Source organism: Ramlibacter sp. PS3R-8, from assembly GCF_037572435.1.
Lineage (GTDB): Bacteria > Pseudomonadota > Gammaproteobacteria > Burkholderiales > Burkholderiaceae_C > Ramlibacter.
In genome coordinates, this window is sequence record NZ_JBBHGT010000008.1 from 130,001 (window position 1) to 220,907 (window position 90,907).

At 67.7% G+C, this 90,907-nt stretch carries 94 protein-coding genes, 2 rRNA genes, 1 pseudogene and 1 riboswitch (1 of these 98 only partly in view); of the genes and pseudogenes, 71 read left to right on the forward strand and 26 right to left on the reverse strand.

Annotated elements, in window-relative coordinates; all coding sequences use genetic code 11:
• Together WG902_RS21715 and rrf are read left to right on the forward strand one after the other, a co-directional pair.
• Positions 1 to 1,229 (forward strand): 23S ribosomal RNA (locus WG902_RS21715) (it extends 1,651 nt beyond the left edge of the window).
• A gap of 138 nt (positions 1,230 to 1,367) precedes the next feature.
• Positions 1,368 to 1,480, forward strand: a 5S ribosomal RNA gene (rrf, locus tag WG902_RS21720).
• A 59-nt stretch (positions 1,481 to 1,539) separates the two neighbouring features.
• Here the strand turns inward: rrf and WG902_RS21725 are convergent.
• The 3 genes from WG902_RS21725 to WG902_RS21735 are packed head-to-tail and all read right to left on the reverse strand — an operon-like array spanning position 1,540 to position 4,946.
• A complete protein-coding gene (locus tag WG902_RS21725; protein WP_340062301.1) occupies positions 1,540 to 2,463 on the reverse strand; it encodes an MBL fold metallo-hydrolase in 924 nt (307 codons plus the stop codon).
• A gap of 10 nt (positions 2,464 to 2,473) precedes the next feature.
• Positions 2,474 to 4,162 carry an AMP-binding protein gene (locus WG902_RS21730; protein ID WP_340062302.1) on the reverse strand — a complete coding sequence of 563 codons (1,689 nt, stop codon included), beginning with the start codon at positions 4,160 to 4,162 and terminating at the stop codon, positions 2,474 to 2,476.
• A 49-nt stretch (positions 4,163 to 4,211) separates the two neighbouring features.
• Positions 4,212 to 4,946 carry an FFLEELY motif protein gene (locus WG902_RS21735; protein WP_340062303.1) on the reverse strand — a complete coding sequence of 245 codons (735 nt, stop codon included), beginning with the start codon at positions 4,944 to 4,946 and terminating at the stop codon, positions 4,212 to 4,214.
• A 60-nt stretch (positions 4,947 to 5,006) separates the two neighbouring features.
• Between WG902_RS21735 and WG902_RS21740 the strand changes: the two genes are divergently transcribed.
• The 3 genes from WG902_RS21740 (at position 5,007) to WG902_RS21750 (ending at position 7,373) form a co-directional block, all read left to right on the forward strand.
• A complete protein-coding gene (locus tag WG902_RS21740; protein ID WP_340062304.1) occupies positions 5,007 to 5,936 on the forward strand; it encodes an esterase/lipase family protein in 930 nt (309 codons plus the stop codon).
• Between the two features lie 78 nt (positions 5,937 to 6,014).
• Entirely contained in the window at positions 6,015 to 6,668 is a 654-nt protein-coding gene (locus WG902_RS21745) for a helix-turn-helix transcriptional regulator (protein ID WP_340062305.1), read from the forward strand.
• A gap of 60 nt (positions 6,669 to 6,728) precedes the next feature.
• Positions 6,729 to 7,373: a Crp/Fnr family transcriptional regulator gene (locus WG902_RS21750; protein WP_340062306.1), complete on the forward strand. Its 645-nt coding sequence runs from the start codon at positions 6,729 to 6,731 to the stop codon at positions 7,371 to 7,373.
• A 12-nt stretch (positions 7,374 to 7,385) separates the two neighbouring features.
• Here WG902_RS21750 and WG902_RS21755 read toward each other — a convergent pair whose 3' ends face one another.
• Complete coding sequence (locus WG902_RS21755; RefSeq protein WP_340062307.1) at positions 7,386 to 9,149, reverse strand: adenylate/guanylate cyclase domain-containing protein; 1,764 nt, start codon at positions 9,147 to 9,149, stop codon at positions 7,386 to 7,388.
• A gap of 153 nt (positions 9,150 to 9,302) precedes the next feature.
• Between WG902_RS21755 and WG902_RS21760 the strand changes: the two genes are divergently transcribed.
• From WG902_RS21760 to WG902_RS21795, 8 genes are all read left to right on the forward strand, one after another.
• Positions 9,303 to 9,959 (forward strand): GNAT family N-acetyltransferase, encoded by a 657-nt coding sequence (locus tag WG902_RS21760; RefSeq protein ID WP_340062308.1) that lies wholly within the window; start codon positions 9,303 to 9,305, stop codon positions 9,957 to 9,959.
• Positions 9,960 to 10,035: 76 nt separating this feature from the next.
• The gene (locus WG902_RS21765; protein WP_340062309.1) at positions 10,036 to 10,914 is read left to right on the forward strand and encodes an HlyC/CorC family transporter; all 879 of its coding nucleotides are present in this window, start codon (positions 10,036 to 10,038) and stop codon (positions 10,912 to 10,914) included.
• 68 nt (positions 10,915 to 10,982) lie between these two features.
• Positions 10,983 to 12,458 carry an apolipoprotein N-acyltransferase gene (gene lnt / locus WG902_RS21770; protein ID WP_340062393.1) on the forward strand — a complete coding sequence of 492 codons (1,476 nt, stop codon included), beginning with the start codon at positions 10,983 to 10,985 and terminating at the stop codon, positions 12,456 to 12,458.
• A 66-nt stretch (positions 12,459 to 12,524) separates the two neighbouring features.
• Positions 12,525 to 13,430 (forward strand): glycine--tRNA ligase subunit alpha, encoded by a 906-nt coding sequence (gene glyQ, locus WG902_RS21775; protein WP_340062310.1) that lies wholly within the window; start codon positions 12,525 to 12,527, stop codon positions 13,428 to 13,430.
• Positions 13,430 to 15,535 (forward strand): glycine--tRNA ligase subunit beta, encoded by a 2,106-nt coding sequence (gene glyS / locus WG902_RS21780; protein ID WP_340062311.1) that lies wholly within the window; start codon positions 13,430 to 13,432, stop codon positions 15,533 to 15,535. The genes glyQ and glyS overlap by 1 nt, the downstream gene beginning before the upstream one ends.
• Positions 15,536 to 15,551: 16 nt before the next feature.
• The gene (gmhB, locus tag WG902_RS21785; protein ID WP_340062312.1) at positions 15,552 to 16,118 is read left to right on the forward strand and encodes a D-glycero-beta-D-manno-heptose 1,7-bisphosphate 7-phosphatase; all 567 of its coding nucleotides are present in this window, start codon (positions 15,552 to 15,554) and stop codon (positions 16,116 to 16,118) included.
• 16 nt (positions 16,119 to 16,134) lie between these two features.
• Positions 16,135 to 16,899: a lysophospholipid acyltransferase family protein gene (locus tag WG902_RS21790; RefSeq protein ID WP_340062313.1), complete on the forward strand. Its 765-nt coding sequence runs from the start codon at positions 16,135 to 16,137 to the stop codon at positions 16,897 to 16,899.
• A gap of 42 nt (positions 16,900 to 16,941) precedes the next feature.
• Complete coding sequence (locus tag WG902_RS21795; protein WP_340062314.1) at positions 16,942 to 17,838, forward strand: M48 family metallopeptidase; 897 nt, start codon at positions 16,942 to 16,944, stop codon at positions 17,836 to 17,838.
• A gap of 89 nt (positions 17,839 to 17,927) precedes the next feature.
• Here the strand turns inward: WG902_RS21795 and WG902_RS21800 are convergent, their stop codons facing one another.
• Positions 17,928 to 18,998, reverse strand: coding sequence for an MBL fold metallo-hydrolase (locus WG902_RS21800; RefSeq protein WP_340062315.1), 1,071 nt, complete (start codon positions 18,996 to 18,998; stop codon positions 17,928 to 17,930).
• 89 nt (positions 18,999 to 19,087) lie between these two features.
• Between WG902_RS21800 and WG902_RS21805 the strand changes: the two genes are divergently transcribed.
• The 17 genes from WG902_RS21805 (at position 19,088) to WG902_RS21885 (ending at position 33,928) form a co-directional block, all read left to right on the forward strand.
• Positions 19,088 to 19,507: a MerR family transcriptional regulator gene (locus WG902_RS21805; RefSeq protein WP_340062316.1), complete on the forward strand. Its 420-nt coding sequence runs from the start codon at positions 19,088 to 19,090 to the stop codon at positions 19,505 to 19,507.
• Positions 19,508 to 19,542: 35 nt separating this feature from the next.
• Positions 19,543 to 20,004: a PaaI family thioesterase gene (locus WG902_RS21810; protein ID WP_340062317.1), complete on the forward strand. Its 462-nt coding sequence runs from the start codon at positions 19,543 to 19,545 to the stop codon at positions 20,002 to 20,004.
• Positions 20,005 to 20,013: 9 nt separating this feature from the next.
• Positions 20,014 to 21,192, forward strand: a complete 1,179-nt coding sequence (locus WG902_RS21815) for an isovaleryl-CoA dehydrogenase (protein WP_340062318.1) — start codon at positions 20,014 to 20,016, stop codon at positions 21,190 to 21,192.
• 22 nt (positions 21,193 to 21,214) lie between these two features.
• Positions 21,215 to 21,871 (forward strand): carbonate dehydratase, encoded by a 657-nt coding sequence (can, locus tag WG902_RS21820; protein ID WP_340062319.1) that lies wholly within the window; start codon positions 21,215 to 21,217, stop codon positions 21,869 to 21,871.
• 3 nt (positions 21,872 to 21,874) lie between these two features.
• Positions 21,875 to 23,695 carry a bifunctional isocitrate dehydrogenase kinase/phosphatase gene (gene aceK / locus WG902_RS21825; protein WP_340062320.1) on the forward strand — a complete coding sequence of 607 codons (1,821 nt, stop codon included), beginning with the start codon at positions 21,875 to 21,877 and terminating at the stop codon, positions 23,693 to 23,695.
• The gene (locus WG902_RS21830; protein ID WP_340062321.1) at positions 23,692 to 24,195 is read left to right on the forward strand and encodes a hypothetical protein; all 504 of its coding nucleotides are present in this window, start codon (positions 23,692 to 23,694) and stop codon (positions 24,193 to 24,195) included. The genes aceK and WG902_RS21830 overlap by 4 nt, the downstream gene beginning before the upstream one ends.
• A 5-nt stretch (positions 24,196 to 24,200) precedes the next feature.
• Entirely contained in the window at positions 24,201 to 25,382 is a 1,182-nt protein-coding gene (locus WG902_RS21835) for an acetyl-CoA C-acyltransferase (protein ID WP_340062322.1), read from the forward strand.
• Positions 25,379 to 26,047 carry an SDR family oxidoreductase gene (locus WG902_RS21840; protein WP_340062394.1) on the forward strand — a complete coding sequence of 223 codons (669 nt, stop codon included), beginning with the start codon at positions 25,379 to 25,381 and terminating at the stop codon, positions 26,045 to 26,047. Before WG902_RS21835 ends, WG902_RS21840 begins: the two co-directional genes overlap by 4 nt.
• A 3-nt stretch (positions 26,048 to 26,050) precedes the next feature.
• Complete coding sequence (locus WG902_RS21845; RefSeq protein ID WP_340062323.1) at positions 26,051 to 27,181, forward strand: acyl-CoA dehydrogenase family protein; 1,131 nt, start codon at positions 26,051 to 26,053, stop codon at positions 27,179 to 27,181.
• An 88-nt stretch (positions 27,182 to 27,269) separates the two neighbouring features.
• On the forward strand, positions 27,270 to 27,674 hold the full coding sequence (locus tag WG902_RS21850; protein WP_340062324.1) for a YchJ family protein: 405 nt from the start codon (positions 27,270 to 27,272) through the stop codon (positions 27,672 to 27,674).
• Positions 27,671 to 28,339, forward strand: a complete 669-nt coding sequence (locus WG902_RS21855) for an HAD family hydrolase (RefSeq protein WP_340062325.1) — start codon at positions 27,671 to 27,673, stop codon at positions 28,337 to 28,339. Before WG902_RS21850 ends, WG902_RS21855 begins: the two co-directional genes overlap by 4 nt.
• 85 nt (positions 28,340 to 28,424) lie before the next feature.
• The gene (locus tag WG902_RS21860; protein ID WP_340062326.1) at positions 28,425 to 29,282 is read left to right on the forward strand and encodes an STAS domain-containing protein; all 858 of its coding nucleotides are present in this window, start codon (positions 28,425 to 28,427) and stop codon (positions 29,280 to 29,282) included.
• Positions 29,283 to 29,289: 7 nt separating this feature from the next.
• Complete coding sequence (locus WG902_RS21865; protein WP_340062327.1) at positions 29,290 to 29,664, forward strand: STAS domain-containing protein; 375 nt, start codon at positions 29,290 to 29,292, stop codon at positions 29,662 to 29,664.
• Positions 29,654 to 30,070, forward strand: coding sequence for an anti-sigma regulatory factor (locus WG902_RS21870; protein ID WP_340062328.1), 417 nt, complete (start codon positions 29,654 to 29,656; stop codon positions 30,068 to 30,070). Before WG902_RS21865 ends, WG902_RS21870 begins: the two co-directional genes overlap by 11 nt.
• Positions 30,067 to 31,074: an ATP-binding protein gene (locus WG902_RS21875; protein ID WP_340062395.1), complete on the forward strand. Its 1,008-nt coding sequence runs from the start codon at positions 30,067 to 30,069 to the stop codon at positions 31,072 to 31,074. Before WG902_RS21870 ends, WG902_RS21875 begins: the two co-directional genes overlap by 4 nt.
• A gap of 14 nt (positions 31,075 to 31,088) precedes the next feature.
• A complete protein-coding gene (locus WG902_RS21880) occupies positions 31,089 to 31,946 on the forward strand; it encodes a sensor histidine kinase (protein ID WP_340062329.1) in 858 nt (285 codons plus the stop codon).
• Positions 31,943 to 33,928, forward strand: coding sequence for a hybrid sensor histidine kinase/response regulator (locus WG902_RS21885; protein WP_340062330.1), 1,986 nt, complete (start codon positions 31,943 to 31,945; stop codon positions 33,926 to 33,928). Before WG902_RS21880 ends, WG902_RS21885 begins: the two co-directional genes overlap by 4 nt.
• A gap of 226 nt (positions 33,929 to 34,154) precedes the next feature.
• Here the strand turns inward: WG902_RS21885 and WG902_RS21890 are convergent, their stop codons facing one another.
• Positions 34,155 to 34,346, reverse strand: coding sequence for a DUF3606 domain-containing protein (locus tag WG902_RS21890; RefSeq protein ID WP_340062331.1), 192 nt, complete (start codon positions 34,344 to 34,346; stop codon positions 34,155 to 34,157).
• 107 nt (positions 34,347 to 34,453) lie between these two features.
• On the opposite strand from WG902_RS21890, the gene WG902_RS21895 reads away from it, so the two are divergent.
• The 12 genes from WG902_RS21895 to WG902_RS21950 all read left to right on the forward strand — a co-directional run bounded on the left by WG902_RS21895 (position 34,454) and on the right by WG902_RS21950 (position 44,958).
• Positions 34,454 to 34,858, forward strand: coding sequence for an FKBP-type peptidyl-prolyl cis-trans isomerase (locus tag WG902_RS21895; protein WP_445263719.1), 405 nt, complete (start codon positions 34,454 to 34,456; stop codon positions 34,856 to 34,858).
• A gap of 44 nt (positions 34,859 to 34,902) precedes the next feature.
• On the forward strand, positions 34,903 to 35,538 hold the full coding sequence (locus WG902_RS21900; RefSeq protein ID WP_340062332.1) for a glutathione S-transferase family protein: 636 nt from the start codon (positions 34,903 to 34,905) through the stop codon (positions 35,536 to 35,538).
• A gap of 1 nt (position 35,539) precedes the next feature.
• On the forward strand, positions 35,540 to 36,319 hold the full coding sequence (locus WG902_RS21905; protein ID WP_340062333.1) for an SDR family NAD(P)-dependent oxidoreductase: 780 nt from the start codon (positions 35,540 to 35,542) through the stop codon (positions 36,317 to 36,319).
• Between the two features lie 103 nt (positions 36,320 to 36,422).
• Positions 36,423 to 36,516, forward strand: a riboswitch (TPP riboswitch).
• 65 nt (positions 36,517 to 36,581) lie between these two features.
• The gene (gene thiD, locus WG902_RS21910; protein WP_340062334.1) at positions 36,582 to 37,424 is read left to right on the forward strand and encodes a bifunctional hydroxymethylpyrimidine kinase/phosphomethylpyrimidine kinase; all 843 of its coding nucleotides are present in this window, start codon (positions 36,582 to 36,584) and stop codon (positions 37,422 to 37,424) included.
• A 55-nt stretch (positions 37,425 to 37,479) separates the two neighbouring features.
• Entirely contained in the window at positions 37,480 to 38,556 is a 1,077-nt protein-coding gene (locus tag WG902_RS21915; protein ID WP_340062335.1) for a LuxE/PaaK family acyltransferase, read from the forward strand.
• Positions 38,553 to 40,022, forward strand: coding sequence for an acyl-CoA reductase (locus WG902_RS21920; protein WP_340062336.1), 1,470 nt, complete (start codon positions 38,553 to 38,555; stop codon positions 40,020 to 40,022). Before WG902_RS21915 ends, WG902_RS21920 begins: the two co-directional genes overlap by 4 nt.
• Entirely contained in the window at positions 40,019 to 40,768 is a 750-nt protein-coding gene (locus WG902_RS21925) for an ABC transporter ATP-binding protein (protein WP_340062337.1), read from the forward strand. The genes WG902_RS21920 and WG902_RS21925 overlap by 4 nt, the downstream gene beginning before the upstream one ends.
• A complete protein-coding gene (locus tag WG902_RS21930; RefSeq protein WP_445263720.1) occupies positions 40,765 to 41,532 on the forward strand; it encodes an ABC transporter permease in 768 nt (255 codons plus the stop codon). Before WG902_RS21925 ends, WG902_RS21930 begins: the two co-directional genes overlap by 4 nt.
• Before the next feature lie 11 nt (positions 41,533 to 41,543).
• Positions 41,544 to 42,551 (forward strand): ABC transporter substrate-binding protein, encoded by a 1,008-nt coding sequence (locus WG902_RS21935; protein WP_340062338.1) that lies wholly within the window; start codon positions 41,544 to 41,546, stop codon positions 42,549 to 42,551.
• Positions 42,548 to 43,315 carry an SDR family oxidoreductase gene (locus WG902_RS21940; protein WP_340062339.1) on the forward strand — a complete coding sequence of 256 codons (768 nt, stop codon included), beginning with the start codon at positions 42,548 to 42,550 and terminating at the stop codon, positions 43,313 to 43,315. The genes WG902_RS21935 and WG902_RS21940 overlap by 4 nt, the downstream gene beginning before the upstream one ends.
• Positions 43,312 to 44,349: a thiamine phosphate synthase gene (locus tag WG902_RS21945; protein ID WP_340062340.1), complete on the forward strand. Its 1,038-nt coding sequence runs from the start codon at positions 43,312 to 43,314 to the stop codon at positions 44,347 to 44,349. The genes WG902_RS21940 and WG902_RS21945 overlap by 4 nt, the downstream gene beginning before the upstream one ends.
• Before the next feature lie 3 nt (positions 44,350 to 44,352).
• Positions 44,353 to 44,958 carry a phosphatase PAP2 family protein gene (locus tag WG902_RS21950; RefSeq protein ID WP_340062341.1) on the forward strand — a complete coding sequence of 202 codons (606 nt, stop codon included), beginning with the start codon at positions 44,353 to 44,355 and terminating at the stop codon, positions 44,956 to 44,958.
• Here WG902_RS21950 and WG902_RS21955 read toward each other — a convergent pair.
• From WG902_RS21955 to WG902_RS21965, 3 genes are read right to left on the reverse strand one after another with little or no spacing between them, the layout of a single operon-like run.
• Positions 44,942 to 45,493 (reverse strand): GAF domain-containing protein, encoded by a 552-nt coding sequence (locus WG902_RS21955; protein WP_340062342.1) that lies wholly within the window; start codon positions 45,491 to 45,493, stop codon positions 44,942 to 44,944. The genes WG902_RS21950 and WG902_RS21955 overlap by 17 nt on opposite strands.
• A gap of 34 nt (positions 45,494 to 45,527) precedes the next feature.
• Positions 45,528 to 45,827 (reverse strand): hypothetical protein, encoded by a 300-nt coding sequence (locus WG902_RS21960; RefSeq protein WP_340062343.1) that lies wholly within the window; start codon positions 45,825 to 45,827, stop codon positions 45,528 to 45,530.
• A 39-nt stretch (positions 45,828 to 45,866) separates the two neighbouring features.
• Positions 45,867 to 46,496 (reverse strand): alpha/beta hydrolase family protein, encoded by a 630-nt coding sequence (locus WG902_RS21965; protein WP_340062344.1) that lies wholly within the window; start codon positions 46,494 to 46,496, stop codon positions 45,867 to 45,869.
• 35 nt (positions 46,497 to 46,531) lie between these two features.
• Here WG902_RS21965 and WG902_RS21970 point away from each other — a divergent pair, with 35 nt between their 5' ends.
• Positions 46,532 to 47,002 carry a c-type cytochrome gene (locus WG902_RS21970; protein ID WP_340062345.1) on the forward strand — a complete coding sequence of 157 codons (471 nt, stop codon included), beginning with the start codon at positions 46,532 to 46,534 and terminating at the stop codon, positions 47,000 to 47,002.
• 276 nt (positions 47,003 to 47,278) lie between these two features.
• Positions 47,279 to 47,983 (forward strand): hypothetical protein, encoded by a 705-nt coding sequence (locus tag WG902_RS21975; protein WP_340062346.1) that lies wholly within the window; start codon positions 47,279 to 47,281, stop codon positions 47,981 to 47,983.
• Here WG902_RS21975 and WG902_RS21980 read toward each other — a convergent pair.
• From WG902_RS21980 to hutC, 8 genes are read right to left on the reverse strand one after another with little or no spacing between them, the layout of a single operon-like run.
• On the reverse strand, positions 47,950 to 48,399 hold the full coding sequence (locus tag WG902_RS21980; RefSeq protein ID WP_340062347.1) for a putative immunity protein: 450 nt from the start codon (positions 48,397 to 48,399) through the stop codon (positions 47,950 to 47,952). The two genes, WG902_RS21975 and WG902_RS21980, sit on opposite strands and share 34 nt — an antisense overlap.
• Entirely contained in the window at positions 48,396 to 49,676 is a 1,281-nt protein-coding gene (locus WG902_RS21985; protein WP_340062348.1) for an MFS transporter, read from the reverse strand. Before WG902_RS21985 ends, WG902_RS21980 begins: the two co-directional genes overlap by 4 nt.
• Positions 49,673 to 50,488 carry a DODA-type extradiol aromatic ring-opening family dioxygenase gene (locus WG902_RS21990; RefSeq protein WP_340062349.1) on the reverse strand — a complete coding sequence of 272 codons (816 nt, stop codon included), beginning with the start codon at positions 50,486 to 50,488 and terminating at the stop codon, positions 49,673 to 49,675. The genes WG902_RS21985 and WG902_RS21990 overlap by 4 nt, the downstream gene beginning before the upstream one ends.
• Positions 50,489 to 50,528: 40 nt before the next feature.
• Positions 50,529 to 51,896, reverse strand: coding sequence for a formimidoylglutamate deiminase (locus WG902_RS21995; RefSeq protein ID WP_340062350.1), 1,368 nt, complete (start codon positions 51,894 to 51,896; stop codon positions 50,529 to 50,531).
• On the reverse strand, positions 51,889 to 52,686 hold the full coding sequence (gene hutG / locus WG902_RS22000; RefSeq protein WP_340062351.1) for an N-formylglutamate deformylase: 798 nt from the start codon (positions 52,684 to 52,686) through the stop codon (positions 51,889 to 51,891). Before hutG ends, WG902_RS21995 begins: the two co-directional genes overlap by 8 nt.
• Positions 52,683 to 53,894 (reverse strand): imidazolonepropionase, encoded by a 1,212-nt coding sequence (gene hutI / locus WG902_RS22005; RefSeq protein ID WP_340062352.1) that lies wholly within the window; start codon positions 53,892 to 53,894, stop codon positions 52,683 to 52,685. Before hutI ends, hutG begins: the two co-directional genes overlap by 4 nt.
• Entirely contained in the window at positions 53,891 to 54,445 is a 555-nt protein-coding gene (locus tag WG902_RS22010) for a HutD/Ves family protein (protein WP_340062353.1), read from the reverse strand. The genes hutI and WG902_RS22010 overlap by 4 nt, the downstream gene beginning before the upstream one ends.
• Entirely contained in the window at positions 54,442 to 55,176 is a 735-nt protein-coding gene (gene hutC, locus WG902_RS22015; protein WP_340062354.1) for a histidine utilization repressor, read from the reverse strand. The genes WG902_RS22010 and hutC overlap by 4 nt, the downstream gene beginning before the upstream one ends.
• A gap of 99 nt (positions 55,177 to 55,275) precedes the next feature.
• Here hutC and hutU point away from each other — a divergent pair, with 99 nt between their 5' ends.
• The 6 genes and pseudogenes from hutU (at position 55,276) to WG902_RS22045 (ending at position 61,978) form a co-directional block, all read left to right on the forward strand.
• Positions 55,276 to 56,979, forward strand: coding sequence for a urocanate hydratase (gene hutU, locus WG902_RS22020; protein WP_340062355.1), 1,704 nt, complete (start codon positions 55,276 to 55,278; stop codon positions 56,977 to 56,979).
• 110 nt (positions 56,980 to 57,089) lie between these two features.
• Complete coding sequence (hutH, locus tag WG902_RS22025) at positions 57,090 to 58,643, forward strand: histidine ammonia-lyase (protein ID WP_340062356.1); 1,554 nt, start codon at positions 57,090 to 57,092, stop codon at positions 58,641 to 58,643.
• 47 nt (positions 58,644 to 58,690) lie between these two features.
• Entirely contained in the window at positions 58,691 to 59,635 is a 945-nt protein-coding gene (locus WG902_RS22030; protein ID WP_340062357.1) for an ABC transporter substrate-binding protein, read from the forward strand.
• Positions 59,626 to 60,408: pseudogene (locus WG902_RS22035) on the forward strand (ABC transporter permease); the annotation flags it as partial. The gene WG902_RS22030 and the pseudogene WG902_RS22035, both read left to right, overlap by 10 nt.
• Positions 60,405 to 61,199, forward strand: coding sequence for an ABC transporter ATP-binding protein (locus WG902_RS22040; RefSeq protein ID WP_340062358.1), 795 nt, complete (start codon positions 60,405 to 60,407; stop codon positions 61,197 to 61,199). The pseudogene WG902_RS22035 and the gene WG902_RS22040, both read left to right, overlap by 4 nt.
• An 89-nt stretch (positions 61,200 to 61,288) precedes the next feature.
• Positions 61,289 to 61,978, forward strand: a complete 690-nt coding sequence (locus WG902_RS22045) for a hypothetical protein (protein ID WP_340062359.1) — start codon at positions 61,289 to 61,291, stop codon at positions 61,976 to 61,978.
• A gap of 9 nt (positions 61,979 to 61,987) precedes the next feature.
• Here WG902_RS22045 and WG902_RS22050 read toward each other — a convergent pair whose 3' ends face one another.
• The 3 genes from WG902_RS22050 to WG902_RS22060 are packed head-to-tail and all read right to left on the reverse strand — an operon-like array spanning position 61,988 to position 65,075.
• Positions 61,988 to 62,803, reverse strand: a complete 816-nt coding sequence (locus tag WG902_RS22050) for an alpha/beta fold hydrolase (RefSeq protein WP_340062360.1) — start codon at positions 62,801 to 62,803, stop codon at positions 61,988 to 61,990.
• Positions 62,804 to 62,843: 40 nt separating this feature from the next.
• On the reverse strand, positions 62,844 to 64,361 hold the full coding sequence (locus tag WG902_RS22055; protein ID WP_340062361.1) for an aldehyde dehydrogenase: 1,518 nt from the start codon (positions 64,359 to 64,361) through the stop codon (positions 62,844 to 62,846).
• Positions 64,362 to 64,388: 27 nt separating this feature from the next.
• Positions 64,389 to 65,075: a GntR family transcriptional regulator gene (locus WG902_RS22060; protein ID WP_340062362.1), complete on the reverse strand. Its 687-nt coding sequence runs from the start codon at positions 65,073 to 65,075 to the stop codon at positions 64,389 to 64,391.
• 211 nt (positions 65,076 to 65,286) lie between these two features.
• On the opposite strand from WG902_RS22060, the gene WG902_RS22065 reads away from it, so the two are divergent.
• The 11 genes from WG902_RS22065 to WG902_RS22115 all read left to right on the forward strand — a co-directional run bounded on the left by WG902_RS22065 (position 65,287) and on the right by WG902_RS22115 (position 73,938).
• Positions 65,287 to 66,393, forward strand: a complete 1,107-nt coding sequence (locus WG902_RS22065; RefSeq protein ID WP_340062363.1) for an ABC transporter substrate-binding protein — start codon at positions 65,287 to 65,289, stop codon at positions 66,391 to 66,393.
• Entirely contained in the window at positions 66,390 to 67,199 is an 810-nt protein-coding gene (locus WG902_RS22070; protein WP_340062364.1) for an ABC transporter permease, read from the forward strand. Before WG902_RS22065 ends, WG902_RS22070 begins: the two co-directional genes overlap by 4 nt.
• Positions 67,200 to 67,237: 38 nt before the next feature.
• Positions 67,238 to 68,320 carry an NAD/NADP octopine/nopaline dehydrogenase family protein gene (locus WG902_RS22075; protein ID WP_340062365.1) on the forward strand — a complete coding sequence of 361 codons (1,083 nt, stop codon included), beginning with the start codon at positions 67,238 to 67,240 and terminating at the stop codon, positions 68,318 to 68,320.
• Between the two features lie 13 nt (positions 68,321 to 68,333).
• Positions 68,334 to 69,440, forward strand: coding sequence for an ABC transporter substrate-binding protein (locus tag WG902_RS22080; protein WP_340062366.1), 1,107 nt, complete (start codon positions 68,334 to 68,336; stop codon positions 69,438 to 69,440).
• A gap of 8 nt (positions 69,441 to 69,448) precedes the next feature.
• Entirely contained in the window at positions 69,449 to 70,261 is an 813-nt protein-coding gene (locus WG902_RS22085) for an ABC transporter ATP-binding protein (protein ID WP_340062367.1), read from the forward strand.
• A 75-nt stretch (positions 70,262 to 70,336) separates the two neighbouring features.
• Positions 70,337 to 71,425, forward strand: coding sequence for an MBL fold metallo-hydrolase (locus tag WG902_RS22090; protein ID WP_340062368.1), 1,089 nt, complete (start codon positions 70,337 to 70,339; stop codon positions 71,423 to 71,425).
• Positions 71,426 to 71,434: 9 nt separating this feature from the next.
• On the forward strand, positions 71,435 to 71,704 hold the full coding sequence (locus WG902_RS22095; RefSeq protein WP_340062369.1) for a KTSC domain-containing protein: 270 nt from the start codon (positions 71,435 to 71,437) through the stop codon (positions 71,702 to 71,704).
• 19 nt (positions 71,705 to 71,723) lie between these two features.
• Positions 71,724 to 72,701, forward strand: a complete 978-nt coding sequence (locus tag WG902_RS22100; RefSeq protein WP_340062370.1) for a Bug family tripartite tricarboxylate transporter substrate binding protein — start codon at positions 71,724 to 71,726, stop codon at positions 72,699 to 72,701.
• Between the two features lie 23 nt (positions 72,702 to 72,724).
• Entirely contained in the window at positions 72,725 to 72,871 is a 147-nt protein-coding gene (locus WG902_RS22105; protein ID WP_340062371.1) for a hypothetical protein, read from the forward strand.
• 60 nt (positions 72,872 to 72,931) lie between these two features.
• Positions 72,932 to 73,078, forward strand: coding sequence for a hypothetical protein (locus WG902_RS22110; protein ID WP_340062372.1), 147 nt, complete (start codon positions 72,932 to 72,934; stop codon positions 73,076 to 73,078).
• A 23-nt stretch (positions 73,079 to 73,101) separates the two neighbouring features.
• The gene (locus WG902_RS22115) at positions 73,102 to 73,938 is read left to right on the forward strand and encodes an isocitrate lyase/PEP mutase family protein (RefSeq protein ID WP_340062373.1); all 837 of its coding nucleotides are present in this window, start codon (positions 73,102 to 73,104) and stop codon (positions 73,936 to 73,938) included.
• Positions 73,939 to 73,986: 48 nt separating this feature from the next.
• Here the strand turns inward: WG902_RS22115 and WG902_RS22120 are convergent, their stop codons facing one another.
• From WG902_RS22120 to WG902_RS22135, 4 genes are read right to left on the reverse strand one after another with little or no spacing between them, the layout of a single operon-like run.
• Positions 73,987 to 74,547 carry a DUF1439 domain-containing protein gene (locus WG902_RS22120; protein WP_340062374.1) on the reverse strand — a complete coding sequence of 187 codons (561 nt, stop codon included), beginning with the start codon at positions 74,545 to 74,547 and terminating at the stop codon, positions 73,987 to 73,989.
• A gap of 20 nt (positions 74,548 to 74,567) precedes the next feature.
• Positions 74,568 to 75,347 carry an IclR family transcriptional regulator gene (locus tag WG902_RS22125; RefSeq protein ID WP_340062375.1) on the reverse strand — a complete coding sequence of 260 codons (780 nt, stop codon included), beginning with the start codon at positions 75,345 to 75,347 and terminating at the stop codon, positions 74,568 to 74,570.
• A gap of 29 nt (positions 75,348 to 75,376) precedes the next feature.
• Positions 75,377 to 75,826 carry a MaoC family dehydratase gene (locus tag WG902_RS22130; protein ID WP_340062376.1) on the reverse strand — a complete coding sequence of 150 codons (450 nt, stop codon included), beginning with the start codon at positions 75,824 to 75,826 and terminating at the stop codon, positions 75,377 to 75,379.
• On the reverse strand, positions 75,823 to 77,025 hold the full coding sequence (locus tag WG902_RS22135; RefSeq protein ID WP_340062377.1) for a CaiB/BaiF CoA transferase family protein: 1,203 nt from the start codon (positions 77,023 to 77,025) through the stop codon (positions 75,823 to 75,825). The genes WG902_RS22130 and WG902_RS22135 overlap by 4 nt, the downstream gene beginning before the upstream one ends.
• A gap of 163 nt (positions 77,026 to 77,188) precedes the next feature.
• On the opposite strand from WG902_RS22135, the gene WG902_RS22140 reads away from it, so the two are divergent.
• The 8 genes from WG902_RS22140 (at position 77,189) to WG902_RS22175 (ending at position 85,088) form a co-directional block, all read left to right on the forward strand.
• Positions 77,189 to 78,184: a C4-dicarboxylate TRAP transporter substrate-binding protein gene (locus tag WG902_RS22140; protein ID WP_340062378.1), complete on the forward strand. Its 996-nt coding sequence runs from the start codon at positions 77,189 to 77,191 to the stop codon at positions 78,182 to 78,184.
• An 84-nt stretch (positions 78,185 to 78,268) separates the two neighbouring features.
• Complete coding sequence (locus WG902_RS22145; RefSeq protein ID WP_340062379.1) at positions 78,269 to 78,748, forward strand: TRAP transporter small permease; 480 nt, start codon at positions 78,269 to 78,271, stop codon at positions 78,746 to 78,748.
• Positions 78,745 to 80,058, forward strand: coding sequence for a TRAP transporter large permease (locus WG902_RS22150; RefSeq protein ID WP_340062380.1), 1,314 nt, complete (start codon positions 78,745 to 78,747; stop codon positions 80,056 to 80,058). The genes WG902_RS22145 and WG902_RS22150 overlap by 4 nt, the downstream gene beginning before the upstream one ends.
• A complete protein-coding gene (locus tag WG902_RS22155) occupies positions 80,055 to 81,191 on the forward strand; it encodes an ABC transporter substrate-binding protein (RefSeq protein WP_340062381.1) in 1,137 nt (378 codons plus the stop codon). The genes WG902_RS22150 and WG902_RS22155 overlap by 4 nt, the downstream gene beginning before the upstream one ends.
• Positions 81,188 to 82,357: a CaiB/BaiF CoA transferase family protein gene (locus tag WG902_RS22160; RefSeq protein ID WP_340062382.1), complete on the forward strand. Its 1,170-nt coding sequence runs from the start codon at positions 81,188 to 81,190 to the stop codon at positions 82,355 to 82,357. The genes WG902_RS22155 and WG902_RS22160 overlap by 4 nt, the downstream gene beginning before the upstream one ends.
• Entirely contained in the window at positions 82,354 to 83,082 is a 729-nt protein-coding gene (locus WG902_RS22165) for an SDR family oxidoreductase (protein ID WP_340062383.1), read from the forward strand. The genes WG902_RS22160 and WG902_RS22165 overlap by 4 nt, the downstream gene beginning before the upstream one ends.
• Positions 83,083 to 83,154: 72 nt before the next feature.
• Entirely contained in the window at positions 83,155 to 83,796 is a 642-nt protein-coding gene (locus WG902_RS22170; RefSeq protein WP_340062384.1) for a hypothetical protein, read from the forward strand.
• Positions 83,793 to 85,088 carry a M16 family metallopeptidase gene (locus tag WG902_RS22175; RefSeq protein ID WP_340062385.1) on the forward strand — a complete coding sequence of 432 codons (1,296 nt, stop codon included), beginning with the start codon at positions 83,793 to 83,795 and terminating at the stop codon, positions 85,086 to 85,088. Before WG902_RS22170 ends, WG902_RS22175 begins: the two co-directional genes overlap by 4 nt.
• A gap of 60 nt (positions 85,089 to 85,148) precedes the next feature.
• On the opposite strand, the gene WG902_RS22180 is transcribed toward WG902_RS22175, so the two are convergent.
• Complete coding sequence (locus WG902_RS22180; protein ID WP_340062386.1) at positions 85,149 to 85,793, reverse strand: trimeric intracellular cation channel family protein; 645 nt, start codon at positions 85,791 to 85,793, stop codon at positions 85,149 to 85,151.
• A gap of 39 nt (positions 85,794 to 85,832) precedes the next feature.
• On the opposite strand from WG902_RS22180, the gene WG902_RS22185 reads away from it, so the two are divergent.
• Both WG902_RS22185 and trhA read left to right on the forward strand, forming a co-directional pair.
• Positions 85,833 to 88,106, forward strand: coding sequence for an ATP-dependent DNA helicase (locus WG902_RS22185; RefSeq protein WP_340062387.1), 2,274 nt, complete (start codon positions 85,833 to 85,835; stop codon positions 88,104 to 88,106).
• A 95-nt stretch (positions 88,107 to 88,201) separates the two neighbouring features.
• Positions 88,202 to 88,849: a PAQR family membrane homeostasis protein TrhA gene (gene trhA, locus WG902_RS22190; RefSeq protein ID WP_340062388.1), complete on the forward strand. Its 648-nt coding sequence runs from the start codon at positions 88,202 to 88,204 to the stop codon at positions 88,847 to 88,849.
• Positions 88,850 to 88,876: 27 nt separating this feature from the next.
• Here trhA and WG902_RS22195 read toward each other — a convergent pair whose 3' ends face one another.
• Positions 88,877 to 89,929, reverse strand: a complete 1,053-nt coding sequence (locus WG902_RS22195) for an integron integrase (protein ID WP_445263721.1) — start codon at positions 89,927 to 89,929, stop codon at positions 88,877 to 88,879.
• Between the last annotated feature and the right edge of the window lie 978 nt (positions 89,930 to 90,907).

The window sequence follows — 90,907 nt, forward strand, 5'->3', positions numbered from 1 at the left end:
AGGAACTCGGCAAATTGACACCGTAACTTCGGAAGAAGGTGTGCCTTTAGTAGGTGAAGTCCCTCGCGGATGGAGCCCAATGAGGTTGCAAAAAATCGGTGGCTGCGACTGTTTAATAAAAACACAGCACTCTGCAAACACGAAAGTGGACGTATAGGGTGTGACGCCTGCCCGGTGCTGGAAGATTAAGTGATGGGGTGCAAGCTCTTGATCGAAGTCCCAGTAAACGGCGGCCGTAACTATAACGGTCCTAAGGTAGCGAAATTCCTTGTCGGGTAAGTTCCGACCTGCACGAATGGCGTAACGATGGCCACACTGTCTCCTCCCGAGACTCAGCGAAGTTGAAATGTTTGTGATGATGCAATCTCCCCGCGGAAAGACGGAAAGACCCCATGAACCTTTACTGTAGCTTTGTATTGGACTTTGAACGGATCTGTGTAGGATAGGTGGGAGGCTTTGAAGCCGGGTCGCTAGATCTGGTGGAGCCAACGTTGAAATACCACCCTGGTGCGTTTGAGGTTCTAACCTAGGCCCGTTATCCGGGCCGGGGACAGTGCATGGTAGGCAGTTTGACTGGGGCGGTCTCCTCCCAAAGCGTAACGGAGGAGTTCGAAGGTACGCTAGTTACGGTCGGACATCGTGACGATAGTGCAATGGCATAAGCGTGCTTAACTGCGAGACTGACAAGTCGAGCAGATGCGAAAGCAGGACATAGTGATCCGGTGGTTCTGTATGGAAGGGCCATCGCTCAACGGATAAAAGGTACTCTGGGGATAACAGGCTGATACCGCCCAAGAGTTCATATCGACGGCGGTGTTTGGCACCTCGATGTCGGCTCATCTCATCCTGGGGCTGTAGCCGGTCCCAAGGGTATGGCTGTTCGCCATTTAAAGAGGTACGTGAGCTGGGTTTAAAACGTCGTGAGACAGTTTGGTCCCTATCTTCCGTGGGCGCTGCAGATTTGAGGAAGCCTGCTCCTAGTACGAGAGGACCGGAGTGGACGCACCTCTGGTGTACCTGTTGTCACGCCAGTGGCATCGCAGGGTAGCTAAGTGCGGAAGAGATAACCGCTGAAAGCATCTAAGCGGGAAACTCGTTTCAAGATGAGATCTGCCGGGGCCTTGAGCCCCCTGAAGAGTCGTTCTAGACCAGGACGTTGATAGGTCAGGTGTGGAAGCGCAGCAATGCGTTAAGCTAACTGATACTAATTGCTCGTGCGGCTTGACCCTATAACTTTGATCTCATTGCAGATCAGGGTGTTATGCCAGGGTTGAACGCAATCAAAACCGAGTGCGCAAGCACTCAAGCTGATAAGACTCTATGAATTGGTCTTGTTGCTAGCAATAGCAACAGGGCAAAAAGTTATGCCTGATGACCATAGCGAGGTGGTCCCACTCCTTCCCATCCCGAACAGGACAGTGAAACGCCTCTGCGCCGATGATAGTGCGGATTCCCGTGTGAAAGTAGGACATCGTCAGGCTGTTATAGCGACGAAGGCCCGGCAGCAATGCCGGGCCTTTTGTTTTTTCCGAATCGGCTTCAGTTGGATACGATCGATCCTTCGATTCGCGCTGCGCCGCTACGTGTCAGATCGTCGATCAGTCCGCGGATCCACAGCTCCAACGGAACGTCGGCGAAATACCGCTCGTGCACCATGCCGAAATACGACGTCGTGCCTGCCCAGGCAAGATAGTCGCGCAAGTCGATGCGCTGCCATTCCAATAGCTTGAATTTCAGCAAGACCTTGGAAGCATGCCCTGCGTGACGAGCCGGTGACGCGACGTAGGCGTCCAGCCGGCTTCGCGCTCGAGCGACTGCACCAGGCACGTCGTGAAACACAGCGCCATGGCCAGGGACGATTACCCGAGGTGACAGGCGCTCGATCACGTCGAGTGTGCGCGCCACCTCATCAAAAGCAGCCACCCCTTCGAGCTCCGGAAAAACAATGCCGAAGCCGTTTTCCCACAGAGCGTCAGCCGACAGCAGGCACCGAGACATCGGCTCGAAGAGGATGACCGAATGAGGGTCATGCCCAGGGGCCGCATGCACTTCCCAGTCGAGGTCGCCCAGCCGCAGACACTCGCCTGGCGTCACGACGCGGTCGAAAGTGAAAGGTGGGCAGGTCTGACCTGTGGCGGAATAGGTTAGCGCAGCGGTGTCCCAGGATCGAACCGCCGTGGCCAATCCCGGCGGTATGCAGATCAAGGTGTCGGGAAACGCCCTTCGCAACGCAGAATTGCCGCCGCAATGATCACTGTGCAAATGAGTGTTCACCAGCAGTGTCAGCGGGAGTCCACGCAGGGCCGTCTGAACCAGCGTCACCGTCTGCTCTGCGTGCGTTGCATAACCGCTGTCGACCAGGGCCGCACTCTCCGAGCCGCGGATCACCACGTTATTGGACGACAGCCAGCCTCTTTCGAGGACGACCACGCCTTCGGGCAGGCCGGAAATCGCAGCGGACATCGACACCCGATCAGTGCGGAGCGCGCAATTCGCGCCGCAGGATCTTGCCGACGTTGGACTTCGGCAGCTCGTCGCGAAACTCGATGTAGCGAGGCATCTTGTAGCCGGTCAGGTTCTGCCTGCAATGGCTCGCAACGCCTTCCTCCGTCAAGGTCGGATCGTTTTTCACGACGAAAACCTTGATCGCTTCGCCCTGCTTCTCGTCGGGGACGCCGATCGCGGCGCACTCCACCACACCCGGGCACAGGGAAATGACGTTCTCCAGCTCGTTGGGATAGACGTTGAATCCACTGACCAGGATCATGTCCTTCTTGCGGTCGACGATGCGCGTGTACCCGCTCGGGTCCATGACGCCGATGTCCCCGGTGCGCAGGTAACCGTCCGACGTGAACGCCGTTGCGTTTTCTTCGGGCTGCCGGTAATACCCCGAAGTCACGTTCGGTCCGCGAATGCAGATTTCGCCGGATTCGCCCGCCGCCAAGGACCGTCCTTCGTCATCCTTGATGGCCACATCGATGCTCGGAAGCGGCAAACCGATCGTTCCCGAAAACTCCTGCGCTGTCAGCGGATTGTTCGTCCCGATCGCGCACGTCTCGCTCATGCCCCAGCCCTCGATCATGACGCAGCCCGTCGCCTGCTTCCATTGGCGAGCCGTGCCCTCCGACGCGGCCATGCCGCCCGCCTGCGAAACGCACAGGCTGGAGAAGTCGACGGACCGGAATTGCGGATGCTGCAGAAGTGCGTTGAACAAGGTGTTCACCGCTGGCAGCATGTGGAAGGGACGCCGCTTGAGCACCTCGACGAACTTGCCGATGTCCCGAGGGTTCGGAATCAACGTCATGTGCGCGCCCCATCGCATCGACAACAGGCACAGCGTCAAGGCGAAGATGTGATACAGCGGCAGCGCGGCGATCGCATTGGTGCGGCTGACATCGCCGACGCGCGCGAGTGCGGGGGTGAACCACGCCTCCGCTTGAAGGATGGCAGCGACGATGTTCCGGTGCGTCAGCACGGCACCCTTGGACAACCCTGTTGTTCCACCGGTGTACTGCAGGAACGCGATCGAATCCAGGGACTGCGCAGCCGGACGCAGGGAAAGCCTCGCGCCCTCGCCAACAGCGGCATTGAACGTCGTCACCCTTCTGCCGTCGCTCAATGGAAGCCGGTAGGCAGGCACCATCTTGGCCAGGTGGCGCACGGCGAATGTGATCCATTGGCCGTACACGGTGCCCAGCAGATCCCCCATGGCGGTGACCACCACATGGCGAACATTTGTTTGCCCGATCGCTTCTTCGAGCGTATTGCAGAAGTTTTCCAGGATCACGATGGCCGTCGATCCCGAATCCTTCAGTTGATGCTGCAGCTCACGGGCCGTATACAGCGGGTTAACGTTGACGCACGTGTACCCGGCCCGAAGCACGGCCGCCATGGTCACCGCGAACTGCGGGATGTTGGGCAGCATGATCGCCACCCGGGCTCCCGGCTCGAGCCCTTGCGCCTGCAGCCAGGCCCCGAGCGCCTTCGAGAGCTCGTCGACCTGCCGGTAGGTCATCCAGCGCTCCATGCAGACCGAGAAGGGACGGCCCGAATGCTTGCGGAAAGACTCCTCCAGCAGTTGCGTCACCGACGAGTACTGCTCCGGCTCGATCTCGTGCGGCACGCCCGGGGGATAGCTCTTGACCCACGGCTTCTGGTCCATGTTCGCTCGCTCCTTCATTGCGCATTCTGCGCACGCAGCACTGGTGGGGTTAGCGGGCTTGTCCTAGGATGGCGCGCAGCTCGGTCTCGCAAGCGACAGGATCGCAGTCGCTCAGCATGCGCATCAACCGTTGTTCGCGGTCGCGGATGATCGCCAGGAAACGTTCCGCGCCGCCGGACGTCCTGGCCACCTTGGCGAAGGTATCGAACCCGGCCTCCAGAAACCGCTGCAAGGAGCTCATGCCGGCCGCCGAGGCCGGGGCGCGCATCATCTTCAGCATGAGACGCAGTCCGGGCGTTCGCGTCAGGCGCGAAAGCTCGGCGCCGATGCTGATCACGGTTTCCAACTGCTTCTGCCGATCCTCGTTGCGTCCCACGGACTTCCATGCGCGCACGTAGCCCGCGACGTCTCCGTCGTCTTCAAGTCGTGTGACGGCCGCCATGCCGTGATCCAGCGATTCCGTCAACGCATGCAAGCGGGCGAGGCCGGCAGCCGTTTCGGCAACGTCGCGGGGGAACAGCCTTTCGACCGCGCTGGCGATGCGCGCAAACTGCGCATCCCGGTCTGCGTAATCGCGATCGCTGTACAGCTCCTCCATGAAAAAACGGGCCGCCAAAGCGTAAGGGCCGGATGCCAGCAGGTCCGCGTAGGTCCCGGCGAATCGCCGCGCCTGGAACCGCTTCACCTGCGCGACTGCCCGTCCGATGTCCGGTACGTCACGGCTCTCCTGGCGCAGCCGTTCGACTTCGGCAACCGCTTCGCGGATGGTTTGCGCCGTGTTCATGGGATTCAGAGTCTAGCGAGCGCCCGAACCGTGCGTCCGCCCCATGGGATACTTTCGCGCATGGCGGCTCCATCGCAATTGGCCCGACAGCTGCAAACGTACTGCGTGCTGCTCGGTGCAGTGGCCGTGGCCTGGCTTGCATGGCGTTGGAGAGATTCGCCCCTCCAGGCGACGGCGGGGGCAGCGGCGGTCCTTTTCGGCGGCCCGATCGTGCTTGGAATCGAGTTCTTCTTCCTCCGCTGGCTGGGCGGTTCACCGCAAGTGCCTCGGCCGTCAGCAGGGCAATTGGTGCGCGCGTGGGGGTCGGAGAGTGTTCATTTCTTCCAGACCTTTTGCTGGCGCCAGCCTTTCCGGTGGGACAGCGTTCCGGACCGGATCGAGGCCGCACCCGGCACCACGGGTGTCGTGCTGGTGCACGGCTTCTTCTGCAACCGCGGCTTCTGGACGCCATGGCTTCGGCGGCTCGCCGCGGAGCGCATCCCCACTGTCACCGTCAACCTGGAGCCGATTTTCGGCAGCATCGATGATTACGCGCCGACGCTCGCCGATGCGATCTCCAGAATGCGAGCGGCGACCGGCCGGGCACCCATCGTCGTCTGCCACAGCATGGGTGGGCTGGCCTTTCGCGCCTGGTGGCGTGCCAGTGGCAAGCCCGGGGACGTCCAGCACGTCATCACGATAGCAACGCCCCACCACGGCACCTGGCTCGGGCGCTTCAGCCGCCGGCCGAACGGCCGCCAGATGCGCCTGGCAAGCGACTGGCTGGCCGGGCTGGAGCAGCACGAATCGGCCGTGCGCCCGTTGCCGCCGCTGACATGCTGGTACTCGAACTGCGACAACATTGTCTTTCCGTGCGCCACCGCCATGCATGGTCACGCACAGAGCAATCGGTTCGTGCCCGGCCAGCCGCATGTCGCCCTGGCTTTTCATCCGGACGTGCTCGCGCACTGCATCGCCCAGGTCCGCGGCGCCGGTGTCAAGGTGAATTAGTCACCGCCGTGGCCAGCGAAATTCTCATCCGGGGCGACGGGCCCTTGCCTAAGCTGTGCCCTCCACAAGGGGGATGGCATGGATGCAGCAGCGGAGCCTGCGACGCAGGCGAACTTCACGCGCGAACGCCTGGACAGCCTGTCCGGCGGCTTGGCGGTGCTGGTCGACGAACTGGCCCACGGCGTGCTCGTGGCATCCACCAAGGGAGAAGTCCTTCACGCAAACCAGGCAGCGCGAACCGAGCTGGCCCGCCGCGAGATCCTCGGCCTGCACGACGGGCGCCTGCAAGCCGTCGACAGCCGGCAGGAGCGTGAATTGAGCCAAGCCCTGGCCAAGGCGGAGGCGGGGCGACGCAGCCTGGTGTCCTTGCGGTGCGGCAAGCGGGGCCGATTGAGCATCGCGGTGGTTCCCCTCCGATCCGACCGGCCGGCAGGACCCGCATACGTCGCACTGGTGCTGTCGCGAGCATCGGTTTGCGACCCGCTGATGCTTTGTTTCTTCGCCCGCACGCACGGGTTGACGCCGGCGGAGGAGCAGGTGCTGGCCGTCCTGTGCCAAGGCCATTCGACGCCGCAGGCCGCCGTGCAGCTGGAGGTGGCGGTGTCCACCATCCGCAGCCATGTTCGCAGCCTGTGCGCCAAGACGCAGTCGCATGGCGTGCGGGAGCTTGTCGGCCTTGTCGCGGTGCTGCCACCGCTGGGCGCCGCCCGGCTGCTGGACCCTCTGCACTAGGTCCACACCGCTTGCGCGCGCATGAGCGCGCCTGATAGAGTGTTTTTACAGGGGGATGCCATGACGATGGAGCAGGACAAGCTCATTGCGCAGCTCGAGCCCGGGGTCGCACGGCTGGCGGTCCGCGGCATCCGGCGCAGCTATCGCAAGAACACGATCATCCTGAACGAGGGCGAGCCGGGCGGATCGCTCTTCGTGTTGCTGCAGGGGCAGGTCAAGGTCTACGCCACGGATGAAAGCGGGCGGGAAATCACGTTCGGGACCATCCAGGCCGGCGATTACTTCGGAGAGATGTCGCTGGACGGCGGCCCTCGTTCCGCTTCCGTCATGACCATGGAGAACTGCCTGTGTTCACTGGTCTCCAGGGAGGCCGTGCAGCAGCACCTTGCGGACGAGCCCAGCTTCGCCCTTTCGCTGGTGACCCAAGTCATCCATCGTGCGCGTTCGGCCACCGAGACGGCGCGTCGGATGGCCCTGCTCGATGTGTACGGACGCGTGATCCACACGCTCGAAGGGCAGCAGGGGGCGGCGAGCAGCCAGGCGCCCGTGCAACTGACGCAGATCACCCACCAGCAGATCGCCAGCCGGGTCGGTGCATCGCGCGAGATGGTCAGCCGCTTGCTCAAAGACCTCGAAAAAGGCGGCTACGTCGAACTCGGGATCAAGCGCATCACGCTGAAGAAGAAACTGCCGGCACGCTGGTAGCGCGCCCGTTGTTCACTCGGCGGGCGCTCCCGCGTGCAGCAGCGCCTCCGAATACCGGCCCGCCAGCTCACCATCGAAAGGCGATGCTTGGAGGAAGGCGTTGACCGCGAAAGCGGGCTGCTTGGTCATGAGCCTTTGCAGCGCGGCATGGGCCTCGCCGAGCCGGTCGGTTTCCACCTGCGCCACCACCAGCGTGCGCCAGGCCGGCAGGTAGCGCGGGTTGCGCTGCACGGACTGCTGCGCGAGCCCGTGCGCCGCCTCGGAGTCGCCATCGGCCAGCATCACCATCGCGCAGATGGCCTCGTACAGGTACCGCAACGGCTCCAGCGACAGCGTACCCAACGCGCGCTCCGCGATGGCACGGGCCTGCGGGCCGCATTCCAGCAGCGCCAGCAGTTCTGCCTGGAAGAGGAGGGCCAGCGAGTGGTCGCCGCGCAGCCGCAACGCCTGCGCGTATCGGTCAGCCGCAGCCTCCTTGTTCAGTGCGGTATGCAGTGATGCGTGGCCATCGAGCGCAAGCACCAGGGCGGAACCTGGGTCGCCCTGCACACCGGCAGCCGATTGTGCGCGCGCCACCGCGCCCTCGTGCGCGGTGAAGCCCGCGCTGGCCTGTTGCACGCGCAGGACGTGCAGGTGCGACAGCCAGGCATGCGCGATGGACTGGCGACGCCAGCGGTCCACCAGGTGTTCCAGCATGGCCCTGGCCTGGTCCATGTCGACCGGGGCCAGCCGGTGCATGAGTCCGAGCGACGCCAGCAGCAAAGTCCCTCCTTCCAGCGACGGCAGCGGTCGGTTGCGCGAGGCTTCCACTTCCTGGTGGATCACGGCCCCATGCACGGCTGCCACCACGTGGGCCAGCAGGTGGGGGTGCATCGAAGATGGGTCGCGCAGCGCGCGGGCGAAAGTTTCGGCCCAGGTCACGTGGCCGTGGAGCGACTCGGTCAGCTCCAGGTAGAGCGTCACGGATCCGGCCGCTGCGCGGGTGCGGCCACCGAGCACGTACGCCGGGCCGGGTTGCTGCTGTCCCGAGGCGGTCGCATCGACTGGCGCGACCGGACTCATGCGCGACATGACGTGCAGGACGTCGCTGCGCGCGAGAGCAGCGACGATTTCGTCCGCCAGCGATTCGCCGTTGCTGCCCGGAACAGCCTCCCCTTCCGATGCGAAGGGCGTGATGGCAATGCGTGCACGCAGCGAAGGGGGTGCGGCGAGCGCCTGCGCCGGGATCACCGACGCTGCGCCCGGCGGCCCGACACGGAACGCATGCACCGGATCCCGCACATGCTTCAGGTGGCAGATGCCGAGGTCATCGATGGTTGCTCCCGCCCACTGCTGCAACTGCTCCCGCAGGGCAGCCGAGATGATGATTTCGTTGGGGCCGGCCAGTGCCGCGATGCGGGAGCTCAGGTTGACGTCGGGGCCATAGATGTCGTACTGGTCCTCCACGAGATCGGCCAGGTGGGCGCCGATGCGCAGGTGCATGCGCTCGTGCGGTTGCATGCTGCGGTTGCGTTCGTGCAGCCAGGCCTGCATGGCGAGCAGTGCGCGCATGCACCCCGCGGCGTCGGCAAACTCGAGCATCAGGCCGTCGCCGAGGCTGCGCCGCATGCGGCCGCCGTGCTCGGGCAACTGCTGCGCGACGAACGCGACGAAACCCTGCCAGCGTTCGATGAACGAGGGTGTGTCCTCCTCCATCAATCGCACCGACTCCACGACGTCGGCCATGGCAATCACCGTCCCGATACGGCTGAACGTCGACTTGTCGAGCCTGGCCATGAGCGTTGTCCGTCCGAACCGTTCTGGTTGTGTGAATTTGTAGCACGGATGAGTGTTCCGCGCGGTCCTCTGGCGTGCGGGTAAACCAACGAAATCAATGGTTTAGAGAGCTCCAACCTTGCAAACCTCGGGAAAACCCTTAAATTGGAAGGCATGTCAAACCAGCCCACCATCGCCCGCTCCGGGCCCATGGTGCCGATTCGGTCCCTCGGGGCCGCCCACCGCTCCCGCATCGCAGCCCACCTGCTGGCGCTCGATCCGCAAGATCGCTACCTGCGCTTCGGTTACCCGGCGAACGACGAACAGATCGAGCGCTACGTGGAGCAACTCGATTTCGATCGGGACGAGATCTTCGGCATCTTCAATCGCCGGCTGGAACTCATCGCAATGGCGCACCTGGCGTTCATCCACGAGCCGGGGGCCGCCGTCGCCGCCGAGTTCGGCGTGTCCGTGCTGACGAAAGCGCGTGCGCGCGGATTTGGTGCGCGCCTGTTCGACCGGGCGGTGATGCACGCGCGCAATGAAGGCGTGGAGCTGATGTTCATTCACGCGCTGTCGGAAAACACGGCAATGATCCGCATCGCCCGCAATGGCGGCGCCGTCATCGAGCGCGCCGGCAGCGAAACCGATGCCTACCTTCGGCTGCCGCCGGCCACGCTGGACAGCCGCGTGAGCGAAATGGTGGACGAGCAGGTGGCGCAGGCGGACTATCGCCTGAAGCAGCAGGCCATCAACTTCATGGCCCTGCTCACGCAGGTCCAGGAGATCCGCCGCGGCGCGATCGAGGCGCTCGGCAAGAGCGGCCGATGACCGGTCACGGCCAGGCGGGGAACCGGCGCGGTGCCGTTCCGGTATCCTATCGATCCCCCCACTCCGCCTCACGGCTGTGTCAGACCCCCATCCATCGCGCCCATCGCAAGACAAGCAGGACAAGCGCACGTTCCTGCAAAAAGTTGCCGAGTTCATCCACCCGGGACCGGACTCCACCGCCGAACTGATCGAAACCCTGGCGGACGCCGAGGACAACGACATCATCGGTCCCGAGTCGCGCGTGATGCTCGAGGGCGTGATCCGCATGGCCGGGTTGACTGCGGGCGACGTGATGGTCGCGGCGCCGCGAATGGACCTCGTGAACATCGACGCGCCGTACGACGAGATCCTCAACATCGTCATCACCACGGCGCACTCCCGCTTTCCCGTGTACGACGGCGACCGCGAGAACATCATCGGCATCCTCATGGCCAAGGACCTGCTCAAGCTGCAGCGTTCGCCGGACTTCCACCTGCGCGCGTTGCTGCGGCCGGCGGTCTTCGTCCCGGAGAGCAAGGGCCTGAACGACTTGCTGCGGGAATTCCGCGGCAACCGCAACCACCTGGCGATCGTCATCGACGAATTCGGCCGCGTGGCCGGGCTGATCACCATCGAGGACGTGCTCGAGCAGATCGTGGGCGAGATCGAGGATGAATTCGACATCGTCGAGGACGAGGGCGACATCTTCGGCCTGGCGGACCGCACCTACCGGGTGAGCGGTGACACGTCGATCGAGCGCGTCAACGAAGCGTTCGGCGTGAAACTCGTGCCGTCCGAAGAGGAGCGGGACTTCGACACCATCGGCGGGCTGATCGCCCACGAGATGGGGCACGTGCCCAAGCGCGGCGAGGAGGCCGCGCTGGCGGGCCTGAAGTTCGTCGTGCTGCACACCAAGGGCGGCGCCGTGCGCTGGTTCAAGGTGTCGCCCGTCGAGGGCGCCGGCGGCTCCGCTTGACCCCGCTGCGCTCGCTCGCGGCGCCAGCATGCGTGGCCCTGGCGGCCGGCGTGCTGCAGGCGTTTTCCATGGCGTGGCCGGTCGGCGGGCAGCCGCTGTGGTGGCTTCAATTGCTTTCGCTGGCCGTGCTGCCGGAGCTGCTGCGGCGGCAAGACTCGCGCGCCCGCGCGGCGTTCATCGGCTGGGTGTTCGCGACCGCGTGGCTCACCGCCACCTGGTGGTGGCTGTTCATTTCCATGCACGTCTACGGCGGCCTCGCTTCGCCGCTTGCTGCCCTGGCCGTGTTGTCGCTCGCCGCATTCCTGTCGCTCTATTACGCGCTGGCGGCGGCCCTGTTCAAGGGTGCGGCGAATGGCAGCGCGTGGCGCGACGGCGCCTTGTTCGCGGCCCTGTGGCTGGGTGCAGAGTTGTTGCGCGGAACGTTGTTCACGGGTTTTTCCTGGGGCGCGGGCGGCTATGCCCACGTCGATGGCCCGTTGGCGCCACTGGCGCGGTGGTTCGGCGCTTATGGCATCGGCGTAGTCGCTGCGTGGTTGGCTTGCCTGCTGTCCCAACTGGTCCAGCCCGGCGCCCGCCGGTCCTTGCGCTACTGGCTGGCGGTTGGTGCGACGGCGGGCCTGTTGGCCGCGTGCAATGCGCAGGCGCCCGCCGCGCCGGCCGCGGGAGACGGCGCGCGCCTGAGCGTGGCGCTGCTCCAGGGCAACATCCCCCAGGACGAGAAGTTCGAAGGAAGGAGCGGCGTGCCGCAGGCACTCGCGTGGTACGCCGAACAACTGCGCGATGCGAAGGCGCAGCTCGTGGTGACGCCGGAAACCGCCATCCCGCTGCTGCCGCAGCAGCTGCCGCAGGGTTACCTCGACGCGGTTCGAGCCGCCTTCGCGGATGGCCGGCGAGCCGCGCTCGTGGGCATTCCGCTCGGAGCGATGGAGGCGGGCTACACCAACTCCGTCATCGGGCTCCAGCAGGGCACAGACGGCTACCGGTACCACAAGCACCACCTCGTCCCCTTCGGCGAATTCATCCCGCGGCTGTTCAAGTGGTTCACCGCGATGATGAACATCCCCCTGGGCGACTTCAACAGGGGCGACGTGGGCCAGGCGTCCTTCGTCTGGGCCGGGCAGCGCCTGGCACCCAACATCTGCTACGAAGACCTGTTCGGCGAGGAGCTCGGCGCGCGTTTCCGCGATCCCGCGCTGGCTCCGACCATCTTCGTCAACGTCAGCAACATCGCCTGGTTCGGCGACACGGTGGCGATCGACCAGCACCTGCAGATCAGCCGGATGCGCTCGCTCGAGTTCGAGCGACCCATGATTCGCGCCACCAACACGGGCGCCACCGTCATCATCGACCGCGCGGGTCGTGTCACCCACGCCTTGCCGCGGCACACCCGTGGTGTTCTGCTCGGCGAGGTCGAGGGCGGCAGCGGCATGACGCCGTTTGCGCTCTGGGTGTCGCGTTTCGGGCTCGATCCCCTGTGGGCGCTGGCCCTGGTCGCAGCCATCACCGCCTGGCGCGCCGGCCGCCGCGGCCGCCCACACCCCTAAAATGGGCGGTTCCGCGGGCCGCCGGCCCGCGCCGACCCGGTTCCGGCTCCGCCGTCCCCGCCGCCAATGCTCACATTCCAGCAACTCATTCTGAAGCTGCAGTCCTATTGGGACGCCCAAGGCTGCGCGCTGCTGCAGCCGTACGACATGGAAGTCGGCGCAGGCACCTCGCACACGGCCACTTTCCTGCGAGCCATCGGCCCTGAACCCTGGAAAGCCGCGTACGTGCAGCCGAGCCGGCGGCCCAAGGACGGCCGGTACGGCCAGAATCCCAACCGCATGCAGCACTACTACCAGTTCCAGGTCGTGCTCAAGCCGGCGCCGGCGGACATCCTGGAGCTGTACCTCGGCTCGCTCGAGGCCGTCGGCTTCGACCTGAAGAAAAATGACATCCGTTTCGTCGAAGACGATTGGGAAAACCCGACGCTGGGGGCCTGGGGCCTGGGCTGGGAAGTCTGGCTCAACGGCATGGAAGTCACGCAGTTCACCTATTTCCAGCAAGTGGGTGGGCTCGACTGCAAGCCGATCACCGGCGAGATCACCTACGGCCTCGAGCGCCTGGCCATGTACCTGCAAGGCGTGGACAACGTGTTCGACCTGAAATGGACCGAAGGGCTGACCTATCGCGACGTGTACCACCAGAACGAGGTGGAGCAGTCGGCGTACAACTTCGAGCACAGCGATGCCGATTTCCTGTTCACCGCTTTCGGCGCGCATGAAAAGCAGGCGAAGCACCTGATGGAGCAGCAACTGGCGCTGCCCGCCTACGAGCAGGTCCTGAAGGCCGCCCACACCTTCAACCTGCTGGACGCCCGCGGCGCGATCAGCGTCACGGAGCGCGCCGCCTATATCGGGCGCATCCGCAACCTGGCGCGCAGCGTCGCCCAGAGCTATCACCAGAGCCGCGAGCGCCTGGGCTTCCCCATGGCGCCGCGTGAGTGGGTGGCCGAATTGCAGAAGAAGGCCGCTTGATGTCCGTGCAGAACCTCCTCGTTGAACTCTTCGTCGAAGAGCTGCCGCCGAAGGCGCTGAAGAAGCTGGGCGAGTCCTTTGCCGGCGTCCTGCTGGAACAGCTCCGGGCGCAGGGCCTGGCGTCGCAGGAATCGAAAGTGACGACGTACGCTTCGCCGCGGCGCCTCGCCGCGCACGTCACGGCAGTCGCTTCGCAAGGCGCCGACAAGTCGGTGTCGCAAAAGCTCATGCCCGTCAGCGTCGGCCTGGACGCAGCCGGCAAACCGACGCCGGCCTTGCTGAAGAAACTGCAAGCCCTGGGCGCCGACGCCGCGGCCGTGCCGCAGCTGAAGCGACAAATGGACGGCAAGGCCGAGGCGCTGTTCCACGACAGCACGGCCAAGGGCGTCCTGCTGCCCGAGGGCCTGCAGAAGGCGCTGCTCGAAAGCCTGGCCAAGCTCCCGATTCCCAAGGTCATGACCTACCAACTTGCGGACGGCTGGACCGACGTCAAGTTCGTGCGGCCCGCGCATGCGCTGGTGGCCTTGCACGGCAAGGACGTCGTGCCGATCCAGGCGCTCGGGCTGTCCGCCGGCCGCATCACGGGGGGCCATCGCTTCGAGGCAGCCGCTGCGACGGTCAGCATTCCCGACGCCGACAGCTACGCCGCGACGCTGGCGAGAGAGGGCGCGGTGATCGCCGGATTTGCCGAGCGCCGCGCCGAAATCGAGCGCCAGTTGCGCGATGCCGCCGCCAAGGTGGGGGGCGGCGTGCAGCCGATCGAGGACGATGCGCTGCTCGACGAAGTCACGGCACTGGTCGAGCGGCCCAACGTGCTGACCTGCCAGTTCGAGTCCGAGTTCCTGCAGGTGCCGCAGGAATGCCTGATCCTCACCATGAAGGCGAACCAGAAGTACTTCCCGCTGCTGGACGCGGGCGGCAAGCTCACCAATCGGTTCCTGGTGGTCAGCAACATCCGGCCGCAGGACCCCAGCGCGGTGATCGGCGGCAACGAGCGCGTCGTGCGCCCGCGCCTGGCCGACGCCAAGTTCTTCTTCGACCAGGACCGCAAGAAGTCGCTCGAGTCGCGCGTGCCCGGGCTGGACAAGGTCGTGTATCACAACAAGCTGGGCACGCAGGGCGAGCGCATGGAGCGCGTGCGGGCCATCTCCAGGGTGATCGGCGGACAGATGGGCAGCGATCAAGTCGCGCGGCAGGCGGACGTCGCCGCGCGCCTGGCCAAGGCGGATCTGTTGACCGACATGGTCGGCGAATTTCCGGAGTTGCAGGGCATCATGGGCGGCTACTACGCGCGCCACGACGGCCTGGGCGACGCCGTCGCTGCCGCCATCGAGGACCACTACCGACCGCGCTTCGCCGGTGACGCCTTGCCGCGCAACGACGTCGGGCTGGTCGTTGCACTCGCGGACAAGCTGGAGACGCTCGCCGGGCTGTTCGCCATCGGGCAGTTGCCCACGGGCGATAAGGACCCGTTCGCGTTGCGCCGGCACGCGCTGGGCGTGGTGCGCATGCTGATGGAAAAGGACTTGCCGCTTCAGCTGCACGCGCTGGTCACGCAGGCTCTCGCCCTGTTCCCGCAGGCGCAGCCGGGCACGGCGGAACAACTCACCGATTTCATCTACGAGCGGCTGTCCGGCCTGTTGCGCGAGCAGGGCTACAGCGCGCAGGAAGTCGAGGCGGTGCTGGCGCTGCGTCCGCAGCGCCTGGGCGACGTCGCCAAGCGCCTCGCTGCCGTGCGCGCGTTCGCCGCGCTGCCGGAGGCGCCGGCCCTGGCCGCTGCCAACAAGCGCATCGGCAACATCCTGAAGAAAGCGGAAAAGGCGGATGCGCACGTGAACGAGGCGCTGCTGAAGGAAGACGCCGAGAAGGCCCTGCACGCCGCGACGCGGGACATCGCGCCGAAGGCCCGCGCCCAGTTCGAAGCGGGCGACTACACCGGCTCGCTGCGAACGCTCGCGGTGCTGCGCGGCCCGGTGGACGCTTTCTTCGACGGCGTGATGGTCAATGCCGAAGAGACGGACCTTCGCCTCAACCGGCTCGGCCTGCTGGCCACGCTCCACCAGGCGATGAACCGCGTGGCCGACCTGTCCCGGCTGGCCCAGTGAACCTGCGAGGCGCACCATGAAGCTCGTCATTCTCGACCGCGACGGCACCATCAACGTCGACAGCGACGAATTCATCAAGACGCCGGAGGAGTGGCAGCCGCTGCCCGGCGCGCTGGAGGCCATTGCACGCCTGAACCACGGCGGCTGGCACGTGGCCGTCGCCAGCAACCAGTCGGGCCTGGGCCGCGGACTGTTCGACGTGGCATCGCTGAACGCGATCCACGCCAAGATGCACAAGGCGGTCGCCGCGCTGGGCGGCCGCATCGACGCGGTCTTCTACTGCCCGCACAGCCCGGACGAGGGCTGCCAATGCCGCAAGCCGGCGCCGGGCCTGTTCGAGCAGATCGGCGAGCGGTTCGGCGTTGATTTGCGCACTGCGCACGTGGTCGGCGATACCGTGCGCGACCTGCAGGCGGGCGCCGCCGTCGGCTGCCTGCCGAACCTGGTGCTCACCGGCAAGGGCGAGAGCTTGCGCGGCAAGCCGCTGCCCGAAGGCTTCCCTGAAGGTACCCGGGTGCATCGCGACCTGGCGGCCTTCGCCGAATGGCTGACGGCGCGCGTTCCCGCGCCGCGCGCCCCCTGAGCGATACTGCGCGCGCATGGCTTTCTTTCGTTCCCTGCTGCATACCCTGTGGATGCTGCTCACGGTCGTCCCCTGGGGCATCTGGATGGTGGTCGCCTCCATGTGGGCCAACGGCGAGCAGATGTACTGGAAGGCCGCGCGCTGGCTGACCTGGCAGATCGACGCCCTGCGCATCCTGTGCGGAGTGCAGGTGCGCGTGACCGGCATGGAAAACCTGCCCCAGGGCAAGACCAGTCCGGCCATCCTGCTGGTCAAGCACCAGTCGACGCTGGAAACCTTCCTGATGCCCTCGCTGATGCCGCACCCGCTGGCGTACGTCTTCAAGCGCGAGCTGATCTACATCCCGTTCTTCGGTTGGGCCATGGGCCGCATGGACATGATCCACATCGACCGCAGCCAGCGCGCGCAGGCCTTCAACAAGGTGGTGGAGCAGGGCAAGCGGCTGCTGGCGCAGGGCATCTGGGTGATCATGTTCCCGGAAGGCACCCGCATCCCGCGCGGCGAGCAGGGCGTCTACAAATTGGGCGGCACGCGGCTGGCGGTGGCGACCGGCGCGCCCGTGATCCCGATCGCGGTGGCTTCCGCCAAGTGTTGGCCGCGCAAGGCGTTCATCAAGCGGCCGGGCCTGGTGGACGTGTCCATCGGCAAGCCGATCCCGAGCCAGGGACGCGCGCCCGAGGAAATGATGCGGGAGGTGGAGGCCTGGATCGAGGCCGAAATGCGTCGGCTGGACCCCGACGCCTATGCGAAAGATTCCCAGCGCGAGCCGGCGAAGGTGTAATCGCGCGGCAATCTGCGGGCGCCGCCCTTAAAATCGCGGCCCATGCAGTCTCCGTTTCAGCTTTTTCTCGACCTGTTCGACGAGCCGAAACCGACACCCAAGCCGAAGTCCGCGCCACAGGTCCCGACCGACGAACTGGTCTCGTCCCCCGGCGAGCCCTTCGACCAGGTCCTTTCCCCGCAGGCTTTTCGCCACCCCGACGCCAACCGGGAGGTCCTGCTCGGGACGGTCCTGGTCGCCTACGAATTCCGCCGCGCCAAGCGCAAGAACATCGGCTTCACCGTCGGCGCCGAAGGCCTGGTGGTCAGCGCACCGCGCTGGGTGACCCTGGGCGAGGTGGACCGCGCCGTGCGCGAGAAGAAGCGCTGGATCGTGACCAAGCTGGAGGCGGCGCGCGAGCGGCACGACAGGCTGGAGGCGGCGCGCATCGACTGGAAGGACGGCGCCACCTTCCCGTACCTGGGCGAGACGGTCATCGTCGTGCTGGATCCGCGCAACGACGCGGGCGGCGTGCTGAACACGGACGGCCAGGCCCTGCCCGGCATGCCGCGGCTCACCCTGCATCTCGGGCTGCCGCAAACCGCACAGCCGGCGCAGATCCGCGATGCGGTCCAGGCCTGGCTGATGCGGCAGGCCAAGCGCCTGTTCGCCGAACGACTGGACCACTACGCACCGCAGCTGAAAGTGCAATGGCGCAAGCTGACGCTGTCCAGCGCGGGCACTTTGTGGGGGACGGCGCACAGTGACGGCTCGATTCGCCTGAACTGGCGGCTGGTGCATTTCGGCCTGCCGGTGATCGATTACGTGGTGGCGCACGAACTGAGCCACCTGCGCGTGATGGACCACAGCCCGCGGTTCTGGGAGACGGTCGGCACGGTGGTGCCGAATTACTCCGAACTGCGCAGCAAGTTGAAGGACGAGGCGATCCCGGCCTGGTGAGCGTGCCGGTTTTCGCCGGGGTCGCTACGCGAACCCGGCCTGCGATTCCGTCTTCCGTAGGTCGGGTTCGCGCAGCGACCCCGACACCCTCACGCCGGCGCGAACCGCCACACCCCTTCGGCATCGCGCGTGCGCCGCAACCTGCCTCCATGCCACAGCGCATGCAGGTGCGCGATCGACTCGCCCATCGCGAAAGTGGTCTGGTGCAAATCCAGTTTGCGCTTGAACAGCACCGGCAGCACATCACAGGCGGAAACCGGCCGCTCGTGCGCGGCCTCCATCACCTCCGCGAGCCGGTCGCGGTGATGGTCATGCAGTTGCCGGATGCGCGCGTGCAGGCCGCGAAATGGCTTGCCGTGCGACGGCAGCACCAGCGTCTGCTCGGGCAACGGCAGGAATTTGTCGATCGAGTTCAGGAACTGCACCAGGGCGTTGCCTTCCGGCTCGAGTTCGTACACGCTCACGTTGGTGGAAATGCGCGGCAGCACCATGTCGCCGCTGATCAGCACCTGCAGCTCCTCGCAATACAGCGCGATGTGTTCCGGCGCGTGGCCGAAGCCGCTGATGCAGCGCCACCCGTGCCCACCGATCGCCACGACGTCGCCGTCCTGCATGCGACGGTAGCGCGGTGGCAGGGCGGGCACCATGCCGCTGTAGTAACTGGTGCGGCCCCGGATCTTTTCCAGCGACTCGGGATCCACCAGCCCGTGCGCGGCGAAGAAGCGCGCGGTGCCTTCGCCGCCGAAGGTGGTGGTGCGCTGCGATGCGATCACCGCCGCGTTGTAGTCGGTGGCGCTGATCCACAGCCGGCATTCGTGCTCGGCTGTGCTCCAGCGCTCGCACAGCCAGTGCGCCAGGCCGATGTGGTCCGGGTGCATGTGCGTCACGATCACGCGCAGGATGGGCAGCCCCTGCAACTCGTTCGCGAACACCTGTTCCCACTGCGCCTTGGCCTCGTCGCGCGTGATGCAGCAGTCCACCACCGTCCAACCCTCGCGTCCCTCCAGGCTGTCGCGCAGCAGCCAGAGGTTGATGTGGTCCAGCGCGAAGGGCAGGGACATGCGGATCCAGCGCACGCCCGGCGCGAGCTCGACCGTGGTTCCCGGCGCCGGCAACGTGTCGCCCAGCGGGTATTGCAGTTCTTGTTCCAGCAGGTTCATGGGCGACGAGTTGACGTTGACGTAAACGTCAGATGTAATCGCCCATTGTAGGCAGGGCCGCCGGCCCGCGCTTTCACCCCGCGTCATCCATGGCTGCTCCGCACTCCCACACGACCTACACCATCGGCGACCTGGCCCGCGAATTCGACCTGACGACGCGCGCCATCCGTTTCTACGAAGACATGGGGCTGCTGCGGCCGGAACGCACCGGCCCCGGGGGGCGCAATCGCACGTACACCCCGCGCGACCGCACCCGGCTGAAGCTCACGCTGCGCGCCAAGCGGCTGGGCCTCTCGTTGACGGAGGCCAAGGACATCATCGACATGTACGACAGCCCGCGCGACACAGGGCCGCAGCTGCGCAAATTCCTCACCATCCTGGCGCAGCACCGGCTGCAGCTGGAGGAGCAGATGGCGGAACTGCAGGCCAACCTGGACGAAGTGCGCACCCACGAGAAGGAGGCACGGGCCCTGCTGGCCCGCGTCGACAAGGAAAAGGTCAGGGCATAATTGACGTTTACGTAAACGTCAATCAGGGAGCTGCCATGGACGCCACCCGCTTCGAACCGCAGGACACCGGATTCGCCGAGCGCGTGCGCACCAGTTTTGCGAAACAGGGCGCCATGCACACCATCGGCGCGACGCTGGGCGAAGTGGCCCCCGGCCGGGTGGTGATCGAGCTGTCCTGGCAGGCAGGCCTGACCCAGCAGCACGGCTTCCTGCACGCCGGCATCGTCGCCACGGCGCTCGACTCTGCCTGCGGGTACGCGGCCTCCACGCTGATGCCCGCCGACGCCGGGGTCCTGACCATCGAGTTCAAGATCAACCTGCTGGCGCCGGCCAAGGGCCAGCGCTTCCGCATGGAAGGCACGGTCTTGAAGCCCGGGCGCACCATCACGGTGGTGGAGGGCCGCGCCTACGCGCTGGACGACGGGCGCGAGAAGCTGGTTTCCACGATGAACGCCACCATGATGGCCATCACCGGCCGCGACGCCATCAAGAACTGAGGAGACACCATGCAGCTACCCGGCCTGAACTTCGGCCTCGGCGAGGACCTGGAGGCGCTGCGCGACACCGTGCACGCATTCGCGCAATCCGAGATCGCGCCGCGGGCGGCGGAGATCGATCGCAGCGACCAGTTCCCCATGGACCTGTGGCGCAAGATGGGCGAGATCGGCGTGCTCGGCATCACGGTGCCCGAGGAATTCGGCGGCGCCAACATGGGTTATCTGGCGCACATGCTGGCCATGGAGGAAATCTCGCGCGCGTCCGCGTCGGTGGGGCTCTCCTACGGCGCGCACAGCAACCTGTGCGTCAACCAGATCAAGCGCAATGGCAGTGAAGCCCAGAAGAAGAAGTACCTGCCCAAGCTGGTCTCGGGCGAGCATGTGGGCGCGCTGGCGATGAGCGAGTCCGGCGCCGGCAGCGATGTCATCTCGATGAAGCTCAAGGCCGAGGACAAGGGCGGCTACTACGTCCTCAATGGCAACAAGTTCTGGATCACCAATGGCCCCGACGCCGACACGCTGGTGGTCTACGCCAAGACGGAGCCCGAGCTCGGCGCGCGCGGCGTCACGGCGTTCCTGATCGAAAAGGGCATGAAAGGCTTCTCCATCGCGCAGAAGCTCGACAAGCTGGGCATGCGCGGCAGCCACACCGGCGAGCTGGTGTTCCACAACGTCGAAGTGCCGGCGGAAAACGTGCTCGGCACGCTGAATGGCGGCGCGCGCGTCCTCATGAGCGGACTCGACTACGAGCGCGCCGTGCTGGCGGCCGGTCCCATCGGCATCATGCAGGCGGTGATGGACAACGTCATCCCCTACATCCACGACCGCAGGCAGTTCGGCCAGAGCATCGGCGAGTTCCAGCTGATCCAGGGCAAGGTGGCGGACATGTACACCATCCTGCAGGCCGCGCGCGCCTACTGCTACACGGTCGGCAAGAACCTCGACGAGCTGGGCAGCGAGCATATCCGGCAGGTGCGCAAGGACTGCGCATCGGTCATCCTGTATTGCGCGGAAAAGGCGACCTGGATGGCGGGCGAGGGGATCCAGGTCTTCGGCGGCAACGGATACATCAACGACTATCCGCTGGGCCGCCTGTGGCGCGATGCCAAGCTGTACGAGATCGGCGCCGGCACCAGCGAGATCCGCCGCATGCTGATCGGCCGCGAGCTGTTCGCAGAGACGATGTGAGCCGACCGTTCAGAATAGTGCCATGCCGACCGCCATCACCGACCTCTTCACCCACAACCGCGCCTGGGCTGCGGACATGGAACGCACGCGTCCGGGCTTCTTCACCAGCCTCACGCAACAGCAGAAGCCCAAGTTCATGTGGATCGGCTGTTCGGACAGCCGGGTGCCCGCCAACCAGATCACGGGCCTCGAGCCGGGCGAAGTCTTCGTTCACCGCAACGTCGCCAATGTCATCGTCCACTCCGACCTGAATGCGCTTTCCACGGTGCAGTTCGCCGTGGAGATGCTGAAGGTCGAGCACATCATGATCGTCGGCCACTACGGCTGCGGCGGCGTCCTGGCGGCGCTGCACGGCACGCGCATCGGCCTGGCCGATAACTGGATCCGGCATATCCAGGACGTGCGGGACCGGCATCGCGGCATGCTGGAGAACATCGCCCCGGAAAAGCGGGGCGATGCGCTGGTGGACCTGAACGTGATCGAGCAGGTGGTCAACCTGTGCGTCAGCACGGTGATGGTGGACGCGTGGGCGCAGAACCAGAAGGTCAGCATCCACGGCTGGGCGTTCGGCGTGCACGACGGGCTGCTGCAGGACCTGCACATGACGGTGGACAGCACCGGCAACATCGAACCGGTGTACCGGGCCGCGGTGGCCGCCGTGATGGCGAAACACAGGTGAGCCATGTTCCCGCAGCGCCTGGACTCGCCGCAAGCCTATGAGATCGCCCGGGCGATGCTGGACGGGTTCAATCGCCACTACCGGCTGTTTCGCACCGAGTCCGCGCTCGCCAAGCAGCGCTTCGAGCAAGCGGACTGGCACGGGCAGCAACGCGCCCAGCGCGAACGCATCGAGTTCTACGACCTGCGGGTGAAGGAGGCCGTGGCCCGGCTGGAACAGGAGTTCAATGCCGGCGCCCAGCCGATGGACGTGTGGCACCAGGTCAAGCTGCACTACATCGGGTTGCTGATCGACCATCACCAGCCGGAGCTGGCGGAAACCTTCTTCAATTCGGTCACCACCAAGATCCTGCACCGCACGTACTTCCACAACGACTTCATCTTCGTGCGGCCGGCGGTCAGCACCGAGTTCATCGAAAACGACGAGCCAGCCGCGGCGCCGACCTACCGCTCCTACTACCCGACGCGCGAAACCCTGCACGACGACATCGTGCGAATGGTCGACAACTGCCGCCTGCAGCGCCCGTTCGAGGACCTGGCGCGTGATGCCGGCCTGGTGCTGGAGGCGATCGCCGCGCGGCTGTCGCACGTCAAGCTGCGCGCCAACTTCCAGGTCCAGGTGCTGTCGTCCGTCTTCTTCCGCAACAAGGGCGCCTATGTGGTCGGCAAGATCATCAACGGGTTCTCGGAGTTGCCCTTCGCGCTGCCCATCCTCCACGACAGGAACGGCAAGCTCTACATCGACGCGTGCCTGTTCGGCGAGGATGAATTGCAGATGCTGTTCTCCTTCGCCCGCGCCTACTTCATGGTGGACATGGAGATTCCGGCTGCGTACGTCCAGTTCCTGCGCTCGCTGATGCCGCGCAAGCCGCGCGGGGAGTTGTACAGCGCCCTCGGCCTTGCCAAGCAGGGCAAGACCTTGTTCTATCGCGACTTCCTCTACCACCAGAAGCACTCCAGCGACAAGTTCCGCATCGCCCCCGGCATCAAGGGCATGGTCATGCTGGTGTTCGACCTGCCTTCGTTCCCCTATGTCTTCAAGGTGATCAAGGACCACTATCCGCCGCAGAAGGACACCACGCGCGAGCAGATCCAGGGCAAGTACCTGCTGGTCAAGCAGCACGACCGCGTGGGCCGCATGGCCGACACGCTGGAATACAGCGCCGTGGCGTTCGCGCGCGAGCGCTTCGAGGACGACCTCATCGCGGAGATCCGCGAATTCGCTCCCAGCCAGCTGGAGATCAGCGACCGTGACGGCGACGGGCAGGAGGAGGTGATCATCCGGCACCTCTACATCGAGCGACGCATGATCCCGCTGAACATCTACCTGCAGGAGGCCTTCGAAGCCGGCGAGCGGGGGCAGGTGGAGCACGTCGTGGTCGAATACGGCAACGCCATCAAGGACCTGGTGGCCGCCAACATCTTCCCCGGCGACATGCTGTGGAAGAACTTCGGCGTCACCCGCAACGGCAAGGTCGTGTTCTACGACTACGACGAGATCGAGTACCTGACCGACTGCAATTTCCGCAAGGTGCCGCCGGCGCGCACCGAGGAAGAGGAGATGTCCGGCGAGGTTTGGTACAAGGTCGGCCCCAGGGATGTCTTCCCGGAAAGCTTCGGCCCCTTTCTGCTGGGAAATCCGGCCGTGCGCGAGGTGTTCATGAAACACCATGGCGACCTGCTCGACCCCGCCTTCTGGCAGGGCCACAAGGACCGCATCCTGGCCGGCCACGTGCACGACGTGTTCCCCTACGAGCGCAGCAAGCGTTTCACGCGGCCCGGGCAGGATGCGCCCCGCCGCGTGCCGAAAGTGGTCTTCCAATGAGCCCGCAATGGCGCGAGTACTGGGAGGTCGCGAGCTTCATCGTGACGGCGCTCGGCCTGCCGTTCGCGATCGCGTTCTTTGCCTGGGAGCAGCGCAAGGAGCGCGACAACGAGGAGGAGGAGGGCTACCAGCTGCTCTCCGATGCCTACAACGATTTCCTCAAGGTCGTGCTCGCCCATCCGGACCTGCACTTGCGAACGCAGGAGCCGCTGCCCGATCCGACGTCCGAGCAGCGCGAGCGCATGCTCGTCATCTTCGACATGCTCATGTCGCTGTTCGAGCGTGCCTTCCTGGTCGCGTACAGGGAGGACATGAGCGAGACCGAGCGCCGCCGCTGGAACAGCTGGGACGACTACATGCGCGAATGGTGCCGCCGCGAGGATTTCCACAATGCCTTGCCGCTGCTGCTCAGCGGTGAGGATCCCAAGTTCCAGGAGTACATTCGCCGCGTTGCCGAAGCAGAGCGCGGCCCTTCTTTCGTTTCGATTTCAAAGGAGTGAACACCATGGCTGAATCCATCGTCATCGTCGGCGCAGCCCGCACCCCCATGGGCGGCTTCCAAGGCGACTTTTCCGGCTTGTCCGCGCACGATCTCGGCGGCGCCGCGATCAAGGCGGCCGTCGAGCGCGCGGGCATTCCGTCCGACGCGGTCGGCGAGGTCCTGTTCGGCAACTGCCTGATGGCCGGGCAAGGGCAGGCGCCCGCCCGCCAGGCCGCGTTCAAGGGCGGGCTGCCCAAGAGTTCGGGCGCCGTGACACTGTCCAAGATGTGCGGCTCCGGCATGAAGGCCGCCATGTTCGCGCACGACATGCTGCTGGCCGGCACGCACGAGATCATGGTGGCCGGCGGCATGGAGAGCATGACCAATGCGCCGTACCTGATGCTCAAGGGCCGGGGCGGCTACCGCATGGGCCACGACAGGATCTACGACCACATGATGCTCGACGGCCTGGAGGACGCGTACCAGGCCGGCCGCTCCATGGGCACCTTCGGCGAGGAGTGCGCGGCCAAGTACAAGTTCACGCGCGAGGCGCAGGACGCCTTCGCCACCGCATCGGTCCAGCGCGCCAAGAAGGCCACCGAGTCCGGCGCGTTCGCAACGGAGATCACCCCCGTCACCGTGAAGGACCGCGCCGGTGAACGCCTCGTCTCCATCGACGAGGGGCCGGGCAAGGTGAAGCTCGACAAGATTCCGCAGCTCAAGCCCGCCTTCAAGAAGGACGGCACCATCACCGCTGCTTCCAGCTCCTCCATCAACGACGGCGCCGCGGCGCTGGTGATGATGACGGAGAGCACCGCCAAGCGCCTGGGCGTCAAGCCGCTGGCCCGCCTCGTCGGCCACGCCACGCATGCGCAGGAGCCGGAGTGGTTCACCACGGCGCCGGTCGGCGCCACGCAGAAGCTGCTGGCCAAGACGGGCTGGAAGGTCGCGGACGTCGACCTGTGGGAAGTCAACGAAGCCTTTGCCGTGGTGCCGATGGCGCTGATGGAGGAACTGAAGGTGGCGCACGACATCGTCAACGTCAATGGCGGTGCCTGTGCGCTGGGCCATCCCATTGGCGCCTCCGGCGCCCGCATCATGGTCACGCTGCTGCATGCGCTCAAGGCGCGCGGCGGCAAGCGCGGCATCGCCACGCTGTGCATCGGCGGCGGCGAGGGCACGTCGGTGGCGCTGGAGCTGATCTGACCACCGTCCTCGTCATTGGCGCCTCGCGCGGCATCGGCCAGGAGTTCGTGCGCCAGTACCGCGCCGCCGGTGATCGCGTGATCGCCACGGCGCGCGACGACGAGGGGATAGCGGCGCTGCAGTCGCTGGGCGCGCAGCCGCTGCGCCTGGACGTCACCGATGCCGCCAGCATCAGCGGCCTGGGCTGGCAGCTCGACGGCGAGAAGATCGACGTTGCCCTGTATGTGGCGGGCGTCATGTCGCGCGGCGGCGCCACGCAGCCGCCCGCGCGCGAGGAATTCGACCACGTGATGCGCACCAACGTGTGGGGCGCGATGCAGGCGATCCCGCAGGTCGCCCCGCTGGTCGCGGCGGGGGCAGGCAAGTTCGTCTTCATCAGCAGCAAGATGGCGCACATCGCCGGGGTCGACTCCAGTTACGGCTGGGTGTACCGCGCCAGCAAGGCGGCGTTGAACATGGCCGTGGCATCCGCGCAGGCCGACTATCCGAACGCCTTGCTGGTCGCCATGAGTCCCGGCTGGGTGCAGACCGACATGGGCGGCGCCGGCGCCCCGCTGACCGTGCAGGACAGCGTGGCTTCCATGCGCAAGGCGATCGCGGCGCTCACCCGCAAGCAACGCGGCGCTTTCCTCGAACACGATGGCCGGCCGTTCGCCGGCTGGTAACCCATGCTGCTGAATCCCGACCAGGAAATGATCCGTGACGCGGTGCGCGCCTTTGCCACCGAGCAGCTATGGCCCAACGCGGCGCTTTGGGATCGCGAACACACTTTCCCCAAGGAGGCGCACCAGGGACTGGCGGCGCTTGGGGCGTACGGCATCTGCGTGCCGGAGGAACTTGGCGGCGCGGGCCTCGACTACCTGACGCTGGCCATCGTGCTGGAAGAAATTGCCGCGGGCGACGGCGGCACCAGCACCGCCATCAGCGTCACCAACTGCCCGGTGAACGCGATCCTCATGCGCTACGGCAACGCCGCGCAAAAGAAGAAGTGGCTCACCAGGCTGGCCCAAGGCGAACTGCTGGGGGTGTTCTGCCTCACCGAGCCGCACGTTGGCAGCGATGCCTCTGCGCTGAAGACGACGGCGGCGAAGCAGGGTGACCACTACGTGCTCAACGGCGTCAAGCAATTCATCACGAGCGGCAAGAACGGACACCTTGCCGTGGTGATCGCCGTCACCGACAAGGGGGCCGGCAAGCGCGGGATGAGCGCCTTCCTGGTGCCGACCGACACGCCCGGCTACGTGGTCGCGCGGCTGGAGGACAAGGTCGGCCAGCATTCGAGCGACACCGCGCAGATCAACTTCGAGGACTGCCGCGTGCCGGCGGAAAACCTGATTGGCGAAGAAGGCGAGGGCTACCGCATCGCCTTGTCCGCCCTGGAGGGCGGCCGCATCGGCATCGCCGCGCAGAGCGTCGGCATGGCGCGCAGCGCCTTCGACGCGGCGCTCCAGTACGCCAAGGAGCGCCAGAGTTTCGGCACGGCGATCTTCAACCACCAGGCGGTCGGCTTCCGCCTGGCCGACTGCGCGACGCAGATCGAGGCGGCGCGGCAATTGATCTGGCACGCGGCGGTCTTGCGCGACGCCGGCCGGCCGTGCCTCAAGGAAGCGGCGATGGCCAAGCTGTTCGCCAGCGAGATGGCCGAGCAGGTGTGCAGCGCCGCGATCCAGACGCTCGGCGGCTACGGCTACGTCAACGACTTCCCGGTGGAGCGCATCTGGCGCGACGTGCGCGTGTGCCAGATCTACGAAGGCACGTCGGACGTGCAGAAGATCCTGATCCAGCGAGCCTTGGCATGAGCCGCCGGGCCGCCCCAAGGCGAATCCCGCAGCGCGTAGCGCGGAGGGTAGTCCACTGAGCGGTGCGGCGCGGGGAGATGCCGCGCAGGTGACCGCCGAAGGCCCGTGCCCGTGCGGCGGGCGCGACGCGCGCCAGCGTCCGCGACCGTTCGCGCGCTGCTGCGGCCCCTTGCTGGCCGACTTCGACCATGAACCGGCGCCCGACGCCGAAGCGCTGATGCGCTCGCGGTACTGCGCCTTCGTGCTCGAGGATGGCGACTACCTGCTCGCAACGTGGCACCCGTCCCGCCGCCCGCCGTCACTGGCATTCGAGCCGGGGCTGAAGTGGCTGGGGCTCGAGGTGCGCGATCACCGCGTGGTGGACGCAACGCACGCCGAGGTGGAGTTCCTGGCCCGCTCCCGCCTCGCTGGCCGCGCGCAGCGCCTGCATGAACGCAGCCGCTTCGTGTGCGACGATGGGCGCTGGTACTACCTCGACGGAGATCTCAAGTGAAGCAGCGTTACGACGCGGTGCTGTTCGACTGCGACGGCGTGCTGGTGGACAGCGAGGGCATCACCAACGGCGTGCTGCGCGACATGCTGGAAGAGCTCGGCTGGACCTTGTCGCGCGAGGAGTGCATGCGCCTGTTCGTCGGCAAGGCCGTCAAGGATGAGCGCGAACTGATCGAGCGCCGCACCGGCCGCCCGCTCACCGAGGAATGGTTCGCGCGTTTCCGCGAGCGCCGCAACGACGGCCTCGTCGCGCGGGTGGAGGCGATCCCCGGCGCGGTGGACGCAGTGGCCGCATTGAGCTCACGCTTCCAGGGGCGCATTGCCTGCTGTTCCGGCGCCGATCGCTTCAAGGTCGAACTGCAGTTGCGCAAATGCGGGTTGATGGATTACTTCGAGGGACGTGTCTTCAGCGGACACGAGACGCCGCGGTCCAAGCCGTTCCCCGACGTTTACCTCGCCGCGATGGAAGCGCTCGGCGTCCGGCCCGAGCGCTGCGCAGTGGTCGAAGACACGGTGACCGGCGTGACGGCGGGGGCGTCCGCAGGCGCCACCGTCTTCGGATACAGCCCCCCTGAAGCGGGACACGACGCGCCGGGTGCGCTGCGGGCCGCGGGGGCGGGGCAAGTCTTCACGTCGATGTCCGAATTGCCCGGCCTGCTGGGCTAGCTCGCACGTTGTAAGCTTCTTCCTACAGGAACTGCTCAACTGCACCACCCATAATTGGCTTCCATTTACCGGCCCTGACAAAACCATGACCAAAGAAACCGAGGCCTTGCACCAGCTGCTGGGCCGGTACCAAGACCAGATCCTCGCCGAGTGGCTGCAGGAGGCGGGCGCCGCATCCACGCGCCTGACCGACGCCACGCGGCGCGCGATGCGTGGCGAAGCGGAAGAGATCCTCGGCGCGGTCCGGCCGGCCCTGCAGTCCGGGGCGGACCCGGACAACTTCGAGGCGCCTGCGTGGAACGGCGTGCGGCAGGCGCTGGAGGGCTTGTCACGCTCGCGCGCCGCGCAGGGGCAGGGCGCCGGCGACACCAGCGTGTTCGTGCTGGCGTTCAAGCGTCCGCTGTTTTCCGCAATCCAGCGGGACATGGCCGGCCAGGCGGAAAGCCAGATGGCGGCCGTCTGGGCGATCACCACCATGGTCGATCGCATGGCGCAGTGGACGGTCACCACCTACCAGCAGACGCGCGAAGAAATCATCAAGCGCCAGCAGCAGGACTTGCTGGAACTCTCCACGCCCGTCATCAAGCTGTTCGACGGCGTGCTGGCGGTGCCGATGATCGGGACGCTCGATTCGGCGCGCACGCAGGTGGTGATGGAAACGCTCCTGCAGCGCATCGTCGACACCGGCTCGACGCTGGCCATCATCGACATCACGGGCGTGCCCACCGTGGACACCCTGGTCGCGCAGCACCTGCTGAAAACCGTCAGCGCGATCCGCCTGATGGGCGCCGAATGCATCATCAGCGGCATCCGGCCGCAGATCGCGCAGACCATCGTGCACCTGGGCATCGACCTGCACGGCATCGCCTCCAAGGCCACCCTGGCCGACGCGCTGGAGCTGGCGATGGCGCAGCGCGGCTACGTCGTCTCGCGCGCGAAATAGGACGCCGATGTATCGCATTCCTATCCTGCAGATGGGCCAGACCCTGCTGGTCACCATCCAGGTCGACATGCAGGACCAGATGGCGATGGCCCTGCAGGACGACCTGGCCAACAAGATCGCGGTCACCGGCGCCAAGGGCGTGATGATCGACATCTCCGCCCTCGAGATCGTCGACTCCTTCGTCGGCCGCATGCTGGCCAGCATCTCCGGCATCTCGCGCATCCTCGACGCGACGACCGTCGTCGTCGGCATGCAGCCGGCCGTGGCGATCACGCTGGTCGAGCTCGGGCTGTCGCTCGAAGGCGTGCGCACTGCGCTCAACGTGGAGCAGGGCATGAACCTCCTGGCGGCTGGCCGCAAGGAGAAGCCTCTTGCCCGCTGACGACTCGGTAGCGACAACGGGCTCCGTTCCGCTGCGCAGCGAAGAGGACATCGTCTCCAGCCGCCAGAAGGTGCGCATGCTGTCGCAGCAGCTGAAATTCTCGCTGGTCGACCAGACCAAGATGATCACCGCCGCCAGCGAGCTGTCACGCAACACCCTGATCCACGGCCACGGCGGCGCCATGCGCTGGGAGCTGCTGGACGACGGCCTGCGGCGCGGGCTGCGGCTGCACTTCGAGGACGAGGGGCCGGGCATCCCCGACGTCAAGCTGGCGCTCACCGACGGCTGGACCTCGAAATCCGGCATGGGGCTGGGCCTGCCCGGCAGCAAGCGGCTGGTGCATGAATTCGAGCTGGAATCCACGCCGGGCGCCGGCACACGCGTGAGCATCACCCGGTGGAAATGATCCAAGGCAGTTTCCACACCGCCTTCCCCATCGGCGACGCCAGCCGGGTGGGCGAAGCAAGGCGGCATGGCGCGATGCTCGCGTACGACTGTGGACTGGACGAAGTGGAGGCGGGCCGGCTGGCGCTGGTCGTGACCGAAATGGCCACCAACCTGTTGCGTCATGCGCGCCAGGGGCGCTTGCTGCTGGCGTCGCGCCCCGGCCGATCCGAGGTGGAAGTGATCGCCATCGACGAAGGCCCCGGCATCGCGAACATCGAGCGCTGCATGAACGACGGGTTTTCCACCGGAGGCACTTCAGGCACGGGCCTGGGCGCGGTGCGCCGGCTGTCACAGCATTTCGACCTGCACTCCAGCGTACCGGGCGGCACCGTCGTGGTGGCGCGCGTGCGCGGGGCGCGTCATGCGCAGACGGGCATGGCGGAGGCGCTCGTCGGTGCGGTGGCCCTCCCCGCACCGGGAGAGCAGGTCTGCGGTGACGGCTGGTCCTTTGCGCTGGAGGGCAACGAGATCGCCATCATGGTGGCCGACGGCCTGGGCCACGGGCCGGAGGCAGCGGACGCCTCCCGCGCCGCGCTGGAGATTTTCGCGCAGGACCCGCTCGCCGGCCCGCGCGTGCTGATCGAGCGCGCGCATGCGCGCCTTCGCTCCACGCGGGGCGCCGCCGTCATGGTGCTGCATGCCGATGCGGGCGCCGGCACGGTGCGCAGCGCCGGCGCCGGCAATGTCGTCGGACGCCTGGTTTCAGGGACCAGCGACCGGACGATCCTCACCCAGAACGGCACCGCCGGCCTCACCATCCGCACGCCCGAAGAGGTCCGGCACGACTGGCCCCCACATGCGTTGCTGGTCGTGTGCACCGACGGCATCGAAACGCGCTGGCGACCGGAAATCCTGGCGCCGGTGCTCGGCCGCGACCCGGCGCTGGCGGCGGCGATTCTGCTGCGCGATCATTGCAGGGGACGCGACGACGCAACGGTGGCCGTCGTGCGGCGGGCCCATTGACCATGGCCATCGGTATGCCTGGCGCACCTGTCGACCTGGCCGCGGCGTTGGAAGACGCGAAGCGGGAGGCGCAAATGTTGCGTGGCGAACTCGAGGAAACGAACCGCGGCGTGCTCGCCCTGTATGCGGAGCTCGACGCGCAGGCCGACCAGCTGCGCGAAGCCACCGCGCTCAAGAGCCGGTTCCTGGCCTACATGAGCCACGAGTTCCGCACGCCCATCAATTCGATGCGCAGCATCACGCGCCTGCTGCTCGACCGGGTGGACGGGCCGCTGACCGAGGAGCAGGAGAAGCAGGTGACCTTCATCCAGCAGAACGCGGCCGAGTTCGCCGAGATGGTGGACGACCTGCTCGACCTGGCCAAGGTGGAAGCCGGGCGCGTGGAAATCTCGCCGGCCTGGTTCGAGATGGTCGACCTGTTCTCCGCGCTGCGCGGCATGTTCAAGCCGGTCCTCACCAATCCAGCCGTCCACCTGGTGTTCGAGGAGCCGCAGGACATCCCCAAGCTCTACACCGACGACGGCAAGCTCTCGCACATCCTTCGCAACTTCATCTCCAATGCGCTGAAGTTCACGCCGAAGGGTGAGGTGCGCGTCTCGGCGCGCCTCGAGGGCCCGGGGCGCGTGACCTTTTCGGTGGCCGACAGCGGCATCGGCATCGCGTCGGAATTCCATCACACCATCTTCCAGGACTTCTCGCAGGTTCACTCGCAGTTGCAAAAGCGCCTGCGCGGAACGGGCCTGGGCCTGTCGCTGAGCAAGCAGCTGGCCCAGCTCATCGGAGGCACGGTACGCCTGGAAAGCGAGCCCGGCAAGGGCTCCACCTTCTCGGTCACCATCCCCACCCACCTGGAGGACGCGAGGCCGGCATGATCGAGTCCGAGGTCATCATCGCCACCATCGACCGCTCGGCCCACACGGTGCTGGTGGTGGATGACAACCCGTCCACGCGCTATTCGACGGCGCGGGTGATCCGGGCTGCCGGTTTTCGAACGGCGGAAGCGGCCACGGGACGGGAAGCGCTCGACATGGCGGCGCAGGGCATCTCGGCGGTCGTGCTCGACGTCCACCTGCCGGACATCGACGGCTTCGAGGTCTGCCGAAACCTCCGCGCGCGTCCGGTGACAGCGCTGCTGCCGATCGTCCATCTTTCGGCGGCGTACATCCGCGACGAGGACCGCGTCGCGGGGCTGGACGCGGGCGCCGATGGCTACCTCGTCCACCCGGTGGAGCCGGCCGTGCTCGTCGCCACCCTGCAGGCGCTGATCCGCGCGCGGATGGCGGAGGACAGTCTGCGGCGCAGCGAACAGCGCTTCCGCGCCATCTACGACCAGGCGCAGAGCGGCATCGTGTTGCTCGACGAGCAGGCGTGCTTCGCCGACGCGAACCCGGCGATGCTGCGCCTGCTGGGGCGCTCGCGCGAGGAATTGCTCGGGCGGCCCATCACCGCCCTTGCGCCGGTCGAATGGCATCGGCTGATCCAGTCGCAGCTGAACCTGCCGACCGCGGAACGCGGCCCCTGGCATGGCGAATTCCCGCTGCTCAACGCGCGCGGGCGGCTCGTGCATTTCGAGTGGAGCATCTCGTCGCACGTCGAGCCCGGCGTGCGCATCGCCATCGCGATCGACGCTTCGGAGCGGTTCGAACTGGAGCAGCGCCGCCGCGACGTGCTGGAGCGCGAACAGGCGGCACGCCTGGAGGCCGAGCGCCACAGCCGCACCAAGGACGATTTCATCGCCGTGCTGTCGCACGAACTGCGCACGCCGCTCAATGCCATCGTGGGCTGGGTCCACATCCTCAAGCGCCGCGGCACCACGCCCGAGGGCGAAAAGGGGCTGGCGGCGATCGAGCGCAACGTCAAGGCGCAGGCGCGCATCATCTCGGACATCCTGGATGTTTCGCGCATCAATTCCGGCAAGCTGCGGCTGGAGCGGGAATGGGCCGATCCGGCCGAGCTGATCACCAGCGCGATCGACTCCCTGGCCGGCAGCATCACCGAACGCGGTTTGCGCGTGGAGACCGACCTGGAGTCCGCGCACAAGCCGGCGTGGCTGGACCCCGGGCGCTTCCAGCAGATCTTCTGGAACCTGATGACCAACGCCATCAAGTTCTCCCCGCAAGGCGGCCAAGTGCTGGTCACGCTGCGCCGGGAAGACGACCGCCTGACGCTGGAGGTGCGGGACTTCGGCCAGGGCATCGACAGCGCGTTCCTGCCCCACCTGTTCGATCGCTTCACGCAGAGCGACTCGCCGGGCAACCGCCGTCATGGCGGTCTCGGTCTCGGTCTCTCGATCGTCAAGCACCTGGTGGACCTGCATGGCGGCCAGGTGCGGGCGCACAGCGCCGGAGCGCAAATGGGGACCAGCATGTACGTCGAGGTGCCGGTGGAGGCGACGCGCGAGGCGCAGGCGGAAGACGCACCCGAGTCGGAGTTCGGGCCGGAGGAGGAGTCCGGTGTCGACCTGCACGGGCTTGACATCGTCGTCGTGGAGGATGACCGCGAAGCCAGCGAGATGATGACGCTGGTGTTGGCCGACCGCGGCGCCAGCGTGCGGGTGGCAGCCAACTACGACGCGGCAGTGCGGCTCCTGGAGCAGGAGTGGCCCGACGTGCTGGTCAGCGACATCGGGCTGCCGGGCCGCGACGGTTACGAACTGGTGCGGCAGGTGCGGCAGATGGAACACGCGCGCGGTGCGCCGCGGCTGCCCGCCATTGCACTCACGGCCTTTGCCCGCCCCGAGGACCAGCGCAAGACGCTCGACGCGGGCTACGACCTGCACTTGAGCAAGCCGCTGAAACCGCACCTGCTGCTCAGTGCGATCCGCCAGTGCTGCCCACCGCCTGCGGGATCCTGAGTGCCTACCGACGGTCGCTTGGCTGACCAACTCCTGAAAGCCCGCCGGCGCCTGCCTAAGCTTTGAGCAGCGCAGTCAGGTCCGCACCCAGCCTCGATTCTGCAGGCATGCAGGCCTCCAAACATGGGCGCTTGTCCACAGCAGCGGTGGATATCTCCGGCAGGTGCGCGCCGGGAAAGCGCTTGACACCGGGGCTGCATTGGCGCTGGCCAGCATTCCGGTCGCGTCAGCGGCTCGGCTTGTCCTTGCTGAGAAACTCGCGGACTTTTTCCGCGCGGTCGCCCACGGCGGCCACGGCTTCCTTCAGGCGCTCTGGCGTCGTGTTCAGGGACTTGGCCCAGTCGCGCAGTTCGTAGTCCTGGTTGATGTTGATGCGCTCGCGGTCCTGGCCGCCGGTTTGCGATTTGTCGTCGGACATGGGGGACACTCCTGGATGAGATGCAGTCCATCCTCTGCCGCTGCAACGCGCCGTTACGTAGGAACCGCACCCATAATCAAGTGCGTATCACCCGACCGAAAGCACCCATGCGCCTTTCCCTCATTGCCTGCTCCATGTTCGCATTCGCCGGCCTCACCGCCGGCGCGCAGACCGCCAAGGTCACCACGCCCAGCGGCATCGTCGTCGAGACGCTGCAGGCGGGCAGCGGAGCCTCGCCCAAGGCCACCGACAACGTCAAGGTGCATTACCGCGGCACCTTTCCGGATGGCCGTGAATTCGACAGTTCCTACAAGCGCGGCCAGCCCACCAGCTTTCCGCTCAACCGCGTCATCCCGTGCTGGACGGAGGCCGTGCAGATGATGAAGCCGGGCGGCAAGGTGCGCATCACGTGCCCGCCGCAACTGGCCTATGGCGCCAGCGGCGCCGGTGGCGTCATCCCGCCGAATGCCACGCTGGTGTTCGAGATCGAACTGGTCTCCGTCGGCGGGTGAACCCGGGTGGACCGCGGGCGCGTTCGCGGACAGAATCGCGCCCCATGGCCACCTCCCTGAACCTCTACTACGCGCCGGGCACCTGTGCCCTGGCATCCCACCTGGCGCTGGAATATTCCGGCGCGCCCTACCAGGCCACGCGGCTGGACTTCAAGCAGCAGCAGCAGCGCTCGCCCGAATTCCTGCGCGTCAACCCCAAGGGGCGTGTGCCGGCGCTGGTCACCGACCGCGGTGTGCTGACCGAGACGCCCGCCATCCTGCAGTTCGTCGCGCAGTCGTTTCCGCAGGCCGGCCTGGCGCCGCTGGACGACGCCTTCCTGCTCGCCAAGGTCAACGAATTCAACAGTTACCTTTCCTCGACGGTGCACGTGAACCATGCGCACAAGGGACGCGGCTACCGCTGGGTCGAGGCGGACGACAGCGCATCGCTCCAGGCGATGCAGAAGAAGGTGCCGCAGACGATGACGGAGTCGTTCACGCTGATCGAGGAGAAGATGCTCCAGGGCCCCTGGGTGCTGGGCGAGCGCTTCAGCACGAGCGACCTGTACCTGTACACCATCTCCCGCTGGCTCGAGGGCGACAGCGTCGACGTGCAGCGTTTCCCCAAGGTGGCGGACCACCTGCGCCGCATGGATGCGCAGCCGCAGGTGAAGAAGGTGCTCGCGTCGCAGCAGGCCTGACATGGCGTACGCCCCCTTCGATCTTTCGGGCCGCGGGGCCGTCGTCACCGGCGGCAATGGCGGCATCGGCTACGGCATGGCGCGCGCACTGCTGGCCTGCGGCGCGCGGGTGGCGATCTGGGGCTCCAACCCCGACAAGACGAAGCAGGCGCAGGCAGCGCTGGCGCAGGACTGCGGTGACGCCGGCCGCGTGCACGCTTTCACCTGCGATGTCGGCGACGAGGCGCAGGTGGAGCGGGCTTTCGCGGATTCCATCGCCGCGCTCGGCCGTGTCGACAGCTGCTTCGCCAACGCGGGCGTCTCCAGCAAGGGGACGCTGCTGACCGAGATGACGCTGGAGGAGTTCCGGCGCGTGCAGCGGGTCAATGTCGAAGGCGTGTTCCTCACCTTCCGCGCCGCTGCGCGCCACATGGCACAGCACGGGCAGGGCGGCTCGCTGGTGGCCACGGCCAGCACGGCGGCGGTGGAAGGCGCGGCGCGCAACAGCCACTACGGCGCGTCCAAGGGCGCCGTGACGTCGATGGTGCGCGCCCTCGCGGTCGAACTGGCGCGCCATCGCATCCGCGTCAACTCCATCCTTCCCGGCTGGATCGTGACCGACATGACCGAGCGCTCCGTGCAGAACCCCAAGTTCGCCGATGCCGTCATCCCGCGCATCCCCGCCCGCCGCTGGGGCCAGGCCGACGACTTCGGCGGCATCGCCGTCTACCTGGCCAGCGACGCGTCGAGCTACGCCACCGGCGAGCAGTTCCTCATCGACGGCGGCTACACCAAGTTCTGAGCACTTCGAGGTGTCGGGGTGCGCCTGCGGCGCAACCCGACCTACGGGGAGCCCCGTGGAGGTCGGGTTGGCGCAGCGCACCCCGACGCCCTGTGTCACAATGACCGCAGCTCCGGGGTGTACGCGACGCGTGCTGAGACCAGACCCGTGAACTTGAACCGGTTCAGACCGGCGGAAGGAGAGCTGACAGCCTGACCCCCACCGGGGTTGGGGGCGAAGCCTTCGGAGCACCTGCTTGCCTGCGTACCGAAGGAGCGCCTCGATGCCATCCCCCGCCATCTTCCAATACACCCGGGTCCTGTCCATCGCGGGCTCCGACTCGGGCGGCGGCGCGGGCATCCAGGCCGACCTCAAGACCTTCGCCGCGCTCGGCTGCTTCGGCATGACGGCGATCACCGCCCTCACGTCGCAGAACACCCTGGGCGTGCGCTCCATCCACGCCGTGCCGCTGGAGATCCTGCGCGACCAGATCGATGCGGTGGTGGAGGACATCGGCGTCGACGCGGTGAAGATCGGCATGCTGCATTCCGCCGCCACGGTGCGCGAGGTGGCCGGCGCGCTGCAGCGCCACCAGCTGCGCACCGTCGTGCTCGACCCCGTGATGATCGCCACCAGCGGCGCGGTGCTGATCGACGACGAAGCTGTCGACGTGCTGGTGCGCGAGCTGTTTCCGCTGGCCACCGTGGTCACGCCCAACCTCGACGAGGCCGTCCTGCTGGTCAAGCAGGAATTGCGCAGCGAAGCCGACATGGAGCAGGCCGCGCGCAAGCTGTTGGAGATGGGCGCGCGCGCCGTGCTGCTCAAGGGCGGGCACTTGAGCGGCGACACGGTCAGCGACCTGCTGCTGGCCCGCGGCGCGGCGCCGATGTGGTTGCGCGCCCCGCGCATCGCCAGCGGCAACACGCACGGCACCGGTTGCACCTTGTCCAGCGCCATCGCCAGCCACCTCGCCCTGGGCGCGGACCTCGGGCAGGCCGTGCGGCAGTCGCGCGACTTCGTGCGCAGTGCGTTGCAGGCCGGCGCGCCGGTGCGCACCGGCGCCGGGAGCGGCCCGCTGAACCACGGGTTCGCGCCGCACGCGATGCAGTTGCGGCCGCTGCCATGAGCCGCCGGGCCGCCCCAAGGCGAATCCCGCAGCGCGTAGCGCGGAGGGTAGTCCAGTGAACCATGTCCTGATCGAGATCTTGCAGGCCTTCCTGGGGCAGGACGGATGCACCGACGCCGAGTTCGACCGCCTCGCGCTGCAGCTCTTCGCCGGGCAGCATGCGGGCAACGCCGCGTTCCGCCGCTTCTGCCAGGTGCGTGGCGTCGCGCCGCGCACGGTGCGGTCCTGGCACGACATCCCTGCGGTGCCCATCACTGCCTTCAAGGAAGTGACGCTCAGCTGCGCGCCGGCCGACTCGGCCGAACGCGTGTTCATGACCAGCGGAACCACGCGCGGTGACGTCAAGGGCCGCCACTACCATCCGACCCTTGCGGTCTGGGACGCGTCCATGACGCGGACCTTCGCCGCGCGCTTCATGCTAGGCACGCAGCAGCTGCGCATGGCCATCCTGTTTCCCAGCGAGCAGGAGATGCCCAACTCCTCGCTGGCCCATTACCTCGCGCTGGCCGCGCAGAAGTTCGGCACCGCGAACAGCCTGTATGCAGTCAGCCTGCAAGGGATGGACGTCGAGCCGCTGCGCCGCCTGTTGCGCGAAGCCGAGAGCACGCAGCAGCCCTGCGCGCTGCTCGGCGCCAGTTTCAGCTTCGTCCACCTGATGGACGAACTCGCGCGCGGCGGCGAAACCTTCCGCCTGCCAGCGGGCAGCCGCATCCTCGACACCGGCGGCTACAAGGGCCACTCGCGCGACCTGCCCCTGGAAGATTTCTACGCGGGACTGTCCGCCACCTTCGGCGTGCCGCGCTCGCTGTGCATCAACATGTACGGCATGACCGAGCTGAGCTCGCAGCTCTACGACGATGGCAACGCGGTCGTGCCTTCCGTCAAGTCGGGCCCGCACTGGCTCCGGTCCCGGCTGGTCGATCCGCTTTCCGGCCGCGAGGTTCCGCGGGGCGAGCGCGGCGTGCTGGTCCACTGCGACCTCGCCAACTTCAATTCGGTCACCACCATCCTCACCGAGGACGTCGGCATTGCGGTCGATGGCGGATTCCTGCTCCTGGGGCGCGCGGAAGGTGCGCAGGCCAAGGGGTGTTCGCTGGCGGTGCAGGAATTCCTGCAGGCGGCGCGTCCATGACCGCGCCCTGGAAGGCCGGCCACCTGCCCGGGCTGGACGACCGCGACGTGGCGTGGCACACCCTGGCCTTCGGCGCCGGCGCGCAGCGCGTGGAGGTGCACGTGCCTGCGCTGCAGCCGCAGCAACTGACCGCGCTCGCCGTTCGCGTGCGCGCAGCCGCCCGGCGGGAACTGCGCACCTTGCCGGTCTCGCAGATCATCCGCATCGTCGACGCGGCGATCTCGCGCCTGCTCGACCCCGCGGATCCGTACCGCCTGCAAGCGCTGCACCTGTTGCCGGCCGTCAGCGGCTACGACGCCGAGATGGTGCGGCTGGGGCTCGACGGATACCTGCAGCGCTTTCGGGCGCCGCAACTGCATCGCTTCGTCGCCGAGGACTTCGCCAATCCCAAGGTGCTGGATGAATTCCAGCCCGCGGTGAAGGGCGGGGCCATCCGCGCGTTCGGGCCGGACCTGCTGCTGCACAGCTGGGCGGGCAACGTGCCGGCACTCCCCTTGTGGAGCCTGGTGTGCGGCCTGCTCGTGAAAGCCGGCAACGTCGGCAAGCTGCCCAGCGCCGAGCCGGTGTTCGCCACGCTGTTCGCGCGGCTGCTCGCCGAGGTGCACCCGCCGCTGGCGGATGGCCTGGCCGTGGTCTGGTGGAAAGGCGGCGACGACGCCAGTGCCGCCGCAGTGATCGCGCAGGCCGATACGGTGCTGGCCTATGGCGGCAACGATGCCATCGCACAACTGCGCGATCAGGTGCCCGTGACCACGCGCTTCCTGGGCTATGGCCACAAGCTGGGCGTCGGCATGGTCGCGCGAACTGCGCTCGACGCGCAGCGCGCTCCTGCCACCGCGCGCCTGGCGGCGCACGACATCGCGCGCTACGAGCAGCAAGGCTGCTATTCGCCGCACCACTTCTACGTGCAGCGTGGCGGCAAGGTGTCGCCGCGCGACTTCGCGCACTACCTCGCGGCCGAACTGGGCAACCTGCAGCGGCGCTTCCCGCGGCGCGCGCTGGCACTCGAAGATTCCGCGGCCATCGCCGGCTGGCGTCAATCGGCTGAACTGCAGTCGTTCTCGGACGCAGGCCTGGAGGTGCTCGGCGCGGCCGACGCGGTCTGGAGCGTTGTCTACAGCGACCGGCCGCAGCCGCTGGCGCCCACCGGTGGCGGGCGCAGCATCAGCGTCAGCGCGGTCGATGCGCTCGACGACGTGGTGCCGCTGATCCAGCCGCATGCGCGCTTCCTGCAGACGGTGGGCCTCGCGGCCGACCCGCAGGAACTGCATCGCCTGGCCGACGCACTGGGGCAGGCCGGCGTCACCCGCATCTGCGCGCTGGGCGCCATGACAGCGCCGGAGGCCGGCTGGCACCACGACGGCCGCTTCAACCTGCTGGACTTGGTGCGCATGGTGGAGATAGAACAATCCGCCGAGCGCGCCGCCGATGCGCTGGCGCCTTACGCGCAGGAGCAGGGACCGTGAGCATCCTGTCCCTGCGCGACGTGCGCTTTTCATTTCCGGGCTGGCCTCCGACCGTCGAGGGCGCCAACCTCGAAGTGGAAGAGGGCGCCTTCCACTGCCTCGTGGGACGAAGCGGCTGCGGCAAGACCACGCTGCTCAAGCTCGCCGCCGGGCTGCTGGCGCCGAATGCCGGCCACGTCGATTTCCGCAGCCGCCATCCGCAGGCGCCGGGGCGGGACATCGGCTTCGTCTTCCAGTCGCCCAACCTGCTCGAATGGCGCAGCGTGATCGACAACGTGCTGCTGCCGGTGGCGCTGCACCGCCGGCCCACGGCGCAGGAGCGGGACCGCGCCTGCGGCCTGCTCGCGCAGCTCGGGCTGGCCGCGCACGCGCACAAGGTTCCGGGCCAACTCTCGGGCGGACAGCAAAGCCGGGTTGCGCTGGCCCGCGCGCTGGTGCTGCAACCTTCACTGTTGCTGCTGGACGAGCCGTTTGCCGCGCTCGATGCGATCACGCGCGAGGAGCTCCAGCGCGACCTGCAGCGCATGCGTCACGAAGCGGGAACGACCGTGCTGTTCGTGACGCACGACATCGCCGAAGCGGTGTACCTGGCCGACCGGGTGGACGTGATCGAGGGCGGCCGCATCGCCCAGCAGATCCCGATCGCGTTGCCGTCGCGAAACGCCGGGGTGCGATACAGCGCCGGGTTCGGGCGCTACTGCATCCAGGTGCGCGACGCCCTGCATCTCGAGGCGGTGCCTGCGTGAAGCACTCCGACCTCCCGGTGCGATTCGCGTCGCTGCTGTTGCTGGCGGCGCTGCTGCTGGCGTGGGAGGCGGCGTCCCGCTGGCTGCGCGTCCCCGCCCTGGTGCTGCCGCCGCCCTCCGCGATCGCCCTTTCCTTGTGGAAGGGGCTCGCCACCGGCTATTTCTGGCCGCACCTGCAGGCCACCGTGCTCGAACTGCTGCTCGGCCTGCTCACGGGCTGCAGCGTCGGGTTCGCAGCAGGCGTGGCGCTGGCCGAAAGCGCTTTCGCGCGCCGCCTGCTCATGCCCTACGTGGTGACGACGCAGGTGATCCCGAAGCTGGCGCTGGCGCCGCTGTTCGTGCTGTGGTTCGGCTTCGGCATGACGTCCACCGTCGTGATCACCGCGCTGATCTGTTTCTTTCCGCTGCTGGAAAACACGCTGACGGCGTTGCGCCAGGTTCCGCCGGAGCGGCTGGAGCTGTTCCACATGCTCGGGGCCAGCCGCGCGCAGACGCTGTGGCGGCTGAAACTGCCGATGGGGCTGCCTGCCATCCTGGCCGGGCTGCGTGTTGCCGTCGTGCTGGCGCTCGTCGGCGCCGTCGTCGGCGAATTCATCGGCGCCAACCGCGGACTGGGCGCACTGATCATCGCCACGCAAGGCACGATGGACACATCCCTGATGTTCGCGGTGCTGGTGCTGATCTCCGTGCTGGGTCTCGCCGTGTACCAGGCGACACTGATGCTCGAGCGCTGGCTGCTCGCTCCTTTTCACCGCACCACCTGAGGACACTGAACATGAAAGACGGGATCGCGCGCCGCACCTTGCTGGCATCCCTTGCGGCCGCGCCGCTGGCCGGCTGGTCGCAGGCATCGCCGCGCCTGGATCGCATCACGGTGGCAGGATGGAGCAAACCGATCACCGAGGTTCTGCCCCTGCTCGTCGAGGATGACAAGGGCTTCTACCGCGCGCACGGCATCGAGCTGGCGTACGTGTCCGGCGCCGGCAGCGCGGACGCCATCCGCAACATCCTGGGTGGCCAGGCGGACGTCGCCTTCACCGATCCGGGCACCTTCTTCGCCGCGCTCGACAAGGGCGAGAAGCTGCGCGCCATCTACGACATCTACCCGCAGAACGTGTTCAACGTGGTGGCGCTCAAGGGCAGCGGCATCACCAAGCCCGCGGACCTGAAGGGCAAGAAGATCGGCGTCTACAGCCTGGCCAGCGGCACGCGGCAGGCGCTGCAGGTCCTGCTGCACAGCGCGGGGCTGGCGGAGACCGACGTGACCGTGGTGGTCACGGGCCTGTTGAATTTCGCGCCCCTGATGCAGGGCCAGGTGGACGCGACCGCTGCCACCGACACCGGCCTGCTGATCGGACGGCGCCGTGGCCTGCCCGAGGTCAACGTCATCGAAGTCGGCAAGTATCTGCCGGTGTCCAGCGACCTGTTCGTGGTGCGCGAGGAAACCTACGTCCAGAAGCGCGCGGCGCTGCAGCGCTTCCTGCGTGGCTATCGCGACGCGGCGGCCTGGATGATGCAGCGGCCCGAGGAGGCGGCGCAACTGGCGGTCAAGCGGGCCATCGACGGCACCGACCCGGCGCTGAACCTGGAGATCATCCGCCTGCGCAATGCCGCCAGCGTGTCGGACCTGACGCGGCGCAGCGGCCTCGGCACGATGGACGTTGCCTCGCTGCAGGCGGCGGCGGAAACCTATCGCAAGCTGGGCCTCATCGGCAAGCCGCTCGACGTCGCGAAATCGGTGAGCCAGGACCTGCTGCCCGGTCGCCGCGGAGAGCCCGGATGAACTTCTCGGGCCAGGTGGTGCTGGTCACCGGGGCCAGCCGCGGCATCGGCGCGGCCATCGCACGCGCGTTTGCCGCGCAGCAGGCCACGATTGCCATCAACTTCTTGAGCAACGCCGCCGCCGCCGAAGAGGTGGTCCGGCAGTGCCAGGCCGCCGGCGGCGACGCGTTCGCCGTGCAGGCGGACGTGACCGATCCGGCGCAGGCGGCCCGGCTGGTCGAGCGGGTGGCGCAGGAAGCGGGCCGCATCGACGTGCTCGTGAACAACGCGTTCCGGCCCTACGCGTTCGACCCCGAGCAACGCAACGCTTTTGGCGATCTCGCCTGGGCCGACTACCAGGCGCAGTTCGACGGGTCGGTCGGCGCCGCCTTCCACCTGTGCCAGGCCGTGTTGCCGCACTTCCGCCGCCGGGCCGAAGGCAGCATCGTCAACATCGTGAGCAATCTCGTGGAGCATCCGGTCGTCCCCTACCATGACTACACCACGGCCAAGTCGGCCCTGGTGGGATTCACCCGCAATCTCGCCAGCGAGTTCGGACCGCTCGGCATCCGCGTGAACTGCGTGGCGCCCGGCCTCGTGCATCCCACCACCGGCAGCGCCGGCACGCGTGCGCAGTTCCGCGATTCGCTGATCGCCGCGACGCCGTTGCGGCGGCTGGCGCGGCCGGAGGACATCGCCGGGCCGGTGCTGTTCCTCGCGTCGCCCATGAGCGGGTTCATGACCGGCCAGGTGCTGTTCGTCGACGGCGGCCTGGTGATGCGATGAGCGCGGACCGGATCGTCATCCTCACCACGGAGCAGGCGCGTGCGCAGGCCGGCAGCGACGCTGATGCGCCGGCCTTGGCGCGTGCTCTGCGTGCGCAAGGGGCGGATGCCGTGTGCATCGTCGGCGCCGCCGACGGCATGGACTGGATCGACACGCCGCATGCGTCGGGCTGGCTGCGGGGGGCCGCGCAGTCGCGGGACGCATTCGCTGCCGCGATGCAAGCTGCGTTGGCCAGGGGCTTCGTTCCCGCCGACGCGGCCATCCTCGCAAAGATGACTGCACCGCATGCGCTGCCGCTGCTCTCCTGGGGCGAACGTGCCCCCGCCTCGCCTGCGCCCAGCGGGCCGGTGCGGCCGCTCGACCTCTACGCCATCGTCGACAGCGCGGCGCGCCTGCGGCAGGTGCTGGACGCGGGCCTGCGCACCGTGCAGTTGCGCATCAAGAAGCCCGTCGATGCCGATGCTGCCTGGCTCGAGATGCTCCGGCACGACGTGCGCCAGGCCGTGTCGGACTGCGCCGCGGCCGGCGCCGAACTGTTCGTCAACGACCACTGGCAGGTCGCCCACGCACTCGGCGCCGCAGGGGTGCACCTCGGCCAGGAGGACCTGCTCGCTCTCGGCGACGAAGGCCGGTCCGCCCTGCAAGCCACCGGCATGGCGCTCGGCGTCAGCTCCCACAGCCTCTGGGAGCTGGCCCGCGCGCGCACGCTCTCGCCGCGCTACATCGCCTGCGGCCCCGTCTGGCCCACCCTCACCAAGGACATGCCGTGGCTGCCGCAGGGCCTGGACAACCTGTCATGGTGGGTGCGGGCTGCGGGCATGCCCGTCACGGCCATCGGCGGCATCCTGGAGCCGCAGCATGTGCGGGAAGCCGCGCGCAGCGGATGCGACGGCGTCTGCATCGTGCGCGGGCTGGGGGCGGATCCGCGAGCGACACTGCCGGGCTTGCGGTCCGCGCTTGCGGCCGGCCGGTCGCATCCGCTGTCCGGCGTCCCGGACGCGCCGCATCCGTCGCTGCCGCCCACCGCAGCCTGACCCATGCAGCCGCGCATCCGCTGGACCGTCGTCGGGGTGGCGTTGTCCGTCTTCCTGCTGCTGTCGCTGTTGCTGACCCTCGGCAACTCGCTGGCCGCCTTCGACCTGCAGGTCACCCAGTTCCTGCACGCGCGGCGCACGCCATGGCTTTCCCACGCGATGCTGTTCGTCAGCGATGCGCACGAGACCGTGCGCATCCTCGCTGTCACTGTTCTGGTGGCGATGTGGCGCCTGTACCGGCGCGATCGGGCTGCCGCGGCGGCACTCGTGGTGGTGCCGTTCGGACAGCTGCTGAACGTGGGCTTGAAGCACGTCTTCCAGCGGCCGCGCCCGGTGGTGCCGGAGCCGCTGGTGCACCTGGCCACCTACAGCTTCCCCAGCGGCCATGCGGTGGCGTCGACCTTGTTCTATGGAATGCTGTGCGCACTGGTGCTGCAGCGCGTGCGGTCGCCGGCGTGGCGCGCGGCTGCGGCGGCGGCCGCCGTGGCGATGATCCTGCTCGTGGCCTTCAGCCGGGTGTACCTCGGCGCGCACTACCTGGGCGATGTGGTCGCCGGCATCGCGGTGGGGACCGCGTGCGTGGCCGGTGTCCTCAAGCGGGCGCGGTGAGGGCGTTGGCGGCCACGCGCGCCAGCAGCGCCACCGTCTCCCGCTCCTGTGGCGTAGGCTCGCGCCGGCTGCGGAAATAGGTGCCGAAGGTGCCCAGCACCCGGCCATCGGCGGACTTGATCGGCTGGCTCCAGGCGCTGTGGTACCCCAGCGCAAGCGGCAGGTGTCTCAGCTCGGCCCAGCGGGTGTCGGCGCGGAAGTCCGGCGTGACCACGATCTCGCCGGTCGCGGCGGCCGCTGCGCACGTGCCCACCAGCGGGTCCGGCTTCAGGCGATCGATCGCATCCAGGTAGTCGGCCGGAAGGTTGGGCGAAGCGCCATTGCGCAGCAGCCCTTCGCTGTCCAGCACGAGGATGGAACACACCGAGTCCGGAGACAGGCTCTCGGCAATGGACGTCAGCTGCGCCAGCACCAGGCGCAGGGGCTGGCGGGCGTCCACCATCTGCCAGGCACGCCGCAGGCCCTGCTCCAGGGAGTCCCGCAGCTGGGTATCTCCCTCGTGCATCTGGTCCGTGGCGGGGCTGTTGAGTGGCATGCGCCCTAAAGTATACGCAGTGGCTGCCCCGGCTTCAACGCGGGTCGTTGCGGGGGTCGCGTCCGCCCATGCTGGCCAGTGGATCGATGAAAGCGGCCGGCTGCACATGCTGGAAGGTCTCGACCACCTTGCGCACGATGGCCTTCTGGTCGTCGGACCAGCGGGCCAGCCGCTCCGAGCCGAGCACCGCTTCGAGCGCGGTGACCAGGTGCAGCTGCAACTGCTGCGGATTCGGGTGGGTCGCAACCAGCGAGGTGAGGGTCACGTACGACGCAGTGTGCATCGCCATCAGGTGCCGGATGTCCTGCCGCAGCGCTTCGATCTCTTCTTCCATCACAGCTCGCTCGAGTATCGGAGATTCATCTTCCCACGTTCAGTGCGTTCGCATCCACGCAGCCATCCGGTCCAGCAGTTCCTCGCGAACTCCGGCGTCGGTGCGCCCCGACCGGACCAGCACGTGGAATGCGTGGTCGGCAGCCTCGACGATGTGCAGGGTGGCACGGCCGGCCAGCGGCGCCAGCGCTTGACGCACCAGCGGCAGGTCCGCCAGCGCATCGCGCGTGCCCTGCAGGAACAGCATCGGCACCTGCACGTCCGCGAGGTGCCTGGCCCGCTCCAGCGACGGCTTGCCGGCGGGGTGCAGCGGGAAGCCGGTGAACACCAGGCCGCGCACCCCCGGCAGCGCTTGCGCCGCCTGGGCCTGCGACGTCATGCGGCCGCCGAAGGACTTGCCGCCGGCAAAGAGCGGAACGCCCGGCAGGCGGCGCGCGGCCTCGTTCACGGCAGCCCGCACCGCCGCCTGGGCGACGGCCGGCGGGTCGGGCCGGCGGGAACCCTGCTGCATGAAGGGGAACTGGAACCTCAGGCACGCGATGCCGCGCTCCACCAGCCCCTGCGCGATGGCACCCATGAAGGCGTGGTGCATGTCCGCGCCGGCGCCGTGGGCGAAGACGTAGCAGGCGTCTGGCGCCCCCGGCGCGTCGAGGATCAGGTCAGGTTGCAAGCCGGCTCCCCGCTGCGCCGACAATACGCATGCCCATGACCCGCCACATCGCATTCCGGCTTCTTTCCATGGCTTGCATTGTGCTGCTGGGCGCCTGCGACGCAGGCCCGCCCGCCGGCTCCCGGCTGCTGCCGGACGATGCGCCCACGGTCGCGCTCGGCAGGAAGGTCTACGACGCGCAGTGCGCCGCCTGCCATGGCGCGCAGCTCCAGGGCCAGCCGAACTGGCGCGAGCGTGACGCCACCGGCCGCCTGCCGGCGCCGCCGCACGACGCCACGGGGCACACCTGGCATCACCCGGACGAAGTGCTGTTCCGCCTCACCAAGCTGGGCGTCGCCCGGGCCGCCAACCTGAAGGACTACGTGTCGGCCATGCCGGCCTACGAGGGCGTGTTGAGCGACGCCGAGATCGTGGCCGTGCTGTCATACATCAAGTCGCAATGGCCCGCGGACATCCGGCGCAAGCACGACGAGCTGAACGCGAGCGCTGCCGCCCAGAAGCCCTGACGGCGACGGCATGCCCGCCGGCCGGCGCGCCATCGTCCGACAAACCGTTCAGACCTTTTCGCTCTTAGCAAACCACCATTGACCATTTCCATTGCGGCGAATCGCTGCGTACATTGGGCAGCACTGGACAAGAGGCTGCGCATGACGTTATCTGCAATCACGGTGATCTGGGTGGTGGTCGGGCTCATAGGGGCCCTGCTGGCGTACACCGCGTCCTCGCTGCACAAGGACATGGAAGGCTATTGACCTCATCCGTGCGGGGCGCATACTGCGCCCATGTTCATCGGCCACTTCGCAGTTGGCTTCGCCGCCAAGCGCATTGCGCCGCGCCTGTCGCTGGGCACCGCGTTCATGGCGGCGCAGTTCATCGACCTGCTGTGGCCCACCCTGCTGTTGCTGGGGCTGGAATCGGTGCGCATCGCGCCCGGCGCCACGGCCGTCACGCCCTTCGTCTTCGAGCATTACCCGTTCTCCCATAGCCTCGTCGCGGTGCTGGGCTGGGCCGTGCTGCTCGGTGTCGGCGTGGGTGCGGCGCGCCGCAGCGCCCGGGTTGGCGGCGTGGTCGCCGCGCTGGTCTTGAGCCACTGGTTCCTGGACGCCATCGTCCATGCGCCGGACCTGCCATTGGCCCCCGGTTTCGAAACGCTGGTGGGATTCGGGCTCTGGAATTCGTTGTCCGCCACCCTCGCGGTGGAGGTTCCGCTGTTCGCCATCGGCGTCTGGCTCTACGCAAGCAGCACGCGGGCGACGGACCGCACCGGACGCTTCGCGTTGATCGGCCTGGTGGCATTCCTTGCCGTCATCTACGTCGGCAACCTGTTCGGTCCGCCGCCTTCCTCGGTGCGCGACATTGCCGTGCTCGGGCACGCGCAGTGGCTGCTGGTGCTGTGGGGCTACTGGGTCGATGCGCACCGGCGGGCGGTGGAGGCACGCGAGCCGATGCCGATTCAGCCCTTGCCGGCGAGCCGCTCCAGCTCCTGAACCTGCCAGACGAACTCCGGCTCGAAGCTCGCGCGGTCGTTGACGGCATACCCGCCGTACGCGTACACGCTGGCGTACGCGGCATAGTCCGCGGCTTCCAGGGCCCGGCCGGCCAAGGCGTTCGCCACGGCATAGGTTGCCGACACGGCCGCGTGCGCCGAGCCATCGATGGAATCGGAGCCCCGGTGTCCACCGGCCACCGCCTGCATGTCCGTCGCCGCCGTCTGCAGGCTTGCATCGTCGGCGCGGCCTTCGACCCACGCCTGCAAGACGCGCAGGGCTTCCTTGGCGCGCGCGTCCTCCAGCAGGTGTTCGACCCGGCTCACGCAAGCCAGCCCGAAAGCCAGCCGCAGGCTCCGCTGCGCCGGATCCGACAGACCCGCCGCTTCGGCGGCCCGGGAGAGCGCATCGTTCACGCCATCGCTCCCGCATCGCTGATCCGTCGCATCGGCGTGACCACCCATGCCAGTGCGGCGAGCACCGCCAGCGCACCGCCGCAAACCGCGAACAGGGTGCCCAGCGTCACGTGCAGGAGCACCCAGCCAGTGACGCCGGAGGCCAGGGGCACCAGGCCCATGAAGATGAACATGAACAGGCTCATCGCCCGGCCGATCATCGCCGGCTCCACGCGCCGTTGGATCCACGTGAACACGGCGACCTGCATGAAACCGCCCAGCACGCCGATGGAAACCATCAGCAGCACCCCTTGCCACGCGGCGGTGATGCGGCCCAGCGGCATGAACAGCAAGCCGATGGCGATGTCCGCCAGCAGCACGCTGGTGCCGAGGGTGCCGATGCGCAGGCCGGGGCGGACGCCCGACAGCACCATGCCGACCAGGGTGCCGCCGCCGTGCGCGCCGATCATGAGCCCGAGCGCGGACGCGCCCAGCTCCGGCCGGCTGCTGGCCAGTACCGGCAGCGCGATGTGCAGCGGCCCCATCACGAGCAAGGCCACCGCCGCCCAATAGAGGTAGCAGGTGCGCAGCTCCGCATCGCGGCCGACGCGCCGCAGGCCGTCGGCGATGGACGTCCACAGCCCCGCGCCTTCGCGCGCCGCCGCCGGCACCGCATGGGTCCTCACGTGCGCGAGCGTCCAGGCGGAAATCGCGAAACTGGCGGCGTCGAACGCAAAGGCGATCGCGATGCCCGGCGCCCTCTGCACGGTGCCGCCGCCGTCACCGCCCAGCGCGATCAGCAGGCCGGCCGCCAGCGGCCCGACGAACATGCTCATCTGGCGCAGGCCCATCATCACGCCGTTGGCCGCGCCCAGCTGCGCGGGTTGAAGCGCATGCGGCACCATCGAGGTGCCCGACGGGATGCTGAATGCGCTGCTGATGCCGAGCGCAAATGCGAGCAGGTACAGCACCGGCAAGGAAAGGCCGCCGTACCAGGCGCCGGCCGCCAGCACCCCGAGCAGGAGCGTGTTGACGTACTTGGTGATCATCAGCACCCGCTTCGGCGAGAAGCGGTCGACCACGGCGCCACCGACCAGGATGAACAATGCCCGTGGCACGCCGATCAATGCCAGCACGATGCCCAGCGCGGCGCTGTCGCCGGTGAGGCGCAGCACCAGCCAGGGAAACGCGATCAGGGTGAATTGGTCGCCCAGCAGCGAGACCGCGCTGCCGGCCATCAGCCAACGGAAGTTGCGGTCGCGAAAGAGGGCCGCGCGGGCGGCGGGATCCGGCTTCATCCTGCGTGCGGCGGAAACTCATAGGACGCCATCGCGACGCCCATGGCGATGTCGACGAAGATCTGATCGCCGGCATCGTCACCCGCCGCGCCGGCCACCACCATCAGGGGCAGCAGGTGGTCTTCGCGCGGATGCGCGAGGCGCGCCGCCGGAGCGTCCTGCCATTGCACCAGCATGCGGTTGCGCTCCACGGGATCGGGCTGGCGGATCGCCTCGTGCAGGTAGGCCTCGAACTGTTCGGAGACCGGCATCGACGCCGGCTGCCGGAAGCCGCGCATGTTGTGGTACGTGAGGCCGCTGCCCACGATCAGCACGCCTTCGTCGCGCAATGGGGCGATGGCCTGCCCCACGCGAATGTGCTCGGCCGGGTCGTACCCGCTCTTCATCGACAGCAGGACCACCGGCACGTCCGCGTCCGGGTACATCAGCCACAGCGGCACGAAGGTGCCGTGGTCGAAGCCGCGCTGCGGGTCTTCCAGGCAGGGCATGCCGGCCCGCGTGATCAGTTCCTTGACGCGCGCGGCCAGCGCAGGCGATCCCGGGGCGGGGTACTGCAGCTTGTAGGTGTGCTCGGGAAAGCCGGTGTAGTCGTAGTCCATCGGCGGCTTCTCGGCCGTCGACACCGAGAACTCCAGCGCCTCCCAGTGGCCGGTGATCATCAGGACGGCCTTCGGCCTGGCCGGCAGGCGCTGCGGCAGCGCCGCGAACTCGCGGGCCGTCTTGGCAAAGATCTCCTTCATGCCGTCGACCCACGGCCACGGCCCGCCTCCGTGCGAGACGAAGATGACGGGAAGGCGTGGGGTGGCGGGCATGGCGGGGCTCCTGCGGGAGCCTCATTCTCGCTGGCTGCCGTCAGGCCTGCCAGATCTGCTGCATCGTGGCCTCGAAGCTTGCGGGGTCGCCGCTGTCAGCCACCTCGCGGCCAGCCACGAAGGTGCGCAGCATGTTTGCGCCGGGCGAGGAGAAGACCAGGGCATCGAGCAGATGACCTGCGGGAATGCCGGCCAGCGAAGAGGCGTGCGCGTCCAGCACCACGAAGTCCGCGCGTTGCCCGACGGCGATGCCCGCCATCGCCACGCCCGACGCCGGCGTGCCCCCATGGAGCGCGCCCTCCAGCAGGACAGCCGCGGTGCTTTCGCGCTGCGCGCAGCGGCTTGCCACGTTGCGCTGGCGCAGCACGAAGCGCTGCGAATATTCCAGCAGGCGCAGTTCCTCCGTCCAGCTGCGGCAGACGTGGCTGTCCGAGCCGATCGACCAGCGCCCGCCCACGCCCAGCCAGGTCGGCAGGTCGAACACCCCGTCGCCGAGGTTGGCCTCCGTGCTGGGACACAGCACGATCGAGGCGCCGGTGCCCTGCAGGGCGCGCAGCTCCGAAGCGCTGGCTTGCGTCGCATGCACCAGGTTCCAGCTTGCGTCCAGCTCGACGTGCTCCAGCAGCCATTCGACCGGCCGGCGGCCGTGGTGCGCAACGCAGTCGTCCACCTCCTGCTGCTGTTCCGCGATATGGATGTGCACCGGCAGGCCTGCCGCGCGCGCGGCGTCCGCGATTTCGCGCACTGCGCCTTCGTCCACGGCCCGCAGGGAATGCAGGGCCACGCCCGCGGTGATGCGCGGGCTGGTCGCGCCGACCTTGCGCACGGTCTCCGCGATGCGAAGCACGGATTCGGGCGTGGACGCAAAGCGGCGCTGGTCGTCGCGCAGGCCGGAGGCGCCGAAGCCGGAGCGCATGTACAGCGTGGGCAGCAGCGTCAGGCCGATGCCGGTCTTCTGTGCGGCGCGCACCAGCGCGAGCGACATCTCGGCCGGGTCCGCGTACGCCTCGCCGCCTGCGTCGTTGTGCAGGTAGTGGAACTCACACACCTGCGTGTAGCCCGCGCGCAGGAGCTCGGCGTAGAGAAAGGTGGCGACGGCTTCCAGCTGCGCCGGCGCGATGCGCAGCGCAGCGGCATACATGCGATCGCGCCAGCTCCAGAAGTCGTCGTGGCCGGCGGCGCTGCGTTCCGTCAGGCCCGCGATGGCGCGCTGGAAGGCATGGCTGTGGGCGTTGACGACGCCGGGCAGCACTGCCCCGTCCAGGATCTCGGCCCCGACGCGGTCCGCACTGCAATCCGGCCGCAGCTGCATCCAGCTGCCGTGGGCATCGACCTCCAGCAGCACGTCGCACGCCCACGCGCCGTCGATCCAGGCACGCTCGGCGAAGAACTTCGGGCCGTCAGCCATACAGCCGGGCGCAGGCGTGCATCGCCGCCTCCACCATCTCGCGCACCACCGGTTGGATGCGGGCCGCGCGCTCGGCTTCGTAGTTCCAGGGTGGGGCTTCGCGCATGTACAGGTACTGGCACATCTCCAGTTGCACGGCATGCACGTTCTGCGCCGGCTTGCCGTAGTGGCGCGTGATGTAGCCGCCCTTGAAGCGGCCGTTGAGGACGTGCGTGACTTCCGGGTGCCGCGCCGCGGCCTGCACGACGGCCTCCGCGATGGATGCGTCGGCGCTGCTGCCGGCGGCGGTGCCGATGTTCAGGTCAGGCAGCCGCCCCGCGAACAGCCACGGGATCTCGGCGCGGATGCTGTGCGCATCCCACAGCAGCGCGTAACCGTGTCGGGCCTTGATCCGGTCCAGTTCGTCGCGCAGGGCCTGGTGATAGGGCGCCCACCAGGTCGCGCGGCGGCGCAGTTGTTCCTCTGCCGACAGCAGGAAGCCTTCGCGGTACAAGGGATCGCCGGTGAAGAAGCGGCTGGGACACAGTTCGGTGTTCGAGGCGCCCGGATACATCGGCGCGTCGTCCGGCGGCCGGTTCAGGTCAATGACGTAGCGCGCCACCGCGGGTTGCAGCACGCTGGCGCCCAACCCCTGGGCGAAGTCGTACAGGCGGTCGAGGTGCCAGTCGGCGTCCTCCACTGCCAGCGCGCGCTCGACGTAGTCGCCGCGCAGGGCATCCGGAATGTCGGTCCCCATGTGGGGGATGCTCACGAGCAGCGGCGCGCTGCCGCGGTGCAGGCTGAAACTCATCGCAACTGTCCTTCGACAAAGGTGGCACGGCACGGGTTGCTGCCGAAGGCATACGCCAGTTCGGCCGGGCGTGCCGCCTCCCACAGCACGAAGTCGGCGCGCAGCCCTGGCGCCAGCACGCCGCGGTCGGTGAGACCCAGCGCCTTCGCTGCGTTGCGCGTCACGCCGGCCAGCGCCTCCTCCGGCGTCAAGCGGAACAACGTGCAGGCCATGTTCAGCATCAGCAGCAGGGACGTGCAGGGCGAGCTGCCCGGATTGCAGTCGGTCGAGATGGCGATCGGCACGCGGTGCTCCCGCAGCAGCGCGACCGGCGGCAGCCGGGTTTCACGCAGGAAGTAAAAGGCGCCGGGCAGCAGCACGGCGACCGTTCCCGCACCGGCCATCGCGCGAGCGCCGCTTTCACGCAACCACTCCAGGTGGTCGCAGCTCAAGGCGCCGAACGATGCGGCCAGTTCGGCGCCGGCGCTGTCGCTCAGCTGCTCGGCGTGCAACTTCACCGGCAGGCCCAGCGCGGCCGCGGCATCGAACACCCGGCGTGTTTGCGCGGGGCTGAAGGCGATGGTTTCGCAAAAGGCGTCGACTGCATCGACCAGGCCCTGGGCGTGCAGCAGCGGGAGCATGCGGCAGACCTCCGCGATGTAGTCGTCACCCCGCTCCTTGAACTCCGGCGGCAGCGCATGGGCGCCGAGGAAGGTGGTGCGCACCGACACGCGCTCGAGCTGTGCGAGGCGGCGGGCCACGCGCAGGCACTTCGCCTCTGCGTCCTGCGACAGCCCGTAGCCGGACTTGATCTCCACCGTCGTCACCCCTTCGGACAGGAGCGCGCGCAGGCGTGGCTGCGACTGGCGCAGCAGGTCGTCCTCGTCGGCTTCCCGCGTCGCCTTGACCGTGGAGACGATGCCGCCGCCGGCGCGCGCGATCTGCTCGTACGTTGCGCCGTTCAATCGCGCCTCGAACTCACCGGCGCGGTCGCCGCCGTACACCAGGTGCGTGTGACAGTCGACCAGGCCGGGGGTGATGAGCGCGCCTCGCGCATCGTGTTCGGTCGCGCCCGTGCGCAGTGCGGGGGGAAGGTTCGCCCGCGGCCCCACCCACGCGATGCGGCCGCCTTCCACCGCCAGCGCGGCGTCCTCGATCAAGCCGTAGGACGCGGGCGCTTCGGCGGCCAGTGTCGCCACGCGGGCATTCGTCCAGAGCTGCACGCTCATCGCGAGACCTCCATCCAGAGTGCGTTGTCCGTTTCGACGATGCACTGGGTCGACGTGCCCGCCAACCGCCAGGCCAGGTGGTACGCGGGAACGTCCGTCGCCTCGCCCTCCGTCACGACGGTCGCCGGGACGTCGTGAGCATAGAGCGCCAGCAGCCGCTGTGCCTGCAGGTTCATGTGGGTGCGGCCGCGCACGCGGCGAAGCTGGGCGCGACCCGGCGGCGCCATCAGGTTGAAGTCGCGCGTGGCGCCCGCCGTCAGCCTGCAATGGACCGCGGCCGCACCGTCGAACCGCAACGGCTCGCTGGCGGACGCCAATCGGTGTTCCTCTGCGTCGATGCGCAGGATGACGCCCTCGCCGGCGAGCACCGCAAACCAACGCTCGACGCCCTCGAAGCGCGAGAACGGACCGTCCGACTGCACGTCGGCGACGGACATGCGCACGCGCCAGTCGGCGGCGTCCGGCCAGGCAAGCAGCTCGCGGGTGACGCCGCCGCCGTTGCGCCAGGGTTGGGGCGCTGTCGCCTCGAGGGAAACCAGCTGCCAGCTCATGCCTGGAACTCCCCGCTGAAGCTGTAGCGCGTGCCGGGATAGAGCTGGCGCGCAATGCTCGCGACGTTGCCGCCGCTGACGGTGCGGCGCATCATGACCAGGCAGGGCTCGGTGGTGCGGATGTCCAGCGCCTTCGCCTCCTCCGCCGACGGCAGGCAAGCTTCGATCGTGTAGCTGGCTTCCGTCAGCGGTGCGTTGCGCAGCAGGTGCAGCGTGGGCGACTCGCGCGTGAAATCGGTGGCCAGGTAGTCCGGCGCTGCCTGCGGATTGACGTACCGGTCTTCGAACAGGATCGGCACGCCGTTTTCCAGGTGCACCAGCACGCTGTGGAACACGCGCGAGCCCTTGCGCAGCTTCAGCGAATCCGCGACTTCCGGGCCCGCCTTCTCCTGCTCGACCTTGAGCACGCGGGTGCCGTGCACATGCCCGCGCCGGGTGACTTCTTCATGGATGTCGCGGATGACGAGCTGGGACGAGATACGGTGCAGCTGCGCCACGCGGGTCCCCGAACCCTGGACCCGTGTGACCAGCCCTTCCGTGGCGAGCTCGCGCAGGGCGCGGTTGGCCGTCATGCGGCTGATGGCGAAGCGCTCCACCAGGGCCGCCTCGCTCGGCACCACGTCGCCGGGACGCCATTGCCCGCTGGCGATGTGCTGGCGGATCCAGCCCTTCACCTGCTCGTACGCAGGCCCGTTTCCTGCATGCGGCCGATCGGCGGTTTCTCTTGCCATGGCGCGGGAGCTTACCCCAGTTGACACGGCTTGTATAGACAACTATGCTGCCTTCCCATCGCGCTTGTATAGACAACTCTCACCCCCGGGGAGCCCTCCATGTCCGACCTCTCGCAAGCCCCCTTCCTGGCCGCCGGCCCGCGTCCCGTCCGCGCCCCGCGAGGCGCGCAGCTCAGTTGCGCCAACTGGCAGATCGAGGCAGCCTACCGCATGATCCAGAACAACCTGGACCCGGCGGTCGCGGAGAACCCCGACGAACTGGTGGTGTACGGCGGCATCGGCAAGGCCGCGCGCAACTGGCCCGCGTTCGAGGCGATCCTGGCCACGCTCAAGCGCATGCGGCCGGACGAGACGCTGCTCATCCAGTCCGGCAAGCCGGTCGGCGTGTTCCGCACGCACGCCGGCGCACCACGGGTGCTGCTGGCCAACTCCAACCTGGTGCCGAAGTGGGCCACGTGGGAGCACTTCAGCGAACTCGACCGCAAGGGCCTGATGATGTACGGCCAGATGACGGCCGGCAGCTGGATCTACATCGGCACGCAAGGCATCGTGCAGGGCACTTACGAGACGTTCGCGGAGGCGGGCCGGCAGCACTTCGGCGGCGACCTCGCCGGCCGCTGGGTGTTGACGGCGGGGCTCGGGGGCATGGGCGGCGCGCAGCCGCTGGCCGCGTCGTTCGCGGGCGCCTGCTCGCTCAACATCGAGTGCCAGCAGTCGCGCATCGACTTCCGCCTGCGCACGAAGTACCTGGACAAGCAGGCCAAGGACCTGGACGAAGCGCTCGCGTTGATCCGGCATCACACCGCTCGCAAGGAGGCCGTGTCCGTCGGCCTGTGCGGCAACGCCGCGGAGATCGTCCCGGAACTGGCGCGCCGCGCGCAAGCGGGCGGCCCCCGGCCGGACATGGTGACGGACCAGACTTCGGCCCACGACATCATCAACGGCTACCTGCCCGCCGGCTGGAGCGTGCAGCAATGGCAGGCCGCGCAGAAGGATCCGTCGCAGCACGCGCGCCTGAAGCAGGCCGCAGGGGAATCGTGCGCCGTGCACGTGCGTGCGATGCTCGCTTTCCACGCCATGGGCGTACCCACCGTGGATTACGGGAACAACCTGCGCCAGGTGGCGCAGGACTTTGGCGTGGCCGATGCCTTCGCCTATCCAGGCTTCGTGCCCGCTTACATCCGCCCGCTGTTCTGTCGCGGGGTCGGGCCGTTCCGCTGGGTGGCGCTGTCGGGCGATCCGGAGGACATCCGCAAGACCGACGCGAAGATGAAGGAGCTGTTTCCGGACAATGCCCACCTGCACCGCTGGCTGGACATGGCCGGCGAGCGCATCGCCTTCCAGGGCCTGCCGGCGCGCATCTGCTGGATCGGGCTGGGCGAGCGGCACCTTGCAGGCCTGGCCTTCAACGAGATGGTCCAGTCGGGTGAACTGAAGGCGCCCATCGTGATCGGCCGCGACCACCTGGACAGCGGCTCGGTGGCGTCACCGAACCGCGAGACCGAGGCCATGCAGGATGGCAGCGATGCGGTGAGCGACTGGCCGCTGCTTAATGCGCTGCTCAACACCGCCAGCGGGGCGACCTGGGTGAGCTTCCACCATGGCGGCGGCGTCGGCATGGGGTACTCGCAGCACGCCGGGGTGGTGATCGTGTGCGACGGCACCGCGCAAGCGGCGGAGAAGATCGAGCGCGTGTTGTGGAACGACCCCGCGACCGGCGTGATGCGGCATGCGGATGCGGGCTACGACGTTGCGATTGAATGCGCGCGGGAGCACCAGTTGAATTTGCCGATGATTGGATGAGCGACGCCGGGGTGCGCTGCGCGCAACCCGGCCTACGAGCGCCGGATCGCATTGGGCGGAACGTTACCTCGTAGGTCGGGTTCGCGAAGCGACCCCGACATTCCATGCCGATGACCACCCCTGAACTCCTCGTCCCCGGCGGACTTACGTTCGCCCAGCTGCGCCGCCTGGTCGACACGCCCGACCTCACGGTGAAGCTCGATCCGTCGTGCCGCGCCGCCGTGCGAGCGAGCGCGGACCTCGTCCGTCGCGCCACCGAAGGCGACGCGCCGGTCTACGGCGTCAACACCGGATTCGGCAAGCTCGCCACCCAGCGCATCCAGCGCGAAGACCTGGCCGTGCTGCAGTTGAAGCTGCTGCGCTCGCACGCTGTCGGTGTCGGTGACGCCCTCCCGGCGCGCGTGGTCCGCCTGGTCCTGCTGCTCAAGGCGGCCAGCCTGGCGCGCGGCTACTCGGGCGTGCGCGAGGAAGTGATCGACACGCTGATCGCAATGCACAACCGCGGCGTGCTGCCGGTGATCCCGTGCCAGGGCTCCGTCGGCGCGTCGGGCGACCTCGCGCCGCTGGCCCACCTGTGCCTGCCGCTCGTAGGCGAGGGAGAAGCCTGGTTCGACGGCCAATGCCTCCCCGGTGGCCAGGCCATGGAACGGGCGGGGTTGGAGCCGTTGACGCTGGGCCCCAAGGAAGGCCTGGCCCTGATCAACGGCACGCAGGTGTCCACCGCCCTCGCGCTCGACGCGCTGATTGCCGCCGACCGCTTGTTCGAAGCGGCCGTCATCACCGGTGCGCTCACCCTCGACGCGGCGCGCGGCAGCGACGCCCCGTTCGATCCGCGCATCCATGCGGTGCGCGGCCAGCCAGGCCAGATCGATTGCGCGGCGGCCTACCGGGCCCTGGCGGTCGGCAGCGAGATCCGCCGCTCGCACCTGGAAGGCGACGACCGCGTGCAGGACCCGTACTGCCTGCGCTGCCAGCCCCAGGTGATGGGTGCCTGCCTGGACCAGATGCGCTACGCCACCCAGGTGCTGGTGCGCGAGGCGAACGCCGTTACCGACAACCCGCTGGTCTTCGCCGCCGAGGGATCCATGGTCTCGGGCGGCAATTTCCACGCGGAGCCGGTGGCGCTGGTGGCGGACGCGCTCGCGGTCGCCATCGCCGAGATCGGTTCCATTTCGGAGCGGCGCGTCGCCATGCTGGTGGACACCGTGGCGTCGCGTCTGCCGCCCTTCCTGACCCCGGAGCCGGGGCTCAACTCCGGCTTCATGATCGTGCACGTGACCGCCGCGGCCCTGGCGTCGGAGAACAAATCGCTGGCGCACCCGGCCAGCGTGGACAGCTTGCCAACCTCGGCCAACCAGGAGGACCATGTCAGCATGGCCACTTTCGCCGCCCGCCGCCTGCAGCCGATGCTGCGCAACACCGCGCACATCGTCGCCATCGAGCTGCTCGCGGCCGCGCAAGGCATCGAGTTCCTGCGCCCGCTGAAGAGCGCGCCGGCCCTCGAAGGCGTGCTGCGCCTGGTGCGCAGCGTGTCACCGGCCATGATGGCCGACCGCAGCCTGGCGCGCGACATGGAAGCGGTGCACCACCTGGTGGCGGCTGGCGACATCGGCCGCGCCACCGAACGGCAGATTCCCGAACTGCAGGCAGTGCGCCTGGCATGAGCCGTGCATGCCGACGATTTCTTTCACATGACGATTGGAGAGCACCCATGAAGAAGCTGTTCACCCTCACGCTGCTGGCGCTCTGCGCCGCCGCATCGCACGCGCAGGAGGTCAAGGTCTCGGTCGGCCTGTCCGGCTGGACCGGCTTCGCGCCGCTGACGCTGGCCAAGGAGGCCGGCCTCTTCAAGAAGAACGGCCTGGACGTGACGCTGCGCAAGATCCCGCAGAAGGACCGCCACCTGGCCATCGCCTCCGGTGACGTGCAATGCGCGGCGACGACGGTGGAAACCTGGATCGTCTGGAACGCCAACGGCGTCGCCACCACGCAGATCTTCCAGCTGGACAAGTCGTATGGCGCCGACGGCATGGTGGTCAAGGGCAACATCGCGAAGATCAGCGACCTGAAGGGCAAGACGGTTGCCGCCAGCGCGCCCGGCACGGCGCCGTACTTCACGATGGCCTGGATGTTGAAGAAGAACGGCCTGTCGCCCAAGGACGTGAAGGTGGTGAACCTGGAGCCGCAGGCCGCCGCCAACGCGATGATCGCCGGCACCGACGGCGTCGACGCCGCGATGACGTACGAGCCCTATCTTTCCGCGGTGCGCGCCAAGCCGGAGGCCGGCAAGATCATCGCCACCACGCTGGACTACCCGATGGTGATGGACACCTTCGGCTGCACGCCGAAGTTCCTGTCCGAAAACCCGAAGGCGGCCAAGGCGCTGGCGGACAGCTACTTCGAAGCCGTGGAAATGATCAAGCGGGAGCCGAAGAAGAGCTTCGAGATCATGGGCGCCGACGTCAAGCAGAGCGCCGAGCAATTCGAGGCCAGCCAGAAGTTCCTGCGCTGGCAGGACCGCGAGGCCAATGCGAAGTTCTTCGCCGGCGAGCACGCGACCTTCAGCAAGGAAGCGGCGGACCTGCTGCTGGAGGTCGGGATCATCAAGCAGATCCCGGACATGGCCAAGCTGGCGGACACGCGCTTCCTGAAGTGAAGCCCCTCGCACCCGTCGAGCCCACCACCCGCATCGTCCTCGGCGTCGCCTTCTTCATCGTGTTCTTCGCGGTGTGGGCGGCGGCGACCTTCGGCGGGCTGGTGTCCAAGACCTTCCTCGCGGACCCGGTGATGATGGTGCAGTCAGGTTGGACGCTGCTGATGAAGCACGGCTTCCTGTACGACATCGGGATGACGGTGTGGCGCGTGCTGGGTGGGTTCCTGATCGCGGCGGCGCTGGCCGTGCCGCTGGGCGTCTTCATGGGCGCCTACAAGCCGGTGGAGGCGTTCTTCGAGCCCTTCGTCAGTTTCGCGCGCTACCTGCCGGCGTCGGCCTTCATTCCGCTGCTGATCCTGTGGGCCGGCATCGGCGAAGCGCAGAAGCTGGCGGTGATCTTCATCGGCTCGTTCTTCCAGCTGGTGCTGATGATCGCGGTGAGCGTGGGCAACACGCGGCGTGACCTGGTGGAGGCGGCGTACACACTGGGTGCGCTCGATCGCGGCGTGGTCGCGCGCGTGCTGCTGCCTTCCAGCGCACCGGAGATCGCAGAAACGTTGCGCATGGTGCTGGGCTGGGCCTGGACCTACGTGATCGTCGCGGAACTGATCGGCGCGTCCAGCGGCATCGGCCACATGATCACGGACAGCCAGGCCTTGATGGCGACCGACCAGATCATCTTCGGCATCATCGTCATCGGCCTGATCGGCCTGGTGACGGACCTCGCCTTCAAGGCGGGCAACCGCAGGCTCTTTCCGTGGGCGCAATTGAGATGAAACGAGACATCGGCTTGCCCACGTTGCTGGTGACGGGGGTCGGCAAGACCTTCGCCGGCGGCACGGTCGCCCTGCAGGCCACCGACCTCGCGGTGCAGGAGAACGACTTCATCACCATCCTCGGTCCCTCGGGCTGCGGCAAGAGCACGCTGCTGCGCATGGTGGCCGGGCTCGACACGCCCACCGGCGGCACCATCGCGCTGGATGGCAAGCCGGTGTCCGGCCCCGGCGCCGACCGTGGCATGGTGTTCCAGAGCTACACGCTGTTCCCGTGGCTCACGGTGCTGCAGAACGTCTGCTTCGGCCTGCGCGAGAAAGGCATGCCGCTGCAGGATCAGCACGCCATCGCCCACCGCTACCTCGGCAAGGTCGGTCTCAAGGGCTTCGAGAACCACTTTCCCAAGCAGCTGTCCGGCGGGATGCAGCAGCGCACCGCGCTGGCGCGCGCGCTCGCCAACGACCCGCGCATCCTGCTGATGGACGAGCCCTTCGGCGCGCTGGACCACCAGACCCGCGAGCTGATGCAGGAGCTGCTGCTCGGCATCTGGGAGGACGACCGCAAGACGGTGCTGTTCGTCACCCACGACATCGACGAAGCCATCTTCATGGCCAACCGCGTGGTGGTGATGAGCGCGCGGCCCGGCCGCATCAAGTGCGACATCCCCGTGGAACTGCCGCATCCGCGGCACTATGCGATGAAGACGACGCCCGCATTCACCGAGTTGAAGGCGCGTCTGACGGAGGAAATTCGCGTGGAAGTGCAGCGCGCTGCCGGCCTGCTGCCCGCCTGACGACTGTATGCATTTGCATCTTGCCCGGCCGCGGGGCAGGGTCTCCAATGCATCAGCCAGGGAGCCGACAGACGACGGGGAGCGCTGACATGCACTTCGCGGTCAAGTTCGTGGGTGCCGCCTTGGCGGCCGTGCTGGTTCTGGCTGGTTGCGGTGGCGGGGATTCCGAAGGTCCGGAAGCGGAGGCCGCGGCGTTCCTGGAAGACGCCGACCCGGAGCAGGCTGCCGAGATGCGGGCGCTGATGGCGCAGGGCCCGGTCGCCGCGGCGAGCTGCAGGGCCGGACGCCCTTGCCGCCTGGCCGGCTCCGTCGTGGCGAAAGGCCGCGCGGACTTCACGATGCCTGGCTGTTCCACCTTGACCTCCACAGTCTCCGGCGGCGCGATCGTCAACGCCAGCTTCATCGGCAGCCTCCAGCGTGCCGGTCGGTACAACGTGCGCGTCAGCACCGGCACCTTCAGGATCACCACGAAAACCTCCGCCATGACCTGCCAGGTGCCTGGCTCTCCACCGATCACCGTTCCAGCCCCGCTGCCCACCACGGTCTTCATGCCTGCCAGGGTGGGAAACGTCGTCGTGACATCGGACGGCCACCGACTCACCGTGGTGGACACCCTTCTCGGGGCGCCGCCGCCGGGATGCACGGGCGGCAACCGCTTCACCGGAACCGTCATCGGGCTCTCCAATCCGATGGTCACGCTGACGGGGACGATGACCTGCAACATCGCGGGCGCGACCGCGACGGTCACCCACACAGTGAAGCTGGTCGGAGCGCCCTGACCTGGAGCGTCACGAGGCGCGGATGAAGTCCCGGATCGCGTCCAGGAACATCTCCGGCGCCTGCAGTTGCGGCACATGCGCGCAGCCGGCCAGCACCTTCAGCTGTGCATCGGGCAAACTCGCGGCCAGTTCGTGCGACATCGGCGGTGGCGTGGCCTCGTCGGTTTCGCCCACCAGCACCAGGGTGGGGGTCTTCATCTTCGCCAGCTCGCCGCGCAGGTCCAGCGCGGCCAGGTTCAGGCACGCGGTGCGGAAGGTCCGCGGATCGAGCGCGACGAAGCGCTCCCTGCGCTGCGCGATGAGTTCAGGATGCTGCGCTTGATACTCGGGCGAAAAGAGCCTGCGCATCGCGACGTCCGCGATGGCGGAGAGCCCGCCCTTCTGCGCCGCATCGGCCATGCCGCGGAACGCCGCACGCCCCGGCTCGCTGAAGGCCGCGCCGCAGTCGGCGAGCACCAGGCGCTGCGCGATGCCGGGGTGGCGGATCGCAGTCATGAGCGCAACGAATCCACCGTAGCCGTTGCCCAGCAGGATGGGCTGCTGCTGCAGCTCGAGCGCGCCAATGGCTTCGGCGACACGGTCGGCCACGGCGTCGAGGCCGCCTTCGACGAAATCAGAGTCCGCGAAACCGGGCAGGTCGAATGCGATCACTTGGTGCGTCTTGCACAGCGGGCCCGCCACGCGGTCGAAGCTGGTGCGATCCGCCAGCAACGAGTGCAACAGCACCAGCGGTTGGCCCACGCCCGCGATGTGGACGCCGATGCGGCCGGAAGGAAGCGCCAGGTCCGTCTGCCTGAAGGAGATCGCTGCGGAGGAATCGTTCATCAGGTGCCCTGTGGGTGGTCGGAGGCGAAGCGGGTGGGCATCAGTTCAGGCGAGGCTGCGCCTGCGTGTCCCGGTACCAGTCGAAGGGGGCGTCGTCCAGCCGGACCATCACGCTCTTGGTTTCGAAGTGCTGATCGAAGGATTCGGTGCCGCCCTCGCGGCCGATTCCCGAGTCCTTCACGCCGCCCCACGGCGAGGCCGGATCGAGGCGGTGATGGTCGTTCACCCAGACGATGCCGCAGCGCAGGCGCGCCGCCACACGGTGGGCCCGCACCACGTCGCGCGTACGCACGGCACCGGCCAGTCCAAAGGGGGAGTCGTTCGCCAGGGCCAGGGCCTCTTCCTCGGTCGAGAACTTGCTCACCGACACGAAAGGCCCGAACACTTCCTCCTGGAAGATGCGCATGCGCGGCGTGACGTCCGCGAACACGGTCGGCTCGACGAAGAAGCCATTCGCGAGCGCCGGATCCGACGGCACCCGGCCGCCGGCCACGAGCCGTGCCTTGTCTTCCTCGACGCCGATGCGAACGTAGTTCAGCACCCGCTGCTTCTGCCGCGCGGAGACGACGGGGCCCAGTTGCACGGTCGGGTCGCGCGGGTCGCCGATGCGGATGGAGCGCGCCTTGTTCGCCAGCTTGTCCACGAAAGCGTCGTAGATCTTCTCGTGCACGATCTGGCGGCTGCCGCAGATGCAGGTCTGGCCGGCCCCGATGAACGCGCCGAAAGCCGCGTAGTTGACGGCCTGGTCGAGGTCGAAGTCGTCGAACACCAGCACCGGCGTCTTGCCACCGAGTTCCAGCGTCTGGTGCGCGAAGTTGCGGCCGGCCGCGGCGCCCGTGAGACGGCCCGCCTCCGTGCCGCCGGTCAGGACCCACTTGGCCAGGCCAGGATGTTCGGACAGTGCCTTGCCGGTGGTGGGCCCGAGGCCCGTCACCACGTTGAAAACGCCCGGCGGCAAGCCGGCCTCGACGAACAACTGCGCAAGCTTGAGCGTGGTGAGCGGCGTGTATTCGGAAGGTTTCACCACCGTGGTGCACCCGGAGGCCAGCGTTGGCGCCAGGCTCTTCACCATGATCATCAGCGGGTGGTTGAACGGCGTGGAGTTGCCGACCACGCCGATCGGCGTGCGGATGGTGTAGTTCAGGTAATTGCCGTCCACGGGGATCACGGAGTCGCGCCGCGCAATGGCGAGTCCCGCGTTGTAGCGGAAGAAGTCCGGCAGGCGCGAAACCTGCGCGCGCGTCTCGTTCAGCGGACGCCCGTTGTTGGTGGTCTCCAGGTGGTAGATCTCCTCGAGATTCGCCTCGAAGACATCCGCCAGCTTGTTGATCAGCCTCGCGCGCGTGCGGTTGGACATGGCGCTCCACTCGCCACGCTCGAAGGCCGCCGCCGAACTGCGCACGGCGCGGTCGACGTCGGCGTCGCTGGCGTGGCCGATGCGTGCCAGCACTTCGCCGGTGGCGGGGTTCAGCACGTCGAGCAGGTCACTGCCCGACGCCGGGACTTCCGCGCCGTCGATGAACAAGCCGCGCACGCGGACTTCAGGACTCGGGCTCATGGGGGATCTCCTTGAATAGCTTCGCGGTCAGGCGGCGACCACGACGCGCGACAGGGCTTGCAGCACGCGCTTGCCGGCGTCGCCGACGTGGCGGCTGGCGATGCGCTGGGCGCGGGGGGTGTCCCGCGCCTGCAGGGCGTCGATCAATTGGCAGTGTTCATCCACCACCGTCTTCGGGTCGCCCCGCTTCAGGCTGCTCAGGCTGAGCTGGACTGCGCGGTCCATCTGGTCGACCAGGTCGATGAGCTGGTCACGCATGCGGGGGTTGCCCGAGATGCGCGCCAGCGTGCGGTGGAACTCGCGGTTGTAGGCAACGAAGCCACCCTCCCAGGCGCCGGCTTCATAGGTGCGGAAGCGGTCAAGGGATGCCAGCTGCTCGTCGCTCGCCCGGCGCGCGATGCGTTCCATGCAGGCCCGCTCGAGTGCATCGCGAAGGTGGAACATATCTTGCACGTCTGCCACGGACACCGGGGCCACGCGGTAGCCCTGGCGCGGCAACGTGATGACGAGCCCCTCGCGCTCCAGCCGCATCAGTGCGTCCCGCACGGGGGACTTGCTGACGCCGAACCGCAGCGCCAGCTCCGATTCGCGGATCTCGGTGCCCGGCGCGAGGCGGCACGCGATCATGTCGGCACGCAGCTGGTCGTAGACCTTCTCGCGCAGCAGGCGGCCTTCGCCGGCGCCGTCGGAAGGGGTGGGGGCTAGGGATGACATCGCGAGCGAGAATATCACAGGGCGCCGAAAATGGAAGGTCTGATACATCACGCGACCGTCCTTCAGGCTTTGGAGGAGGGGCATTTTGTCCTGCCACAGAGAGAGAAAGCGGTAGAAAGTACCAGGAAGGCGGACATCTCCGGGCTTGACGTTCCGGGATTCGTGATACATCATGCCCCGGCCAAACAGTCCAATCCAAGGTCCCACGCCCATGCAGAAATTCCCCGCCATCGCTCTGCGCGCGCTATTCGCCGCAGGCTCCATTTCGCTCCTCGCCGCCATTTCCGCTCCGGCGCTGGCGCTGGACAAGGTGAAGATGGGCACGCCGGCCCGGGTGAACATCGGCTATGCGCCTTTCATCATGACCAAGGCGATGGGCTTCTTCGAGCAGGAGGGGCTCGACGTCGAGATCACGGAATTCCTGGGCACCTCGGTGCTGGTGCCCCAGGTCGCCAACAAGAGCGTCGACATCGGCTTCCCCGGCGCGGACATCGTGATCATCAGCCGCCAGCCCGGGCGCGACCACCTGCCGGTCAAGTTCTTCTACAACGTCGCGCGAAAGAACCCCTGGGAGTTCGTGGTGCCGGTGGAAAGCCCGATCAAGGTGATCGGCGACCTGCGCGGCAAGAAGATCGGCGTGGGCGCACTGGCCAACGGCAACGTGCCGATCGCCCGCGCGATGTTCGCCGAGATGGGCATGACAGCCGGCAAGGATTACGAGTTCGTGCCCGTGGGTGTCGGCGCCCCGGCAGTCCACGCGATCCGCACGAAGCAGATCGACGTGTTCAACGGTTTCGATGCGACCATCGCTCACCTGCCGAACAACGGCGTCCAGATCCGTTACCTGGAGCAGCCGGAGAAGTACCGCGCGCTCATCTCCAACGGTTTCGTGGCGCACGACGACACCATCAAGAACCGGCCCGACATGCTGCGCCGCTTCGGCCGCGCGATCACCAAGGGCATCGTGGCGTGCGAAGCCAACCGCGAACTGTGCGTGCGCGCGGCCTGGCAGCTGTATCCCTCGCTGAAAGCCCAGGGCGTGCCCGAGGACCGCGCCATGGCGGAATCGCTCGCGACGCTGGACGCGCGCCTGGCTTCCATCTACAACTTCGGTCCCGGTCCGCGCAAGTTCGGCGAGTACACGCCGAAGATGTTCTCCGACTACATCGACGTGCTGCACGGCGGCGGCGAGCTCAAGAGCAAGGAAGTCGCGGTGGACTCGCTGTACACGAACGCCTTCGTCGAGGACTTCAGCAAGTTCGACGCCGCGGCGCTGCAGGCGCAGGTGCGCGGCCTGAAGGCAGTGCCGGCCAGATGACCGCCGCCAGCAACGCGGCCTGGCGCTCGCGCGCCGCCGACATCGTCTTCCCGTTGATCACGCTGGTGGCGGGGCTCGCGTTCTGGAGCCTGGCCATCGGCTGGTTCTCGGTGCCCAACTACATCCTGCCCACGCCGACGGCCGTGTTCGATGCGGTCTGGGTTGGCTACATCGAGGGCAAGTACTGGGAGCACGTGGCGTTCACCCTGCAGAACATCCTGGTGGGCTACGTGTGCGGCTGCACGCTGGCGATCATCCTGGGGGCGCTGCTGGCCGAGTCGCGCAACTTCGAGCGCTTCGTGTACCCCTACATCATCGCGCTGCAATCGATGCCCAAGGTGGCGCTGGCGCCGCTGATCATCGTCTGGTTCGGCTTCGGCAACCTCTCGAAGATCATCATGGTGGCGTTGATCTGCTTCTTCCCGCTTTTCATCAACACCAGTGTCGGCATCAAGCAGACGCCGCCGGCGCTGGTGAACATGATGCGGGTGTTCTCCGCCTCGCGCACCGAGATCTTCTTCCGGGTCAAGCTGCGCGCTGCCCTGGGACATATCTTCGCGGGCCTGCAGATCGGCATCGTGCTGGGCCTGATCGGCGCGGTGGTCGCCGAGTTCGTCGCTTCGAACAAGGGCCTGGGCTACCTGATCGCGGCGGCGCAGGCCAACTTCGACGTGGCCACCATGTTCGCGTCGCTGGTGGGACTGATCACGATCGGGGTGGCGGGCACCCAGATCATCCGCATGCTGCACAAGCGCATCATTTTCTGGGAAGCAAGGCCGCCAGGCGACACCGTCGCCGAAGGCTGATCTTTCCTCCAACGCACATCTCGAAAGAAGGCAAGGACATGAAGGAAATCTGGACCATCATCGGCGCCGGCATGGGCGGCAAGGGGCTGGCCGCGCAACTGGGGATCGACGGGTTGCGCCTGCGCATCCATGACGTGGTCGATGCGCAGGTCGCAGGCATCCGCGCCGCGGGCGGGCTGCACGTCGAAGGGCGTGACAAGGACTTCGCGCCGATCGAGATGGCGACCACGGACCTGGCCGCCGCCGTGAAGGGCGCCAGCGTGCTGCTGGTCTCCACGTACGGCACCGTGCACGAGCAGGTGGCGCAGCAGCTCGCCCCCCTCCTCGAGGACGGCCAGGCCATCGTGCTGATCCAGGGCCACTTCCTCGGCGCGGCCGGCTTTCGCGCCGCGCTCGACCGGGCCGGTTGCAAGGCCCGCGTCGACGTCGCCGAGATGGACGGCTATCCGTACATGCTGACCGTGAAGACTCCGGACCGCGTGCTGCTCACGAGCATCAAGGAGAAGTGGTCGCTGGCCGCCTTCCCCATGGCGCGCACGGCCGCGGTGCTGGACCGCATCGGACCGGCGTTCCCCGGCCTCGGCCCGGCCTCGAACATGCTGGAGACCGCGTTCGCGGACCTCGGCGGCATCTTCCATGCGGGCGGCATCATCACCAACGTGGGCCGCGTCGAAGGCGAGGGCGACTACAACTTCTACGCCAGCAACATGGTGCCCAGTGTCTGCCGTCTGCTGGTCGCCATGGACCGCGAGCGCATCGCCGTGGCGACGGCCTTCGGCGCCAAGACCGTGGACATCGCGGGCTTCCTGGCCGACACCTACCTGTTCAAGGACATGACGGTGCACGAGGCGCTGCAGAAGATGGCGGTCACGCACTACCGCTACGCGCCGGCGCCCAAGTCCCTGGAGCATCGCTACCTGGTGCAGGACGTGATGTGCGGGCTGGTCCCCATCGCGGACTTCGGCCGGCTGGCCGGCATTCCCACGCCGACGACCCATGCCGTGATCCAGATCGCCAACGCATTGACGGGACGGGACTTCCTTGCCGAGGGCCGCAACGTGCAGCGCCTCGGACTGGCCGGCAAAAGCATCGCGGACATCAAGTCGATGGTGGCGCACTGAAAGAACACAGACCATGACCAAGAACATCTCCTTGTCGTCCCGTCGCCTCGCCCTGGGCGCGGCCGCCGCCGGCCTTTGCGCGGCGCTGTTCGCCGGCGCCCCGGCTGCGGCCGCCGACCTGAAGAAGGTCAAGCTCGGGACGCCCGCCCGCATCACGCTGGCCAATTCGCCGTTCCTGCTGGCGCGCGAGCTGGGCTACTTTGCCGAAGAAGGCATCGAGCTGGAGATCGTGGAGTTCCTGGGCACCTCGGTGCTGGTGCCGCAGATTGCGTCCAAGGCGGTGGACATCGGCTATCCCAGCGCCGACGTGCTCATCATCTCCAGGCAACCGGGGCGCGACCGCATCCCGGTGCGCTTCTTCTACAACTCCGCGCGCAGCAACATCTGGGAATTCGCGGTGCTGGAGAACAGCCCCGTGAAGTCGATCGCCGACCTGCGCGGCAAGAAGATCGGCATCGGCGCGCTGGCCAACGGCAACGTGCCCATCACCCGCGCCATGTACAAGGAAATGGGCATGGTCCTGGGCAAGGACTACGAGTTCGTGCCCACGGGCGTCGGTGCACCGGGCGTGCGCGCCCTGTCGAACGGGGACGTCGCCGCCTTCAACGGTTTCGACGCGATCCTGGCCAACTTCGAAGTGGCGGGCCTGAAGATCCGCCGACTGGAGCAGCCCCGCAAGTACAGCGGCCTCCTGTCCAACGGCTTCGCCGCGCACGAGGACATCCTCCGCGACCAGCCGGCGATGATCGCCGGCTTCGGCCGCGCCATCACCAAGGGCGTCGTGGCCTGCGAGGCGAATCGGGAGCTGTGCATTCGCGCCGCGTGGAAGCAGTATCCGACCACCAAACCGGCGGGCACCGACGACGAGGCGATGAAGGCGAGCCTGATGGTGCTGGGCAAGCGCATGGACCGCTATCTCGACTTCCCGGCCGGGCAGCCGCGCCGCTTCGGCGAGTACGTGCCCCAGGTCTGGCGCGACTACGTGAACGTCCTGCATGACGGCGGCGAGATGACCACGGCCGACGTCAACCCCGACAACCTCTACACCAACGCCTTCGTGCCGGAATTCAACAAGTTCGACGCCCAGAAGATCTCTGATTCGGTGAAAGGACGCAAGTGAAGAGGGTGATGGATCCGCTGGTCACGGGCATCCAGGCAGGCGACGGCCCGGCAGCTCCGCTGCTGGATATCCGCGGCCTGAACGTCACCTACGCGTCCTCGCGCGGACCGGTCCATGCGATCTCGGACCTGACGCTCCGGATGCAGGCCGGTGAGTTCGTCTGCGCACTGGGGCCGTCCGGCTGCGGCAAGACGACGCTGCTGGGCATCATCGCCGGCATGGTCCGGCCCACCAGCGGCAGCGTGCTGCTGGAGGGCACGCCGGTGAAAGGGCCGCGCGCCGACATCGGCTTCGTCTTCCAGCAGCCGACGCTGCTGCCCTGGAGCACGGTGCTGGAGAACGTGCTGGTGCCGGTGCGCAACCTGGGGCGCAGTGTCAACGACTATCGCGCCAAGGCCGAGGCCCTGGTGCACATGGTGGGGCTCTCGAAGTTCCTTCACCACTATCCGCACGAGCTCTCCGGCGGCATGCAGCAGCGCGTGGGACTGGCCCGCGCGCTGGTGCACGACCCGAAGCTCCTGCTGATGGACGAGCCCTTCGCCGCCCTGGACGCGATGACGCGCGAGCGCATGTCGCTCGAGCTGCAGCGCATCTGGAAAGAGACGAAAACGACGGTGCTGTTCATCACGCACAGCATCCCCGAGGCGGTGTTCCTGTCGGACCGCATCCTGGTGATGTCCGCTTCGCCGGGCCGGATCGTGGAGGACCAGCACAACCCGCTGCCGCGGCCGCGTACCCTCGAGACGATGGTGGATCCCGACTTCGCAAGCCGCGCGCACCAGTTGCGCCAGTTCTTCAAGCACTCCGACGCGGTCGCCTGAGGCCGGCCCGGACCCAGCGTGGGGCCGGGCGCAACAGGGCCTGCAAGCCGGCGGGCAAAACGCTATGCTGCCGCGATGAAGCGCTTCACCTGCGGCTGCCTGCTCCCCCTCTTCAGCGCGCTCCTCCCGGTGCAGGTCGCCGCGGAGGAATGTGACCCACGCTTCGCGAAGTCGCCGCAGTTCTCCGCGCAGGACTGCCGCTTCCAGAACCCGCCCAACCCCGACGCCAAGCCGCACCGAAGCACCTGGGACATCTGGTCGCGCTTGCTGCTGGAAAAGAAGCAGGGCACCGTGCCCGTCGATCCGATACCTGTGCGCACCATGGACCGGGCGGCGCTGGCGGCGCTGGACTCCACCAGCAACCACATCATCCGCCTGGGCCACTCCTCGCACCTGCTCAAGCTGCGCGGCAAGTGGTGGCTGATCGACCCGGTGTTCGGCCCGCGCGTCTCGCCCGTTTCGTGGGCGGGCCCCATGCGCTTCCATGCGCCGCCGGTGGCGCTGGAGGACGTGCCGCCGATCGAAGGGTTGATCCTGTCGCACGACCACTACGACCACCTGGACGTGCCGACCATCGAGGCGCTGAAGGACCGGGTGCAGAAGTACTTCGTTCCGCTGGGCGTGGGTGCCCGGCTGCGGGACTGGGGCGTCGCGGCCGACCGCATCGAGGAATTCGATTGGTGGCAGGAAGGCCGCTGGGGCGATGTCGTGCTGACGGCCGCACCGGCGCAGCACTTCTCCGGCCGCACGCTGACCGATCGCAACCGCACGCTCTGGGCGTCGTGGCTGCTGCGCAGCGGCAACGAGCGCATCTTCTACAGCGGCGACTCCGGCTATTTCGGCGGCTTCAAGGAAATCGGCTCGCGCCTCGGCCCCATCGACATCGCACTGATGGAAAACGGCGCCTACGACAGCTACTGGCCCACCGTCCACATGTCGCCGGAGGAGACGGTGCAGGGTTTCCAGGACCTGGGCGCGCGCACGCTCTACCTGGTGCACAACAGCACTTTCGACCTGGCCTTCCACGGCTGGCGCGAGCCGCTGGAGCGCGTCGCCGCGCTCGCCCAGCAGCGCGGCATCACCCTGGCCACGCCGGAGATCGGCGAGGTGCTGACGCTGGGCAAGCCGCGCGAAAACAAGCGGTGGTGGGAAGGTTTGCGCTAGGAGAGGCACATGCCCGAGAAACTGTTCAGCGGCGGCCGCATCCGCAAGGCGGTCTACGATCCCGCGTCCCAGCAACTCGACCTGCATTGGGACAACAAGTCCGTGCTTGCGTACAAGCAAGTCCCGGGGGAGGTCTTCCGGCGCTTGTGCAGCGCACCCAACCCGGCGACCTACTGGGAGGACCGCATCGCCGAGGAGTACCCGAAGGGGCAGCCCATGAAATCCGGCGCCGGCGGCGAAGCACCCAGGGACTTGAAGGATCTGTTCGGCGGCGATTGAGTGGTGGCATCATCCCGGCATGACCCAAATCGACAGAAGACATCTGCTCGGCGGCGCCGCGGCGCTGGCGGGCTTCATCTCCTTCCCCGGCCTTGCCCAGTCCTGGCCGGCCAAGCCGGTGCGCTTCCTGGTGCCCTTCGCGCCCGGTGGCAGCTCCGAGATCGTGGCGCGCTCGACGGCGGGTGAGTTGAGCAAGACGCTCGGCCAGAGCGTCTTCGTCGAGAACAAGCCGGGCGCCTCCGGCAACATCGCGATGGCCGAGGCGGCGCGCGCCGACGACCAGCACACGGTGATCCTCGGGCACATCGGCACGCTGGCGGTCAACCCGTACATGTACGACAAGCTGCCGTACGACCCGAACAAGGACTTCAAGCCGGTCAGCCTGCTGGCCAAGGTGCCGAGCCTGTATGTCGTCCATCCCAACCTGCCGGCGAAGAACCTCAAGGAATTCATCGCGCTGGTGAAGGCCAAGCCCGGCGCCATGAACTACGGTTCGGCGGGCACCGGAAGCGCCGGCCACCTGGCGATGGAATACCTGAAGATGACGGCCAACATCTTCATCACGCACATCCCGTACAAGGGCACGGGACCGCAACTCACCGACCTGCTGGCCGGCCGCCTCGAGGCCGCATCGGTAGGGGCCTCGGCCATCCTGCAGCACATCAAGGCAGGCAAGCTGCGTTGCATCGCCACGGGTTCTTCCGAGCGGCTGGCCCAGCTTCCCGATGTGCCCACGGTCGCGGAGCAGGGCTTCCCCGGCTTCGAGATGACCCAGTGGTACGGCATGCTCGCCCCGGCATCGATGGCGCAAGCCAATGTCGACAAACTCGCCGCGGAAACGCAGAAGGCGGTGAAGTCGCAGGCCTCGGTGGAGCGCCTGAACCAGGACGCGGCACTGGCCGTCGGCGGCACGCCGGCGCAGTTCGCGCAGTTCATCGCGCTGGAACAAAAGCGCTGGAAGCAGGTGGTGGAGCGAGCCAAGATCAAGCCGGAGTGAGCCGGTCCCATGGAAGAATGATCATGACAAAAGCATTCATCCTCGCGTTGCTGTTCGCGCTGGCAGGCTGCTCGGGCGTGCCGGCCGCCCGGAACACCGGCTCGCCGTGCGACGCCGGGGAGGCGACGATGGCCTGCCAGATCGAGCGGTACAACAACGTGGGTATTTAGCGCCTGCCGCGACGACAGCCAGGATCAAGCTAAGCTGAGCCGGTCCTTCGAGGAACGATCATGACGAAAGCATTCACCCTCGCATTGCTGTTCGCCCTGGCAGGCTGTTCGGGCATGCCAGCCGCCCGGTACACCGGCTCGGCCTGCGACGGCGGGAAAGAGGCGTCGATGGAGTGCCAGATCGAGCGGTATAGCAAGGCCTTCTAGCGCCTCCAGGTTCCGGAGATTCCATGCCGTCAGCCGAAATCGTCGCCGTGCGCCGCCGCGCCTTCCGCCAGTTGCACGCGTCAGGATGCTTCGTCATCCCGAACCCCTGGGACATCGGCAGCGCGTTGTACCTGCAGCGCCTGGGCTTCAAGGCCCTGGCCACCACCAGTTCCGGCGCCGCCTGGCGCCATGGCATGGCGGACGGCCAGATGACGGTGCAGGAGGTGCTGGTGCACCTGTGCGAGATGGTCGATGCCACCGGGCTGCCGGTGAATGCGGACTTCGAAGGCGGCTTTGCGGACGACGCCGACGGCGTGGCGCGCAACGTGCGCCTGGCCGTGGCGACCGGCGTGGCCGGCCTGTCCATCGAGGATTCGACGGGCGACGCCAACGCTCCCTTGCGCGAGCTTCCTGTTGCGGTGGAGCGCATGCGCGCGGCGCGGGCCGCCATCGACGCCAGCGGCGGCGATACGCTGCTGGTCGGCCGGGCGGAGAACTTCATCGTCGGCCGTCCCGACCTGGACGACACCATCCGCCGCTTGCGCGCTTATTCCGAAGCGGGCGCGGACTGTCTGTATGCACCCGGCATCAAGACCCGCGAGCAGATCGCGGCCGTGGTCGCCGCGGTGGCGCCGAAACCCGTCAACCTGCTGGTCGGCTTTGCGACCGAGCTGACGCTGCGGGACATCGAGGCGCTGGGCGTGCGACGCGTCAGTGTCGGCGGCGCGATGGCCCGCTCGGCGTGGGGCGGGTTCATGCGCAGCGCGCAACTGATTGCCGGCGAAGGCAAGTTCGACGGTTTCGCGTCGGCCGCGTCCGGGGCCGAGCTGAACGCCATGTTCGCCGAAGTTCGCTCGTAGGCTGGCAGTGAGCACGAAGCCGAACCCCGGCTTCGCGGTGGGCAAGGGTCAGCGCGGCTGCTTCGGTCCGAAAAGGATCAGCACGCCGTCCTCCAGCACCCGGATCTCGTCGGGCTCGAATCCCATGGTCTCGGGCAACGCCAGTTCGCGTGCCGCGAATCGGTGCAGCACGATCTCGCCGACGGCGTCGCGCGCCATGGCGGGCAGCAGGCGTTGCAGCAATTGCGCGGTTTCCGGCAGCAGGCCGGGCGCGCGCAGGCCGGTCACTTCCAGCTGGTGCGCACGCACCGTGCGGTCCGAGGGTTCGTAACGCAGCGCGAAGGCGAGGTCGAGTTCGGCGGTCTGCGATGGCTGCATCGGCATGCCCCCCACCTGCGCGAGCAGGCCGGCGCCGATCCGGTTGCGCGCGGGCAGCAGGAGAAGGCGCGGGGCGCTGACGCGGATGTCGACGAGCCCGGTGATGCCCAAGCGCACCGGGAAGCGCGCGGCAACCGCATCCTGCAGTTCGCGCGCGGAAATCTTGTGACGGGGTCGCCCGGCATCGTCCTGTCCCCACGCGCGAGCGGCGGGCCAGCAGGCCAGGGCGGTGAGCAGGTGGCGGCGATCCATCGCGGTTTCGCCCAAGCGCGTCAGGCCAGGCCGCAGCCGCGGGCAAGCTCTGCCGCGCACTGTTGCAGGCGAGGCAACAGCTCGAACAGGTCGGGCCCTTCTGCGCCCTTGAGGGCGGCAATCGTCAGCGCCGCGCGCGTGCGGTTGCCCTCGCGTCCTACCTTGACACCCAGGTCCAGGCCGCCGACGAAGCGGGCGCCGTCGGCGAAGGCGAAGCCGTCGTCGCGCACGCGTGCAAGCCGGGCGGCGAACTCCTGGCGTTCGGCCGACCCCATGCGCAGCCAGTCGGGCTGGCGCGCCAGCAGTTCCGTCCGCTCCGCGTCCGCCAGGCCCGCGAGCAGCAACTGCCCCGACACCGTGGTCACCGGCGAGTGCAGGGAGCCGACCTGCACGGACAGGCGCACCGGCTGCGGGCTCTCCACCTGCGTCAGGACCAGCACCTGGTCGCGGTGCAGCACGGACAGATGGCACGACTGCCGCACGCGATCAACGAGGTCGCGCATCAGGGGCGTCGCCACCTCGATCAACTGTTCGTGCGGCGAGTGGGTGCGGCTCAGCTCGAAGAGCTTGAGCGTGAGGTCATAGCCTCCGGCCTCGGTGCGCCGCACATAGCCTCGCGCTTCGAGGCAGTTCAGCATCCGGAACAACTCGCCGGGCTCGCGCCTGAGCGCGCGCGCCAGCTGGGCCTGCGTGAGCGGCACCGCCTGGTCCGACAGGTATTCCAGCACGTCGAGCGCTTTCTCCAGCGCGGGGACCGAGTACTTGGTACGGGGTGCGGATTCCGGTTCGGCTGTTTTCATGGGGGTGGCGGTCAAGGCCATTCTGGCGATCAGAGCGGCTCGCGCCGCTCCACCAAATGCAGATGATCGCAGACCAGCACCGTTTCCTGCCGCTGGTTCGTGACCGTCACCGTTTCCACCACGATCCCGTGGCCCTGGCGCTTGGGGTGCGGTCGACGGTCGGTGATCTCCAGCTGGGAGTAGATCGTGTCGCCGATGAACACCGGCTTGACGAACCGCAGCCGGTCGTACCCGTACGACATCGCGCGCGGGTTGATGGTGGAGGCGGTCAGGCCGATGCCCACGCTGAACACCAGCGTGCCGTGTGCGATGCGCTGGCCGAAGTCCTGTGTCGCGCACCACGCGGCGTCCATGTGGTGCGGGAAGAAGTCACCCGTCTGGCCGGCATGCAGCACGATGTCGGCCTCGGTAATGGTGCGGCCGGTGGTCTGGCGGCGGGCGCCCAGCACGTAGTCCTCGAAGTACTGTTCTTCGGTCATTCGGTTTTCTCCACTGCGGGCGACAGGCCCAGTTCTTCCAGGATTTCCTGCGTGTGCTGGCCGATCGAGGGGGCCGGGCGCGCGTGCCGCAGCACCTGTCGGTCCACGCGGATGGGGCAGCGGGTGGTCTTCATGGCCTGGCCGCCGGTGTCCAGGGACTGCACCATGTCTACCGCGGCGAAGCCGGGGTGTTGCGCCAGCCGGGGCCAGTTGAGCACATCGGCACACCAGAGGCCGGCGGGCTCCAGCGCCGCCAGCCATTCGGCCGTGCCACGCGAGCGCAGGTGGTCCTGTAGCACCTGCTTGAGTTCGTCCCTCCTGCTGTACCAGCTGCCGCGGTCGGCGGCGAGCCGGGCCAGTGCCTCGCAGTCCACCAGCTTCGCCAACTGGTCCATGGGCGCCATGGCCAGCGCCATGTATCCATCCGCGGTGCGGTAGATGCCGTAAGGAGCGGCGGCGTGCACGTTGGCGTGGTTGACCGTGCTGCGCTTCGGCGCGTCGCCTGCGCCATTGAGGAAGGCCGTGAAGGGCTCGAACTGCAGGTCCAGCGCCGACTCGAGCAGGCTCACGTCCACCCGTCCGCCGCGGCCGGTGATCCCACGCCGAAGCAGCAGCGCCAGGATGCCTTGCAGCAGGTGGGCGCCGGTCATCATGTCCACGATGGACAGGCCGGCAGGCACCGGCGGGGCATCGTCGCCGCCCGGCCCGCTCAGCCAGGCCATGCCCGACAGTGACTGCACCAGCAGGTCCTGCCCCGGCTTGTCGCGCCACGGACCCTGCTCCCCATAACCGGTGACGGCGGCATAGACGATGCGCGGGTTGAGGGCTTCGACCGCGGCATGGTCCAGCCCGATCCGCTCCATCACGCCGGGACGGAAGTTGTGGATCATCACGTCGGCGCTTGCGACCAGTTGCTTCACGAGGGCAAGGTCCTTCGGATTCTTCAGGTCGGCCGCGAAGCTGCGCTTGTTGCGGTTGATGGTGTGGAAGAGGGCGCTGTCGGCGCCGATGCGCTGGTCGGCCACCACCAGCTGGCGGCACAGGTCGCCGCCGTCCGGCCGTTCCACCTTGATGACGTCGGCGCCGAGGTCGGCCATCCGCAGGGCGCACGACGGCCCGGCGAGGAACTGGCTGAAGTCCAGCACCCGCAGTCCCGCCAGGGGCGGCACGGCATCAGCAGAGGGTTCGGGTTCGTTCATCTGTCAAATCAATATTCATTGGCGGACCATTGTGCAAGGATGCCGCCCGTCACATGTATGGGTAAACCCCTAGAGCGGCGCCACGTCACTGTATCTAACATTCACCCATAAATTGGACGTTCACTAAAGAACTTACTTTCATTACCCTGACCCTGGAGACAGCATGAACCTTCGCCGCACCCTCCTCGCCGCCGCCACCCTGGCCGGCCTCCTTGGCACCGCCGCCGTCGCGCCGGCGCATGCCGAGACGTATGCGCTGCGTTTCTCGACCTCGCAGGTCAACCCGAACGAGCCGGTGGTGAAGGTGATGAACGCCTTCGCCGAGCGGGTGAAGGCGCGCTCCAAGGGACAGCTGACGATGACGATCTTCACGGGCGACCAGCTGGGCCCGCAGAAGAAGGTGAACGAGATGATCAAGGGCGGCGCGCGCGTGCTGAGCGTCACCGACTATGGCCAGCTGTCGCAGTTCGTGCCGGACATGGCCGTCGTCGCCGGCCCCTACATGTTCGCCAATCCGGACGAAGCCAAGCGCCTGTTCGCGTCGCCGGTGTTCAAGGAAATGTCCGGCCGCCTGGAGCAGCAAGGCATGAAGCTGATCATGGCGGACGGGTTGTTCGGCGTGCGTCACCTGCTCGCCAGCAAGCCGGTGCGCACCCCGGCCGACATGGCGGGCATGACGCTGCGCGTCCCGCCGTCGCCGATCATGCTGGAAACCTTCGCCGCGCTGGGCGCGCGGCCCCAGGCGCTGCCTTGGGGTGAGGTGTACAACGCGCTGCAAACCGGGGTGGTGGATGCTGCCGAAGCCAACTACGGTTCGCTGGCGGGCTCCAAGCTGTACGAAGTGCGCAAGGTGGTCTCGAACACGGCGCACCAGATGATGTTCGCCGCCTTCGTGACCAGCACCACCTTCTTCAACAGCCTGCCGGCCGACCTGAAGACGATCCTGCTGGAAGAAGGCCGCACTGCCGGTGCGGAGCTGACCGCCGCGACCCTGGCTTCGGACAAGGAGTTCGCCGAGGAGCTGAAGAAGAACGGGGTGCAGATCGTCGACGGCGTCGACATCAAGGCGTTCGCGGACAAGGCCAGGATCGCCTACACGAAGGTGCCGGGCCTCACCCCCGGAATCTACGAAAAGGCGCGCCAGGCGATGGCGCACTGAGCGATGAAGGACGCCGTGCAAGACAGGGCGGTGCTGCCCCCGGGTGCGGAACCTCCGCCCCCCGGGGCGGTTCCTTCCGGGCCGTTGCTCAGCCTGCGCCGCATCGACGAGGCCATCGGCGTCGTCTGCATGCTCGCCATCGTGCTCTCCATCTTCTGGGGCGTCATCACGCGCTACATGTTCCCGCAGCCTGCCTCGTGGCCCTTCGAGGTTTCGGTCATCGCCTTCAGCTGGTTGGTGTTCTTCGGCTCCGCGGCATGCATCCGCTGTCGCATGCATGCCGACGTCGACGTGCTGGTCGGAATGTTTCCGCCGCCGCTGCGCCGCGCGATCTTCATCGCCAACTGGTTCCTGCTCGCCGTCCTGTTCCTGGTCCTCGCCGCGATGTTCGCGTGGCAGGCCGTGATCGCCCATGACATCCGCGTCGTGTCCCTGGACATCCCGCGATCCACCGTCTACGTCCCCATGGCCATCGCCTCCCTGCTGATGCTGCTGCAACACGTGCTGCTCGCGCCATGGCGCGACGGCTGGCAGTGGCGCCCTTCCTCGGAGCTGGCATTGTGAGCACCATCCAGTTGTGGCTTCCCTCGGTGTTGATGCTGGTGCTGCTGGCACTGCAGACGCCGGTTACGTGGTCGATGGCGATCGCGGCGCTGAGCTTCTTCCTCCTGAACATGGGTGAGATGCCGCTGGCGAACTTCGCGCAGCAGATGGCCGAGGGCACCGAGTCGGTGTCGTTGCTGGCCCTGCCGCTGTTCGTGCTGGCCGGTTGCGTGATGAACGCTTCCGGCATCACCCGGCGGTTGCTGAACCTGGCGGAGGTGATGGTCGGCCACATGACCGGCGCCCTCGCGCAGATGTGCACCGTGCTCGCCACGTTGCTCGGCGGGCTGACCGCCTCGGCCAACGCGGACGCGGCCATGCTGGCCAAGACCATCGGCACGCAGATGGTGCAGCGAGGCTACGGCGCGCCGTTCGCCGCCGTGATCACATCCTCCGCCGCCATCATCACGGCGCTGATCCCGCCCTCCATCGGCCTCATCGTCTACGGCTTCCTGGCCGAGGCTTCGATCGGCCGCCTGTTCGCCGCCGGGATCGTGCCGGGGCTGCTGCTCGCAGTGGCGCTGATGCTCACCACCCACGTGCTGGCCGTCAAGCGCAAGTACCAGCCGCAGCGGGACAAGCGGGCCAGCTCCAGGGAACTGTTGCACGCCGTGATCGACGGGTTGTGGGCGCTGTCCATTCCGGTCGTGATCCTGGCCGGCACCCGCTATGGCATCTTCACCACCACCGAGTCCGGCGCCATCGTGGTGCTGTACGTCATCGGCGTGGCGATCTACGGCTACCGCGAAATGCGCTGGCGGGACCTGCCCGAGGTGCTGGCCGAATCGGTGCGCGACTCGGCCAGCGTGATGATGATGATCTGCGCGGCTGCCGCCTTCGGCTTCTACCTGTCGTGGCAGCAGGTGCCGCAGGTGATGTCGGGCTGGCTCGCCGGTACCACCACGAATCCGATCGCGATGCTGTTGCTGATCAACCTGGTGCTGATCGTGCTGGGCACCGCCATCGAAGGCTCCGCAGCGCTGATCATCCTGACGCCGATGTTGCTGCCGCTGATCGACGCGGCCCACATCGACAAGGTGCACTTCGGGATCGTGCTGATCACCAACCTGACGATCGCCGGCATCACGCCACCGGTGGGCGGCCTCATGTACATCTCCTCGCAGACGCTGAAGGTGCCGATGGCCGCCTATGCGCGGGAAGTCGCACCGTACCTGGCCGTGATGATGGTGCTGCTGGTCATCCTTTCCGTCTTCCCGCAGCTGTCGCTGTGGCTGCCCAACATGATCTACGGCACGGGGGCCGTGCAATGAACGAAACCAAGAAGGGGCCGTCATTGCGCGGCATGACCTGGAACCACCCGCGCGGCTGGCAACCGCTGGAGGCATGCTCGGCGATCTGGCAGGAGCGCACCGGAGTCACCATCACCTGGGACAAGCGCTCGCTGCAGGATTTCGAGTCTTTTCCGGTGGACCAGCTGGCGCGCGAGTACGACCTGATCGTGATCGACCATCCGCACGTCGGCCAGGTGGCGCGCGAGAACTGCCTGTTGCCGTTGGACGATGCGCGCCTCGGCCCCGTGGCCGCGGGCAGCGTCGGCGCGTCCTATCCCAGCTACTACTGGGAGGGCCACCAGTGGGCGCTGCCCATCGATGCGGCCACGCAGGTGCAGGCATGGCGGCCCGATCGCATGAAGGCGCCGGCAGCCGACTGGCACGACGTGATGGCGCTGGCCGAACGCGGCCACGTGGCCTTGCCGCTGCGCTCGCCGCACGCGCTGATGACGCTCTATTCCCTGACCGGGCAATTGGGCGCGCCGGGCCGGGTGGATGGCCCGGACCTCTTCCACCGCGCCACCACCGTGGCCGCGATCGAGCGCATTCGCTCGCTGCTGCCGTATCTGGATGCGGCCTGCTTTGACGAGGACCCCATCGCGGTGTTCGAACGCATGGCGCAGCCGGCTTCGAAGATCCATTGCGTGCCGCTGATCTACGGCTACGTCAGCTATGCCTGGGACGGCTTTCGACCGGCTCGCATCGCCTTCGCCGACATGCCGCTGCTCGACGGGCGGCCGCCGATCGGATCTGCCCTCGGCGGCACGGGCATGGCAGTGTCGGCGCGCAGCGCGCATGCGGCGCAGGCCGTCGATTTCGCGCTCTGGGTGGCCGGTCCGGAAGCACAGGCCGGCCCTTACGCGGCTGCCGGAGGGCAGCCCGGCCACGCGGCGGCATGGGAAGACGAGGCCGTGAACGCCAGAAGCCTCGACTTCTACCGCGCCACGCGCGCGACGCTGGAAGGCGCATGGGTGCGCCCTCGTCACGACGGCTACATGACGTACCAGGAGCAGGGCTCGGCCCGGCTGCTCGCCGGCCTGCGCAACGGCGACGAGCCGGGCGCCATCGTGGACGACCTGAACCGGCTGTTCCGCGAGAGCCTGCCGCGATGACTCCCCTGCAAGGGCTGCTGGTCGTCGACCTCAGCCAGTTTCTCTCCGGGCCGTCCGCGGCCCTGCGCCTCGCCGATCTGGGGGCGCGCGTCATCAAGGTGGAGCGCACAGGCAGCGGAGACATCTGCCGCACTTTGTACCTGACGGACACGGACCTCGGCGGCGACTCCACCCTATTCCACGCCATCAACCGCAGCAAGGAAAGCCTGGCGCTGGACCTGAAGGTGCCGGACGACCTGGCCGTGATGCGCCGCCTGCTGGAACGCGCCGATGTGCTGATCCAGAACTTCCGCCCGGGCGTGATCGAGCGCCTCGGCCTCGGCTGGGAGGAAGTGCATGCCCTGAATCCGCGGCTGGTGTATGCAAGCGTGTCGGGTTATGGCGAAGCGGGACCCTGGGCCGGCCTGCCGGGGCAGGACTTGCTGGCGCAGTCGATGTCAGGCGTGACCTGGCTCAATGGCAACGCCGACGACGGCCCCGTGCCCCTGGGGCTGTCGGTCGCGGACATGCTCGCTGGCCACGTGCTCACCGAAGGCATCCTGGCGGCGCTGGTGCGGCGCGGCATCTCCGGGGAAGGCGCGCTGGTCGAGACCAGCCTGCTCGAAGCGCTGGTGGACCTGCAATTCGAACTGCTGACGACGCACCTGAACGACGGCGGCCGGGCGCCTCGGCGCGCCGAGTTCAGGAATGCAAATGCCTATCTCGCGGCCCCCTACGGCATCTATCCCACGCGGGACGGCTACCTTGCGCTGGCAATGATGCCGCTGGGGCAATTGGCGGACACCCTGCCGCTGCACGAACTGCGCCGCTATGAGCCCGCCGATGCGTTTGCCAAACGCGACGAGATCAAGCGGGTGATCGCCGGCGCGCTGGCGCAGCAAGACACCGCTCACTGGCTGGCTCGCCTGCGCCCCGCAGACGTGTGGTGCGCAGAAGTGCTGGACTGGCCACGGCTGCTGCAGGAAGAAGCCTTCCGCCGCCTCGACATGCTTCAGACCGTGCACCGGGGCGATGGCACACCGGTTCACACCACCCGCGGGCCGCTGCGCATCGACGGCCAGCGCGCGCTCGGCAAGCGCGGTGCCCCCATGGTCGGCGAGCACAGCGCAGCGCTGCGCGCCGAATTCCGGCTCGATCACAACCGCATCAAGGACATCGCCGCATGAAGATCGAAGGCAAGACCGCCCTCATCACCGCCGCCGCCCAGGGCATCGGCCGCGCCAGCGTGGAAGCGCTCTCCCGCGCCGGCGCCCAGGTATGGGCCACGGACATCAACGAGGCCGCCCTCGCGCAATTGCGCGACCTGCCCGGCGTCACGACGCACCGCCTTGACGTACTGGACGAAGGCGCGGTGCGCGACCTCGTCGGGAAAATCGGCCGCGTGGACGTGCTGTTCAACTGCGCGGGCGTCGTGCACGCCGGCACGGTTCTGCAGGCCACCGACAAAGACCTGGACTTCGCGTACGACCTGAACGTCAAGGCGATGGTGCGAACTATCCGCGCCGTCCTTCCCGGCATGCTGGAGCGCCGCGACGGCGCCATCATCAATATGGCCTCGGTGGCCAGCAGCGTGAAAGGCGTTCCCAATCGATTCGCCTACGGCGTGACCAAGGCGGCCGTGATCGGCTTGACGAAAGCCGTCGCCGCCGACTACGTGGGCCAAGGCGTTCGATGCAACGCCATCTGCCCCGGCACCGTCGAATCGCCCTCGCTGCAGGAGCGACTGGAGTCGACGGGCGACTATGACAAGGCGCGCTCCGAGTTCATTGCGCGCCAGCCCATGGGCCGCATGGGCGCACCTGAAGAAATTGCCGACCTCGTGCTTTACCTGGCCGGCGCGACGTACACCACCGGCCAGATCCACATCATCGACGGCGGCTGGGCCATTTGAGCCCTGAGCCGGCGCGTTGCTTCGCGGGGCCGGACTCCAGGCTGAAGCAGGCGAGCAGGTAGAGTGGGGCGCATGAACAGATTGCAAGCCGAGTCGCAGCGGCTCTACGGAACGGGCCGCGCGGCGGTGCTCGAACTGGCAGGCGCCGGCGGCTGGACCGAGCTGGCGAAGGTGTGGCAGGGAGTGCAGGCCGAGCTGGAGTTGCCGGCGCCGGGCATTGCGGTCAACGGGTCGGATGCGCACCAGCTCTGGTTTTCTTTCCCGCAGGCAGTCGCCGCGCCCGAGGCGGAGCGCTTCCTGGCGTCGCTGCGTGCGCACTTCCTGCGAGAAGTCCCGCCGGAACGCATCCGGTTCAACCTCCACCCCGCGCCGATGCCTCCGTTCCAGGTCGGCCCCGATCGCTGGTCCGCTTTCGTCACGCAAGACCTCGCGACCCTGTTCGACGCGGGACCCTGGCTGGACATGCCGCCAGGTGTCGAGGCGCAGGCGGAACTGCTGTCACGGCTGCAATCCATGGCTCCGCAGGCCTTGCAGCGTGCGATGCAGCGGATGAAACCCGTGGCATCCGCGAGCATGCCGTTGCCGCAGGGCGCGGAGCAGGATGATCCCCGGAGCTTCCTGCTGCGGGTGATGAACGACGCCCATGCGGACATGCACTTGCGCATCGAGGCCGCCAAGGCCTTGCTGCTGGCGCAGGACGGGCAGCGCCGATGACCGCCATCGTGAAGACGCTGCCCAACGGCGTACGGCTGCTCGCGATCCCCATGCCCCAGGTGCAAAGCGCCAGCGTCGGCGTGTTCCTGCGGGTGGGCTCGCGCGACGAGTCGCCGCGAACCAACGGCATCAGCCACGTGCTGGAGCACATGGCTTTCAAGGGCACGGCCACCCGGTCGGTGCAGGAGATCAACCTGGACGCCGAGCGGCTGGGCGCCGACGTGAACGCCTTCACCAGCAAGGACACCACCGCGTATTTCATGAGCGGCCTGGGCCGGCACGTCGACCGGTTCCTCGCCATGACGGCCGACATCGTGTTGAACAGCACCTTTCCCCAGGCGGAACTGGAGCGCGAGCTGGACGTGATCCGGCAAGAGGCGATCGAGTACGCGGAGGACCCGGAAGAAAACTCGGGCGAGCTGCTCGACCGCGCCATCTGGGGCGACCACCCGTTGGGCATGCCGGTGATCGGCACGCTGCAAAACATCGAGCGCTTCACGCGGGCCGATGTCGTGGCGCACGTGCAGTCGCACTACGTCGCCGAAAAGACCGTGGTGGCCGCTGCCGGCAACTTCGACGTCGATGCCTTCATGGCCGATGCGGCGCGCCTGTTCTCCGGCATGCGGCGCAGCGGCGAGGCCGCCACTGCCCCGCCGGCGCCGATGCACATCGGCAAGGCGATGGGCAAGCGCTTCACCCAGGTCTCACAGGTGTTCGTCAACCTGTCGTATCCCGTGGCGCCGGCGCTGGCCGACGAGATCGGGCAGCAGCGCTGGCGGGTGGCCGGCTCCCTGGCCTCCACGCTGTTCGGCGGCGGCATGTCGTCGCCGCTGACCGACACGGTGCGCGAGCGGCTGGGGCTGGCCTACAACGCGCAGACATCGTCGGAACATGGCGATGCCTGGTTCAACATGGTCGTCCACGCGATCACCACGCCCGACAAGCTGGAGCAACTGATCACGGCGACCGGCGCATTGCTGCGCGAACACGCGCGGCGCATCGACCCGGTGCACCTGGAACGCGCGAAGAACCAGCTGGCGGTGTCGCGCGTGCAGTCGTCGGAGCGCAGCTATGCCGCGATGGAGCGCGCGGTCGAGGAGCTTTTCGTGTACGGAAGCGTCACGCCGGTGCACGAGGCGATCGCGATGATCGAGTCCATCGAAGCCGACGAAGTGCGGGCCGTGTTCGAGCGCATGCTCGCGGCGTCGCCGGCGCTGGCGATCACGGGGAAGGGCGCAAGCCCGAAGGCGGCGGTGCAGCTGGCGTCGGCGTTGGTCGCAGCGACGAAGTAGTGGAGGTTGTCGAAACCGGGGTTCGGCTCCGCGCTGACCGCCGGCCTACGAACACGCTGCTCAATCGTGCCCCGACGACCACCGCGGCAACGTGAACCCGGTCACAAGCGCGAGCACGCGCAAACCGCTGGCGACGGCCGCGCCGACCACCAGTCCCAGGCCCGGCGGCACGCCCAGGTGCTGCGCGATCACCAGCACCCACCCCCCGATGAAAGCGCAGATGGCGTACGGGCGATGGTCGCGCAATGCAGCCGGGATCTCGTTGCACACGATGTCACGCAACACGCCGCCGAACGTGGCGGTGATCACCCCCATCAGCACGGCGACGATGCCGGGCAGGTCCTGCCCCAACGCCAGTTGCGTGCCGTTGGCACTGAACAGTCCCAGGCCAAGTGCATCCGGCCATTGCATCGCACGCTCGGTGGGCGCGAAGTGGCGCGCGCGCAGGAAGAACATCGCGCCGGCACACAGCGCAAGCAGCGCCCACAACCATTCCGAATGCGCCACCCAGAAAAAAGGCCGCCGGTCCAGCAGCACGTCGCGCAGCGTGCCGCCGCCGAAGGCGGCCAGCCCCGCGACCAGGCAGACCCCGACGGCGTCCAGCCGCTTGCGAGCCGCTTCCAGCAGGCCGGACAAGGCGAAGGCCAGCGTGGCCAGGGCCTCGACGAGCGTGAGCAGCAGGGACAGCAGCGGCGGATTGGACATCCACCGATTGTCACGCCTGCCGCGGCTTAAGATCAGCGGATGCAGTACACCGTCGCCGTTCGCACCCTGTGCGAATTCACCGCCAAGCGCGGCGACCTGGACCTGCGGTTCACCCCCACGCCGACCGCACAGGAGGGCATGGCGGGCCACCAGCTGGTCGCCGCCCGGCGCGGGCCGGCGTACGAAACGGAGATCAGCCTGCGCGGCGAGTTCGAGCAGCTCGCGGTGCGGGGGCGGGCCGACGGTTACGACGGGGTGCTGAACCGGCTGGAGGAGATCAAGACGCATCGCGGCGATCTCGCCCGGCAGCCTGCCAACCACCGGCACCTGCACTGGGCGCAGGCCAAGGTGTACGGCTGGCTGATCTGCCAGGCGCGCGGGCTGCAGCAGCTGACGCTGGCGCTGGTGTACTTCGACATCGTCACGCAACAGGAGACTGTCTTCGAGGAGGCGCATTCCGCTTCGTCGCTGCAGGCGTTCTTCGAAGCTTGCTGCCGCGACTTCCTGGCGTGGGCGCAGCAGGAGCTGGCGCACCGCGCCGGCAGGGACCAGGCGCTGGCGGCGCTGTCCTTCCCGCATCCGGCCTTTCGGACCGGGCAGCGCGAACTGGCCGAATCCGTGTACCGCGGCGCCGCCACCGGCCGCTGCGTCCTGGCGCAAGCGCCCACCGGCATCGGGAAGACCATCGCCACCGTGTTCTCCATGCTCAAGGCGGCGGCGCCGCAAGCGCTGGACAAGGTGTTCTACCTCACCGCGAAATCCACCGGACGCCGCCTCGCGCTGGACGCGGCGCAGCAGATCCGCCATGCCGCTCCCGGCCTGCCGCTGCGCGTGGTGGAACTGGTGGCGCGGAACAAGGCCTGCGAACACCGTGACAAGGCCTGCCACGGCGACGCGTGCCCGCTGGCGAAAGGCTTCTACGACCGCCTGCCCGCCGCGCGCGCCGAGAGCTTGCAGAGCGCAGCGATGGGCGCGGAGGCCGTGCGCGGTGTTGCCTTGAAACACGGCGTGTGCCCGTACTACCTGGGCCAGGAGCTTTCGCGCTGGGCCGACATGGTGGTGGGCGACTACAACTACTGGTTCGACGGCAGCGCCATGCTGCACGCGATGACGCTCGGCGACGAACTGCGCGTGGGCGTGCTGGCCGACGAGGCGCACAACCTGGTGGAGCGGGCGCGCGCGATGTATTCGGCGGACCTGGACCAGTCAGCGTTGCGAGCCGTGCGCTCGACCGCGCCCGCCGCCGTCCGGCCGGCACTGGACAAGCTGAACCGCGGCTGGAACACCTTGCGCAAAGCGGAGAAACGCGCGGACGGGACGCTCGAGGCGTTGCCGGCGTCCTTCCTCACGGCGCTGAAGAACGCCAGCGCCGCCCTGGAGTCCCACTTCGCCGAAGCCGCGCCCGGCAGCGCGGACGCGCCATTGCAGCAGTTCTACTTCGACGCGCTTGCCTTCCACCGCCTGGCCGAGTCCTTCGGCGCCCACTCGGTCATCGAACTCACGGAGCAGGGCGCTGGCTTCGGCAAGCCGGCGGCCACCGTCCGCATCCAGAACCTGATCCCGGCCAGCTTCCTGCGGCCGCGGTTCGCTGCCGCACGCAGCGTCACGCTGTTCTCCGCCACGCTCAGCCCGCCGCGCTATTACCTGGACATGCTGGGACTGCCGGACAGCACCGCGTGGATCGACGTGGAATCGCCCTTCGGGCCCGATCAACTCGAAGTGCAGGTGGTGCGCCGGATCTCCACCCGGTTTGCCGACAGGGAACGGTCGGCCGTCCCCATCGCGCGCCTGATCGCCGACCGCTACGCTGTCCAGGCCGGCAACTACCTGGCGTTCTTCAGCAGCTTCGACTACCTGGAGCTGGTCGCGGGAGAGTTCCAGCGCCGGTACCCCGAGGTGCCGGTGTGGACGCAGGTGCGCGGCATGGACGAAGGCAGCCGGCAGGCCTTCCTGGATCGGTTCGCGCCCGGCGGCGCCGGCGTCGGCTTCGCGGTGCTGGGCGGCAGCTTCGGCGAGGGCATCGACCTGCGCGGCGACCGGCTGGTGGGCGCCTTCGTCGCCACGCTCGGGCTGCCGCAGGTGAACGCGCGCAACGAGCAGCTCAAGGCGCGCCTGGACGACGTCTTCGGCTCCGGGTACGACTACACCTACCTGGTCCCCGGCATCCAGAAAGTGGTGCAGGCGGCAGGCCGCGTCATCCGCACGCGGGAGGACAAAGGCATCGTGTACTTGATCGACGACCGCTTCGCCCGCCCCGCCGTGCGGGAGCTGCTGCCCTCCTGGTGGCGGGTGCAGCCGGAAGCCCTTGGCTGAGGCCAGGGCTGGGCATCCGCTGACACAGCACGGCCATTCGGGCCGACAGGCCCCGAAATGGGGCGGCGTGAAGATTCAGCCAAGGAGAAACCTCCATGGCCCACACCGCCATCGCCCGCGCCCAGACGCCGAATGAAGAAATCGCGAACTCGCTGAGTCACGGTATTGGTGCGTTGCTGGCGGCGGTTTTCAGCCCCCAGCTGATCGAAAACGCCATGCAGGCCGGCAGCCTGCACGGCCTGGCCGCCGCGGTGTATTGCGCCTCGATGATCCTGCTGTTCACCGTGTCGGCGGCCTACCACTGGCTTCCGCAGGGACCGACCAAGGACCTGCTGCGCCGACTGGATCACGCGGCGATCTTCCTGTTCATCGCCGGTTCGTACACACCCTTCGTGCTGGGCAGCCTGGCCGAAGAGGGCTACTGGTTCCTGGCCAGCGTCTGGTTCGCCGCCACCGTGGGAACGGTGGCCAAGTGCGCCAACCGCTTGACGCACCCCTTCATCTCCACCGGCCTGTACATGGGCATGGGGTGGCTGTGCGTCTTCATCCTGCAACCCCTGATGAGCGCCATGCCGATGGAGGGCCTGGCCCTGCTCGTGACCGGCGGCGTGCTGTACACCCTGGGCGCGGTGGTCTTCCACTTCGACGAAAAGATCGCCTATGCGCATTTCGTCTGGCACCTGCTGGTGCTGGGGGCGAGCGGGTGCCACTTCGTGGCGATTCTGCGGTATGCGCATGGTTGAGGCACCGCGGGTCTGACGGCCCGCCTGTCAGTCTTGGCGAATGGCGTCCAGCGGACTTGCCGTCCTGCCCGCTGCGATCTTCAGCACGTGGGTGTAGATCATGGTGGTGCTCACGTCACTGTGGCCAAGCAATTCCTGCACCGTGCGAATGTCGGTGCCTGACTGGAGCAGGTGGGTGGCGAAACTGTGGCGCAGCGTGTGCGCCGAGACGCGCTTGTTGATGTCCGCCACAGCCATGGCCTTCTTGATGGCGCGCTGGAGTCTTTCCTCGTAAAGGTGATGTCGGCGGACCTCGCCGGTTTGAGGGTCCGTCGCCAGCGTTGGTGACGGGAACACCCAGAACCAGCCCCAGGTCTGGCCGACCTTCGGATACTTTCTCTCAAGGGCATGTGGCACCTCCACGCCGCCATGTCCGGCGCGGCAGTCTTGTTGCCACAGATCGCGAGCTGCCGCCAGTTGCGCCCGCAACTCGCCCGCAATGGAAGCAGGCAGCATCACGACGCGGTCCTTGTTTCCCTTGGCTTCCCGCACGATGATCACCTGCCTGTCGAAATCGACATCCTTGGTGCGCAGTCGCAGCACTTCCATCAATCGCATGCCCGTGCCATACAGGAGGCGGGTGACGACACGGATCACCCCTTCCATGGACTCGAGCAAGCGCGACACCTCAGCGGGCGTCAGCACGGTGGGAATGCGTCGCGCCCGGGACGGCCGCTGCAGGTCGTTCATCCAGGCCAACTCGGCCCCCAGCACCTCGCGGTACAGGAACAGAACGGCGCTGAGCGCCTGGTTGTGCGTGGATGACGAGACGCGCCTTTGCGTCGCAAGCATGGTGAGGAACGACTGAACCTCCGCAGCGCCCATGTCGCGCGGATGCTTCATGCCGTGCCATCGAACGAAGAAGCGGACCCAATACACATAGGCCTCTTCGGTGCGAAGGCTATAGTGCAAATAACGCACCCGCTCGCGGACTTGGTCCAGCAGGCGGGTGGACTGCAGGGCGGGCAGCGTACGGTGGGACACGAGCGCCTTGGCTGTATGAAAATACAGTGTAGCTCGGTGCGACGCGCCGTCAAGCAATCGCACTCCATTTGGAGGAGGAAAGCATGGGTCGCGGGATTCGCGGATGCTGCGACCAGGTTCGGATTTGCGGGAATCCTGATCTGGATTTATTAAAGTTGTTATCCAGCACCGGCAAACAAATATCGTGATGCAGCAACGGCTTACCGCTTCGACCCTAGCGACGTTATCCAGCAGATGCGGGGTCGCGGGTTGGGATGTGCGGTCTACATTACGTTATGCCGCATGGGACAAGTAGTGGTTGAAGGCTGGTGGCTGGCCAAGGCGGTCGCGATGGCCTGCAAAGGAGCACGCAGCCGGTGCCGCACCGAAGGTTCTTCAATGGCGACGTCCTGGCGTGCAAGCGGTAGTCCCGCGCGCCCGTTGGGCGCAGCATGCATCCCCACTTCGGACAGTTGACAGGTCCGGGCACGCGGAGAGAATGCCCGCACCATGCGCACTTCGCTCCATGACCGGCGACGACAATTCGCATGGAGGCTCGGTGGTTTGGGTGGCTCTGAACGCCATGCATAACGAGGCAGTCGACACGGACGCCCAACGGCGTCTGCGCACTCCGTGCGCTCCTGTTGGTCGCCGGTCACTTCTACGTTAGGTTGCACTGGTGGCGCTCCAACTCATTCGCGACCCTGGCGCCGTCTTCAGCGTGTCGGGCGAGCCGTCGGTCGCTGGCATAGATTCGGACACCTTGTCCGAGCCAGTGGCCGGGACGGCGCTTCGTGCCTTTTTGGCGTTGACGCAATCCGCAGATCGCTTCCTCCAGGCTGGGTGGTCCCCCGAGTCCATCTTCTGGAGCCGCTACTTCTGGTTTCGCCGCTTCTCAACACTGCGAACCGCAACGTGCGGTATTGACGCGGGGCTTGAGCAACAGGAGATTCAAATCCTTGAGCACCCCCTTCCCACCTGTGCGCCGGATTGGTCCATGTTGAACGTGGTGCAAGGAGAAGCGGATGCAACCTAACAGGTCGTTCGACACGGACG

Coding starts and splice junctions, on each gene's coding strand:
- WG902_RS21725 (WP_340062301.1), bottom strand. CDS start 2,463: ATGTCCGCTGCGATTTCCGGCCTGCCCGAAGGCGTGGTCGTCCTCGAA.
- WG902_RS21730 (WP_340062302.1), bottom strand. CDS start 4,162: ATGGACCAGAAGCCGTGGGTCAAGAGCTATCCCCCGGGCGTGCCGCAC.
- WG902_RS21735 (WP_340062303.1), bottom strand. CDS start 4,946: ATGAACACGGCGCAAACCATCCGCGAAGCGGTTGCCGAAGTCGAACGG.
- WG902_RS21740 (WP_340062304.1), top strand. CDS start 5,007: ATGGCGGCTCCATCGCAATTGGCCCGACAGCTGCAAACGTACTGCGTG.
- WG902_RS21745 (WP_340062305.1), top strand. CDS start 6,015: ATGGATGCAGCAGCGGAGCCTGCGACGCAGGCGAACTTCACGCGCGAA.
- WG902_RS21750 (WP_340062306.1), top strand. CDS start 6,729: ATGACGATGGAGCAGGACAAGCTCATTGCGCAGCTCGAGCCCGGGGTC.
- WG902_RS21755 (WP_340062307.1), bottom strand. CDS start 9,149: ATGGCCAGGCTCGACAAGTCGACGTTCAGCCGTATCGGGACGGTGATT.
- WG902_RS21760 (WP_340062308.1), top strand. CDS start 9,303: ATGTCAAACCAGCCCACCATCGCCCGCTCCGGGCCCATGGTGCCGATT.
- lnt (WP_340062393.1), top strand. CDS start 10,983: ATGGCGTGGCCGGTCGGCGGGCAGCCGCTGTGGTGGCTTCAATTGCTT.
- glyQ (WP_340062310.1), top strand. CDS start 12,525: ATGCTCACATTCCAGCAACTCATTCTGAAGCTGCAGTCCTATTGGGAC.
- glyS (WP_340062311.1), top strand. CDS start 13,430: ATGTCCGTGCAGAACCTCCTCGTTGAACTCTTCGTCGAAGAGCTGCCG.
- gmhB (WP_340062312.1), top strand. CDS start 15,552: ATGAAGCTCGTCATTCTCGACCGCGACGGCACCATCAACGTCGACAGC.
- WG902_RS21790 (WP_340062313.1), top strand. CDS start 16,135: ATGGCTTTCTTTCGTTCCCTGCTGCATACCCTGTGGATGCTGCTCACG.
- WG902_RS21795 (WP_340062314.1), top strand. CDS start 16,942: ATGCAGTCTCCGTTTCAGCTTTTTCTCGACCTGTTCGACGAGCCGAAA.
- WG902_RS21800 (WP_340062315.1), bottom strand. CDS start 18,998: ATGAACCTGCTGGAACAAGAACTGCAATACCCGCTGGGCGACACGTTG.
- WG902_RS21805 (WP_340062316.1), top strand. CDS start 19,088: ATGGCTGCTCCGCACTCCCACACGACCTACACCATCGGCGACCTGGCC.
- WG902_RS21810 (WP_340062317.1), top strand. CDS start 19,543: ATGGACGCCACCCGCTTCGAACCGCAGGACACCGGATTCGCCGAGCGC.
- WG902_RS21815 (WP_340062318.1), top strand. CDS start 20,014: ATGCAGCTACCCGGCCTGAACTTCGGCCTCGGCGAGGACCTGGAGGCG.
- can (WP_340062319.1), top strand. CDS start 21,215: ATGCCGACCGCCATCACCGACCTCTTCACCCACAACCGCGCCTGGGCT.
- aceK (WP_340062320.1), top strand. CDS start 21,875: ATGTTCCCGCAGCGCCTGGACTCGCCGCAAGCCTATGAGATCGCCCGG.
- WG902_RS21830 (WP_340062321.1), top strand. CDS start 23,692: ATGAGCCCGCAATGGCGCGAGTACTGGGAGGTCGCGAGCTTCATCGTG.
- WG902_RS21835 (WP_340062322.1), top strand. CDS start 24,201: ATGGCTGAATCCATCGTCATCGTCGGCGCAGCCCGCACCCCCATGGGC.
- WG902_RS21845 (WP_340062323.1), top strand. CDS start 26,051: ATGCTGCTGAATCCCGACCAGGAAATGATCCGTGACGCGGTGCGCGCC.
- WG902_RS21860 (WP_340062326.1), top strand. CDS start 28,425: ATGACCAAAGAAACCGAGGCCTTGCACCAGCTGCTGGGCCGGTACCAA.
- WG902_RS21865 (WP_340062327.1), top strand. CDS start 29,290: ATGTATCGCATTCCTATCCTGCAGATGGGCCAGACCCTGCTGGTCACC.
- WG902_RS21875 (WP_340062395.1), top strand. CDS start 30,067: ATGATCCAAGGCAGTTTCCACACCGCCTTCCCCATCGGCGACGCCAGC.
- WG902_RS21880 (WP_340062329.1), top strand. CDS start 31,089: ATGCCTGGCGCACCTGTCGACCTGGCCGCGGCGTTGGAAGACGCGAAG.
- WG902_RS21885 (WP_340062330.1), top strand. CDS start 31,943: ATGATCGAGTCCGAGGTCATCATCGCCACCATCGACCGCTCGGCCCAC.
- WG902_RS21890 (WP_340062331.1), bottom strand. CDS start 34,346: ATGTCCGACGACAAATCGCAAACCGGCGGCCAGGACCGCGAGCGCATC.
- WG902_RS21895 (WP_445263719.1), top strand. CDS start 34,454: ATGCGCCTTTCCCTCATTGCCTGCTCCATGTTCGCATTCGCCGGCCTC.
- WG902_RS21900 (WP_340062332.1), top strand. CDS start 34,903: ATGGCCACCTCCCTGAACCTCTACTACGCGCCGGGCACCTGTGCCCTG.
- WG902_RS21905 (WP_340062333.1), top strand. CDS start 35,540: ATGGCGTACGCCCCCTTCGATCTTTCGGGCCGCGGGGCCGTCGTCACC.
- thiD (WP_340062334.1), top strand. CDS start 36,582: ATGCCATCCCCCGCCATCTTCCAATACACCCGGGTCCTGTCCATCGCG.
- WG902_RS21920 (WP_340062336.1), top strand. CDS start 38,553: ATGACCGCGCCCTGGAAGGCCGGCCACCTGCCCGGGCTGGACGACCGC.
- WG902_RS21935 (WP_340062338.1), top strand. CDS start 41,544: ATGAAAGACGGGATCGCGCGCCGCACCTTGCTGGCATCCCTTGCGGCC.
- WG902_RS21940 (WP_340062339.1), top strand. CDS start 42,548: ATGAACTTCTCGGGCCAGGTGGTGCTGGTCACCGGGGCCAGCCGCGGC.
- WG902_RS21945 (WP_340062340.1), top strand. CDS start 43,312: ATGAGCGCGGACCGGATCGTCATCCTCACCACGGAGCAGGCGCGTGCG.
- WG902_RS21950 (WP_340062341.1), top strand. CDS start 44,353: ATGCAGCCGCGCATCCGCTGGACCGTCGTCGGGGTGGCGTTGTCCGTC.
- WG902_RS21955 (WP_340062342.1), bottom strand. CDS start 45,493: ATGCCACTCAACAGCCCCGCCACGGACCAGATGCACGAGGGAGATACC.
- WG902_RS21960 (WP_340062343.1), bottom strand. CDS start 45,827: ATGGAAGAAGAGATCGAAGCGCTGCGGCAGGACATCCGGCACCTGATG.
- WG902_RS21970 (WP_340062345.1), top strand. CDS start 46,532: ATGACCCGCCACATCGCATTCCGGCTTCTTTCCATGGCTTGCATTGTG.
- WG902_RS21975 (WP_340062346.1), top strand. CDS start 47,279: ATGTTCATCGGCCACTTCGCAGTTGGCTTCGCCGCCAAGCGCATTGCG.
- WG902_RS21985 (WP_340062348.1), bottom strand. CDS start 49,676: ATGAAGCCGGATCCCGCCGCCCGCGCGGCCCTCTTTCGCGACCGCAAC.
- WG902_RS21990 (WP_340062349.1), bottom strand. CDS start 50,488: ATGCCCGCCACCCCACGCCTTCCCGTCATCTTCGTCTCGCACGGAGGC.
- WG902_RS21995 (WP_340062350.1), bottom strand. CDS start 51,896: ATGGCTGACGGCCCGAAGTTCTTCGCCGAGCGTGCCTGGATCGACGGC.
- hutG (WP_340062351.1), bottom strand. CDS start 52,686: ATGAGTTTCAGCCTGCACCGCGGCAGCGCGCCGCTGCTCGTGAGCATC.
- hutI (WP_340062352.1), bottom strand. CDS start 53,894: ATGAGCGTGCAGCTCTGGACGAATGCCCGCGTGGCGACACTGGCCGCC.
- WG902_RS22010 (WP_340062353.1), bottom strand. CDS start 54,445: ATGAGCTGGCAGCTGGTTTCCCTCGAGGCGACAGCGCCCCAACCCTGG.
- hutC (WP_340062354.1), bottom strand. CDS start 55,176: ATGGCAAGAGAAACCGCCGATCGGCCGCATGCAGGAAACGGGCCTGCG.
- hutU (WP_340062355.1), top strand. CDS start 55,276: ATGTCCGACCTCTCGCAAGCCCCCTTCCTGGCCGCCGGCCCGCGTCCC.
- hutH (WP_340062356.1), top strand. CDS start 57,090: ATGACCACCCCTGAACTCCTCGTCCCCGGCGGACTTACGTTCGCCCAG.
- WG902_RS22030 (WP_340062357.1), top strand. CDS start 58,691: ATGAAGAAGCTGTTCACCCTCACGCTGCTGGCGCTCTGCGCCGCCGCA.
- WG902_RS22040 (WP_340062358.1), top strand. CDS start 60,405: ATGAAACGAGACATCGGCTTGCCCACGTTGCTGGTGACGGGGGTCGGC.
- WG902_RS22045 (WP_340062359.1), top strand. CDS start 61,289: ATGCACTTCGCGGTCAAGTTCGTGGGTGCCGCCTTGGCGGCCGTGCTG.
- WG902_RS22050 (WP_340062360.1), bottom strand. CDS start 62,803: ATGAACGATTCCTCCGCAGCGATCTCCTTCAGGCAGACGGACCTGGCG.
- WG902_RS22055 (WP_340062361.1), bottom strand. CDS start 64,361: ATGAGCCCGAGTCCTGAAGTCCGCGTGCGCGGCTTGTTCATCGACGGC.
- WG902_RS22060 (WP_340062362.1), bottom strand. CDS start 65,075: ATGTCATCCCTAGCCCCCACCCCTTCCGACGGCGCCGGCGAAGGCCGC.
- WG902_RS22065 (WP_340062363.1), top strand. CDS start 65,287: ATGCAGAAATTCCCCGCCATCGCTCTGCGCGCGCTATTCGCCGCAGGC.
- WG902_RS22070 (WP_340062364.1), top strand. CDS start 66,390: ATGACCGCCGCCAGCAACGCGGCCTGGCGCTCGCGCGCCGCCGACATC.
- WG902_RS22075 (WP_340062365.1), top strand. CDS start 67,238: ATGAAGGAAATCTGGACCATCATCGGCGCCGGCATGGGCGGCAAGGGG.
- WG902_RS22080 (WP_340062366.1), top strand. CDS start 68,334: ATGACCAAGAACATCTCCTTGTCGTCCCGTCGCCTCGCCCTGGGCGCG.
- WG902_RS22085 (WP_340062367.1), top strand. CDS start 69,449: ATGGATCCGCTGGTCACGGGCATCCAGGCAGGCGACGGCCCGGCAGCT.
- WG902_RS22090 (WP_340062368.1), top strand. CDS start 70,337: ATGAAGCGCTTCACCTGCGGCTGCCTGCTCCCCCTCTTCAGCGCGCTC.
- WG902_RS22095 (WP_340062369.1), top strand. CDS start 71,435: ATGCCCGAGAAACTGTTCAGCGGCGGCCGCATCCGCAAGGCGGTCTAC.
- WG902_RS22100 (WP_340062370.1), top strand. CDS start 71,724: ATGACCCAAATCGACAGAAGACATCTGCTCGGCGGCGCCGCGGCGCTG.
- WG902_RS22105 (WP_340062371.1), top strand. CDS start 72,725: ATGACAAAAGCATTCATCCTCGCGTTGCTGTTCGCGCTGGCAGGCTGC.
- WG902_RS22110 (WP_340062372.1), top strand. CDS start 72,932: ATGACGAAAGCATTCACCCTCGCATTGCTGTTCGCCCTGGCAGGCTGT.
- WG902_RS22115 (WP_340062373.1), top strand. CDS start 73,102: ATGCCGTCAGCCGAAATCGTCGCCGTGCGCCGCCGCGCCTTCCGCCAG.
- WG902_RS22120 (WP_340062374.1), bottom strand. CDS start 74,547: ATGGATCGCCGCCACCTGCTCACCGCCCTGGCCTGCTGGCCCGCCGCT.
- WG902_RS22125 (WP_340062375.1), bottom strand. CDS start 75,347: ATGAAAACAGCCGAACCGGAATCCGCACCCCGTACCAAGTACTCGGTC.
- WG902_RS22130 (WP_340062376.1), bottom strand. CDS start 75,826: ATGACCGAAGAACAGTACTTCGAGGACTACGTGCTGGGCGCCCGCCGC.
- WG902_RS22135 (WP_340062377.1), bottom strand. CDS start 77,025: ATGAACGAACCCGAACCCTCTGCTGATGCCGTGCCGCCCCTGGCGGGA.
- WG902_RS22140 (WP_340062378.1), top strand. CDS start 77,189: ATGAACCTTCGCCGCACCCTCCTCGCCGCCGCCACCCTGGCCGGCCTC.
- WG902_RS22155 (WP_340062381.1), top strand. CDS start 80,055: ATGAACGAAACCAAGAAGGGGCCGTCATTGCGCGGCATGACCTGGAAC.
- WG902_RS22160 (WP_340062382.1), top strand. CDS start 81,188: ATGACTCCCCTGCAAGGGCTGCTGGTCGTCGACCTCAGCCAGTTTCTC.
- WG902_RS22165 (WP_340062383.1), top strand. CDS start 82,354: ATGAAGATCGAAGGCAAGACCGCCCTCATCACCGCCGCCGCCCAGGGC.
- WG902_RS22170 (WP_340062384.1), top strand. CDS start 83,155: ATGAACAGATTGCAAGCCGAGTCGCAGCGGCTCTACGGAACGGGCCGC.
- WG902_RS22175 (WP_340062385.1), top strand. CDS start 83,793: ATGACCGCCATCGTGAAGACGCTGCCCAACGGCGTACGGCTGCTCGCG.
- WG902_RS22180 (WP_340062386.1), bottom strand. CDS start 85,793: ATGTCCAATCCGCCGCTGCTGTCCCTGCTGCTCACGCTCGTCGAGGCC.
- WG902_RS22185 (WP_340062387.1), top strand. CDS start 85,833: ATGCAGTACACCGTCGCCGTTCGCACCCTGTGCGAATTCACCGCCAAG.
- trhA (WP_340062388.1), top strand. CDS start 88,202: ATGGCCCACACCGCCATCGCCCGCGCCCAGACGCCGAATGAAGAAATC.